Below are 113929 nucleotides of genomic sequence, written 5' to 3'. Positions count from 1 at the left end.
GTCGAGGGCGATGTCGGTGACCGCGTCGATGTCGGTGGAGAAGAAGACCACCGGCACCCGGCCGTCGTCGTCCAGGTGTGCGGCCAGGCCCAGCACCCGGTCGGCGAGCGCCTGCACGCTGCCGTCCTGGTAGTACGGCCGCATCGAGCCCGAGTGGTCTATCACCAGGTAGACGGCGGCGCGGAGATCGTCCAGGCCGTGCTTGCGCAGGGAGATCCCGGCCGTCCGGTACGGCCCGACGAGCGCGGGCGCGGTCTCCTCGATCTTGCGCAGGCTGATCGCGGCCACGGTGTCCCCCCTCGGCTCCGGCAGGCACCCGAGCCTACGTGATCACGGACCCCTGCTGTCGCTCGCGTCACAGCTGTTCGCTATTTTGTTCGCCGCCGTCCCCACCGGCTCACCCTGTCCCCGTGAACCTCCAAGGAGCCGGCCGTGACCGCCGAGTCCGCCGTGACCACGTGCTTCCGTCATCCCAAGGTGGAGTCGCACGTCCGCTGCACCCGCTGCGACCGCTTCATCTGCCCGTCCTGCATGCGGGAGGCCGCCGTCGGCCACCAGTGCGTGGAGTGCGTGAAGGAGGGGGTGCGCTCGGTCCGGCAGGCGCGGACGGCGTTCGGCGGCCGGATCAGCGCGGTGCCGGTGCTGACGTACGTCCTGATCGGGCTCAACGTGCTCGCCTATCTCGCCGAGCTGGCCCGGCCCTCGGTCGAGAACCGGTTCGACTTGCTGGGCACGGTGCCGCCGGGCTATCTGCCCGAGGGGGTCGCGCACGGCGAGTGGTACCGGCTGCTGACCGGCGCGTTCCTGCATCTGACGCCCGGCGAGGGCGCGTTCGGCATCACGCACATCCTGTTCAACATGCTGGCGCTGTGGAACGTCGGCCGGGTGGTCGAGGCGCAGCTGGGCCGGGTCCGCTACCTCGCCCTGTATCTGCTGTCGGCGCTGGGCGGCTCGGTGCTGGTGCTGCTGCTCGCCCCGGAGACCCGCACGGTCGGCGCGTCCGGCGCCATCTTCGGCCTGGGCGCCGCGTACTACGTCATGGGGCGCCGCCTCGGCTACGACCGGCAGGCGGTCAACCAGTACATGGCGGGTCTGCTGGTGTGGCTGGTGGTCTCCGCCTGGATGACCTCCTGGCAGGGGCATCTCGGCGGCCTGCTGGCCGGTGCGACGGTGACGCTGGCGTACGCCTACGCGCCCCGGGACGGCCGGCGCGTCCTCGTCCAGGCGGGCGTGTGCGTGGCGCTGCTCGTGCTGCTGGTGGTGCTGACCGCGGTCAAGGTGTCGTCGTTCGCGGAACCGGCACTCATGGGAGGGGCGGCCTGATCCGGGCCGTACGGTGACTGCCATGAAGAGACGGGACCTGTCATGAGACGAACCGGAATCCTGCTGTTCGCGGCCGCTCCGGTCGCCGTCACGGCGGTGATCTACGCCCTCGGCCCCGACCCGTCCGGCTCCTCGGACGCGGCGGGCACGCGGGTCTCCGCCGCGCAGCGGGCACGCCAGGACGCCAAGGCCCGGGCCGAGTCGGAGCGGGCGCGGGACGCCGAGGTCATCGCCGACGCCCCGCCGGGCCTGGTGGCGCCGGCCGAGAAGGAGCTGGCGCAGCGGATCGTGGCGAGCGCGGAGAACTCCACGCTCGACTGGCGCAGCTCCTACGGCTACATCGAGGACATCGGCGACGGGCAGGGCTACACCGCCGGCATCATCGGCTTCTGTACCGGCACGCACGACCTGCTGACCCTGGTCGAGCGGTACACCGAGGCCCGTCCCGGCAACGGCCTCGCGCCGTACCTGCCGGCCCTGCGGAAGGTCGACGGCACCGGCTCCCACAAGGGCCTGGACCCGGGGTTCACCGCGGCCTGGAAGGCGGAGGCGAGGCTCCCGGCGTTCCGTGAGGCGCAGGAGAAGGAGCGCGACCGCGTCTACTTCGACCCGGCCGTCCGCCTCGCCAAGCTCGACGGGCTGGGCACCCTGGGTCAGTTCGTCTACTACGACGCGATGGTCTTCCACGGCCCCGGCACCGGGCGCAACAGCTTCTACGGCCTGCGCGAACGCGCCCTGGAGGAGGCCGACACCCCGTCCCAGGGCGGCAGCGAGAAGAACTACCTCGACATCTTCCTGGACGTCCGCCGCGAGGCGATGAGGGCCAGGAAGCCCACCATCGACACCACCCGCATCGACACGGCCCAGCGGCAGTTCCTGTACGACGGCAACCTGGGGCTGCGCACACCGCTGACCTGGCGGGTGTACGGGGAGACGTACAAGGTGCCGTAGCCGGTGCGGCGTCCGGACGTGCGACGGCGCCCGCCCATGAGTCCGGTCGGGGACAGGTGGGCAGGCGCCGTCTGGTGTTCCGTACGCCTTTGTACGGGACGTTTTTCGGTGACCGTCAGACCGCCAGCGCGCGGTCCGTCGGGCGGATCGGGGCCGGCAGCTCGCTGGCGCCGGTCAGGAAGCGGTCCACACCGCGGGCGGCCGAGCGGCCCTCCGCGATCGCCCAGACGATCAGGGACTGGCCGCGGCCCGCGTCACCGGCGACGAACACGCCCGGCACGTTGGTCTGGAAGTCGGCGTCGCGGGCGATGTTGCCGCGCTCGTCCAGCTCCAGGCCGAACTGCTCGACCAGGCCGTTCTCCCGGTCCGTGCCCGTGAAGCCCATCGCGAGGGTCACCAGCTGGGCCGGGATCTTGCGCTCGGTGCCCGGCTTCCGGGTCAGCTTGCCGTCGACGAACTCGACCTCGGCCAGGTGCAGCCACTGGACGTTGCCGTCCTCGTCGCCCTCGAAGTGGGTGGTGGAGGCGGAGTAGATCCGCTCGCCGCCCTCCTCGTGCGCCGAGGTGACCTTGTACAGGATCGGGAAGGTCGGCCAGGGCTGGTTGGTCGCGTGCCGCTCGTCGTTCGGGCGGGGCATGATCTCGAGCTGGGTGACGGAGGCCGCGCCCTGGCGGTGGGCGGTGCCCACGCAGTCGGCGCCGGTGTCGCCGCCGCCGATGACGACGACGTGCTTGCCCTCGGCCGAGATCGGCGTGGTGACGTAGTCGCCCTCCTGGACCTTGTTGGCCAGGGGCAGGTACTCCATCGCCTGGTAGACGCCCTTGAGCTCGCGGCCGGGGGCCGGGAGGTCACGGGCGGTGGTGGCGCCGGCGGCGATGACGATCGCGTCGTACCGCTTCTTGAGGTCGCGGGCGTTGAGGTCGCGGCCGATCTCCACGCCGGTGCGGAAGCGGGTGCCCTCCGCGCGCATCTGTTCGATACGGCGGTTGATGTGCCGCTTCTCCATCTTGAACTCGGGGATGCCGTACCGCAGGAGGCCGCCGACGCGGTCCGCGCGCTCGTAGACGGCGACCGTGTGGCCGGCCCGGGAGAGCTGCTGGGCGGCGGCGAGGCCCGCCGGGCCCGAGCCGATGACCGCGACGGTCTTGCCGGACAGGCGCTCGGGCGACTGCGGGGCGACGTCCCCGGTCTCCCACGCCTTGTCGATGATGGAGACCTCGACGTTCTTGATGGTGACCGGCGGCTGGTTGATGCCGAGCACGCACGCCGACTCGCAGGGGGCCGGGCAGAGGCGACCGGTGAACTCGGGGAAGTTGTTGGTCGCGTGCAGGCGGTCGGAGGCGGCCGCCCAGTCCTCGCGGTAGGCGAAGTCGTTCCACTCGGGGATCAGGTTCCCCAGCGGACAGCCGTTGTGGCAGAACGGGATGCCGCAGTCCATGCACCGGCTGGCCTGCTTGCTGATGATCGGCAGCAGGGAGCCGGGGACGTAGACCTCGTTCCAGTCCTTGACGCGCTCACCGACAGGACGGGTCTCGGCGAGCTCGCGGCCGTGGTTCAGGAAGCCCTTCGGGTCAGCCATTGATCGCCGCCTCCATCATCTTCTCGGTGATCTCGGTCTCGGAGAGACCGGCTCGCTCGGCGGCGTCCTTGGCGGCGAGCACTGCCTTGTACGTGCTGGGGATGATCTTGCTGAACCGCTGCACGGCCGTGTCCCAGTCGGCGAGCAGCTTCCCGGCGACCGTCGAGCCGGTCTCCTCGGCGTGGCGGCGCACCACGTCGTGCAGCCACTGCTTGTCCGTGTCGTCCAGCGCCTCGACCGCTCCGGCGTTGCCGGCGTTGACGTTGTCGCTGTCGAGGTCGATGACGTAGGCGACGCCGCCGGACATGCCCGCCGCGAAGTTGCGGCCGGTCGGGCCGAGGACGACCGCGTGACCGCCGGTCATGTACTCGCAGCCGTGGTCGCCCACGCCCTCGGAGACGACCAGCGCGCCGGAGTTGCGGACGCAGAACCGCTCACCGGTACGGCCGCGCAGGAACAGCTCGCCGCCGGTGGCGCCGTAGCCGATGGTGTTGCCCGCGATGGTCGAGTACTCGGCGAGGTGGTCGGCCGCGCGGTCCGGGCGGACGACGATCCGGCCGCCGGAGAGGCCCTTGCCGACGTAGTCGTTGGCGTCGCCCTCCAGGCGGAGCGTGACACCGCGCGGCAGGAACGCGCCGAAGGACTGGCCGGCGGAGCCGGTGAAGGTGATGTCGACGGTGTCCTCGGGCAGGCCCGCGCCGCCGAACTTCTTCGTCACCTCGTGGCCGAGCATGGTGCCGACCGTGCGGTTGATGTTGCGGATGGCGACCTGGGCGCGCACCGGCTGTGCCTCGGTGGCGTCCGAGGCGGCGAGCGCGTCGGCGGCGAGCTTGATCAGCTCGTTGTCCAGGGCCTTCTCCAGGCCGTGGTCCTGGTCGACGATCTGGTGGCGGACGGCGCCCTCGGGCAGGTCCGGCACGTGGAACAGCGGATCCAGGTTCAGGCCCTGCGCCTTCCAGTGGTCGACGGCCCGGGTGACGTCGAGCGCCTCGGCGTGGCCGACGGCCTCCTCAATGGAGCGGAAGCCCAGCTCGGCGAGGATCTCGCGGACCTCCTCGGCGATGAACCGGAAGAAGTTCACCACGTGCTCGGCCTTGCCGGCGAAGCGGTCGCGCAGCACCGGGTTCTGGGTGGCGATGCCGACCGGGCAGGTGTCCAGGTGGCAGACGCGCATCATGACGCAGCCGGAGACGACGAGCGGCGCGGTCGCGAAACCGAACTCCTCGGCGCCGAGCAGCGCGGCGATGACCACGTCGCGGCCGGTCTTCAGCTGGCCGTCGGTCTGCACGACGATGCGGTCGCGCAGGCCGTTGAGCAGCAGGGTCTGCTGGGTCTCGGCGAGGCCCAGCTCCCAGGGGCCGCCCGCGTGCTTCAGCGAGGTCAGCGGGGAGGCGCCGGTGCCGCCGTCGTGGCCGGAGATCAGCACCACGTCCGCGTGCGCCTTGGAGACACCCGCGGCGACCGTGCCGACGCCGACCTCGGAGACCAGCTTCACGTGGATCCGCGCCTGCGGATTCGCGTTCTTCAGGTCGTGGATCAGCTGGGCCAGGTCCTCGATGGAGTAGATGTCGTGGTGCGGCGGCGGGGAGATGAGGCCCACGCCCGGCGTCGAGTGACGCGTCTTGGCGACCCACGGGTAGACCTTGTGGCCGGGCAGCTGGCCGCCCTCGCCGGGCTTGGCGCCCTGGGCCATCTTGATCTGGATGTCGTCGGCGTTGACCAGGTACTCGGAGGTCACGCCGAAGCGGCCGGAGGCGACCTGCTTGATCGCCGAGCGGCGCGCCGGGTCGTACAGGCGGTCCGGGTCCTCGCCGCCCTCACCGGTGTTGGACTTGCCGCCCAGCTGGTTCATGGCGATGGCGAGGGTCTCGTGCGCCTCCTTGGAGATGGAGCCGTACGACATGGCGCCGGTGGAGAAGCGCTTGACGATCTCGCTCGCCGGCTCGACCTCGTCGATCGAGATCGGGGCACGGCCGGAGGTGAAGCCGAAGAGGCCGCGCAGCGTCATCAGGCGCTCGGACTGCTCGTTCACGCGGTCCGTGTACTTCTTGAAGATGTCGTAGCTGCCGCTGCGGGTGGAGTGCTGCAGCCGGAAGACCGTCTCCGGGTCGAACAGGTGCGGCTCGCCCTCGCGGCGCCACTGGTACTCGCCGCCGATCTCCAGCGCGCGGTGCGCGGGAGCGATGCCGGAGGCCGGGTAGGCCTTGGCGTGGCGGGCGGCGACCTCCTTGGCGATGACGTCGATGCCGACGCCGCCGATCTTGGTGGCGGTGCCGTTGAAGTACTTCTCGACGAAGGCGTCTTCGAGACCGACGGCCTCGAAGACCTGGGCGCCGCGGTAGGAGGCGACGGTGGAGATGCCCATCTTGGACATGACCTTCAGCACGCCCTTGCCGAGGGCGTAGATCAGGTTGCGGATGGCCTTCTCGGCCTCGATGTCCGACAGGAAGGTGCCCGCGCGGACCAGGTCCTCGACCGACTCCATCGCCAGGTACGGGTTGACGGCGGCGGCGCCGTAGCCGATGAGCAGGGCGACGTGGTGAACCTCGCGGACGTCACCGGCCTCGACCAGCAGGCCCACGTGGGTGCGCTGCTTGGTGCGGATGAGGTGGTGGTGGACGGCCGCGGTGAGCAGCAGCGACGGGATCGGGGCGTGCTCGGCGTCGGAGTGCCGGTCCGACAGGACGATCAGGCGGGCGCCGTTGTCGATGGCGGCGTCGGCCTCGGCGCAGATCTCCTCGATGCGCGCGGCGAGCGAGTCGCCGCCGCCGGAGACCCGGTACAGGCCGGAGAGGGTCGCGGCCTTGAAGCCGGGCATGTCGCCGTCGGCGTTGATGTGGATGAGCTTGGCGAGCTCGTCGTTGTCGATGACCGGGAAGGGCAGCAGGACGGACCGGCAGGAGGCGGCGGTCGGGTCGAGCAGGTTGCCCTGCGGGCCCAGCGAGCTGCGCAGGGAGGTGACGAGCTCTTCGCGGATCGCGTCCAGCGGCGGGTTGGTGACCTGCGCGAACAGCTGGGTGAAGTAGTCGAAGAGCAGTCGCGGGCGCTCGGACAGGGCCGCGATCGGGCTGTCGGTGCCCATGGAGCCGATCGGCTCGGCGGCGCTGCGGGCCATCGGGGCGAGGATGACGCGCAGCTCCTCCTCGGTGTAGCCGAAGGTCTGCTGGCGGCGGGTGACCGAGGCGTGGGTGTGCACGATGTGCTCGCGCTCGGGCAGGTCGCCCAGCTCGATCTCGCCGGCCTCCAGCCAGTCGGTGTACGGCTGCGCGGCGGCGAGGGACGCCTTGATCTCGTCGTCCTCGATGATGCGGTGCTCGGCGGTGTCCACGAGGAACATGCGGCCGGGCTGCAGGCGGCCCTTGCGGACGACCTTGGCCGGGTCGATGTCGAGGACGCCGACCTCGGAGCCGAGGACGACGAGGCCGTCGTCGGTGACCCAGTAGCGGCCGGGGCGCAGGCCGTTGCGGTCGAGCACGGCGCCGACCTGGGTGCCGTCGGTGAAGGTGACGCAGGCGGGGCCGTCCCAGGGCTCCATCATCGTGGAGTGGAACTGGTAGAAGGCGCGCCGGGCCGGGTCCATGGAGTCGTGGTTCTCCCACGCCTCCGGGATCATCATCAGCACGGAGTGCGGCAGCGAGCGGCCGCCGAGGTGCAGCAGCTCCAGCACCTCGTCGAAGGAGGCCGAGTCGGAGGCGTCGGGGGTGCACACCGGGAAGATGCGCTCTATGGCCTTGTCGTCCGCGCCGAACAGGTCGGAGAAGAGCTGGGACTCGCGGGCGCGCATCCAGTTGCGGTTGCCCTTGACGGTGTTGATCTCACCGTTGTGCGCGACGAAGCGGTAGGGGTGGGCGAGCGGCCACGACGGGAAGGTGTTGGTGGAGAACCGGGAGTGCACGAGCGCGATCGCGGAGGCGAAGCGGCGGTCGGACAGGTCCGGGAAGAAAGGTTCCAGCTGGCCGGTGGTCAGCATGCCCTTGTAAACGATGGTGCGGGCGGAGAGGGACGGGAAGTAGACACCGACCTCCCGCTCGGCGCGCTTGCGCAGCACGAAGGCCGTGCGGTCGAGCGCGATGCCCTCGGCGGTTCCGGCGGAGACGAAGAGCTGACGGAAGACCGGCATGGTGGACCGGGCGGTGGCGCCGAGCAGTTCGGGGGCGACGGGGACCTCGCGCCAGCCGAGGACGGTCAGGCCCTCGTCGGCCGCGATCGTCTCGATCCGTGAGATGACGTCCTCGGTGCCGTCCTCCGGCAGGAAGGCGATGCCTACCGCGTAGGAGCCCGCCGCGGGAAGGTCGAAACCGGCCACCTCGCGGAAGAAGGCGTCGGGGACCTGGGAGAGGATGCCCGCGCCGTCGCCGGAGTCGGGCTCGGAGCCGGTGGCGCCACGGTGTTCGAGGTTGCGCAGAACAGTCAGCGCCTGCTCGACCAGCGCGTGGCTCGCCTCGCCGGTGAGGGTGGCCACGAAACCGACGCCGCAGGCGTCGCGCTCGTTGCGGGGGTCGTACATACCCTGCGCAGCAGGGCGAGCATCCATGAAGGACCAGTTCTGGCCATTCGCGGAATGCTGGGACGGCTGGCGCGGCGTACGCATCGGCTCTCCCGTCGTCGTCATGTGGCATGTGCTGGTGCCGAGGGACGACGTTGGCCCTCTGCGGAGTTCGAAATTTCGTGCAGGTTACATGATGGGGCGGTTCCCGGGAACCGGATACTCCGTTCCAGCATGCGGACGCCGCAGGTTGCGACAGGGGTGCCGCGGGGTACGGCGGATACCGCGCACGGGCGGCGGAAGTGTGTGGGGACCGAACGGGACAAGATCGATCAGATCGGCGTCCATCGGCCCTGGGGGGACGGAGCGAGCGTCTTCACTCGTCCCGCGGGTGCGCCACAGGCGTCATTGCCCCCAGCGCTTACGGCTCATGCCCGGTGGTTAAGCGTTCGAAACCAGCGAGTAACGGCTACTTATACGGCCCATCGCATAAGTTCCGGTCGCGTCATCCTACGGCCGTTCCGAACAGGCTGCCCAGGGCGTACGTCACACCGGCGGCCGCGCCGCCCAGCGCGAGTTGCCGCAGGCCGCTGTACCACCAGCTGCGCGCGGTCACCCGGGCCACGACCGCGCCGCAGGCGAACAGTCCGGCGAGCGCGAGGAGCACGGCGGGCCAGAGCGCGGTAGCGCCGAGCAGGTACGGCAGGACGGGGAGCAAGGCGCCCAGCGCGAACGCCCCGAAGGACGACACCGCGGCGACCAGCGGCGACGGCAGGTCCCCGGGGTCGATGCCCAGCTCCTCGCGGGCGTGGATCTCCAGGGCCTGCTCGGGGTCCTCGGAGAGCTGCCGGGCGACCTCCCGGGCCAGTTGGGGCTCGACCCCGCGGGCCACGTAGAGTGCCGCCAGTTCGTCTTCCTCGTCCTGCGGGTGCTTGCGCAGCTCGCGGCGCTCGACGTCGAGCTCGGCCTCGACCAGCTCGCGCTGGGAGGCGACGGAGGTGTACTCGCCGGCCGCCATGGAGAAGGCGCCGGCGGCGAGGCCCGCGAGGCCGGTGATGACGATCGTCTGATGGCCGACGGAGCCGCCCGCGACGCCGGTCAGCAGGGCCAGGTTGGAGACCAGACCGTCCATCGCACCGAAGACGGCGGGGCGCAGCCAGCCGCCGTTGACGTCGCGGTGCGTGTGGTTGTCGCGGTGCGCCTCGTGCAGCGCCGCCTCGGTCTCGATGATGGCCATCGCGGGGTCCCCCAGGAAGCTTAGCCAAAGCTAACTTTGGATGAGTTCTACTTTTCGACAACACCGAACGTACGCCGGTAATTTCCTGGGCGCCAGCAAGGAAAGGCTGGGCTTACCTGCGACTTCTCCGAAAAACGCTCATCAGTGATCATGAGCGCTCAGATGCCGAGCGGGTGACAGAGCGGCGTCCCAGGCTCGCGCGCGGCATCACCGTGGGAGACATCCGCAAAGGGCATCCGCGAAGAGGCGTGTCCCCGCGGACGACCCGTGGCCCTGCGGAAGGAGAGGCCGCCCATGGCGTCGATCGCCTGCACTCCCCCGTCCCCGGCGCCCGGGGACGCCCCGGGACCGCGCGAACGGGCCCGCGGTGCGCTGCTCGGCCTGGCCGTCGGTGACGCGCTGGGGGCGCCGGCGGAGAACCTGAAGCCCTCCGAGATCCGCGCCCGCTGGGGCCGGATCACCGGGTACGTGAGCGAGCGGCCGTGCGGCACGGACGACACGGAGTACGCCATCTTCTCGGGCCTGCTGCTGGCCCGGCACGGCTCGGCGCTCACCCCGGCCCATGTGGAGAGCGCCTGGCACGAGTGGATCGCCGACCGGGCCGAGGGCCCGTTCCGGGGCGCGGGCTTCAGTGAGCGCGGCACGCTGGAGAACCTCCGCCGCGGCCTGGCCGCGCCCATCTCCGCCCAGCACCGGCACGCCTGGAGCGACGGCCTCGCGATGCGCGCGGCTCCCTTCGGCGTCTTCGCCGCCGGGCGCCCCGGTGAGGCGGCCAGGCTGGTGGCGATCGACGGCTCGGTCAGTCATGACGGCGAGGGCATCTACGGCGGCCAGGCGGTCGCGGCGGGCGTGGCGGCCGCGATGGCGGGGGCCTCGCCCGCGGTGGTGATCGCCTCGGCGCTCGCCGTCGTCCCCGAGGACTCCTGGACCGCCCGCTCCCTGCGCCGCGCGGTGACCGTGGCCCACCGCGGCGAACGGGCGGTCCGCTCGGCGGTGGTCGTCGGCGGCTACCCCTGGACCGATCTGGCACCCGAGGCCGTCGCCCTCGCCTTCGGCGCGTTCGCGGCGGCCGACGGCGACTTCCGCGCGGCGGTCCTCACGGCGGTCAACATGGGCCGCGACGCGGACACGACGGCGGCGGTGGCGGGCGCCCTCTCCGGCGCCACCCAGGGCATCTCCGCGATCCCGGCCGACTGGGCCGCCGCCATCGGCCCGGCCCGCGGTCGCTGCCTGCCCTCCATGGCCGGCCACCACGTACTGGACGTGGCGGAGCTGCTGGTCCCGGAGGAGGGCGGCAAGTGGGGAGCGGGGGTGGTGCTGCCGGGCGCCCTGCCGAAGGGGGTCCGGGAGGTGGTGCGGGTGCCCGCGACGCAGGGCGCCGGTGACACCACGGCGGCCCTCCCGGTGGGCCCGGCGCAGCCGGCAGGGGGCAGCGCGACGGCGGTGCGAGTGGCTACGCCGCGTGAGACCTGCCGCCCCACGGCGACAGCCCCACAGGGGGATGGAGACACGGCGGCGGCGGCGCCGCGAGAGGGCACGGCGCAGGCGGCCGGAAGCGGTGCGGCGGCCACGCGGGTGGCCGCTGCACAGAAGGCGGGGGTCGGAGACACCGCGACGGCAGCCGTACAAGCGGCCGCGCCTCAAGGAGCTCGGGAGACGGCCGTCGGCGAAGGGGCGGGAGACGCCTCGTCGTCGGTCGAGGCGAAAGAACCTCCGCCTGCCGCGTTGCCCCCCGCCTGCCGGGCCGGCGAGTCGCCCGCGGCGCTTCCGGCCGGGCCGGGAGACCGGGGGGTCCGGGAGCGGAGTCCGCTGGTGGGGGCCGGGAACTCCGGGCAGCAGGACGGCGAGGGCCGGGCATGACCGGGCGCCGTATCGAAGGGCTTCTGCTGGGGCTCGCCGCCGGGGACGCCGCCGGCTGGCCCGCCGCGCGGCACCGGGCGGCGCGTATGCCCGAGTGGACCCGCCGCCTCACCCGCGAGCTGGACACCTTCGCCGAGCAGAACGCCACCACCACCCTGCCCGTGCCAATCGCCCTCAACCAGCCCCCGGAACCCCTCCGCCTCGGCCCCTCCGACGACGCCGAGTGGGCGGCGTTCGCCGCGGAGGCCGTCCTGCGGGCCGGCGACGACGACGTGCTCGGCGACCTCGGCCGGGAGCGCCGGATGCGCGCCGCCATCGACCTCACCTGGACCGCCGTCGCCGCCGAGGTCGCCGCGGCGGCGGAACGCGCCCCCGAGATCGAGTCCGCCGTGCTCCCGTTGCGCGCCCGTATCTCCGTGCGCGCCGGCCTCGGCAACCTCGCCGCCGGGCTGCGCCCGCCCGCCACCGGCCACGACAACCCGCACTACTTCGACGACGCGGCCTGCGTGCGCGCCTGCGTGCTCGCCGTGGCCCACCCCGGCGACCCCGAGCGCGCGGCCGACCTGGCGGAGTTCGACGCCCGCTACACCCAGGACGGCGACGGCGTGCACGGCGCCCGAGCGATGGCGGCGGCCCTCGCGCTCGCCCTCGCCGGAGCGGACACGGACGCCTGCGTCGCGGCCGCGCTCGCCGAACTCCCCGAGGGGACGGAGATCGGCCGCAACGCCCGGCACGCCCTCGCGCTGGCCCGGGACGGCGACGGCGCCTTCGCCCTCGTCCCGCTCCTGGAGCACCAGATCGTCGACCACGTCTACAGCTACGGCATCGCCGCCGCCGAGACCGTCCCCGTCGCGCTCGCCCTCGCCACCGCCGCCCGCGGCCGTATCGCCGAGGCCGTCCCCACCGCCGCCTGTCTGTCCCGGGTCGCCGACTCCGCCCCGGCTCTCGCGGGCGCGCTCACGGGGGCCCTGGGCGGTGGCGAGGCGGTCCCGGCCGCCTGGCGGGAGGCCTGCCGCACCCTGTCCGGCTGCGCCCTGCCCCGCCTCACCGGCACCGATCTGGTGGAACTCGCCGGACTTCTGGAAGCCGCGCACCGAGCCCGACCAGGAGGATGATTCGGACATGACGCCCAAAGGAGAAGAAAGCAGCGGGCCGGGTCCGGCGCGGCTGAGCGGTCTCGACGAACGGATCACCGGGGCCCTGGTCGGCGCGGCCGTCGGCGACGCCCTCGGCGGCCCCGTCGAGGGCTACTCCCCGGACCAGATCACCGACCGCCACGGCGGCCGGGTCCACGGCATCGTCGGCCCCTGGCACGGCGAGGACTGGCGCACCGCTCGCCCCATCGCCCCGTACCACAAGGGCGACGGCCACGTCACCGACGACACCCTGATGACCCACGCGCTGGTCCGGGTCTACGCCCGCGTCCGCGACCACCTCGACGCGTACGCGGTCGCCGACCACCTGGTCCCGGACCTGATGACGAACCCGCGCTGGATCCCGGAGCTGGAGACCGAGACGCTGCCGCTGCACCGCCTCTTCCTCGCGGAGAAGTGGCTGGTGGCCCGGCTGGCGTACGGCCACATGGATCCGCGGGAGGCGGGCGTCGGCAACATCGTCAACTGCGGCGCGGCGATGTACATGGCCCCGGTCGGCCTGGTCAACGCGGCCGACCCGGCCGCCGCGTACGCCGAGGCGCTGGACATCGCGGGCGCGCACCAGTCGTCGTACGGCCGCGAGGCCGCCGGGGTCTTCGCCGCCGCGGTCGCCGCCGCCACCGCACCGGACGCCACCCCGGACTCCGTGGTGACCGCCTGCCTGGACCTGGCGAAGGACGGCACGCGCGCGGCGATCGAGAAGGTCCGCGAAGTGGCGCGCGATCACCGGGACTTCGAGTCGGCGCTGGTCCCGCTGCGGGCGGCGGTGGCCCCGTACGACACGGTCGGCCCCGACTACCGCTCCCCCTCCCTGGGCGCCCGGCGCCCCTCCCGGCTGCACTCGATCGAGGAACTCCCGGTGGCCCTGGGCATGTTGCTGGTCGCCGACGGGGACTACCGCCACGCGGTGCTGGGCTCGGTCAACTACGGACGCGACTGCGACTCGATCGCCACGATGGCCGGCGCGCTCGCGGGCGCCCTGGGCTCGCCGGTCCCCGAGGACTGGGCGAAGACGGTGGCGGAGGCGAGCCGCCTGGACCTGTGGGAGCCGGCCCGCGCGCTCACCGAGGTCACGCGCGAGATCTTCCGGCGGGACGTGGACCGCAGGCGGGCGCACGAGCGGGCGTTCGCGGCACTGGGAGGCACGTCGTGCTCCGACTGACCTGGGTGCAGCCCGAGGACCTGCTGGGCCACGAGTTCGTCCAGGCCCGCCTGGACGGCCGGGAACCGGCGCGGATCGAGGCGCGGTGGCGGGCGGCCGGGGGTCCGGCGGCCCCGGAGCGGGCGGGGGCCTCACCGCAGCGGGCTTCGCGCTATCTGCGCCTGCTCGCGGAGGACCTGCTGGACGAGCTGGCCGACCTGCCGAGCAGGCTGGCGGAGGACGAGCCGACGGACCTGGCCGGCATCAGGGCCGCCTGCCCCGACTGGCCCGCCCCTCGACCCCGCCGGGAGACCACACCCCTCGCCCTGGAGGCGGCCTGGCTGGGCAGGGCCGCCGGCTGCCTCCTCGGCAAGCCCGTCGAGAAACTCCCCCTCGACGGCATCCGGGCCCTCGCGAGGGCCACCGGCAACTGGCCCCTGACCACCTGGTTCACGGCCCGTGGCGTCCCCGGGGACCTCCTCGCCCAGTACCCCTGGAACCGCCGCTCGGCCCCGACGTCCCTCGCCGAGAACATCGACGGCATGCCCGAGGACGACGACCTCGACTACCCGCTGCTGGGCCTCCTCCTGCTCCGCCGCCACGGCAGGGGCTTCCGCACCGCCGACGTCGCGGCGCTCTGGCTGGACGAACTCCCGCCCGGCCGCGCCTTCACCGCCGAGCGCGTCGCCTTCCGCAACCTGCTCTGCGGTATCGAACCCCCGCACACCGCCCGCCACCGCAACCCCTTCCGCGAGTGGATCGGCGCCCTGATCCGCGCCGACGTCCACGGCTGGACCAACCCCGGCGACCCAGCGGCCGCCGCCGAACAGGCCCACCGCGACGCGCTCCTCACCCACACCGCCAACGGCGTGTACGCGGCGATGTTCACGGCCGCCACGCTCGCCGCCGCGGCCGGTGGCGACAAGGACGTGCACGCCTGCCTGCGCACCGGCCGCACGGTGGTCCCGGACCGCTCACGGCTGGCGGGAGCCATCGACCACGCGCTCCGACTGGCCGCGCGGCACGAGGACTTCGACGACGTCGTGGACGAACTGCACGCCACCTACGCCGCCACCCACCACTGGGTCCACGCCATCCCCAACACCGCCCTGACCGTCGCCGCCCTCGCTCACGCGGGCGGCGACTTCGGCGGCTCCGTCTGCCGCGCCGTGTCCGGCGGCTGGGACACGGATTCCAACGGGGCGGCCGCCGGCAGCGTGGCCGGCCTCCTCGCCGGCACCCCGGAGGCGCTCCCCGACCACTGGCGGGCCCCGCTGAAGAACCGGCTCGCCACCACCGTCGCCGACTTCGACGGCACCGGCTTCGACACCCTCGCCCGACTCACGCACCTGGAGGCGACCCGCTCATGACCCACATCGCCGTCCTCGGCAGCACGAACATGGACCTCGTCACCTACGTCGCCCAGGCCCCGCAGCGCGGCGAGACCGTGACGGGCCGGGACTTCCGCACCATCCCCGGCGGCAAGGGGGCCAACCAGGCCATCGCCGCGGCCCGGGCCGGTGCCACGGTCTCGATGATCGGCGCGGTCGGCAACGACGCCTTCGGCGTACGCCTGCGCGACACCCTCGAACACTCGGGCGCGGACACCGACTTCCTGCGCACGGTGGAGGGCCCGTCCGGCACCGCGCACATCGTGGTGGACGACGAGGGCGGCAACTCCATCGTCGTCATCCCCGGCGCGAACGGCACCGTCGACCACCTCGCCGCCGGCGACGAGGGCGTCATCGCCTCCGCCGACGCCCTGCTGCTGCAACTGGAGATCCCGCTGGCCGCGGTGGTCTCGGGGGCGGAGGCGGCACGACGGCACGGGGTCCGTACGGTCCTCACCCCCTCCCCCGCCCAGCCGCTGCCCCCCGATCTCCTGGAGGCCACCGACCTGCTGGTCGCCAACGAGTTCGAGGCCATCACCCTCACCGGCCGCACCGACCCCCGCAAGGCGGCCGCCGCGCTGCTGGAGCTGATCCCCGAGGTCGTCGTCACGCTGGGCGCGACCGGCTGCCTGTACCTGGCCCGGGGCACCGAGCCGCTGGTGGTGCCGGCACCGCAGGTCGAGGCCGTGGACTCCACCGGGGCCGGCGACACCTTCGTCGGAGCGCTCGCGGTGGCCCTCGCCGAGGAGAAACCGGTGCGTGAGGCGCTGTCCTGGGCGGCGGCCGCCGCGGCCCTGTCCGTCCAGCGGGAAGGCGCGTCTGCGTCGATGCCGTACCGCCCGGAGATCGAGGCGCAGTACACCGCATGAGCAAGCACCCCGAGAACAGGCGCCCCGAGAACCCCCGGTCCCTCGACGGTCTGCGGGTCCTGGACCTGGCCACCCTCTTCGCCGGCCCCATGGCCGCCACCCTGCTCGGCGACTTCGGTGCCGAGGTGATCAAGGTGGAGCATCCGGGGCGGCCCGACCCGTCCCGGGGCCACGGCCCGGCGAAGCACGGGGTCGGCCTGTGGTGGAAGGTGCTCGGGCGCAACAAGCGCACGATCACCCTCGATCTGTCCCGGCCCGGCGGCCGCGCGACCCTGCTGCGGCTGGCGGCCACCGCCGACGTGGTGATCGAGAACTTCCGCCCCGGCACCCTGGAGAAGTGGGACCTGGGCTGGCCGGAGCTGTCCGCCGCCAATCCGCGGCTGGTCCTCGCCCGGGTCACGGCCTTCGGCCAGTTCGGCCCGTACGCGCACCGCCCCGGCTTCGGCACGCTCGCGGAGGCGATGAGCGGCTTCGCCGCGCTCACCGGCGAACCGGACGCGCCGCCGACGCTCCCGCCCTTCGGCCTCGCCGACTCGGTCGCGGCGCTGGCGACGGCCTACGCGGTGCTGACGGCGCTGGCCGCCCGGGACCTCACCGGCGAAGGCCAGGTCGTGGACATGGCGATCATCGAGCCGATCCTCGCGGTCCTCGGTCCCCAGCCCACCTGGTACGACCAGCTGGGCTACGTCCAGGAGCGCACCGGCAACCGCTCCGCGAACAACGCCCCGCGCAACACCTACCGCACCGCCGACGGCGCCTGGGTCGCCGTCTCCACCTCCGCCCAGTCGGTGGCGGAGCGGGTGATGCGGCTGGTGGGCCGGCCCGAGCTGATCGAGGAGCCGTGGTTCGCCACGGGCACGCAGCGGGCCGCGCACGCCGACGTGCTGGACGAGGCGGTCGGCACCTGGATCGCGGCCCGCGACCGCGCCGAGGTGCTCGCGGCCTTCGAGAAGGCGGAGGCGGCGGTGGCCCCGGTCCAGGACGTCCGGGACGTCCTGACCGACCCCCAGTACCAGGCCCTGGACACCGTCACCACCGTCGACGACCCGGAGCTGGGCCCGCTGCGCATGCAGAACGTCCTCTTCCGGCTGTCCGGCACGCCCGGGGCGATCCGCTGGGCCGGCCGCCCGCACGGCGCCGACACCGACGCGGTCCTCATCGAGCTGGGCCTCGGCCCGGACGAGCTGCGCGCCCTGCGCGAGGAGGGCGCCCTGTGACACCGTTCCCGCTGACCTGGCTGTACGCCCCCGGCGACCGCCCGCACGTCGTGACCAAGGCGCTGGCCGAGGACTCCGACGTGGTGGTGATCGACCTGGAGGACGCGGTCGCCCCCGACCGCAAGGAGTACGCCCGGGCGGCCACGGCCGAGCGGCTGGTCGAGCCGCAGCGGGTCCCGGTTCACGTCCGGGTCAACGCCCTGGACGGCCCCTGGGCGGCCGCGGATCTCACGGCCCTGGCCACGCTGCCGGGCGTGACCGGGCTGCGGCTGCCGAAGGTGAGCTCCGCCGGCCAGGTCAGACAGGTCGCCGTGGCGACCGCCCGCCCCCTGTACGCCCTGCTGGAGTCGGCCCTCGCCATCGAGCACGCCTACGCCATCGCCGCCGCCCACCCGTCCCTGCGGGGCATCTCCCTCGGCGAGGCCGATCTACGGGCCGACCTCGGTGTACGGGCCGACGCGGGCCTCGACTGGCCGCGTTCCCGGGTGGTGGTCGCCGCCCGTGCCGCCGGGCTTCCCCCGCCTCCGCAGTCCGTCCATCCCGACATCCGCGACCTGGACGGCCTCGCCGCCTCGTGTGCCCGGGGCCGGGCCCTCGGCTTCCTGGGCCGCGCGGCGATCCACCCGCGGCAGCTCCCGGTGATCGAGCGGGCCTACCTCCCGACCCCGGCGGAGCTGGAGCACGCGGAGACGATCATCAAGGCGGCGGCGACGGAGCAGGGCGCCCAGGCCCTGCCCGACGGCCGCTTCGTCGACGCGGCGGTGGTGGCCGCGGCGCGGCGGACGCTGTCGCTGGCGCGCCGGGAGTGACGGCGCGCCGGTCCGGCGGCGCACGCGGTCAGCCACGCCGAAGGGCGCTCCGGAGATCCGGAGCGCCCTTCGGTGCGGTGCCTGCGGCCGTCAGCTCTTCTTCGCCGACTCCGCCTCGTCCTTCGCCGCCACGGCATCAGGCTCGGCGAGGTCCCCGGGCTTGTCCCCGGCCTGGTCCCCGGGCTTGTCCCCGGCCTGGTCCTCGGCCGTGTTCCCGGCCTTGTTCCCGGTGCCGTCGCCCGTCTCGTCCGAGGCCTTGCCCACGGTCCCGTTCCCGGCGTTGGCCGCGGCCGCGGCCTCGGGGTCGACGGTCCCGCCGTCGGAGACGCCAGGTTCGACCACCGCTTCCCGTCCGGGCCGCTTCCTGGCCGACACCACGATGTACGCGACCGCCAGCAGGAACACGATCAGCGCGGTCCAGTCGTTGAGGCGCAACCCCAGGATGTGGTGGGCGTCGTCGACGCGCATGTACTCGATCCAGGCGCGGCCCACGCAGTACGCGGCGACGTACAGGGCGAAGGCCCGGCCGTGGCCCATCTTGAAGCGGCGGTCGACCCAGATGACCAGGACGGCGACGCCGATGCACCACAGGGACTCGTAGAGGAAGGTCGGGTGGTAGTAGCCCGGCACCCGGCCGCCCTCGGAGGAGGTGATGTGCAGCGCCCAGGGAAGGTGCGTCTCGCGCCCGTACAGTTCCTGGTTGAACCAGTTGCCCCAGCGGCCCATGGCCTGCGCGAGGGCGATGCCGGGTGCGACGGCGTCGGCGTAGGCGGGCATCGGGATGCCCCGGCGCCGCGCGCCGATCCACGCACCGAGCCCGCCCAGGGCGATCGCGCCCCAGATGCCCAGGCCGCCCTCCCACACCTTGAAGGCGTCCACCCAGTCACGGCCCTCGCTGAAGTACAGCTCGTAGTCCGTGATCACGTGGTAGAGGCGGCCGCCGACCAGGCCGAAGGGCACGGCCCATACGGCGATGTCGGCAACCGTGCCGGACCGCCCGCCCCGGGCGACCCAGCGCTTGTTGCCGAGCCAGACGGCGATGAAGACGCCGATGATGATGCAGAAGGCGTAGCCGCGCAGCGGGATGGGGCCGAGATAACGCACCCCGTGCGACGGGCTGGGGATGTAGGCAAGTTCCATGGCAGGGTCGACGCTACCGTGCCGGGCCGGGCGGACGGCAAGCGGACGGGCTACGGGTCCATAACGGGGACGTGAGAAACGCTTACCCCTGGTTCTTCTGTTCCACCATCTGCTTCAGCTTCTCCGGGGTCATCGTCTGGTCCTGGTAGATGTTCTTGCCGTCCAGCAGGACGGTGGGCGTGCTGCTGTAACGGCCGGCCTCGAACGCCTGGTGGGACTTGTTCACCCAGCCGTCGTGGGTGCCGTTGTTGACGCACTTGCGGAACGCCGGGGTGTCGAGGCCGCTGACCTTTCCGGCGAGCTGGATCAGCTTGCCGTTGTTCCCGAAGGCGTCGTCGGTCTCCTTGGGCTGGTTCGAGTACAGCACGTCGTGGTAGTCGCGGAACTTCCCGGCGTCCTGGGCGCAGGCCGCGGCGTTCGCCGCGCGCAGGGAGCCGGTGCCGCGGAGGTTGCCGTCGATCAGCCGGACCAGGTGGTAGTCGACTCTGAGCTTGCCCGCGTCGGTCAGCTCGTGCAGCGTCGGCCGGTACCGCGCCTCGAAGGACATACAGGCCGGGCAGCGGAAGTCCTCCCAGACGGTGAGCGTCGATTTGGCACCGTCCTTGCCGACCGGGATCGCGAGGCTGTCCTGGCCCCGGGCGCCCGAGGGCACCACGACCGGGCCCGAACCGGTGCTGCTCTTCTTGCCCTTGCCCGAGTTGGCGGCGATCACGCCGATCACCGCCGCGAGTCCCAGGACGCAGACGACGCTCGCGCCCACGATCAGCGCGCGCCGCCGCCGGTCCGCGGTCCTCTGCTTCTCACGCTCGGCCGCAATCCGCTCACGGGCGGTGCGCTTTCCGTCACGGTTCTTCTCGCTCACACCCCCAGAACGAACCGGGGAGGCGCAGCGCGCCTCCCCGACCCGAGGTCCACTCGTTCGAGTGACCGATTCTTCCGTTGTGAACGACTGACGCCGCCTATGGGGGCTTATGCCTGCCCGCGCACGCCCTTGGCCAGGTCACCGGCGAGCTCGCGCACCGCCGCGAGGCCGGCGGCGTGGTCGGGGGCGTCCAGCATCCGCTTGACGAACGCCGAGCCGACGATGACTCCGTCGGCGAACCCGGCGACCTCGGCGGCCTGGGCCGCGTTGGAGACGCCGAGCCCCACGCACACCGGCAGTCCGGTGCCCGTGGCCCGGGTGCGCTCCACCAGGTTCTGCGCCTGCGCGCCGACGGACGCGCGGGTGCCGGTGACGCCCATCAGCGAGGCCGCGTAGACGAAGCCGCTGCCCGCCTCGGTGATCCGTGCCAGCCGCTCGTCCCTGCTGCTGGGGGCGACGACGAAGACGGTGGCGAGGCCATGCTTCTCGGCGTGCTCCCGCCACAGGGCCGACTCCTGGACCGGCAGGTCGGGCAGGATGCAGCCCGCGCCGCCCGCCTCGGCCAGCTCGGCTGTGAAGCGCTCGACGCCGTAGCGGTCGATGGGGTTCCAGTACGTCATCACGAGCACGGGCTTGCCGGTGGCCTCGTGGGCCTCCCTGACCGTGCGCATGACGTCGGCGATCCTGACCCCGCCGCGCAGGGCGATGTCGTCGGCGGTCTGGATGACCGGGCCGTCGAGGACGGGGTCGCTGTGCGGCAGGCCCACCTCCACGACGTCCGCGCCGCCGTCGAACGCGGCCCTGATCGCCTCGATGCCGCCGTCCACGGTCGGGAACCCGGCCGGGAGGTAGGCGATGAGCGCGGACCGGCCCTCCGCCTTCGCGGCGGCGAGGGTGTCCGTCAACAGCCGGATGTTGCCGCTCACTTGGCGTCCCCCTGGATCTCGGCGGTGTCGGCTTCGTCGGCGGCCACCTCGGCGTCGGTGTCGTAGAGGCCGAAGTAGCGCGCCGCGGTGTCCATGTCCTTGTCGCCGCGGCCGGACAGGTTGACGACGATCAGGCCGTCCGGGCCCAGCTCCCTGCCGACCTCCAGGGCGCCGGCGAGGGCGTGGGCGCTCTCGATGGCCGGGATGATGCCCTCGGCGCGCGACAGGAGGCGCATGGCCTGCATGGCGGCGTCGTCGGTGACCGCGCGGTACTCGCCGCGGCCGGAGTCCTTGAGGTAGGAGTGCTCGGGGCCGATGCCCGGGTAGTCCAGACCGGCCGAGATGGAGTACGGCTCGGTGATCTGGCCCTCGTCGTCCTGCAGGACGTAGGACCGGGAGCCGTGCAGGATGCCGGGCTCGCCGGCGGTGAGGGTGGCCGCGTGCTCGCCGGTCTCGATGCCGTGTCCGGCGGGCTCGCAGCCGATGAGCCGGACACCCTCGTCGGGGATGAAGGCGTGGAAGAGGCCGATGGCGTTGGAGCCGCCGCCGACGCAGGCGACCGCGGCGTCGGGCAGCCGCCCGGCGCGCTCCAGGAGCTGCCGCCGCGCCTCCACGCCGATGACCCGGTGGAAGTCCCGGACCATGGCCGGGAAGGGGTGCGGGCCGGCCACGGTGCCGAACAGGTAGTGGGTGCGGTCGACGTTGGCTACCCAGTCCCGGAACGCCTCGTTGATGGCGTCCTTCAGGGTGCGGCTGCCGGACTTCACGGCCACGACCTCGGCGCCGAGCATGCGCATGCGGGCGACGTTGAGGGCCTGCCGCTGGGTGTCGACCTCGCCCATGTAGATGGTGCAGTCGAGGCCGAAGAGCGCGCAGGCGGTGGCGGTGGCGACACCGTGCTGACCGGCGCCGGTCTCGGCGATGACGCGGGTCTTGCCCATGCGCCTGGTGAGCAGGGCCTGGCCGAGCACGTTGTTGATCTTGTGGGAGCCGGTGTGGTTCAGGTCCTCCCGCTTGAGGAAGACACGGGCGCCACCGGCGTGTTCGGCGAACCTCGGGACCTCGGTCAGTGCGCTGGGCCGGCCGGTGTAGTTCACCAGCAGGTCATCGAGCTCACGGGCGAACTCGGGATCGGCCTTGGCCTTGTCGTACTCGACGGCGACCTCGTCCACGGCGGCGACGAGCGCCTCCGGGATGAACTTGCCGCCGAACGCCCCGAAGTAGCCCTCGGCGCTGGGCACCTGGCCGGTGGGATCGGGAATGAAGAACTCGCTGGGCATACGGATACCTCGCAGGGGCTGGGCCCCGGGTTGCTGGACTTGGGGTACGAGTACGCGTGCGCTGCCCTCGGCGGTGTTCGCCACCCACCCGCCCGCACCCGTCGGCAGGGGCCGGGCGAGGCACTTGTTCAGCGCCCGAGTCGGGTGGTGGGTGGGCGAAGGCCGGGAGATCCGGGGGGCGGAGCCCCCTGGGCGGCCAGGAGAGACCGGAGTGCGGGTGAACCGGCGTTCACAAGGAGACGCGGCTCAGCTCACCGCAGGTGACGCGCACGCGGAGTGACGCCATCGCATGCCGTTCACCTGGCCGGGCTCGTCACCGATCACATAGCGGACCCGCCGCCCGTGCACCCGTCGCGCGGGGGCACGGCAGCCTCGGGGCCGGCAGCCACGGGCGAGGCGGGCATAGGCGTCCCGCGTCGCCGGGGTGATCGGAAGCATCATCGGGGCCAGCTTAGCCGGAGGTCAGCTCCGCCCGTGCCGGAGCGCGGGGTGTTCGCCGGCGGCGACCAGGTCGGACACGGCGGCCTTCGGGTCGCGCCCGGTGACCAGGGACTCGCCGACCAGCACCGCGTCGGCGCCGGCGTTGGCGTAGGCGATCAGGTCGTGCGGCCCGCGCACCCCCGACTCGGCGACCTTGACGAGGTGGTCGGGGATCTCCGGGGCGACCCGCTCGAAGGTGCCGCGGTCGACCCGCAGGGTCTTCAGGTTGCGCGCGTTGACGCCGATGATCCGGGCACCCGCGTCCACCGCCCGCTCGACCTCGTCCTCGTCGTGCACCTCGACGAGCGGGGTGAGGCCGATGGACACGGCACGCTCGATCAGCGACTCCAGGGCCGACTGGTCCAGGGCGGCGACGATCAGCAGCGCGAGGTCGGCGCCGTACGCCCGGGCCTCCCAGAGCTGGTACGACGTGACGATGAAGTCCTTGCGCAGGACGGGGATGTCCACGCGCGCGCGGACCGCCTCCAGGTCGGCCAGCGAGCCGCCGAAACGGCGCTGTTCGGTGAGGACCGAGATGACGGCGGCGCCACCCGCCTCGTAGTCCGCCGCGAGCCCGGCCGGGTCGGCGATCGCGGCCAGCGCGCCCTTGGAGGGGCTGGAGCGCTTGACCTCACAGATGACCTTGACGCCGTCGCCCTTGAGCGCGGCCACCCCGTCCTTGGCGGGGCGGGCCTTCGCCGCGCGCTCCTTGAGCTCGTCGAGGCTGACGCGCGCCTGCCGCTCCGCGAGGTCGGCACGGACTCCGTCGATGATCTCGTCGAGCACACTCACGCGAGCGGCCCCCTTTCAGACGGTCGTTCCTTCAGGTTCCGAAACCTGTGGTCACTGCGATGGTATCCGGAGGACGGCCGAGGCCTCACATCCGGTGGACACCGGTCCCATTACATGGACGTTCACCGTTCGATCAAGGATGCAGCCAGCCGCCGAACGGCAGGTTCCGGACAACGGTGAAGACCAGCAGCAGCGCGCCGACGGCCCACATCTGGACCCGCCCCGGTTCGAACCGCACCGGCCGGCCGCGCACCGCGCGCACCACCCAGACGGTCCACAGCACCGCGAAGCCCAGGTAGGCGGCCACCCCCGCCGCGTTGTCGTGCAGGGCGGCGAGGAGGTCGCCGTGGATGAAGGCGTGGGCGCTGCGCAGTCCGCCGCAGCCGGGGCAGTACAGGCCGGTCAGGCCGTAGAGCGGGCACACCGGGTAGTGGCCGGGCTCGTTGGGGTCGACGGTGCCGACGTACGCGAAGGCCCCGGCGACGGCCGCGAGGACACCGGCCGGGACGGCGAGCCGGTTCCAAGGGGTGGTGGGGGTGGCGCGCGGGGCGGTACCGCTGTCGGGGTTCACGTCGGCATTCTGCCCCGTACGCCCGCGGGACGCGCGCGAGGGGCGGCCCCCACCGGATGTGGTGGGGGCCGCCCCTCGCGGGATGCGGTGGGGCTCAGCCCTCGACGCCGGCCGGCTCGCGGGTCGGGACCTGACCGCTGTGCGGGGTGGCCTGGGTGCGCTTCTGCTGGCCGAGGCCCATGGCGCGCATGGCGACGCCCACGACGCCACCGAGGAGCACGATCACGATGCCCGCCCAGAAGCCGACCGGCTGGGCCATCACCATGAAGGCACCCGCGACGCAGAAACCGATGAAGGCGATGATGACGCCGGTCCAGGCGGCCGGGGTGTGACCGTGGCTGCTGCCCGCCATGACTTGCTCCTCGTTGCTTGTACGTGTCGAAGTACGTGTCCGTACGGTTCCGAGCGCGTCACCGTCCGAGCCGGGCGCTCTTCGTCCATTGTCCCGTACGCACGCGCGTGCGTGACGCGGGGGTGGCGTCTGGTTCGCCACACCCGGCGGGGTGCGGGGGCGGCCTCAGGCGCCGGTGGGGTCCTCGCCACGGTCCAGGGCCTTCCAGATCTCCTCGGGGCGCTCCGGATCGGCCGGCCCGGCCTTGCGGCGCGGGCGGTCCGAGCCGCGCTCGTAGCGCCCGGACATGGCGGGCCACAGGGCGCCGTAGCGCAGCGCCAGCAGCCCGGCGAGCAGGATCAGGACGCCGCCGGCGGCCGCGACGTAGGGCCAGCCGGTGTGCGAGAGGGCGGTGACCGTGGCCGAGGTGTCGCCGGTGGTCCGGGCGGCGTTCTCGTCCAGCGCGGAGCTGTCGGAGGCCCCCGCGAACGAGGCGGCGACGATGCCCGCGCCGCTGAGCGCGAGCAGCGCGGCGACGGCGAGGCGGCCGGCCCGGCGGACGGCGAAGACGGCGACGAGCGCGGCCAGGCCCACTATGGCGAGGGCCGCGGGGACGCCCGTGACGTCGCTGCCCTTGGCGGTCAGCGGGAACGCGCCGCCGGCCACCGTGGCGGTGCCCTCCGACCAGCGCTGCCGGGTCGCGAGCAGGGTCACGGCCGCGCCGAGCGCGCCGCACAGCAGGGCCACGGCGAGGCTCCGCCGACCGGACCGGCTGGGTGCGGCGGCTTCGGAACGAGGGTGAGGTACGGCAGTCACGTACTCCACTATCGCCTGGACCCCGGGTGAACCGACACCCGGGGTTCGGCACAAGCGCTCTACCCGCCCAGCCGGTTGGCCGTGTGCACCGCCCGCAGCACCGCGGCGGCCTTGTTGCGGCACTCCTGGTCCTCGGCGGCCGGGTCGGAGTCGGCGACGATGCCGGCCCCGGCCTGGACGTGGGCGGTGCCGTCCCGGAGCAGGGCCGTGCGGATGGCGATCGCGGTGTCGGAGTCGCCGGCGAAGTCGAGGTAGCCGACGCAGCCGCCGTACAGGCCGCGCCGGGACGGTTCGAGCTCGTCGATGATCTGCATGGCGCGGGGCTTGGGGGCGCCGGAGAGGGTGCCCGCCGGGAAGCACGCGGTCAGCACGTCGAAGGCGGTACGGCCCTCGGCGACCCGGCCGGTGACCGTGGAGACGATGTGCATGACGTGCGAGTAGCGCTCGATCGACATGAAGTCGACGACCTCCACCGAGCCGGGCTCGCAGACCCGGCCGAGGTCGTTGCGGCCGAGATCGACCAGCATCAGGTGCTCGGCGCGTTCCTTGGGGTCGGCGAGCAGCTCGTCGGCGAGGGCCTGGTCCTCCTGCGGGGTGGCGCCGCGGTGCCGGGTGCCGGCGATGGGGTGGACCATCGCGCGCCCGTCCTCGACCTTCACCAGCGCCTCGGGGGACGAGCCGACGACGTCGAACCCGTCGAAGCGGAACAGGTACATGTACGGCGAGGGGTTGGTGGCCCTGAGGACCCGGTAGACGTCCAGCGCGCTCGCCGTGCACGGGGTCTCGAAGCGCTGTGAGGGCACGACCTGGAAGGCCTCGCCCGCGCGGATGCGCTCCTTGACGTCCTCCACGGCCGCCTGGAAGTCGGGGCCGCCCCAGCGGGCGGTGTACTCGGGCAGCTCGGAGGGCGGCAGCACGGCCGGGGGCTGGACGACCGCGCGGCCGAGGTCGGCCTCCATGGCGTCGAGGCGGGCCACCGCGTCGGCGTGGGCCTCGTCCACGCCGGTCTCGAGGTCGTTGTGGTTGATCGCGTTGGCGATCAACAGGACCGAGCCCTCCCAGTGGTCCATGACGGCGAGGTCGCTGGTGAGGAGCATGGTCAGCTCGGGCAGTCCGAGGTCGTCGCGCTCGCCGGGGCCGATCTTCTCCAGGCGGCGGACGATGTCGTAGCCGAGGTAGCCGACCATGCCGCCGGTGAAGGGCGGCATGCCCTCCTGGTGGGGGGTGTGCAGGGTCTGGATGGTGGCGCGCAGGGCGGCGAGCGGGTCGCCCTCGACGGGGACGCCCACGGGCGGGGTGCCGAGCCAGTGCGCCCGGCCGTCCCGGGTGGTGAGGGTGGCCGCGGAGCGCACGCCGACGAAGGAGTAGCGGGACCAGGAGCGCCCGTTCTCCGCGGACTCCAGCAGGAAGGTGCCGGGGCGTTCGGCGGCGAGCTTGCGGTAGAGCGCGACCGGGGTGTCACCGTCGGCGAGGAGCTTGCGGGTGACCGGGATGACACGCCGGTCGGTGGCGAGCTTGCGGAAGGTCTCGAGGTCCATGGCGGCAGACCTTACTGATCAGCGGTCGCCGGGCGGGCCCGCGGGGTGCTCGTGCCGGGATCGTCCTCGAACAGGACGTCCTCGTCGAAGCAGGTGCGAGCGCCGGTGTGGCAGGCGGCGCCGACCTGGTCGACCTTGACCAGCACGGTGTCGGCGTCGCAGTCCAGGGCGACCGACTTCACCCACTGGACGTGGCCGGAGGTGTCTCCCTTGACCCAGTACTCCTGGCGGCTGCGCGACCAGTAGGTGCAGCGGCCGGTGGTCAGCGTGCGGTGCAGCGCCTCGTCGTCCATCCAGCCGAGCATGAGCACCTCTCCGGTGTCGTACTGCTGGGCGATGGCCGGGAGGAGTCCGTCGGCGCTGCGCTTCAGGCGCGCGGCGATCTCGGGGTCGAGAGTGCTGGTCATGGGTGCCATTGTGCCGCGTGGGCCGGACCGTTCCGGGTTCCTGTCCAGGGGATGGGCACTGGGTGGGCGGCACCTGAGACGGGCCCGGGTGGACGGGCGACGGGTGGGCGGACCGGTTACGGAGTCGTAGGCTGACTCCATGTCGACCTTCGCCAAGCGTGAACGGCTCCTGCTCGCCGACCTCTTGGAAACCGTGGGGCCGGACGCCCCGACCCTCTGCGAGGGCTGGCGGACCCGGGACCTGGCCGCGCACGTGGTGGTGCGCGAGCGCCGCCCGGACGCGGCGGGGGGCGCGCTGATCAAGCCGCTGGCCTCGCGTCTGGAGAAGGTGCTCGCCGAGTACGCCGCGAAGCCGTACGAGGAGCTGATCCAGCTCATCAGGACCGGCCCGCCGCGCTTCTCGCCGTTCCAGCTCAAGCAGGTCGACGAGGCCGCCAACACGGTCGAGTTCTACGTGCACACCGAGGACGTCCGCCGAGCCCAGCCGGACTGGGGCCCGCGCGAGCTGGACGCGGTGTTCCAGGACGCGCTGTGGTCGCGTCTGGAGCGCACCGCCCGGCTGCTGGGCCGGGGCGTGCCGACCGGTCTGGTGCTGCGCCGCCCGGACGGCCAGACCTCGGTGGCGCACCGGGGCACTCCGGTGGTGACGGTGACCGGTGAGCCCTCGGAGCTGCTGATGTTCGCCTTCGGCCGGCAGAGCGAGGCGAAGGTGGAGCTGGACGGCGACGAGAACGCGATCGCCACCCTGCACGAGTCGAAGCAGCTCGGCTTCTGAACCCGGGCTTTCCGCAACCGGGCATCCCAGACCGGGCATCCGGGAGGCGCCGCATGATCAAGGTCGCGATGACCAGCGTGTTCGTGGACGACGTGGCGAAGGCGCACGCCTTCTACACGGAGGTCCTGGGGTTCGAGACCCGGCTGCACATGGATCTGGGCGGCGGCACGCTGTTCGTCACGGTCGGGGCGCGCGAGGGGGCCCAGCCGGACCTCCAGTTGCTGCTGGAGCCCGGGCAGGGCCCGATCGCGGAGCCGTACCGCACGGCGCTGTACGAGGCGGGGATCCCGTGCATCGTCTTCTCCGTGGACGACCTGCCGGCGGAGTACGAGCGGCTGCGCGGGCTGGGTGTGCGGTTCCCGCATCCCCCGCGGGTGCAGGGCCCGGTGCTCGCGGCGGTGTTCGACGACTCGGTCGGCAATCTTGTGCAGCTCACTCAGCCGAGGGTGTGAGCGTCAGCGGGGAAGTTCCGCGCGGCGCAGCCCGGGGACGCACAGGGCGACCACCCCGCCGAGCCCGCAGACGGCCGCGCTGGTCACGAACACCGGGCCGAGGCCGAAGGCCCCGATGGCGGCGGCCGCGAACGGCATGCTCAGCGGGGCCAGGCCGAGGCTGACCACACTGGCGACGGCGGTGACCCGGCCGAGGTAGGCGGGGTCGGACAGGGTCTGCAGCATGGCTCCGCACAGCACCCCGCTGAGCCCGGCGAGCAGCCCGATGAGCAGGGCGACGCCGACGGCCCCGACGAGCTGGGGTACGTAGGCCAGGGCGCCGATGGCGACCGAGCCGGCGAGGATCGCCCAGGCGGCGACCAGCCCGGCGCGCGGCACCCGGCCCCGGACGGCGAGCAGCAGCGAGGCGGCGCCCGCTCCGGCGCCGAATCCGGCGAGCACCCAGCCCATGCCGGCGGCGCCCCAGCCGCGCCGGTCGGCGAGCAGGGTCAGGCCGACGTTGAGCGGGCCGACGAAGCCGAAGTCGCCGAGGGCGATGGCGAGCATGAGCGGGGCGAGGACGCGGTGGCCGCGGATGTAGCGCAGGCCGCCGACCAGGTCGGCCCAGGCGGTGGTGCGCGGGGCGCCCGCCCTGTCGTCGCCGGGCAGGGGCCGCAGGCGAAGGGAGATCAGCAGCGGTACGGAGACGGCGATCAGCAGTCCGGCGAGGGCGAAAGCGGCCGGTGCGCCGCCGAGGGCCACGCCGAGTCCGCCGAGCGGGGCGCCGGCCACGCCCGCGCAGCGGACGGCGAGGCCGCGCATGCCCTGCACGCGGGCGAGCTGTCCCTTGCCGGTGATCCTGGCCGGGAGGGCGCCCACGGCGGGCATGAACACGGCGTCGACGGTGCCGAAGAGCAGGGCCAGCAGGGCGAGCGGCCACAGTCCGGGGCCGGTGAGGAACAGCAGCGCGGCCACCGCCAGGACCGCCGCGCAGCGCACGGTGTCGCTGCCGATGACGACGCGGCGCGGGCCGAGCCGGTCGGCGAGGACTCCCCCGCCGAGCATCAGCACGGCCCTGGGCAGCGCGCTGACGGACATCACGACACCGGCCTGCGCGGGGGTGCCGGCCTGGACGGCGGCCCAGGACAGGGCGATGTAGTAGACGCTGTCGCCGAGCATGGAGGCGGTGTAGGCGCCGAGCCAGCGCAGCACGTTGGGGTCGCGGTGGGCGGGGCGGTCCTCGGTATCGGGGGCCGGGGGTATGAGGGTGTCGGTCACGGCGGGGCCCTTCTCAGACACGGAACGGGAATCCGTACACGTGCAGCGCGACGTGCTCGCGCCCTTCGGTCTCGCCGGCGGCTTCGGCGGACCGGCCCTTCTCGTCGTACCTGCGGATCAGGGCGAGCATGTCGTCCTGCAGTTCGCGCAGTTCGGGCGCGGTGAGGCGGAGCAGGGACTCGCTGTCGGGCGCGGCCGCGTTCCACTCGGCGCTCCACGTGGGCCGTTCGTCGAGGTAGCGGCGGTAGAGGTCGGTGCGCTGGTCGTGGAAGAGCCGGGTCGCCGCCAGGTGCGCGGCCGCCTTCTCCGGCGCGTCCCGGAAGTCCTTGTCACGGATGCTCACGCCCTCGGAGGAGGGCTGCCACCAGCGTTCCCGGCCGTCCGCGCTCTGCGGCCGGGCCTCCTCGATGAGGCCGTGCTCGGCGAGCTTGCGCAGGTGGTAGCTGACCAGCGAGACGGCCTCGTCGACCTGGTCGGCGAGGTGCGAGGCGGTCGCCTTGTCGGCCACGCACAGGGCTCGGTACAGCTTCATCCGCAGCGGGTGGGCCAGCGCCTTGAGCGTGCCCACGTCCGTGATGGGACGGCTCCCCTTGGCTGTCATGTCTCCGACTCTAGATGCGAAAGAAAAATTGCACAATGAATGTTGCGCAACTTCTCTTTCGCATCTGCCCGCGAGGGGCCGGGGCCATGAGAAGGCCCCGGCCGCCTCAGCGGGCGACCGGGGCCGAGAGCTCGGGAAGGCGTCACCGCACGGGGTGGCCCGCCTCCCGCAGGGTCTGCTTGACCTCGCCGATGCGCAGGTCACCGAAGTGGAAGACGGAGGCGGCCAGGACCGCGTCCGCGCCCGCGTCGACGGCCGGCGGGAAGTCCGCCAGCCGGCCGGCACCGCCGGAGGCGATCACCGGGACGGTGACGTGCTTGCGGACGGCCGCGATCATCTCCAGGTCGTAGCCGTCCTTGGTGCCGTCGGCGTCCATGGAGTTGAGCAGGATCTCCCCGGCGCCCAGCTCGGCCGCGCGGTGGGCCCACTCGACGGCGTCGATGCCGGTGCCCTTGCGGCCGCCGTGGGTCGTCACCTCGAAGGCGCCGCCCTCGGTGCGGCGCGCGTCCACCGACAGCACGAGGACCTGCCGGCCGAACCGCTCCGCGATCTCCCGGATCAGGTCGGGGCGGGCGATGGCCGCGGTGTTCACGCCCACCTTGTCCGCGCCGGCCCGCAGCAGCCGGTCCACGTCCTCGGCGGTGCGGACACCGCCGCCGACCGTCAGCGGGATGAAGACCTGCTCGGCGGTGCGGCGCACCACGTCGTAGGTGGTCTCCCGGTCGCCGGAGGACGCGGTGATGTCCAGGAACGTCAGCTCGTCGGCGCCCTCGGCGTCGTACACCTTGGCCATCTCGACGGGGTCGCCCGCGTCGCGCAGGTTCTGGAAGTTGACGCCCTTGACGACCCGGCCGTTGTCCACGTCCAGGCAGGGGATGACTCGGACCGCCAGGGTCATGAGGTCACGGCTCCTCTGAATGCCTCTAGTTCCACTTCGACCAGGATGCGCGGGTCGACGAAGCCCTCCACGACCAGCAGGGTCGCGGCCGGGCGGACGGAGTCGAAGAACTCCTTGTGGGCGCGGCCCACCGCGTCCACGTCCCGCACATGGGTCAGGTACATCCGGGTGCGCAGCACGGACCCGATGCCGAGGCCGAACTCACCGATCGCCTCGAGGGCGCCGGTGAAGGCCACCTTGGCCTGTTCGTAGGGGTCGCCCTCCCCGTACAGCACGGTGCCCTTGAAGGACGTCGTGCCGGCCACCAGCACCCGGTCACCCGCCGCGACGGCGCGCGCGAATCCGAAGCTCTCTTCCCAGGGACTTCCGCTCTGCACACGCCGCACGGCCTCGGATGTCATGACGCCACTGCCTCCAGTGCCTCTTCCAGGGTGAACGCCTTCGCGTAGAGGGCCTTCCCGACGATGGAACCCTCGACACCGAGAGGTACCAGCTCGGCGATGGCGCGCAGGTCGTCCAGGGACGACACGCCGCCGGAGGCCACGACCGGGCGGTCGGTGGCGGCGCAGACGTTCCTCAGCAGCTCCAGGTTCGGGCCCTGGAGGGTGCCGTCCTTGGCGATGTCGGTGACGACGTAGCGGGCGCAGCCCTCCTTGTCGAGGCGCGCCAGCGTCTCGTAGAGGTCGCCGCCGTCCCGGGTCCAGCCGCGGCCGCGCAGGGTCGTGCCGCGCACGTCCAGGCCGACCGCGATCTTGTCGCCGTGCTCGGCGATGACCTTGGCCACCCACTCCGGGGTCTCCAGCGCGGCCGTGCCGAGATTGACGCGGGTGCAGCCGGTGGCGAGGGCCGCGGCGAGGGTGTCGTCGTCGCGGATGCCGCCGGACAGCTCCACCTTGATGTCCATCGCCCTGGCGACCTCGGCGATCAGCGCACGGTTGTCGCCGGTGCCGAAGGCGGCGTCGAGGTCGACCAGGTGCAGCCACTCGGCGCCGGAGCGCTGCCAGGCGAGGGCGGCCTCCAGCGGGGAACCGTAAGAGGTCTCGGTCCCGGACTCGCCGTGCACGAGGCGCACGGCCTGGCCGTCGCGGACGTCGACGGCGGGGAGGAGTTCGAGCTTGGCCATGGTCTACAGGGTTCCGATCCAGTTGGTGAGGAGCTGGGCACCGGCGTCGCCGGACTTCTCGGGGTGGAACTGGGTGGCCCACAGGGCGCCGTTCTCCACGGCCGCAACGAAGGGCCTGCCGTGCGTGGACCAGGTGACCTTGGGGGCCGTGATCAACGGGTTGTTCGTCTCCAGGGCCCAGTCGTGGACGGCGTAGGAGTGCACGAAGTAGAAGCGGGCGTCCGCGTCGAGGCCGGCGAACAGCTCGGAGCCCTCCGGGGCGTCGACGGTGTTCCAGCCCATGTGGGGCACGACGTCGGCCTCGAGCGGCGCGACCGTGCCGGGCCACTCGTCCAGGCCCTCGGCCTCCACGCCGTGCTCGATGCCGCGCGCGAAGAGGATCTGCATGCCGACGCAGATGCCCATCACCGGCCGCCCGCCGGACAGCCGGCGGTCGACCACCCAGTCACCACGCGCCGCGCGCAGGCCCTGCATGCAGGCGGCGAACGCGCCGACGCCCGGCACCAGCAGGCCGTCGGCGTTCATCGCCCGGTCGAAGTCGCGGGTGATCTCGACGTCGGCACCCACGCGCGCGAGGGCCCGCTCCGCGGAGCGGACGTTGCCGAAGCCGTAGTCGAAGACGACGACCTTCTTGCCGCTCAATTCCACACCTCCAGCCGCATGACGCCCGCGACCAGGCACATCGCGGCACCGATCGAGAGCAGCACGATGAGGCTGGTGGGCATCTTCTGCTTGGCGAAGGAGATGATGCCGCCGACCAGGAAGAGGCCGACGACGATCAGGACGGTGGACAGACCGGTCATGGGGTTACAGCGCGCCCTTCGTCGACGGGAGGATGCCGGCCGCGCGCGGGTCGCGCTCGGAGGCGTAGCGGAGCGCCCGGGCGAGCGCCTTGAACTGGCACTCCACGATGTGGTGCGCGTTGCGCCCGTAGGGCACGTGCACGTGCAGGGCGATCTGTGCCTGGGCGACGAAGGACTCCAGGATGTGCCGGGTCATCGTGGTGTCGTACTCGCCGATCATCGGCGCCATGTTCTCGGGCTCGGTGTGCACGAGGTAGGGGCGGCCGGACAGGTCGACGGTGACCTGGGCGAGGGACTCGTCCAGCGGGACCGTGCAGTTGCCGAAGCGGTAGATGCCCACCTTGTCGCCGAGGGCCTGCTTGAAGGCGGCGCCGAGCGCGAGGGCGGTGTCCTCGATGGTGTGGTGGGAGTCGATGTGCAGGTCGCCGTCGGTCTTCACGGTCAGGTCGAACAGACCGTGGCGGCCGAGCTGGTCGAGCATGTGGTCGTAGAAGCCGACGCCGGTGGCGATGTCGGTCCTGCCGGTGCCGTCGAGGTCGATCTCGACCAGTACCGAGGTCTCCTTGGTGGTGCGCTCCACGCGTCCGACGCGGCTCATGACTGGGACTCCTTCTGCAACTCACGGACCGCGTCGAGGAACGCGTCGTTCTCCTCCGGGGTGCCGGCGGACACCCGCAGCCACCCCGGCACACCGTTGTCCCGGACCAGTACGCCCCGGTCGAGGATCTTCCGCCACGCCTCGTGGGCGCTGTCGAACCGGCCGAACTGCACGAAGTTCGCGTCGGACTCGATCACCTCGAAGCCGATCGCGCGCAGCTCGGCGACCAGGCGGTCCCGCTCGGACTTGAGCTGCTCGACGTAGCCCAGCAGGGTGTCGGTGTGCTCCAGGGCGGCCAGGGCGGTCGCCTGGGTGATGGCCGACAGGTGGTACGGCAGCCGTACGAGCTGTACGGCGTCGACGACCGCCGGGTCGGCGGCGAGGTAGCCGAGACGCAGTCCCGCGGCGCCGAACGCCTTCGACATGGTGCGCGAGATGACCAGGTGAGGCCGGCCTTCCAGCAGCGGCAGCAGCGAATCGCCGTGGCTGAACTCGACGTAGGCCTCGTCCACGATCACCATGGACGGCTTGGCCGCCTGGGCCGCCTCGTACAGCCCGAGAACCGTCTCCGGCGGAACGGCGTTGCCGGTGGGGTTGTTGGGGGTGGTGACGAACACGACGTCGGGCCGGTGCTCGGCGATCGCGCGCCGGGCGGTGGCGAGGTCGATCGTGAAGTCCTCGCCGCGGGGTCCGGAGATCCAGCCGGTGCCCGTGCCGCGCGCGATGAGCGAGTGCATCGAGTACGACGGCTCGAAGCCGATGGCCGTGCGGCCCGGTCCGCCGAAGGTCTGCAGCAGTTGCTGGATGACCTCGTTGGAGCCGTTGGCCGCCCAGACGTTCTCGATGCCGAGCGGGTGCTTCCCGGTGTTCGTCAGGTACTTGGCCAGCTCGGTGCGGAGCTGGACCGCGTCCCGGTCGGGGTAGCGGTTCAGGTCGCGGGCGGCCTCCCGGACCCGCTCCACGATCCGCTGGACCAGCGGCTCGGGCAGCGGGTAGGGGTTCTCGTTGGTGTTCAGCCGTACGGGGACGTCCAACTGGGGCGCGCCGTAGGGGGACTTGCCGCGCAGCTCGTCCCGTACGGGCAGATCGTCGATGCCGGTCACTTGCTCTCGGGTACCTTCCAGCCGAACCTCGCCTTGATCGCCGCGCCGTGCGCCGGCAGGTCCTCCGCCTCCGCCAGCGTGACCACGTGGTGCGCGACCTCGGCCAGCGCGTCCTTCGTGTAGTCGACGATGTGGATGCCGCGCAGGAAGGACTGGACGGACAGGCCGGAGGAGTGGCAGGCGCAGCCGCCGGTGGGCAGGACGTGGTTGGACCCGGCCGCGTAGTCGCCGAGCGAGACGGGCGCCCAGGGGCCGACGAAGATCGCGCCGGCGTTCTTCACCCGGTCGGCGAGCGCGGTGGCGTCGGCGGTCTGGATCTCCAGGTGCTCGGCGCCGTACGCGTCGACCACCCTCAGGCCCTCCTCGACGCCGTCCACGAGCACGATCGCGGACTGCTTGCCGGCCAGGGCCGGGCGGATGCGGTCCTCGATGTGCCTGGTGGCCGCCACCTGCGGCTCCAGCTCCTTCGCCACCGCGTCGGCCAGCTCGGTGGAGTCGGTGACCAGCACGGCCGCCGCGAGCGGGTCGTGCTCGGCCTGGCTGATCAGGTCCGAGGCGACGTGCGCCGGGTCGGCGGTGTCGTCCGCGAGGATCGCGATCTCGGTGGGACCGGCCTCGGTGTCGATGCCGATCTTGCCGGTGAAGTAGCGCTTGGCCGCGGCCACCCAGATGTTGCCGGGGCCGGTGACCATGTTGGCGGGCGCGCAGGACTCGGTGCCGTACGCGAACATCGCGACGGCGGTGGCGCCGCCGGCCGCGTAGACCTCGTCCACGCCGAGCAGCGCGCACGCGGCGAGGATCGTCGGGTGCGGCAGTCCGCCGGCCGGATCGTTCTCGAAAGCGGGGGCCTGCGCCGGGGAGGCGAGCGCGATCGACTCGACCCCGGCCTCCTGCGCCGGGACCACGTTCATGATCACGGACGAGGGGTAGACGGACCGGCCGCCGGGCGCGTACAGCCCGACCCGCTCGACCGGCACCCACTTCTCGGTCACGGAGCCGCCGGGCACGACCTGGGTCGTGTGTGTCGTACGGCGCTGTGCGCGGTGGACCAGACGGGCCCGGCGGATGGACTCCTCCAGGGCGGCGCGCACGGCCGGGTCGAGGGCCTCGAGCGCGTCGGTCAGCGCCCGCGCCGGAACACGGACGGATTCCAGCCGTACTCCGTCGAACTTCTCGGCGAAGTCGATCAGCGCCGCGTCGCCACGATGATGCACGGCCTCGCAGATCGGACGCACCTTCTCCAGGGCGGCCGAGACGTCGAAGTCGGCTCGGGGCAGCAGGTCGCGCAGGGCGGGGCCCTCGGGGAGGGCGTCGCCGCGCAGATCGATTCGGGAGATCACGTACTCAATTCTCTCAGACCCGCGTCCGTAGCCGTCCGCGCGTATCAATGGCTGATACAGAACGTGGCCGGAACGTGGAAGATCACCTTCACGTCTAGTGTGCCGGGCGTCACTCAGCGGGCATGAACGGGTGTACGAGGCGGACGATTTGTGAGTGGTCGAGGAAGAAGGAAAGAGCGGTGACCGAGGGGGCCGGCAGCAACGCCGGAGATCTGCCGGAGGGCCTGACGGCGGCCGAGGCCGGCATGTGGCAGGCCTTCCGCAACGGCAGCGTGTACGACCTGAGCAGCGGGGACGCAGTGGTGGACGATCCGCACGGCGGGCATCCCTGGGGCCCGGAGCGGAGTGTCAGGGCGCGCATCGTCTGCTGGCTGCTGCTGGACGGGCCGCCCGCGCTCGCGGGGCGGGTGTCCGCGCTCAAGCTGGCCGGTGTACGGATCACCGGCACGCTGGAGCTGGCGGGCGGGACGGTCACGCCGTACGTGGAGATGCGCGGCTGCCGTTTCGACGACCAGGTCCTGCTTCCCGAGGCCCGCTTCACGACCGTGCGCCTGGTGAACTGCGCGCTGCCCCGGCTGGAGGCGGCCCGGGTCACCACCGAGGGCGACCTCCACCTGCCGCGCTGCCGCTTCCAGAACGGGGTGCGGCTGACCGACGCGCACATCGGGACGGACCTGCTGCTGAACCAGGCGGTCGTCCACCGGGACCGCAGCGGCCGCTCGATCGTCGCGGACGGCATGAGCGTCGGCCAGGATCTGCAGGCGGAGCTGCTGGAGTCGCACGGCGAGCTGAGCCTGCGCGGCGCCCAGGTCGGGGGCTCGCTGAGCCTGCGAGGGGCGAAACTGGCCAATCCGTACACGCGCCTCGCCCTGAACGCCCCCCAGCTGACGGTGGAGCGCACGCTGTACCTGACCCCGGCCGGCGTGGGCAATCCGCTGCTGAGCGGGACGACCCCCGCGCGCGGGACGCGGATCCAGCGCTTCGAGTGCCAGGGCGGGGTACGGCTGGACGACGGCCGGTTCGGGGACGCCGTGGACCTGGAGCGGGCCCGGTTCGTCCTCACCGACGACCAGGATCTGTCGCTGCGCCGGGTGCAGACGCCTGAGCTGCGTTTCCTGGGCGACCGGCCGCAGCGCGGGCAGGTGAAGCTGTCCGGCGCGCGGGTCGTCAACCTGGTGGACCGCGCGGGGAGCTGGCCGGGCCCGGGCAACCTGCACATGGGCGGCTTCACCTACGAGAGCCTGGTCCCGCGCGGCCCGTTCCCGCTGACCCGGCGGCTCGACTGGGTGGCGGCGGCGACCGCCGAGTACAACCCGGAGCCGTACGAGCGGCTGGCCGCGGTGCTGCGCGCGGCCGGGGAGGACGAGGACGCGCGCGAGGTGCTGCTCGCCAAGCAGCGCCGGCGCCGCGAGACGCTGCCGCCTGCGGGCAAGGTCTGGGGCTTCGTGCAGGACTGGGCCGTGGCCTACGGTTACCGACCGGGCCGGGCGGCGGTGTGGATGGCGGTGCTGTGGGCGGCGGGCACGCTCGCCTTCGCGCACGCCGCGCATCCGCCGGTGGACTCCGGCGAGCATCTGTCCTGGAGCCCCGCCCTGTTCACGCTGGACCTGTTGCTGCCGGTGATCGACCTGGGCCAGGTCGGCCAGTGGCAGCTGCGCGGCGGCTGGCAGTGGCTGGCCGCGATGATGATCATCATGGGCTGGATACTCGCGACCACCGTGGCGGCGGGGGCGACCCGGCTGCTGCGGCGGAGCTGAGCTGACTACGGGCGACCGACGGCTCACGGCTCACGGACAGGTACATCACAATAGTTGAAGCGTCACCCTTTGCCCGTCCTTGACCTTATGTCGTACAACCTTTCATGACTTGGCCGGACCCTCTGGCGCTCCCCCGACCTGCGGTCTTTCAATGGTCGACACCATGGCTCTGCTGCCGGCGTTCCTCCGCCCCACCCGGACGACACGACATGCCTCGTACCCCGCCGCCCCGCCCCAGGGCGGCTTCGAGGCCGTCCTCGACGCGCCCGACGACCACCTCTCGCCCGCGCTGGTCGCGGCCGGCCGGGGCGAGTACGGCGCCGCCTCCGCCCTGCTCGCCACCACGCGCGCGGCAGGCCAGTGGGAGGACCGAGACCGCTACACGAGGCGGCTCGCGGCCTTCGCCCGCTCCCGCCCCGAGTGGTTCGAGGCCTGGCGCGCGGCCACCCCCGGCGACCCCGACGTCGCACTGGTCGGGGCCCAGCTCGCGGTGGACCGCGCCTGGCCCTCACCGGCCCGCGCGGAGCTGCTGCGCGAGGTGAGCCCGCTGATCACGGCCGCCGCCCGCGCCGACGACCGCGACCCGGTGCCCTGGCGGATCGCCCTCGACCACGCGCGCGGCTCCCGGGCCGGCCACCGCTACTTCGAGGAGCTGTGGGAGGCGGCGATCCGGCGGGCACCGCACCACTACGGCTGCCATGTGGCCGCCCTGCGGTATCTGGGGACCTTCTGGCACGGCTCGCACCGCGAGTGCTTCGACTTCGCCGACCTGGCCGCGCAGGACGCCCCGGACGGCTCGCTGGTGCAGGCGCTGCCGGCCCGGGCGGCCTTCGGCTATCTGACCGACGACTGCGGGCCCGAGGTGCCGCGCGAGCGGCTGGACGCGGCCACCGACCGGGCGGTGTCGCTCTCCGCCCGCTTCCCGGCCGCCACCCCGGGGCCGGCCCGGATCCGCAACAAGCTGCTGTACCTCCTCGTCCGGCTGGGCCGGTGGGAGGACGCGCGCGCCCAGCTCGGCCTGATCGGCCCGTACGCCACCTCGTTCCCCTGGGAGCGGTTCTCCGACGACCCGCTCGGCCGGTTCCTGCGGCTGCGCGAGGGGCTGCTCGAGCCCACTCCCCCCGCCCTCCTCTCCGGGCTGGTGAAGACGCCGCCGCGGCCGCTGAGCGGGCACCGCGGTCGAGCGCCCGCCGCCGACCATTAGGCTGGGTCGCCGTGACCACCGTCCGTCTGCCCCTGTTCCCGCTGAACTCGGTACTGTTCCCGGGGCTCGTCCTGCCCCTGAACATCTTCGAGGAGCGGTATCGCGCCATGATGCGCGAGCTGTTGAAGACCCCCGAGGACGAGCCGCGCCGGTTCGCCGCGGTGGCGATCCGTGACGGCCACGAGGTGGCACCGAGCGCTCCGGGCATGCCGGATCCGACGGCACAGCCCGAGCGGGGCCCGGCCGCCGGCTTCGGCCCGGACCCCCTCAAGTCGCTCCACGGCGTGGGCTGTGTGGCGGACGCGGCGACCATCCGGGAGCGCGAGAACGGCACGTTCGAGGTGCTCGCGACCGGGACGACCCGGGTGCGGCTGCTCTCCGTGGAGGCGTCGGGCCCGTTCCTGACGGCGGAGCTGGAGGAGCTCACGGAGGAGCCCGGCGACGAGGCGGGCGCGCTGGCCGAGGGTGTCCTGCGCTCGTTCCGCCAGTACCAGAAGCGCCTGGCGGGCGCCCGTGAGCGCTCGCTGGCGGGCACGGAGCTTCCCGACGACCCCTCGGTGGTCTCCTACCTGGTGGCCGCCGCCATGGTGCTGGACACGCCGACGAAGCAGCGGCTGCTCCAGGCCCCGGACACCGCCTCCCGGCTCCGGGACGAGCTGAAACTCCTTCGCTCGGAGGCGGCGATCATCCGTAGTCTGCCGTCCCTGCCCGCGTTCGAGCTGACGCGGACGCCGACCAGCATGAACTGAGCGAACCGATCCGAGGTCCGGCACCCCGATGGCGAAGAAGTCAAAGAAGCAGCAGTCCGGCGGCACACCCGCGACCGTGGCGCTGACCGCGGCGGGCGTGGACCACACCGTCCACGCCTACGACCACGACCCGGCACACCCCTCGTACGGCGAGGAGGCGGCGGAGGCGATGGGTGTCTCACCGGACCGGGTCTTCAAGACGCTGGTGGCCGACGTCGACGGCGCACTCACGGTGGCGGTGGTCCCGGTCTCCGGCACGCTGAACCTGAAGGCGCTGGCGGCGGCGGTGGGCGGCAAGCGGGCGGCCATGGCGGACCCGGCCCTCGCCGAGCGCACCACCGGCTATGTCCGGGGCGGCATCTCCCCGCTGGGCCAGCGCAAGCGGCTCCGCACGGTCCTGGACGACTCGGCCGGAGCCCACGACAGCATCTGCGTCTCGGCGGGCCGCAGGGGCCTGGAGGTCGAACTCGCGCCGGCGGACCTGGCCGCGCTCACGGAAGCGGTGCTGGCACCGATCGGCCGGGACTGATCAGGCCGGGCGGCTCCGGCACGTCGGGCCGGGGTACGGCTCCTCGGGGCTCCGGCACGTCGAGCTGGGGTACGGCTCCTCGGGGCTCCGGCGCATCACGCCGGGAAAGGCCCCACGAGGCTCCGGCGCATCACGCCGGGAGGGGCTCCATGGGGACCCGGCGCATCACAAACCGAAAAACCCTACGAGGCTCCTACGCATCACACCGAGAAAGGCCCCACGAGGCTCCGGCGCATCACACCGGGAAGGCCCCACGGGGGCCCGGCGCATCACGCCGGGTACGGCTCCTCGGGGTCCCGGGGTCCGAACAGTGCCGTGAGCCCCAGGTGGACCAGCAGGGCGGCCAGGGGCCAGGCCAGCAGCGCGCCCTTCGCCCCGAGCCTCAGCGGGGCCGAGAAGGTCACGCCCTTCCCGACCGCCTTGGCGTGGGCTATGACATCGGACTGGGGTCCCAGCCAGACACCGAGCCGCCACGCCAGCAAGGACCCCAGCAGTCCGCCGAGGCCCAGCGCCACCGCGAGCGGCACGCCGCCACGCCGTCGCCACAGGAACACCACGACCGCGCTGACCAGCCCGAAGGCCAGCCCCAGCAGCGTGAACACGCCGTCCACGCCGACCGCCTGCTCGCCCTCGGTGTCCTTGATGTAGACGACCCAGCTCTTGTCCACCTGGTCGGCGATCAGCGGAACGTGCGGCGCCAGCCACCACCACAGCAGTCCGAGCAGCACCCCGCCCAGGGTCACCGCCACGGTGATCACCGCGGCCTCCCGCACTTCGGTCTTCATCCCAGGGCCGTCCTGTTCGTACATGCCCGCGAACGGAGCACCGGCAGGCGGGGCCTGCCGGACCTGGTGCGCGGAGTCGTCGTGCGGCGGCGGAGGCGGAGTCAGCGGTGCGGTCACCCTGACATCGTGCCAGGTCGTGCCGTGAGCCGCGTCACCGGACGGCCGCCCTGCGGTACGCCCAGGTCGCCGCGGCCAGCGAGACCACTCCGACACCCGCGCACACCCCCAGGTCAGCCAGGACGACGGCCCAGTCGGGGTGTGCCCCGAAGGTCCGCGCGTATGCCTCCACGCCGTAGGTGGAGGGCAGCAGATCCCGGGCGAGACGGATGATCTCCGGCATCCGGTCGGCCGGCAGCACGCCCAGCAGCAGGGCCGCGGACATGCCGAGCTGGCCGAGCAGCGCGGCCAGCTCGGGCCGCGGCGCGAGCAGGCCGCAGGCGGCGCCGAGCCCGGCGAGCGCGGCCCCGGCGAGCGGGATCACGGCGACCAGGATCCACAGGTTGGACAGGGGCAGCCCGAACAGCACGCAGCCGAAGACGGCGGTCACCAGCGTTCCCGGGACGGTGAAGGAGGCGTACGCCCCCGCCGCGCCCAGCACCACCGCCGCCGGCGGCACCGGCAGCGTGGCGTAGTGGTCGAGTCCGCCGCTGGCCCGCAGTTGCCCGAAGTACTGCGACAGCAGGTTCAGCGCCACGTACGCGACGACCAGCACCGAGGACCCGGCGACCACGGACTGGGCCTCGCTGCCGCTGTCCACGACGCCCCGCATCATCACGGCGATACCGACGGACTGGAAGGTCGCCACGAACAGCAGCGGGATACGGGCCACCCGGGCCCGGGAGAGCTGCGCCCGGTAGACGGCCACCAGCGACGGCCACAGCCGCGCGGGCGGACCGAGCTCGGCCGCGCCCCGGGCCGCCTCCGGAACGGCCCGGGCGCCGCCGGGCAGAACCTCAGCGGGTACGACACTCACGACGCGCTGCTCCTCTTCCCTACGGCCCTCGCGCACGCCCGTACGCATTCCGCGGCCCGCGTGCTCACGCCTTCACCAGCCCCTGCCGGGCCGCCCCGCCCAGCGCCAGGTACACGTCCTCCAGGCTGGGCGTGGCGAGCGTGAAGTCGTCCAGGGCGGCGAAGGCGGCCCCGCCGGTCACCGTGGCGACCGCGGCCCGGGCCTCCTCGGGCGCGAGCCGGAGCGTCCAGCGCCGGCCGGACTCCGTGGCCCGCTCGCGCAGTACGGCGACCTCCGGCACGTCCAGCGGCGCCCGCTCCCGCCACACCAGCTCCACCCGTACCTCGCCGGAGACCTGTTCCTTCAGCCCGGCGGGGGTGTCGCAGGCGATGACCCGGCCCTGGTCAAGGACGGCGACCCGGTCGAGCACGGTCTCCGCCTCGATGACGTTGTGGGTGACCAGCAGCACGGTCGTGCCGCGCTCGGCCCGCCGCCGGTCCACGGCCGCCCACACCGCGCGCCGGGCCACCGGGTCCATCCCGGTGGTCGGCTCGTCGAGGACGAGCAGCGGCCGTTCCCCGACGAGGGCGGCGGCGAAACAGGCGAGCCGCCGCTGGCCGCCGGACAGCTTCTTCAGCGCCCGGCCCGCGATCGGCGTGAGGCCGAGCTCCTCGAGCACGGCGTCCCGCTCGGCCCGTGCCCGCCGTACGTCCAGGCCGCGCAGGCGTCCGGTGGTCTCGGCGGCCAGCGCCACGGTCAGCTCGTCCAGGGCGGATGACTCCTGCCCCAGGTAGGCGAGGATCCGGGCGGCCAGCCGGGGGTGCCTGACGATGTCGTGGCCGAGGATCTCGACGCTGCCCGCGTCCGGCCGCAGCAGCCCGGTGAGCTGGCGCACGAGGGTGGACTTGCCGGCGCCGTTCGGCCCGAGCAGCCCGAAGATCTCGCCGCGCCGCACCTCGAGTTCCACCCCGTGGGTGGCCCGCACCTCGGGCGTGCCCGGCGTCCCGCGCCGCCCCTTCACGGGCGGATAGGTCTTGGTGAGCCCACGCACGCGTACGGCCTCGTCGTACCGAAGTGCCTGTCCCGCGCGCGTACTCACAAATGACGAGACTACGGGGTCGGGGGCCTTTACTCGTCCTTGGGGGCGGCGACGGGGGTTCAGTCGGCGGCGGGCGCGTGCTGTTCGGTGGCCGCCGGGACGTCGACCTCGCGCCAGAAGCCCGCCCGGATGGCGTAACGGTCGTGCTCGTCGATCTGGTCGTCCTTGTGGGCGAGCAGGCCGAAGCGGGCGGCGTAGCGCAGCAGCTCGCCGTCGATGCGGTGCGGGATGCGCGGGTACATCGTGGACAGCCGCTGCACATGGTTCTGGTCGCCGAGCCGGGAGATCCAGCGGCGCGCGAAGACCTGCCCCACCTCGTACGGGTCGCCGCCGACGGTGGTGATGTCCTCCTCCCGGTCGGCCCACCGCTGCTCGGCGGTGGTGAGCTGGGCGAGGGTCGGCATGGAGGCGACCTCGGGCGGCTCGGCGACCGCTCCCGGCCGGTCCACCCAGCCCTTGTCGGAGGACCATCTGAGGGTCGCGGTCGTCGGGTGCTGCACGGCCTGTACGCCGGGTGCGCGCAGCGCGGCGAGATCCTTGGGGGTGGGCACTCCCTTGGGAGCGGCCGCCCGTCCCTGGGTGCTGTGCTCGGCGGCGGCCGCCGGGTGGGCACCCTCCTCGGCGGGGCGCTCGGCGCCCGCGGTGAGCGCGGATTCCGGCAGCGGTGCGGAGAGGATCGCGGCGATCTCGGGGCGGGGCGCGGGCGGCGGGGCGCAGACGCCGGTCAGCTCCTTGGCGCGGACCGCCTGGGTGATCCAGGCCCGGTCCAGCACCCGCCGCTCGTCGGCCTCGGCGACCAGGTCCTCGGACTGGTTGTAGTCGCCGTCGGCGGCCTGGACGGCCCACAGGTGGACGGCGACGCCGTGCTCCTTGGCGGCCATCATCCCGGGCAGCAGGTCGCCGTCGCCGGTGACGAGGACGATGTCGGAACAGGCGCGGTTGCGCGCCAGCTCGGTCAGCTCGGCGTGCATGGCGGCGTCCACGCCCTTCTGCGCCCAGCGTCCGTCGCTGCGGGTGAGCGCACCCAGCCGGACGGTGACCCGGGGCATCACGCGCAGCCGGCGGTGCTCCGGCTGGGGGACCCGGTCGGGGGCGCCGTCGAACCAGTAGATGCGCAGCAGCGGGCGTTCGGTCTCCGACTCGGCGCGTTCGCGCAGGGCCTGGATCAGCGCGGCGTGGTCGACGGTGATCCGGGACCGCGAGGGCTCACCGGCGAGGAGGCTGGCGGCGGCGCCCAGCAGATACCCGGCGTCCACCAGGACGATGCAACGGTCCACGCGACTCACCCTCTTCCCGGGAGGCTTTGCTTCGGACTTCCTTCGAGTCTGCCCGAACGGACGGGCGTTAACGGCCGGAACTCGATCTTCGGCGTGGCGTTCAGGGAGCCCGCTCGGCCACCTCCCCTGTCACACACGGTAATTATCCGACATGCGGCTGATGTCAGCGTATGTGAATCTGATCCCGGCCCTGGCCCCTAGATCCCCCTCAGGAGGCACACCATGGCCAAGAACAAGAACCGCAAGCAGGGTGGCCCGCAGAACCGCGCTCCGCAGGCCGAGCACACAGCGGAACGCGCTCAGCGTCCGGCGGCGGAGGAACCCGAGTCCTCCATGGCGGGCGTCGCGGGCAGCCCCTCCGAGGTTTCCCGTAAGAAGCAGAAGAGCTTCGGCCACAACTAAAGGGCATTTGAAGCCCAGGCACACACGAGGGGCGCACCCGGTGAGGGTGCGCCCCTTCGTCATCCGCGCCGCGTTCCGGCTCGGCTGCCCGGCGCCGTGGCTCAGCCGGCCAGGCAGGACGGGCCGAGCAGCACCTTCAGGTCGCCGAAGAGCGCCGGATCGGGCTTGACCCGGTGCCGGTCCAGGCGCAGCACGGTGGTCTTGCGCGGACCCTGGAGCTTGATCCGGACCTCGCTGTCGCCCTTGTGGTGGCTGAGGATCTCGCCGAGCCGGCTGACCATGGGCGGAGTGACCCTGGTGGCCGGGATGGTGAGGATCACCGGCGCGTTGGTGCCCGCGTTGGACAGGTCCGGGACCATCAGCTCCATGGCGACGAGCCGGGGCACGTCCTCGCGCTTGTCGAGGCGGCCCTTGACGAACACCACGGCGTCCTCGACCAGTTGGGTCGACACCAGCTGATAGGTGGCCGGGAAGAACATGCACTCGATGGAACCCGCGAGGTCCTCCACCGTGGCGATCGCCCAGGCGTTGCCCTGCTTGGTCATCTTGCGCTGCAGGCCCGAGATGATGCCGCCGATGGTGACGACCGCGCCGTCGGCGTGCTCACCGCCGGTGAGCTGGGAGATGCCCGCGTCGGCCTTGTCGGACAGCACGTGCTCCAGACCGAAGAGCGGGTGGTCGGAGACGTACAGACCGAGCATCTCCCGCTCCTGGGCAAGCAGATAGGTTTTGTCCCACTCGTCCTCGGCGAACTGCACGTCGAGTCCGAAGCCGGGCTCGCTGCTGGTCTCCTCGCCCATGCCGCCGAAGAGGTCGAACTGGCCCTCGGCCTCCTTGCGCTTGACCGCGACCACGTTGTCGATCATCGGCTCGAAGTGCGCGGTGAGGCCCTTGCGGGTGTGCCCCAGGGTGTCGAACGCGCCCGCCTTGATCAGCGACTCCGTGGTGCGCTTGTTGCACGCGACCGCCTCGACCTTGTCGAGATAGTCGGGGAACGAGGCGTACTTGCCCTTGGCCTTGCGGCTCCTGATGATCGACTCCACCACGTTCGTGCCCACGTTGCGCACGGCTTCGAGGCCGAAGAGGATCACGTCGTCGCCCTGGGCGGCGAAGTTGTGCACCGACTCGTTCACGTTCGGCGGGAGCACCTTGATGCCCATGCGCCGGCACTCGTTGAGGTAGACGGCCGACTTGTCCTTGTCGTCCTTGACCGAGGTGAGCAGACCGGCCATGTACTCGGCGGGGTGGTTCGCCTTCAGGTAGGCGGTCCAGTACGAGACCAGGCCGTACGCGGCGGAGTGCGCCTTGTTGAAGGCGTAGCCGGCGAACGGGACCAGCACGTCCCACAGCGCCTGGATCGCCTCGTCGCTGTAGCCGTTCTTCTTGGCGCCGGCCTGGAAGATGGTGAAGTTCTTCGCCAGTTCGTCGGGCTTCTTCTTGCCCATCACGCGGCGGAGGATGTCGGCCTCGCCGAGCGAGTACCCGGCGATGATCTGGGCGGCCTTCTGCACCTGCTCCTGGTAGACGATCAGGCCGTAGGTGACGGCCAGGACCTCTTCGAGCGGCTCCTCGAGCTCCTTGTGGATCGGGGTGATCTCCTGGAGCTTGTTCTTGCGGAGCGCGTAGTTGGTGTGCGAGTCCATGCCCATCGGGCCGGGACGGTAGAGCGCGGAGACGGCGGAGATGTCCTCGAAGTTGTCGGGCTTCATCAGGCGCAGCAGGGAGCGCATGGGGCCGCCGTCGAACTGGAAGACGCCGAGGGTCTCGCCGCGCTGGAGGAGTTCGAAGGTCTTCGGATCGTCGAGCGGCAGGGACAGCAGGTCGAGGTCGATCCCCTTGTTGGACTTCACCATCTTGACGGCGTCGTCCATGATCGTCAGGTTGCGCAGGCCGAGGAAGTCCATCTTCAGCAGGCCGAGCGACTCGCACTGCGGGTAGTCCCACTGCGTGATGGTCACGCCGTCCGTGTGCCGCACCCAGATGGGGGCGTGGTCGACGATGGGCTCGCTGGACATGATCACGCCCGCCGCGTGCACACCCATCTGCCGGACCAGGCCCTCGACGCCCTTGGCGGTGTCGATGACCTTCTTGACGTCCGGCTCGTTCTCGTACATCGAGCGGATCTCGCCCGCCTCGTTGTAGCGCGGGTGCGAGGGGTTGGTGATGCCGTCGAGGTCGATGCCCTTGCCTAGGACGTCGGCGGGCATGGCCTTGGTGAGCCGGTCGCCCATGGCGTACGGGTAACCCAGCACGCGCGCGGAGTCCTTGATGGCGTTCTTCGCCTTGATCTTGCCGTAGGTGCCGATCATGGCGACCTTGTCGGCGCCGTACTTCTCGGTCACGTACCTGATCACCTCGACGCGCCGGCGCTCGTCGAAGTCGATGTCGACATCGGGCATGGAGACGCGCTCGGGGTTGAGGAACCGCTCGAAGATCAGACCGTGCGGGATCGGGTCGAGGTCGGTGATGCCCATGGCGTAGGCGACGATCGAGCCGGCCGCTGAGCCACGCCCGGGACCGACCGCGATGCCGTTCTTCTTCGCCCACATGATGAAGTCGGCGACCACCAGGAAGTAGCCCGGGAACCCCATCTGGATGATGACGTCCATCTCGTACTCGACCTGCTTCTGGCGGTCCTCGGGGATGCCGCCGGGGAAGCGCCGCTCCATGCCGCGGCGGACCTCCTCCTTGAACCAGGTGACCTCGGTGTAGCCGTCCGGGATGTCGAACTTCGGCATGAGGTTCTTCGCCTCGAACATGCCGGTGGTGTCGATCTGCTCGGCCACCAGCAGCGTGTTGCGGCAGCCCTCCTGCCAGGCGTCCGAGGAGTCGATGGCGTACATCTCGTCCGTGGACTTCAGGTAGTAGCCGGTGCCGTCGAACTTGAAGCGGTCCGGGTCGGAGAGGTTCTTGCCGGTCTGGATGCACAGCAGCGCGTCGTGGGCGCCCGCCTCGTGCGCGTACGTGTAGTGCGAGTCGTTGGTGACCAGCGGGGGGATGCCGAGCTTCTTACCGATCTCCAGGAGGCCGTCACGGACCCGGTGCTCGATCTCGATGCCGTGGTCCATCAGCTCCAGGAAGTAGCGGTCCTTGCCGAAGATGTCCTGGTAGTCGGCGGCCGCCTTCAGGGCCTCGTCGAACTGGCCGAGGCGAAGGCGGGTCTGCAGCTCGCCGGAGGGGCAGCCGGTGGAGGCGATCAGCCCCTCGGACCACTGGGAGATCGTCTCCCTGTCCATCCGGGGCCACTTCTGGAGCCAGCCCTCGGCGTACGCGTCCGAGGAGAGCCGGAAGAGGTTGTGCAGACCCGTCGCGTTCGCCGCCCAGATCGTCTTGTGGGTGTAGCCGCCGGAACCGGAGACGTCGTCCCGCTTCTGGTGCGGCTGGCCCCACTGGATCTTGCGCTTGTTGCGCCGGGACTCGGGCGCGACGTATGCCTCGATGCCGATGATCGGGGTGACTCCGGCTTTCTTCGCGGAGTGGAAGAAGTCGTACGCCCCGTGCAGGTTGCCGTGGTCGGACATGGCGATGTGCGTCATGCCCATCTCGTTGCAGGCGTTGAACATGTCCTTGAGCCGCGCGGCACCGTCCAGCAGCGAGTACTGGGTGTGAACGTGCAGGTGCGTGAAGGGCGGCTTTGACACGGTGTGGCCTCCAACAATGGAACGCTGTGGCGCGAGGCGCCTCGATGAGGGGCGGTGGTCGGGTGACGGGTCGGCTCTCGGCGACGGGCCGGCGGACGGTCTGGGGGTCAGCGTCGAAGTCTATGCCCGGGCACTGACACACGCGGGGCATCCCCACGTACCTTCGTCCGGGAACCGGGGCACTCCCGCGTGGCGTCGCCCGTTGAAGACGGCGGGGACGCCGTCGTTCCCCCGCACGCACGTTCACGCACCACCGTCCCGCACCTGGAGGCACTCCGCGATGTCGGTCCCCGAGCTCAACGACGAGCAGCGCGGCGAGGAGATCCTCGCCGTCTTCGACACCGCCTTCGGCCGGCTCCTGGCCGCCGACCCGGCCGCGTTCCGGGTGAAGTTCCGGAAGATGGCGGCCTCGGCCTTCGCGTTCTACCGGGGCACGGCGTGCCTCTTCTACCACGACCTCGACGCCGAGAAGCGCGGCGGCCCATACCTGGACGACCGCACCTCGCGCGTGTGGATCCACGGCGATCTGCACGCGGAGAACTTCGGCACCTACATGGACTCCAACGGGCGCCTGGTCTTCAACGTCAACGACTTCGACGAGGCCTACGTCGGCCCGTTCACCTGGGACCTGAAGCGCTTCTCCGCGTCCATCGCGCTGGTCGGCTACGCGAAGGCGCTCAGCGACGAGCAGATCACCGAGCTGGTGACGATCTACGCCGAGGCCTACCGGGAGCGCATCCACGCCCTGGCCACGGGCGCCAAGAGCGACGAGGTGCCGCCGTTCACACTGGACACCGCGCAGGGTCCGCTGCTGGACGCGCTGCGTGACGCCCGCTCGCTCACCCGCTTCGGGCTGCTGGAGTCGATGACGGAGATCCGTGACTTCGAGCGCCGGTTCGCGCCGGGTGGCGGCTCCATCGAGCTGGACGCCGCCACCCGCTACAAGGTGCTGGCCGCCTTCGACGGCTACCTGGAGACGCTTCCGGAGACCTCGCTGGCCCGCCCGGACTCCTACCGGGTGAAGGACGTCGTGGGCCGCCGGGGCATCGGCATCGGTTCGGCGGGCCTGCCGTCGTACAACATCCTGCTGGAGGGGCACAGCGACGCCCTCGAGAACGATGTCGTGATCTACATCAAGCAGGCCCAGACCCCGGCGGTCTCCCGGCACATCACGGACCCGGCGATCGCGGAGTACTTCCAGCACGAGGGGCACCGCACGGTGATCTCCCAGCGCGCCCTTCAGGCGCACGCCGACCCGTGGCTGGGCTGGACCGAGCTGGACGGCGCGGGGCAGCTGGTCGCCGAGGTCTCGCCGTACGCGGTCGACCTGGACTGGGGCGACATCGACGACCCGGAGGAGATCGCCGCCGTCGCCGCCGACCTGGGCCGGGCCACGGCCACGATGCACGCGGCGGCGGACGACACCTCCGGCGAGTCGCTGGTGCCGTTCTCCACCGAGCGGGCCATCGACGCGGCCCTCGCGGCCGACGAGGAGGGCTTCGCGCCGCTCCTGGTGGACTTCGCGCACGGCTACGGCGCACGCGCGCGTGCCGACCACCAGATCTTCCTCGACCTGTTCCGCAACGGCCGGATCCCGGGGCTGTGACCTTCGGGACTCACAGGCATCTTTTAGGAGCCCCTTACCGGCGCGCGTGACAGACTCTGTGTTCACCATGGACATCTCCGGGACCCAGCTCAGAGCCGTACGCGCGGCGCTGTTCACGGCAGTGGTCGTGACGCTCAGCACCGCGTCGCACGTTCTGCTGTCCAGGGCCCCGCTGCCGGTGGCGACCGTGACCGCGGTCGCCACCGGAGTGTTCGTCACCGCGTACGCGCTGGCGGGCCGCGAGCGCGGCTTCGGCCGGATCGCGGCCCTGCTGATCCCGCTGGAGCTGGCCGCCGACACGGTGTTCACCACCGGCCAGCAGTCCTGTTACGGCAGGGCGGGCGGCCCGGTCGCGGGTCCCCTGCACGCGTTCGGCTTCGACGTGCTGTGCCAGGGCGGCAGCGTGGGCACGCCGCTGGCCCAGGTGACCGGCGCGCCCGGCCGTGGTGCCGGGGTCCCGCTCACGGACGCCGGCCCGGCCGCCGCCTGGCTGCTGCTCGCCGCGCACCTCGGTGTGGGACTGCTGGCCGCCGCCTGGCTGCGCCGGGGCGAGCGGGCCCTGGCCCAGCTGCTGGGCGCGGTCACGGCCACCACCTTCCGTCCGCTGCTGCTGGCGGCGGCAGCGGGCACCGTGCGGCTCCTGCCGGTCCGCCGGCTGCCGCGCCCGGCCCCCTGGCCGGCCGTCGCCGGCGACCGGCTCCTCGTGCACTCCCTGGGACGGCGTGGACCGCCGCGCTCCCGCGCCCTCGCCCTCGTCTGAGCGGCGACCGCTGAGCACGACCAGTCCCCCACACGTATCCCGCGTACGACGTGTGCGCGTCCCATATGGAGATCATCACTATGAGCAAGCGGAACAGCCAGACGGCGAAGACGGCGGCCCGGGAGCGGCTGCGCGAGGAGCGCGAGCGGCAGGCCAAGCGCGACAAGGCCAAGCGGCAGATCATCGTGGCCGGCTCGGTCGTGGCCGTACTGGCCGCGGCGGGCGGCATCGGCTACGCCGTCGTCCAGGCCGGCAAGCCCGGCTACTGGGACGGGCTGAAGGACGCCTCCAGTGTCGTCACCCCGGCCAACACCACGGGCACCAAGGGCACCACGGTCGTCATCGGCAAGGACACCGCCAAGAAGACCCTGAAGGTCTACGAGGACCCGCGCTGCCCGGTGTGCGCCCAGTTCGAGCAGACGGTCGGCTCGACGGTGAAGAAGGACATCGACGGCGGCAAGTACAAGGTCCAGTTCGTCGGTGCCACGTTCCTCGACGGCCACGACAACGGCGTGGGCTCCAAGAACGCGCTGAGCGCGCTCGGCGCCGCGCTCAACGTCAGCCCGGAGGCGTTCATCGAGTACAAGGGCGCGCTCTACTCGGCGAAGTTCCACCCGGACGAGCAGACGGACAAGTTCAAGAGCGACGACTACCTCATCAAGGTCGCCGACACCGTTCCCGCGCTCAAGAACAACGCCAAGTTCCAGAACGCGGTCAAGAAGGGCACGTACGACGCCTGGGCGATGGCGATGTCCAAGACCTTCGACGCCAACAAGGACGGCGTGTCCGGCACGCCGAGCTTCGTCATGGACGGCAAGAAGCTCACCGCCGACAGCCAGGGCACCCCGCCCATGACGGTGGCCGACTACAACCGGGTACTGGACGCGGCCCTCAAGGGCTGACGTTCCGGCAGAACCGGAGCACCGCGTAAAGAGCGGGCGAACTTTCGGAGTTCGCCCGCTCTCGCGCATACCGATCAGTAACCTGATCGGTCGTGACCAGTCGATACAGATCATCCGAGGCACACCAAGGCCTCAACTCCCTCTCGCCCCGCCGCCGTACGGTCGTCAAGGCCGCGGCGGCGACGGCTGTCCTGGCCGGCCCGCTCGCCGCCACCCTTCCGGCACGCGCGGCCGACCAGGCCCCGGCCTTCCTGCACGGCGTCGCCTCCGGCGACCCGCTGCCCGACGGCATCCTGCTGTGGACCCGCGTGACGCCGGTGCCCGAGGCGATACCCGGTTCCGGACTCGGCCCGGACACCGAGGTCGGCTGGGTCGTCGCCACGGACAAGGCGCTGACGAACATCGTCGCCAAGGGCTCGACCACCGCCAGGGCAGCCACCGACCACACCGTCAAGGCCGACATCCGCGGCCTGGCCCCGGCCACCGACTACTGGTTCCGCTTCTCCGCCGGCGGCACCGACTCCCCGGTGGCGCGCACCCGCACCGCGCCGGCGGCGGACGCCGCCGTGTCCTCCCTGCGCTTCGGCGTGGTCTCCTGCGCCAACTGGGAGGCGGGCTACTTCGCCGCCTACCGCCACCTCGCGGCCCGCGGCGACCTGGACGCCTGGCTGCACCTCGGCGACTACATCTACGAGTACAAGTCCGGTGAGTACGCGGCCCGGGGCACGGTCGTACGGCCGCACGCGCCGGCGAACGAGATCCTCACCCTCGCGGACTACCGGATCCGGCACGCCAAGTACAAGACCGACCCCGACCTGCAGGCCCTGCACGTGAAGGCGCCGGTCATCGCGATCTGGGACGACCACGAGTTCGCCGACAACGCCTGGTCCGGCGGCGCGGTGAACCACACCGAGGGCGCCGAGGGCACCTGGTCGGCCCGTCAGGCCGCCGCCAAGCAGGCCTACTTCGAGTGGATGCCGGTCCGCCCGGCCATCGCCGGCACCACCTACCGGCGGCTGCGCTTCGGCAAGCTCGCCGACCTGTCCCTGCTGGACCTGCGCTCCTACCGCTCCCAGCAGGCCTCCACGGCCAGCGGCTCGGTGGACGACCCGGACCGTACGCTCACCGGCCGCGCGCAGCTCGACTGGCTCAAGGCGGGCCTGAAGACCTCCGACACCAAGTGGCGGCTGGTCGGCAACTCCGTGATGATCTCGCCGTTCGCCGTCGGCTCCCTCTCCGCGGACCTGCTCAAGCCGCTCGCGAAGCTGCTGGGCCTGCCGCAGGAGGGCATCGCCGTCAACACCGACCAGTGGGACGGCTACACCGACGACCGGCGCGAACTCCTGGCCCATCTGCGCTCGAACGCGATCGGCAACACCGTCTTCCTGACCGGTGACATCCACATGGCGTGGGCCAACGACGTGCCGGTGGACGCGGGTACCTATCCGCTGTCGGCGTCGGCGGCCACCGAGTTCGTGGTCACGTCGGTCACCTCCGACAATCTGGACGACATCGTGAAGGTGCCCGAGGGCACCGTCTCGGCCGTCGCCTCGCCGGTCATCAGGGCAGCCAACCGGCATGTCCACTGGGTGGACACCGACCGGCACGGCTACGGCGTGCTGGACATCACCGCCGACCGCGCGCAGATGGACTACTACGTCCTGTCCGACCGCACCGACGCCAACGCGACCTCCGCCTGGGTGCGTTCTTACCGCACCCGCAGCGGCACGCAGAAGGTCGAGCGCACCTACGACCCGGTGTAGCCGTCCCTCCGGGCTGGGCTACAGACTGTCGAGGAAGCCGAGCGCCACCCGCCAGGTGGCCTCGGCGGCCTCCTCGTCGTAGTCCGGCAGGCCGGGGTCGGTGTAGACGTGACCGGCTCCGGCGTACCGGTAGACCTCCACGTCCGCGCCCGCCCGGCCCATCTGCAGGTACCAGGCGCTCAGCCAGTCGTCCGTCTCGAACGGGTCCGGCTCGGCCACGTGCAGCTGCACCGGCAGCTCGTCCACCCGCGCGTTCGGGGCGAGGTCCGACGTGCCGTGCAGGAGCAGCAGGCCACGGGCCCTCTCGTCGCCGAGGGCCAGCGTCTGCGCGACGGACGCGCCGAGCGAGAACCCGGCGTACACGAGTCCGCGCTCGGAGTACGGGGCCGCCGCCAGCACGGCCCGCTTCAGCAGCTCCTCCTTGCCGATCCGCTCCTTGAACTCCATGCCCTCCTCGACCGTCCCGAACGTGCGCCCCTCGAAGAGGTCCGGCGTCCACACCTCGTGGCCCGCCGCGCGCAGCCGGTCAGCGGCCTCGCGCACCGCCGGCCTGAGCCCGTAGGTCGAGTGGAAGAGCATGATGTTCATGAGGCCATGGTGCCAGCCGGGCAGGACGTGGCCGGAACCGCCGTACCCAGATGCGCGCCAAACTCACATGTTCATGCCTGCCGACCACCGGTTAGGAGCGCAGGCATGGAGAACGTACTCCGCCCTCTGATCGTATTCGGCAGCTCCGTCGTGCTCACCCTGGCCATCGGCTGGGCCACGGACCTGCTGCTGCGCAAGGCCGACGCCCGTGATTCCGACACCCCGCTGTGGGAGCTGCTGCGGCGCGGCCGCATCCCCTACCAGCTCGTCCTCTGCGCCGCCATGCTCAGAGGCTCCTACGACCAGGCCGAACTGCTGGAGCAGCATCAGGCCGGCATCGGCCGGACGCTGACGCTGGTCCTCATCGGGTCCGCCGCCTGGCTGGTGATCCGGATCGCGGCGGCGATCGTCGAGACCTCGTACAGCCGCTACGCACGCGCCCACCGGGACGCGGCCCGGGTGCGCCGGGTGCGCACCCAGGTGGAGCTGATCATGCGGGTGGTCTCGGCGATCGTCATCGTCGTGGCCGCCGCCTCGATGCTGCTGACGTTCCCGGCGATGCGCGCGGCCGGTGCCTCGCTGCTGGCCTCCGCCGGCATTCTCGGCATCGTCGCCGGTGTAGCCGCCCAGTCGACCCTGTCCAACCTGTTCGCGGGACTGCAGATCGCCTTCGGCGACATGGTGCGCATCGGCGACACGGTCGTCGTGGACGAGGAGTGGGGCACGGTCGAGGAGATCACCCTCACCTTCCTGACGGTACGGACCTGGGACGAGCGGCGGATCACGATGCCGGTGTCGTACTTCACCTCCAACCCGTTCGAGAACTGGTCGCGGGGCACCCCGCAGATGACGGGCATCGTCTACTGGCACCTCGACCACAGCGCGCCCATCGAGGCGATGCGCGAGAAGCTCCGTGACATCCTGCGCCAGTGCCCGGCCTGGGACGGCCGTGCCTACAGCCTGCAGGTGACGGACACCACGGCGAACACCATCCAGGTGCGTGCCCTGGTGACCGCCAAGGACGCGGACGACATCTGGACGGCACGGGTCGCCGTGCGCGAGGAGATGATCACCTGGCTGTCCGCGGAGCACCCCTACGCGCTTCCCCGGGTCAACACCTCGGACGCGGTCCTCGCCCCGAACCGCATTCCGTCGCCCGACCGCGCGACGCTCCGCAAGGCCTACGAATTCCCGCGCACCGGCCGGGGCTGACCCGGCGCCCGGTCGGTGGCCGCGCTCGGCGCCGCCGTCGACCTGGATGATCCGTGAGGTGATGTGGCCGCCACCCCGCCCGGCGATGCAGGCCCGTGCGGGGTGGCGGCCGCATCCCGGGTGTGCCGGCCCGGCCGGTCACGGTGTCGGCGCTGAGCCGCTGCCGCCGCGCCTCGTTGGCGCGATGCCCGTCGGCCCGACCGGGGTCAGCGCAGGCTGCGCACGTCGAGATGGCGCAGCACCCGGTCCACGATCTCCGGATCCGCGCCCGGCTCGCTGCGCGCCGCCAGCACCTCGTGCCGCGCGGCGCTCAGCATCTCGCCCTGGATCCGCCGCACCCGCTTCAGCCGCCGCGCCCGCTGGTGCTGTGCCTCCCGGCGTTCCTCCTCCCCCATGTCCGGGCTGATCCGGATCCCGATGTCGAAGGCCCGCCGCAGCATCTGCTCCGACAGCTCCTCGGGCAGCTCCTCCACCTGCTCGATCTCCCGCAGCCTGCGCTTCGCGGCCTTGGCGGCCCGCACCGCCAGCTCCTTCTCGAACTCCTTCTCCCGCTCTGCGTCGGCCCGCACCCGCAGCCGCTTCACCAGCCAGGGCAGCGTGAGGCCCTGCAGCACCAGCGTGACGATGATCACCCCGAAGGCGATGAACACGAGCTCGTCCCGGTCGGGGAACGGCGACCCGGCGTCGGTCTTCAGCGGGATGGCCAGCACCAGCGCCACCGAGGCCACCCCGCGCATCCCGGACCACCACATCACGACGGTCTCCCGCCAGCTCATGGGGATCTCCTCATCGATGTCCCGCCGGGCGTGCAGCCGCTTGGTCAGCCAGGTGGCGGGCATCAGCCACAGCAGCCGTACGACCACCACCACGCCCGCGATCGCCGCCGCCCAGCCGAGCAGCTCGCCCCACCGCCCGGACGCCGTCCGGATGGCGTTGTGCAGCTCGAGCCCGATCAGCCCGAAGGCGACACCGGTGACGAGCGTGTCGATGATGTCCCAGAAGGTGTGCCCGGCCAGCCGGGTCATCACGTCGTCGGCGTCGGTGGCGTACTCGGAGAGGAAGAGGGCGGTGGTGAGCACGGCGAGCACCCCGGAGCCGTGCAGTTCCTCGGCGAGCACGTAGGAGGCGTAGGGCACCAGCAGGGTCAGCCCGATCTGCAGCGTGGCGTCGCCGAGCAGATCCATCAGCCTGTTCGCGCCCCAGCCGAGCGCCAGCCCGACGGCGACCGCGACCACGGCGGACAGGACCAGGTCGAGCCCGGCGTCCCACGGGGAGAACTCCCCGCTCACGGCGGCCGCGACGGCCACGTGGTACAGCACGATGGCCGTCACGTCGTTGAAGAGCCCCTCGCCCTCCAGGATCGACACCAGCCGGCGCGGCAGTCCGAGCTGCCCGGCGACGGCGGTGGCGGCGACCGGGTCCGGCGGGGCGATCAGCGCGCCCAGCACCACGGCCGCGGCGACGGGCAGCCCGGGCACGATGGTGTGGGCGACGGCGGCCACACAGACCGTCGTCACGAAGACCAGGGCGACGGCCAGCAGGAAGATCGGCCGCTTGTTCGCCGTGAACTGCCGCCAGGAGGTGCGGCGTACGGCGGCGTAGAGCAGCGGCGGCAGCAGCGCGGGCAGGATCAGTTCGGGCGGGAACTCCACGTTGGGCACGAAGTCGGCCACCGCCAGGATCCCGCCGAGCAGGGTCATCAGCACCGGCGCCGGCACCCCGAACCGGTCTCCGACGGGAACGCTCAGCAGGGCCCCGAGCAGCAGCACGAACAACAGGGCCAACTGATCCACGGCCAGCGCTCCGGGAGTCGACGATCACACGGCAGGCCTCCAGCCTGCCACGGCGCCCGCGCGCCGGCCGTTCCGGCGGGTCTACAGGACGCGCCGCATGGCCCGGTGCGGGATCCCCGCGTCCGGGAACTCCGGGCCGTACGTTTCGTACCCGAGACGCTCGTAGAAACCCAGGGCGTGGGTCTGGGCGTGCAGGTCCACCGCCGCCAGGCCACGCGCGCGTGCCGCGTCCTCGACGGCACGCACCAGGGCCGCGCCGACGCCGAGACCGCGTGCCGAACGGGCGACGGCGAGCCGGCCGAGGGAGCCCACCGTGGCGTCCCCGCCGGTCTTCGCCGCGGTGGCCTCGCCGTACAGCAGGCGTCCGGTGCCGAGCGGCTCGCCGTCCTCGCGGACGGCGAGGACATGGACGGCGACGGCGTCGTAGGCGTCGTACTCGATGTCCTGGGCGACGCCCTGCTCGACGACGAACACCTCCTTGCGCACCGCGAAGCAGGCCTCCCGGTCGGCGGGGTCCTCGGCGACGCGGACGGTGTACGGCGTGCTCACGCGTACGTCTCCTCGCGGACCTGGTCGAGGGCCTGCTGCAGGTCCTCGGGGTAGTCGCAGCCGAACTCCACCCACTGCCCGTCACCGGGGTGCTCGAAGCCGAGCCGCACGGCGTGCAGCCACTGGCGGGTCAGGCCCAGCCGCTTGGCGAGGGTCGGGTCGGCGCCGTAGGTCAGGTCGCCGACGCAGGGATGGCGGTGGGCGGACATGTGGACGCGGATCTGGTGGGTGCGGCCGGTCTCCAGCTTCACGTCGAGCAGGGAGGCGGCGCGGAAGGCCTCGATGAGGTCGTAGTGGGTCACGGAGGGCTTGCCCTCGGCCGTCACCGCCCACTTGTAGTCGTGGTTGGGGTGGCGGCCGATCGGGGCGTCGATCGTGCCGCTGGTCGGGTCCGGGTGGCCCTGGACGAGGGCGTGGTAGCGCTTGTCGACCGTGCGCTCCTTGAACTGGCGCTTGAGCGACGTGTACGCGTACTCGGACTTCGCGACCACCATCAGGCCGGACGTACCGACGTCCAGGCGGTGCACGATGCCCTGGCGCTCGGCGGCACCGGAGGTGGAGATCCGGTAGCCGGCGGCGGCGAGACCGCCGATGACGGTCGGGCCGCTCCAGCCCGGCGAGGGGTGCGCCGCCACGCCGACCGGCTTGACGATCACGACCACGTCGTCGTCGTCGTGCACGATCTCCATGCCCTCGACGGGCTCGGCGACCACCTGCACGGGCGCGGGCGCCTGCGGCATCTCGACCTCGAGCCAGGCGCCGCCGCGCACCCGCTCGGACTTGCCGACCACCGAGCCGTCGACCTGCACCTTGCCTGCCGCGGCCAGTTCCGCCGCCTTCGTACGGGAGAAGCCGAACATGCGGGAGATGGCGGCGTCGACGCGCTCGCCCTCCAGGCCGTCGGGCACGGGCAGGGTACGGATCTCGGGAATCGTGCTCACCCGTCGAGTATGCCGGACGGCTCCGGCGGTCCCGAACAAACCTGTGGACAGCGGCCCCGCGCAGGGGCCGGTCTCAGCCCTTGTGGACGGTGCCGTCCGGGTCCAGACCGCGGAACGACAGCAGCACGATCAGGATGCCGCCGCACACGATCGCCGAGTCGGCCAGGTTGAACACCGCGAAGCCCTTCGGCGCGATGAAGTCCACCACCTCGCCCTGGAAGACGCCTGGCGCCCGGAAGACGCGGTCGGTGAGGTTGCCGAGCGCACCGCCGAGCAGCAGGCCGAGCGCGATCGCCCAGGGCAGGCTGTAGAGCTTGCGGGCGAGGCGGACGATCACCACGATCACCGCGGCCGCGATCAGCGTGAAGATGATCGTGAAGGCGGCTCCGAAGCCGAAGGCCGCGCCCGGGTTGCGGATGGCGTGCAGCTCCAGCCAGTCCCCGATCACCTGGATGGGCGCGTGGTGCTCCAGCTTCGCCACCACCAGCATCTTGCTGATCAGGTCGAGGGCGTAGGCGAACACGGCCACCGCGAACAGCACGGCGATCCGGCGCCCGCGTCCGCTCCGCTGCCGCGCCGGCGCCATCTGCTCGCCGGTCCCGGGCGTACCGGACGCGTCGGACCCGGCGGGTGCTTCGGCCGCGGCCGTCCGCTCGCCGCTGTCGTCCGGGGTGTCCGGCGTACCGATGATGCGCTCCGCCTCTGCCACGTGAGTCCCTCAACCTAGGTGCCTGACTGAGGACGAGAGTACGGCACGCCCCCGCCGGCCCCGGCGCTCAGGAGCGGCGTTCCTGTTTCTGCTTGCACTCCACGCACAGGGTGGCCCTCGGGAACGCCTGCATACGCGCCTTGCCGATGGGATTGCCGCAGTTCTCGCACAGTCCGTAGGTGCCCGCGTCCAGCCGTTCGAGGGCGTGCTCGTTCTGGGTCAGCATCTCGCGCGCGTTGGCGGCAAGCGCCATCTCGTGCTCGCGCGTGATGTTCTTGGTGCCGGTGTCGGCCTGGTCGTCGCCGGCACCGTCGCCGGAGTCGCGCATCAGGCCGACGAGGGCGTTCTCGGACGAGCTGATCTCGGTGCGCAGCCGGTCCACCTCGGTCGACAGCTCGGCACGGGCCTCGGCGACCTCCTTGGGGGTCCAGGGGTCCTCGCCCGGGCGTACCGCGAGATCGCCGGGGTCCGCCGCGGCGAGCCGCGCCTTGGGAACGGCGCTCTGCTTCGCCGTGGCCGTGCCAGGAGTCTTCTTCGCAACCACTGTCGTGGCTCCCGTCTGCTTCGCGGTCCGCGCCGCGCCCGCCTTCTTGGCCGTGCTCTTGCCTGCCGCCTCCGAGGAGGGGCCCTCGGTGGCCGTCCGCTCGGTGACGGCCCCTTCCCCGCCCGCCTTTCCGGCGACCACCGCGTGCGCGGCCGCTTTCCCGGCACCCGCCTTCCCGGCGGCCGCGTCCTTACCGGCCGTGCCCTCGACGGCAGATTCCTTCCCTCCCGCGTCCTTCCCGACCACTTTCCCGGCGACCGCCTTCTGCACGGCCGCCTCCTCACCGGCCGTTCCCTTCGGAGCCTTTACTCCGACCGCCGTGCGCTTCCGGGCCGCCTCCCTGCCGGCCGCGTGCTTCCCGGCCGCCTCCTCACCGGCCATGCCCGCCTCAGCCGTGCCCTCGGGAGCCGCCTCCTCGACCGCCGTGTGCTTCCGGGCCGCCCTCCTCCCGGCCACATCCTCGGCCGCCGCCCTCGTAGCCGCCGCCGACCTGGCCGGCTGCTCCACGCTCGTGCTCTCGGTGCCCGTCTTCTTCGCCCTCGTCTTCTTCGCGTCCGTCCTGTCCGCGGCCGCCTTCTTACCGGCCGCTTCTTTGGCAGCGCCGGCCGGCTTCCTGGACGTGGCCTTCTTCGTGGCGGCCCCCTCCGTGGCGGCCAACTCCTTGGCGGGCCCCTCCTTGGCGGCCTTCTCCCTGGAGGCGCCTTGCTTGGCAGTCCCCGTCTTCGCCGCCGTCTTCCTGACCGCCGTTTTCGTGGCGCCGCCCTCGGTGGCCGCGACCTTGGCCGCCGCGTTCCTCGCGGCCGTCTTCCGGGCCGGCGCCTTCTCCGTCACCGTCCCGGCCGATGTCACCTCGGCCGGAGCCTGCCCGGCCGATGCCCGCTTCTCGGTGGCCGCACCGGGCTTCGTGCCGCCGCCGGCCGGCGCAGGACTCCTTCCCGCCTGCGTGGACGCGGGCGTACCGGCGGGCGCCGCCGCGTGGTGCCGCTTCGAGCCCGCCGCCGGTGCCCGGGCCGTCTTCACCGGCCTCGCCCGTCCGGCCGCTACGGAATCCGCGCGCGTGGTCTCCCTGCCGCCGGCTCCCTCGGCCCCGCCGCCGGAGGCGGCCGCGCCAGTGGAGCGGCCGGACACCGGCTGCTGTTCGGCGGTCTTCTTCGCCACCATGGCCGCGGCCCCTTCACATATTGTGATCTTGCTCGCGAATCGTGCTGGGACGATAAATCGACTTGAGTCCCGCGGCAACGGGGCACACCGCCCGATTCGCCCGCCGGCATCCCCCGAGCAGCGGACCTGCAACCGTTGTGCCCAGCTCCCCGCCGGGTAATCCGCGAAGCGGAGCGCGCCACGGCGCGGGCGCCTCCCCCCTCGCCATTCGGGTCATCCCGCCCGCTCCCCTCCCCGCCCGCTCACGCGCGCGGGAAAAGCGGTCGGCCGCTGTCCGCGCGGCGCCGTACACTGGGCGGAGCGAGAAGCATGGATGGGGACGAGTAGCGGCGTACGCAGCGCAGAGCGACCCGGGGACGGTGTGAGCCCGGGGGCGAGCGCGACGTGAAGATCACCCCGGAGCCGCCGGAAGAAAGCCGTGGCAGCCGCCACGGCGAGTAGAACCGGCTTCGCGACCCCAATGAGGGGGCTCACCGGCGTGTACGGCGCGGCGGGGAGCCAAGGAGGGTGGTACCGCGGGAGCGCGCCGCACACGGCGTGGACAGGAAAGAGCTCTCGTCCCTCCGACGGAAGGCAGCAAGTCCGTTGGAGGATGCTCGCAGATGACAGCGCCGACGTACCGCCAGGTGCCCGCCCAGGTCGACCTGCCCGCGCTCGAGCACGCCGTGCTCGACTTCTGGCGTGAGCAGAAGATCTTCGCCAAGAGCCTGGAGCAGTCCGAGGGGCGCCCCGAGTGGGTGTTCTACGAGGGCCCGCCCACCGCGAACGGCATGCCCGGCGCCCACCACATCGAGGCCCGCGTCTTCAAGGACGTCTTCCCGCGCTTCCGCACCATGCGCGGCTACCACGTGGCCCGCAAGGCCGGCTGGGACTGCCACGGCCTCCCGGTGGAGCTGGCCGTCGAGAAGGAGCTCGGCTTCTCCGGCAAGCAGGACATCGAGGCGTACGGCATCGCCGAGTTCAACGCCAGGTGCCGCGAGTCGGTGACCCGGCACACCGACGCCTTCGAAGAGCTCACGACCCGCATGGGTTACTGGGCCGACCTCCAGGACCCGTACCGCACGATGGACCCCGAGTACATCGAGTCCGTCTGGTGGTCGCTGAAGGAGATCTTCGACAAGGGTCTGCTGGTCCAGGACCACCGTGTCGCCCCCTGGTGCCCACGCTGCGGCACCGGCCTGTCCGACCACGAGCTGGCGCAGGGCTACGAGACGGTCGTGGACCCGTCCGTGTACGTCCGCTTCCCGCTCACCTCCGGTCCGCTGGCCGGCGAGGCCGCGCTCCTGGTGTGGACGACGACCCCCTGGACCCTGGTGTCCAACACCGCGGTCGCCGCGCACCCCGAGGTCACCTACGTCGTCGCCACCGACGGCCAGGAGAAGATCGTCGTCGCCGAGCCGCTCGTCGCCAAGGCGCTCGGCGAGGGCTGGGAGACCACCGGCCAGACCTTCACCGGCGCCGAGATGGAGCGCTGGAGGTACCAGCGCCCCTTCGAGCTGGTCGAGTTCCCGAGCGTCGGCGAGGGAACCGATGGGCACAGCCCGGAGCCGGCGCACTACGTGGTGAACGCCGAGTACGTGACCACCGAGGACGGCACGGGTCTGGTCCACCAGTCCCCCGCGTTCGGTGAGGACGACCTCAAGGTCTGCCGCTCCTACGGCCTGCCCGTGGTCAATCCGGTCCGCCCGGACGGCACCTTCGAGGAGGACGTCCCGCTGGTCGGCGGCGTCTTCTTCAAGAAGGCCGACGAGAAGCTCACCGAGGACCTCCTGCAGCGCGGCCTGCTCTTCCGGCACCTGCCGTACGAGCACAGCTACCCGCACTGCTGGCGCTGCCACACCGCGCTGCTGTACTACGCGCAGCCGTCCTGGTACATCCGCACCACCGCGATCAAGGACCGTCTGCTCCAGGAGAACGAGAAGACGAACTGGTTCCCGGACACGGTCAAGCACGGCCGGTACGGCGACTGGCTGAACAACAACATCGACTGGGCGCTGTCCCGCAACCGCTACTGGGGCACCCCGCTGCCCATCTGGCGCTGCGAGGAGGGCCACCTCACCTGCGTCGGCTCGCGCACGGAGCTGTCCGAGCTGACCGGCACCGACCAGTCGAACCTCGACCCGCACCGGCCGTACATCGACGACGTCACCTTCGTCTGCCGCCACGAGGACTGCGGCCGGACGGCCACGCGCGTGCCGGAGGTCATCGACGCCTGGTACGACTCGGGTTCGATGCCGTTCGCGCAGTGGGGCTACCCGTACAAGAACAAGGAACTGTTCGAGGCCCGCTACCCGGCGCAGTTCATCTGCGAGGCCATCGACCAGACCCGCGGCTGGTTCTACACGCTGATGGCCGTCGGCACGCTGGTGTTCGACAAGTCGTCGTACGAGAACGTCGTCTGCCTGGGCCACATCCTCGCCGAGGACGGCCGCAAGATGTCCAAGCACCTGGGCAACATCCTGCAGCCGATCCCGCTCATGGACCAGCACGGCGCCGACGCGGTGCGCTGGTTCATGGCGGCCGGCGGCTCCCCGTGGGCGGCCCGCCGCGTCGGCCACGGCACCATCCAGGAGGTCGTCCGCAAGACGCTGCTGACGTACTGGAACACGGTCGCCTTCCAGGCCCTGTACGCCCGCACCTCCGACTGGGCGCCGTCCGCGGCCGACCCGGCCCCGGCCGAGCGTCCGCTGCTGGACCGCTGGCTGCTGTCCGAACTCCACGCGCTCACCGACCAGGTGACCCAGTCCCTGGAGGCGTACGACACCCAGCGGGCCGGAAAGCTGCTGTCCGCGTTCGTGGACGACCTGTCGAACTGGTACGTCCGCCGCTCGCGCCGCCGCTTCTGGCAGGGCGACAAGGCGGCGCTGCGCACGCTGCACGAGGTGCTGGAGACGGTCACCAAGCTGATGGCGCCGATCACCCCGTTCATCACCGAGCGGGTGTGGCAGGACCTGGTGGTGCCGGTGAGCCCGGGCGCCCCCGAGTCGGTCCACCTGGCGACCTGGCCCGAGGCGGACCTGTCGGCGATCGACCCGGAGCTGTCGAAGCAGATGGTCCTGGTCCGCCGCCTGGTGGAGCTGGGCCGTGCCACGCGCGCGGAGTCGGGCGTCAAGACCCGCCAGCCGCTGTCCCGGGCGCTGATCGCCGCCACCGGCTTCGCGGCCCTGGACCGGGAGCTGCACGCGCAGATCACGGAGGAGCTGAACGTCTCCTCGCTGGCGTCCCTCTCCGAGGTCGGCGGTTCGCTGGTCGACACGACGGCCAAGGCCAACTTCCGTGCCCTGGGCAAGCGGTTCGGCAAGCGGGTGCAGGACGTGGCCAAGGCGATCGCGAACGCGGACGCGGCCGCGCTGTCCCTCGCCCTGCGCGCGGGCACGGCGTCGGTTGAGGTCGACGGGGAGACGGTCACCCTGGCCCCCGACGAGGTGATCATCACGGAGACCCCGCGCGAGGGCTGGTCGGTGGCCTCCGACTCCGGTGCCACGGTGGCGCTGGACCTGGAGATCACGGAGGAGCTGCGGCAGGCGGGCCTGGCCCGTGACGCGATCCGGCTGATCCAGGAGGCCCGCAAGAACAGCGGCCTGGACGTCGCCGACCGCATCGCGCTGCGCTGGACCTCCACGGACCCGGCGGTCGTCGCGGCTCTCTCGGAGCACGCCGGTCTCATCGCCGAGGAGGTCCTGGCGACCGACTTCGCCCAGGGCGAGGCCGACGCCGGCTACGGCGAGCCGTTCACGGACGAGGGCCTGTCCCTCACCTTCCGGCTCCGCAAGGCGTAGTCGCCGGAGAGTACGAAGGCCCGGTCCCCACTGCGGGGCCGGGCCTTCGGCGTCCCGGAAGGCGGGGCGGAAAGGCGGGACGGAGGGCGGGCTCCCGAGACGGACCCCGGTGCGTCAACACGCGTAAAAAGGGCGGGCCCCCGGACCGAAGTCCGAGGGCCCGCCCTGAACGCTGCCGACGCCGTTGTCGTACTAGTGGCCGCGGCCCGTCAGTTGTCGTCCTCGTCGATCAGGAACCCGCGCATCGGCGAAGGCGCCTGGCCCATCGGGGACGGACCCTGCGGACGGACCGGAGCCATGGGCTGGGTCATCGCGGGGGTCATCTGCTGCTGGCCGCCGTAGGACGGGGCGGACGGCGCCTGAGAACCACCCATCCCCTGGTTGCCTCCGTAGGACGGAGCACTCGCGCCGGCCGGGGCCATGGAGGGCGCCGGGGACGGCGGAAGCGAGGCGGTGGCCGGAGTGCGCGGCGGCGCCAGGGAGTCGTCGGCCTGGGTCTCCAGCTGACGCAGCTGGGACTCGAGGTACGACTTCAGACGCGTGCGGTACTCGCGCTCGAAGCCGCGCAGGTCCTCGACCTTGCGCTCCAGCGTGGCGCGGGCGGACTCCAGGGAGCCCATCGCGACGCGGTGCTTCTCCTGCGCGTCCCGCTCCAGCGCGTCGGCCTTGGCACGGGCGTCACGCTCCAGACCCTCGGCGCGGCTGCGGGCCTCGCCGACGATCTTGTTGGCCTCGGAACGGGCCTCGGCGATCGCCTGGTCGGCGGTCTGCTGGGCCAGCGAGAGGACTCGGGCGGCGCTGTCGCCACCGGGGCCCTGACCGGGGCCGCCCATCGGACCGCCCATGGGGCCGCCCATCGGGCCACCCATCTGCTGCTGCATGGGCGGCTGACCGCCCATGTGGCCCTGACCCATCGGACCCTGGCCCATCGGACCCTGACCCATAGGACCCTGACCCATCGGACCCTGACCCATAGGACCCTGGCCCATCGGACCCTGACCCTGCGGGCCACCCTGACCGCTGGGACCGGCGGGCAGCTGCGGGGCACCGCTCGGCAGCTGGGGCGGACCACCCATGGGGCCACCCATCTGCTGCTGCGGCGGGCCCGATATGCCGGCGGGCACCGGCGCGCCGGGACCTCGCATCCCCTGCTGAGGCATGCCGCCCTGCTGAGGCATCCCACCCTGCTGGGGCATCCCGCCCTGCTGGGGCATTCCGCCCTGCTGCTGGTCCTGCTCCGGAGGCTTGCGCATGTTCTGCTGGTTCTGGGCAGCAGCGCGCGTGGCCGCGGCCAGTTTGGCGCGCAGGTCCTCGTTCTCGCGGAGCAGTCGCGTCAGTTCGGCTTCGACCTCGTCGAGGAAGGCATCGACCTCGTCCTCGTCATAGCCTTCTCGGAGGCGGACGGTCGTGAACTGCTTGTTCCGCACGTCCTCGGGGGTCAACGGCATCTCTTCACCTCAACGTAGTCATCGGCAGTCGGCAAGACCGTATCGTCCATCCTCATCACACAAATCTCTGTGCGACGGAGATGAGGATCCAGACGATGATCATCAGTACGAAGAAGGACAGGTCGAGCGCCACGCCCCCGAGACGCAGCGGCGGGATGAACCGCCGCAGAAGCTTCAGCGGTGGATCGGTGACAGTGTAGGTGGCCTCCAGGACGACCACCATCGCCTTGCCGGGTTGCCACGAGCGGGCGAACTGGAAGACATAGTCCATGACCAGCCGGAAGATGAGCACGACGAGGAACACCATCAGCGCGATGTAGATCACCTGCGCGAACACGCTCATGGCCTGACTTTCCCTCTCCCCTGTTCCATGCTTTTCCCGGTTGTACGTCTCAGCTCTGGTTGAAGAACCCGCCCTCTGCGATGCGGGCCTTGTCCTCCGCCGTGACATCGACGTTAGCAGGAGACAACAGGAACACCTTCTGCGTCACCCGCTCGATGCTGCCGTGAAGACCAAACACCAAACCGGCCGCAAAGTCGACAAGTCGCTTCGCGTCTGTGTCGTCCATCTCAGTCAGATTCATGATCACCGGGGTGCCCTCACGGAAGTGTTCCCCGATGGTACGGGCTTCGTTGTACGTCCGCGGGTGCAGCGTGGTGATCCGGTAAGGCTCCCGCTCGGACACGACCTTGGGCATGATCACGGGTGCGTTCTTCTCCAGGGACTGGCGTTCTTGTGTGATGGATGCCACGGGCGCGATACGCGCCGGGCGCCCGGATTCCGCGGCTAGCGAAGTCGAACGGGCCACCGGCTCGCGCGGCGCGGGCGGTTGCACGATTCGCACCTCTTCGTCCCTTTGGGACTGATGCGCACCGTGCGACTGGTGTGACACCTCATGCCGTCGGTGGTCCCGGTCGAGTTCCGGGTCCAGCTCGGGCTCGAAGTCGTCGTCGGGGTCGAATCCGCGGCCGTCGTACCCATCGTCCTCCACGAGGCCGAGGTAGACCGCCATCTTGCGCATCGCGCCGGCCATTCTCTGAGTCCTCCGCTCTGTGGTGGATCGACTGCGACTGCCAAGTGCCCGCGATCCACGTGGTCTTTGTGCCCGCTTTCACGGACATTGACCATATTTTCTGCTGTGGTCCGACTTCCTGGCGACGTTACCCGAGCCTGGGGCGGACTCCGAGTACCGCAGTGCCGACGCGCACATGTGTCGCTCCGGCCGCCACGGCCTGCTCGAGGTCCGCACTCATCCCTGCCGACACCATGGTTGCAGCCGGATGGGCCCTGCGCAGGTCAGTCGACAAATCCATGAGCCGCTCGAACGCCGCCTGTTCGCGTCCCGCGTACTCCCCGGTGAGCGGTGCGACGGTCATCAGACCTTCGAGCCGCAGGCCCGGTGACCCGGCCACGAGGCCGGCCAACTCCTCGATCCCGCCCGGCGCGACACCGCCACGCCCACCCGTCTCCCACTGCCGCCCCTCCAAGGAGCTTCGCGGCTCTCCCGATTCCCGGCCGCTCTCCCCCGCGTCCAGCGCGACCTGGATGAGGCATCCGACCTCGCGCCCGGCGCGGCCCGCCTCCTTCGACAGTGCGGTGACGAGCCGGGCCCGGTCGATGGACTGCACGAAATCGGCATAACCAACCACGGAACGGACCTTGTTGGTCTGCAACTGGCCGACGAAATGCCATTTCAGCGGCAGATCCGCGCAGGCGGCCGCCTTCGGCGCCGCGTCCTGGTCGCGGTTCTCGGCGACGTGGCGCACACCGAGTTCCGACAGGATGCGCACATCGCTCGCCGGGTAGGTCTTGGTGACCACGATCAGGGTCACCTCCTCCCGCTCGCGCCCGGCCGCCACGCACGCGGCGGTGATGCGCTGCTCCACGTTCGCCAGGTTCGCGGCGAGTTCGGTCTTACGGTCCGTCATGCCCCATCAGTCCAGCCAGACATAGCCCGCGAGCCGCCCGGTGGTGCGGTCGCGACGGTACGAGTAGTGATCGCCCGACTCCAGCGTGCACACCGGGGACTGCGCGCGGTCGCGCACCCCGAGCCGCTCGAGCTGGGCGTGCACTCCGGCGCTCACGTCGACCGCCGGAGTGCCCCAGCCGGTTTCGGCGTGCGCCGCCGGCTCGACCGCGGCCACCTCGGCGCGCATCGCCTCCGGCACCTCGTAGCACCGGCCGCAGACGGCCGGTCCGGTGCGGGCGGTGATCCGCTCCGCCTCGGCGCCGAGCTCGACCATGGCCCGTACGGCGGCGGGGACGACCCCCTTGATCATTCCCGGCCGGCCGGCGTGGGCGGCGGCCACGACCCCGGCGACCGGGTCGGCCAGCAGCACCGGCACGCAGTCGGCGGTGAGGACCGCGAGCGCGAGCCCCCGGCGCGCGGTGACGATCGCGTCGACCTCCGGCACGGCACTCCCCCCCTCTCGGCTTCGCTCGAGCGGGGGGACCTCCATGCCCCAGGGCGCGTCCACGACGGCCACGTCGGCCCCGTGCACCTGGTTCATCCAGACGACCGCGTCGGGGCCCAACCCGAGCGACTTCGCCGCCAGCTCCCGGTTCGCCCGTACTGATCCGGGGTCGTCGCCGACCGCGCCGCCGAGGTTGAGCTCCTCATACGGAGCGGCGCTCACCCCGCCCCACCGGTCGGTGAAGGCGAAGTGCGCGCCGCTCACGCTCTCGCGCTGTCCTATCACTTCAGGAAGTCCGGAACGTCCAGCTCCTCGGCCGCGCTGTCCGCGTAGGTGCGCGGCGCGGGCGGGACCGACGGGGTGACCGGGATCTCGGCCACCGGTTCGGGCGCCGGCTCCGGCTCCTCCTTCGGCGTCACGCTGCCGAGCGAGCCGAAGGACGGGCGGCTCTCCGGCTGCCGCGCCGGAGCGGGCTCGTCGCGACGGGGCGCGGACGAGCCCGAGGCGGAGGTGGAGCCGAGGACGTTGTCCCGGCGGGCCGGCGGCTGACCGCCGTCGAAGCCGGCCGCGATCACGGTGACCCGCACCTCGTCGCCGAGGGCGTCGTCGATGACCGCGCCGAAGATGATGTTGGCCTCGGGGTGTGCGGCCTCGCTGACCAGCTGGGCGGCCTCGTTGATCTCGAACAGACCGAGGTCGGAGCCGCCGGAGATGGAGAGCAGGACGCCCCGGGCGCCGTCGATGGACGCCTCCAGCAGCGGCGAGGAGATCGCCATCTCGGCGGCGGCCACCGCGCGGTCGTCGCCGCGGGCCGAGCCGATGCCCATCAGGGCAGAACCGGCCTCGGACATGACCGACTTGACGTCGGCGAAGTCGAGGTTGATCAGACCGGGGGTGGTGATGAGGTCGGTGATGCCCTGGACACCGGAGAGCAGGACCTGGTCGGCCGACTTGAAGGCGTCGAGGACCGAGACCTGGCGGTCCGAGATGGACAGCAGCCGGTCGTTGGGGATGACGATGAGGGTGTCGACCTCTTCGCGGAGTTCGGCGATGCCGTCCTCGGCCTGGTTGGCGCGGCGCCGGCCCTCGAAGGTGAAGGGGCGGGTGACCACGCCGATGGTGAGGGCGCCGAGGTTGCGTGCGATGTTGGCCACGACGGGCGCGCCGCCGGTGCCGGTGCCGCCTCCCTCTCCGGCCGTCACGAAGACCATGTCGGCCCCCTTGAGGACCTCCTCGATCTCCTCGCGGTGGTCCTCGGCGGCCTTGCGGCCGACGGCCGGGTTGGCTCCGGCGCCGAGTCCTCGGGTGAGTTCGCGGCCGACGTCGAGCTTCACGTCGGCGTCGCTCATCAACAGCGCCTGCGCGTCGGTGTTGATGGCGATGAACTCGACGCCCTTGAGACCGACCTCGATCATCCGGTTGATGGCATTGACACCACCGCCGCCGACACCGATGACCTTGATGACTGCGAGGTAGTTCTGCGGTGCTGCCACGTCGAAGGCCTCTCGCCTCGAATTACGTTGTCGCCGCCGGGCGGTTCCCCGCACCGGGACGACGGATGCCGAATGGGACGGTCCGTAGTGCCGACCCGAACCCTAACCCTGAAGTTTAGGGTTACCAGTGTGCCTGTTCCCTGAAGTCTTCTGAACAGGACACTAAGTCGACAAGTGGCGCCCGTTCAACGAACACGCCGAACCTCCCGTTTTTCTTTTCACCCTATGTGATCAGCCGTAGCAGTGCCCAACCAGGGTGCTGGCCTGCGCCGATACCCGTCAACTCCCCGATGAAGCAGGCGCGGTGGGCACACTCACGTCGAAGTGCCGGGCGCCGGGAGCTGCTTTCATGAGTGCTGTGAGGGCCCGTGCCTTGGCGCGGCCGTTCTCACCGCTACCCCAGGCGACCGTGCGGCCGTCGACCAACTCCACCGAGATGTCGTCGTAGGACCGGACTTGGACGGTCCGGGTCTCCTTCGCGACGGCGGCCGGGAGGACGCCGGCCACCCCCACCGCCTCGCGCACCAGACGGTCGGCGCCGAAGCGCCGGAAGCTCGCGGCGGCCGGGTCCGACCGGGACGCGGTCAGTTCCAGTAGCGGAACACCTTTCGGCGCCTGTGAAACCGTGGCGAAACGGACGCCCTCGTCGTCGACTTCGACGAAGTTCCCGGCTTTAGGGACAAGCAGCACCGGAGTCCGCTCGGTCACCTTCAGGCCGACTCCGTGAGGCCAGGCGCGAACGACCGAAACAGTGTCAATTCGGGGCAGTTTCTGGCGAAGCCGGGCTTCGACGGCACCCGTGTCGACGGAGACAAGCGGTGCCCCGACCGGCACGGAGGCGACCTCCCGCACATCGGCGGGGGTCAGCATCCGCGTGCCGGAGACCGAGACGTGCCGCACGCGCAGCCACGAGGAGCCGTACAACACCCAGGTGGAGCCCGCCCCGAGGAGCACCAGGGCGACGGTAAGAATGACGATCATACGAAGGCGGCGTCGCCTCAGCCGTCGCGCGGGCGGCGGGCCGGACGACTCCTGCTGGCGTTCACCGCGCTCCGCGGTAGTCGATCCGGCCACCCTCACTACCCTTTCGTCATATGGTCCTATCGGCGTGAGGCGATCGCCTCGTACACCATGCCGACGAGCAGCTCGTCGGCGTCCCGGCGGCCGAACTCGCTTGCCGCGCGGGACATCTCGTACAGCCGGTGCGGGTCCGCGAGCACGGGCAGGACGTTCTGCTGCACCCACTCGGGAGTGAGTTCCGCGTCGTCGACGAGGAGACCGCCGCCCGCCTTCACCACCGGCTGGGCGTTCAGCCGCTGTTCGCCGTTGCCGATGGGCAGCGGGACGTAGGCGGCCGGGAGTCCGACGGCGGAGAGTTCGGCGACGGTCATCGCGCCCGCGCGGCAGAGCATCAAGTCGGCCGCGGCGTACGCGAGGTCCATCCGGTCCAGGTAACTTACCGGGATGTAGGGCGGCATTCCCGGCATCTGCTGCACCTGCGGCAGTTCGTTCTTCGGGCCGACCGCGTGCAGGATCTGGATACCGGCCTGCTGCAGCCACGGCGCGACCTGCTGGACCACCTCGTTGAGGCGCCGGGCGCCCTGGGAACCGCCGGAGACGAGCAGGGTGGGCAGGTTCGGGTCCAGACCGAAGCGGGCGCGCGCCTCCGGACGGGCGGCGGCCCGGTCCAGGGTGGCGATGGTGCGGCGCAGCGGGATGCCGATGTAGCGGGCGTCGCGCAGCTTGCTGTCCGGAGTGGAGACGGCGACCCGTGCGGCGTACCGGGAGCCGATCTTGTTGGCCAGGCCCGGGCGGGCGTTGGCCTCGTGGATCACGATGGGCACACCGAGACGCTTGGCGGCCAGGTAGGCGGGCAGCGCGACATAGCCGCCGAAGCCGACCACGGCGTCCGCCTTGGTGCGCTCGAGAATCTGCTCGGCGGCCTTGATCGTGCCGCGCAGCCGCCCCGGGACGGTGATCAGCTCGGGGGTGGGCTTGCGGGGCAGCGGCACCGCGGGGATCAGCGCCAGCTCATAGCCGCGCTCCGGTACGAGCCTGGTCTCCAGGCCGCGCTCCGTGCCCAGGGCCGTGATCCCCACGGTCGGGTCCTGCCTGCGCAGGGCGTCCGCGAGGGCGAGCGCGGGCTCGATGTGGCCCGCGGTACCTCCGCCGGCAAGTACGACATGCACCGAAATTCACCGCTCTCCGGACGAGCGCGCCGCCGAGGCGCGCCGTCGCATCGTGTTCCATCTCCGAGGCCCCCGCTCGGCACCGGAGCCTCCTGCTCGCTTTCTACCAAAGCGAGGTTGCCGCATCGCAAGCGCCGCCCGCGCAGCGGGGTCCTCGCGCGCGAAGGCGATCAGCAACCCGATGGCGAACATGGTCGGCAGCAGGGCGGACCCTCCGTAGGAGAACAGCGGGAGCGGGACGCCGGCGATCGGCAGCAGACCGAGCACCGCACCGATGTTGATCACCGCCTGCGCGGTGATCCAGGTGGTCACGCCTCCCGCGGCGTACCTCACGAAGGGGTCCTCCGTGCGTCCGGCCACGCGGATACCCGCATAGCCTAGAGCCGCGAACAGGGCGAGCACCGACAGCGTCCCCGCCAGACCCAGTTCCTCACCGGTGACGGCGAAGATGAAGTCGGTGTGGGCTTCGGGCAGTTGGCCCCATTTCTCCACACTCGCACCGAGGCCGGAACCGAACAGTCCGCCGGAGGCGAGGGCGTAGATCCCGTGCACGGCCTGCCAGCAGTCGGCCACTCCGGACTTGGGCTCGGTGGCGCCGATGCAGGCCAGCCGGGCCATCCGGTTGGGGCTGGTCTTGATGAGCACGACACCGATCAGGCCGGCGACCGAGAGCACCCCGGCGAACAGCCGGGTCGGCGCCCCCGCGAGCCACAGCAGACCGAACAGGATCGCTGTGAGAATGATCGCGGTGCCCATGTCGCCGCCGAGCATGATCAGGCCCAGCAGCATGAAGGAGGCCGGCACCAGCGGCACCAGCATGTGCTTCCACTGGGTCAGCAGCTTGCGCTCCTGCTTGCGCGCGATCAGGTCGGCGCCCCACAGCACCAGGGCGAGCTTGCCGAACTCGCTGGGCTGGATCTGGAAGGAACCGCCGAGGGAGATCCAGTTCTGGTTGCCGTTGACCGCCATCCCTATCCCGGGCACCTGCACCAGGACCATCAGGAAGACGGCGCCCGCCAGGATCGGGTAGGCCAGCGCCCGGTGCAGCTTCACCGGCATGCGGGAGGCGACGAACATCAGCGCGCCGCCGATGAGCGCGGCGAGGAACTGCTTGCGGAAGAAGTACGAGCCCGGCAGCGACAGCTGCAGCGCGGTGATCTGGGAGGCCGAGTAGACCATCACCAGGCCCAGCACGGTGATCAGCAGGCTGCCGCCGAGGATCAGGTAGTACGCGGTCAGCGGCCGGTCCCAGGCCTTGCGGGCGCGCGTGTAGAGCCCCTGCACGGGATTCTCGCGTGCAGGACCGGGGGGCGCGGGGTGCCGGGACGCCCGCTGTACGGGCGGGCGGCCGGTACGGCTACCGGGCATGGGCGCCTCCACTGAACGTCGACCGTCCCACGCGTCCCTCCCAAGATCCGCCCGGCGGGCGGCCGGGTCAGGCGCCGAGTTCGCGGACCGCCGCCGCGAACGCGTCGCCGCGCTGGTTGTAGTTGGTGAACATGTCCATGGAGGCGCAGGCCGGGGCCAGCAGCACGGTGTCGCCGGGCCGGGCCAGCCGCTTCGCCTCCGTCACCGCCTGGAGCATCGCCCCAGTGTCGGTCCGTTCGAGGTCGACGACGGGTACTTCCGGGGCGTGTCGCGCCAGGGCCTCGCGGATCAGGGCACGATCGGCGCCGATCAGGACGGCCCCGCGCAGCCGCTTCGCCGACCTGGCGACCAGCTCGTCGAAGGTGGCGCCCTTCGCCAGACCGCCCGCGATCCATACGATCGACTCATATGACGCCAACGAGGCTTCCGTGGCGTGGGTGTTGGTGGCCTTGGAGTCGTCCACGTACGCCACCCCGTCGATGTCCGCGACGTGCGCGATGCGGTGGGCGTCCGGGCGGAAGGCCCGCAGGCCGTCGCGTACGGCGGTGGCGGGCACGCCGTACGCGCGCGCGAGGGCGGCGGCGGCAAGGGCGTTGGCGATGTTGTGCGGGGCCGGCGGGTCGACGTCGGAGACCTCGGCCAGCTCCTGCGCGTTCTTCTGCCGGTTCTCAACGAAGGCGCGGTCGACCAGGGTGCCTTCCACGACGCCGAGTTGGGAGGGCCCGGGCGTGCCGAGGGTGAAGCCGATGGCCCGGCAGCCCTCCTCGACGTCGGCCTCGCGCACCAGGTCCTCGGTGAGCTTGTCGGCCACGTTGTAGACGCAGGCGACCCGATTGCCCTCGTAGATACGGCCCTTGTCGGCCGCGTAGGCCTCCATGGAGCCGTGCCAGTCGAGGTGGTCCGGAGCCAGGTTGAGGACGGCCGCGGAGTGGGCGCGCAGCGAGGGCGCCCAGTGGAGCTGGTAGCTGGACAGCTCCACGGCGAGGACGTCGTACTCCTCCTCGCCGAGGACCGCGTCCAGCAGGGAGACGCCGATGTTGCCCACGGCGGCGGTGCGCAGGCCCGCGGCCGCCAGGATGGAGGCGAGCATCTGCACGGTCGTGGTCTTGCCGTTGGTGCCCGTCACGGCCAGCCAGGGCGCCGCGTCGGGTCCCCTGAGGCGCCAGGCCAGCTCCACATCGCCCCAGACCGGCACTCCGGCCTTCCGGGCGGCGAGGAACAGCGGCTTGTCCGGCTTCCAGCCGGGCGCGGTGACGATCAGCTCGGTGCCCTCCGGCAGGGTGGCGCCGTCGCCGAGGCGCACGGTGACGCCGAGCGCCTCCAGCTCCGCGGCCTGCTCACGCGCGCGTGCGTCGTCGCCGTCGTTGACGACCGTGACGACCGCACCGCGCGCGTGCAGCACCTTGGCCGCCGGGACGCCGGAGACGCCGAGCCCGGCGACGGTGACGTGCTTGCCCTGGAATTCAGAAGGCACCGAGGAGGTCACTTGTCCGCTGCCCATCCCGCGTAGAAGAGGCCCAGTCCGACGATCACACAGATGCCCTGGATGATCCAGAAGCGGACCACCACCAGGACCTCGGACCAGCCCTTGAGTTCGAAGTGGTGCTGAAGTGGCGCCATTCGGAAGACGCGCTTTCCGGTGAGCCGGAAGGAGCCGACCTGGATGACGACCGACATGGTGATGAGGACGAACAGGCCACCCATGATGGCCACCAGCAGCTCGGTGCGGGAGAGGATGGCCAGGCCGGTGAGGACACCACCGAGGGCGAGCGAACCGGTGTCGCCCATGAAGATCTTGGCCGGCGAGGTGTTCCACCACAGGAAGCCCAGGCAGGCGCCCATCAGTGCGGAGGCGACCACGGCGAGGTCCAGCGGGTCGCGCACCTCGTAGCAGGCGCCCGGGTTCGTCAGCGTCGTCGCGTTGGCGCAGGACTCCTGGAACTGCCAGACGCCGATGAACGTGTAGGCGCCGAAGACGAGCACGGAGGCGCCGGTGGCGAGGCCGTCCAGACCGTCGGTGAGGTTCACGCCGTTGGACATCGCCAGGATCATGAACAGCGCCCAGACGACGAACAGCACCGGGCCGATGCTCCAGCCGAAGTCGGTGATGAACGACAGCTTCGTGGACGCCGGAGTGTTGCCGCGGGCGTCCGCGAACATCAGCGACAGCACCGCGAAGCCGATGCCGACGATGAGCTGGCCGGCCATCTTGGCCTTGGCCCGCAGACCGAGCGACCGCCGCTTGACGATCTTGATGTAGTCGTCGAGGAAGCCGACCAGGCCCATGCCGAACATCAGGCCGAGGACCAGCAGTCCGGAGTAGGTGGGGGGGTAGCCGGTGATGAGCTTGCTCAGGAAGTACGCGGCGATGGTCGCCAGGATGAAGGCGATACCGCCCATGGTCGGCGTACCGCGCTTGCTGGCGTGCTCGCGCGGGCCGTCGTCACGGATGTACTGGCCGTAGCCCTTGCGGGCGAGGAGCTTGATCAGCAGCGGGGTGCCGACCAGCGTCAGGAAGAGGCCAATGACTCCTGAGAACAGGATCTGCTTCATCATCGGGCGGCAACCTCACCCTCGGCACCGGTCTCGAGCAGCGCCTGGGCGACGCCCTCGAGCCCCACCGAACGGGACGCCTTCACGAGCACGACGTCCCCCGGGCGCAACTCGCTGCGCAACAGGTCGACCGCCGCCTGTGCGTCGGACACGTGCACCGACTCCTCACCCCACGAACCCTCGTTATATGCGCCCAGTTGCAGCCAGGAGGCCTCAATCCCCCCGACCGCGACGAGCTTGCTGACGTTGAGCCGGACGGCGAGCCGTCCGACGGCGTCGTGCTCGGCGAGCGCCTCGTCCCCCAGCTCGGCCATCTTGCCGAGCACCGCCCACGTACGACGCCCCTTGCCCATGGCCGCGAGCGCCCTGAGGGCGGCCCGCATGGACTCGGGGTTGGCGTTGTAGGCGTCGTTGACGATGGTCACGCCGTCCGGGCGCTCCGTGACCTCCATGCGCCAGCGGGAGAGGGAGCCCGCCTCGGAGAGCGCGGTGGCGATCTCTTCCGCGGACATGCCCAGCTCATGGGCGACGGCGGCCGCGGCGAGCGCGTTCGACACGTGATGCTCACCGTACAGGCGCATGGTCACATCGCTTGCACCGGAGGGTGTGTGAAGCCTGAAGGCGGGCTGTCCGCTGTCCGTGAGTCGCACGTTCTCGGCGCGTACGTCCGCTTCGGCCGACTCTCCGAAAAGGACCACCTTCGCCTTGGTACGGGAGGCCATGGCCCGCACCAGCGGGTCGTCGGCGTTGAGGATCGCCGCGCCGTCCTCCGGAAGCGCCTCCACGAGTTCGCCCTTGGCCTGGGCGATCTGCTCGCGGCCGCCGAACTCGCCGATGTGGGCGGTGCCCACGTTGAGCACCAGGCCGATCCGCGGCGGGGTGAGGCCGGCGAGGTAGCGGATGTGCCCGATGCCGCGGGCGCCCATCTCCAGTACGAGGAAACGGGTTTCTGCGGTGGCGCTGAGCGCGGTCAGGGGCAGCCCGATCTCGTTGTTGAGCGAGCCGGGCGTGAACACGGTGGGCGCCTTGCGCCGCAGCACCTGAGCGATGAGGTCCTTGGTGCTGGTCTTGCCGGCGGAGCCGGTCAGCGCCACGAGGGTCGCGCCGAGGCTCCGTACGACGTGGCGGGCGAGGGCGCCGAGGGCGGCCTGGACGTCCTCGACGACGATCGCGGGCACACCTACGGGCCGGGAGGCCAGTACGGCCACGGCACCGGCACCGACGACCGCCCGCGCGTAGTCGTGGCCGTCGGCGCGCTCGCCGACGAAGGCGACGAAGAGGCTGCCAGGCACCACCTCTCGGGAGTCCCGGACGACCGGTCCGGTGACCTGGACGGACGGATCCGGTATGTCGTGCTTCTGCCCGCCGACGACTTCGGCGATCTCGGCGAGGGAGAGGGCGATCACAAGTTCATCCCTGGGTCTTCTGGATAGCTTCGCGAAGCACCTGGCGGTCGTCGAAGGGACGGACCACGCCGGCGATGTCCTGGCCCTGTTCGTGGCCCTTGCCCGCGACCAGCACGGTGTCCCCGGCGCGCGCCCGGGCGACGGTGGCGGCGATCGCGGCGGCCCGGTCCTCGAACAGGAGCACCTCGCCGCGCTCGTGGGACGGTACGGAGGCCGCGCCCCGGAGCATGATCGCCAGGATCGCCAGCGGGTCCTCGGAGCGGGGGTTGTCGGAGGTCAGTACGGCGGTGTCGGCGAGCCGGGCCGCGGCGGCGCCCATCGGGGCGCGCTTGGTCTGGTCACGGTCGCCGCCGCAGCCGAGGACGACGTGCAGACGGCCCTTGGTGACCTTGCGCAGTGCCTTGAGGACCGACTCGACCGCGTCGGTCTTGTGGGCGTAGTCCACGACCGCGAGGTAGGGCTGCCCGGCGTCCACGCGCTCCAGGCGGCCGGGCACCCCCGGTACGGCGGCGATGCCGTCGGCCGCGGTCTGCGGGTCGAGGCCGGCCACCGCGAGGGCGACGATGGCGGCGAGGGTGTTCGCCACGTTGAACGGGCCGGGCAGCGGGGACCTGGCCCGGACCCGCTCGCCGCCCGGGCCGAGGACGGTGAACGTCGAGTCCATGGGCCCGACCTGGACGTCCTCCGCGCGCCAGTCGGCGTCGGGGTGGCCCTCGGCGGAGAAGGTGACGACCGGGACGGTCGCCTCCTGGGCGAGCCGGCGGCCGTACTCGTCGTCGGTGTTGACGACGCCGAGCTTGCTGCGTTCCGGCGTGAAGAGCTGTGCCTTGGCCCGGAAGTAGTCCTCCATGTCGGAGTGGAACTCCATGTGTTCCGGGCTGAGGTTGGTGAAGACGGCGATGTCGAAGACGCAGCCGTCGACCCGGCCGAGGACCAGGGCGTGGCTGGAGACCTCCATGGCGACGGCCTCGACGCCGCGTTCACGCATGACGGCGAACAGGGCCTGCAGATCGGTGGCTTCGGGGGTGGTGCGCTCGGACTTGATGCGCTCCTCGCCGACGCGCATCTCGACGGTGCCGATCAGGCCCACCCGTCGCCCACCGCCCTCGGCCGACGACGCTTCGCTTCGGCCCCCCTCGCCCGTGGTGCGGGCGGTCTTCAGACCGCCCTCGACCAGGTAGGCGGTGGTGGTCTTGCCCGAGGTGCCGGTGATGCCGATCTGGAGCAGATCGCGGCCCGGGTCGCCGTAGATCGTGGTCGCCAGTGCGCCCATCCGCGCGCGCGGGTCGTCGACGACCAGGACCGGCAGGCCGGTCGCGGCGGCGCGTTCGGCACCCGTCGGGTCGGTCAGCACGGCGACGGCGCCGAGGCCGGCGGCCTGGGTGACGAAGTCGGCGCCGTGCAGGCGGGCGCCCGGGAGGGCGGCGTACAGGTCACCGGGGCGGACCGCGCGCGAGTCGTGGGTGATGCCCGTGACCTCGGCGGCGCCCTCGGCGGCGGCACCCAGCTGATCGGCCAGCTCCGCGAGGGGTGTGGCGGAGACCTGAACCGGTCGCGGCGGTCCCGGATATGTCACGGAAGCGCCCTTCTGGGTGATGTGGGACTGATCAGCGTGTGGCACGGCGGTGAGCGTACCGGGCGCACTGGCTCCGGAGCGAAGCGAGGGCTCCTGGGTACCCTGGTTCCCGGGGTCGGGAGTGATCGTTGTCACGAGTGGTTCCTGGTCTTTCCGAGGTGCTGATCAGGGCTTGTAGTCGACGGGCAGGTTCGCGGCCTTCGCGCCGGTCGGCGGGACCTGCAGCGTCTTCAGGGCGAACTCCATCACCTGCTTGTAGACGGGGCCGCAGATCTGGCCGCCGTAGTAGCTGCCGGACGTGGCGTTCTGGATGGCGCAGTACACGGTGATCCGCGGTTTGTCCGCGGGTGCGAATCCGGCGAACGACGAGGTGTATCCGCGGTACCTGCCGGTGGCCGGATCCACTCGGTTCGCCGTGCCGGTCTTGCCCGCCACCCGGTACCCGGGGATGCGGGCCTTGATGCCGGTGCCCTGCTCGTCGTCCACCACGGACTCCAGCATCTGGGCGACGGACTTGGCCGTCTTCGCGCTGACCACACGGGCCTTCCCGGGCTGGGGAGCGGGTGTGAAGCGGCCGTCGGCCCCCCGGGTGCCGCGTACCAGGGTGGGCTCGACGCGGACACCGCCGTTGGCGATCGTCGAGTACACGGAGGCGGCCTGCATGGCGCTCAGGGAGAAACCCTGGCCGAAAGGAATCGTGTACTGCTGCGAGGTCGACCAGTGGCCGGGCGCGGCGAGGATGCCCCTGGTCTCGCCGGGGAAGCCGAGCCCGGTGGGCCGGCCGATGCCGAACTCGCGCAGATAGGAGTAGAGGACCTTGTTGGCCTCGGACTGGGACTTGCCCAGCTGGCCGGTGGCGAGGATCGTGCCGATGTTGCTGGACTTGGCGAGCACGCCGTTGAGGGTGAGGTACCAGGTGGCGTGGTCGACGTCGTCCTGGAACAGCCGGTCGCCCCGGTGCAGCCGGTTGGGGACGACGACGTGGGTGAGCGGGGTGGCCGCGTTCTCCTCCAGCACGGCCGCCATGGACATCACCTTGGCGGTGGAGCCGGGCTCGAAGGCGTCCTGGACGGCCGCGTTGCCCATGGCCTCCGCGTCGGCCTTCGACAGGTCGTTCGGGTCAAAACCGGGCGAGTTGGCCATGGCCAGGATCTGGCCGCTGCGGGTGTCCTGGACGATGACGTAGCCGCGGTCCGCCCTGGACTTCTTCACCTGCTCGGAGATGGCGTTCTGGGCGGCCCACTGGATGTCGCGGTCGATGGTGAGTTCGACGTCGCTGCCGGATACGGCGGGGGTCTCGGTCGAGCCCGCGGTGGGCACCTCGCGGCCGCCGGACTGGGCGTAGCGGATCTTGCCGTCCTTGCCGGACAGCTGCTTGTTCAGCTCCTGCTCGATGCCGCCGCCGCCCCGGCCGTCGGCGTTGACCCAGCCCAGTATCCCGGCGGCGAGGTCGCCGTTGGGGTACACGCGCTGGCTGCTGGGGTCGGCGAAGACGCCGGCGAGCACGTTGGTCGCCTTGCCGTCGGAACCGGTCTTCTTGGTGAGGGCGGCCTTCAGGTCCTTGATCTGCTTCCAGACCTGCGGGGTCTGGCGCACGGCCAGCTTGGCGTAGCGGGACAGCCTGTTCTTGGGCCGCAGCTTCTCGACGACGGTGTCCTGGTCCTGGCCGAGGATCGGCGCGAGCAGGGCGGCGGCCTGCTCGGGGCCGTCGTCGATCTTCAGTTGCTTGCGGCCGAACATCGTGGGGTCGGCCGTGATGTCGTAGGCGTCCTCGCTGATGGCGAGGGCCACGCCGTTGCGGTCGGTGATCCCGCCGCGGTCGGCGGCCAGGGTGTGCACGACGTAGCGGTTCTGCTCGGCCTTGGCGGCGTACGCGTGCGCGTCGACGGCCTGGACCTGGAGCAGCCGTACGACGAAGGCGCTCATCACCAGGGTGAGGGCGAGGCCCACCATGCGCAGCCGTGGCCTGGGCCGGCCGAGCCGGAGCGGTGGCGGGGGCATGGGCCGGGCCCCGCCCGGCCTGCGGGCGGGACGGGCGCCGGGCCCGGGCTGCCGCCGGACGGAGTCCCGCGCCCGGCGGGGCTCGGCCCGGTCCGGACGGGGCCGGGGACTCGGGGAAGGCTTCGCGGGGCCGGGCACGCGGCGGCGCGGCGGTTCCCTGTCGGACACTTCCGTCACCTGCCGGAGGTCGGGGTGGGGGCGGGCTGGAGGGTGGAGAGCGGCGCCACCGCCGCTGCCGGGGCGGTGGTCGCCGGGGCGGGGGCCGCGGGAGTGGGCGTCGGGCTGGGGGTGGGCGTCGTGGCGCCGGGGGTCTGCGCCGGCGAGGACCGCGGGCCGGCGGACGGGATGAGGGTCTCCGGGGCGGCCGGGCCGTTGAGGGCGGCCGGCTCGGGGCTCGCGGCGCCGGGTACGCCCTTGACGGTTCCGCCGGGGTCCAGGAAGGCCGGGTCGCCGCCGGGGACCATGCCGAGTTCACGGGCGCGGCGCTGGAGGGCGTCGGGGGACGAGTAGGCGTCGATGTCCCGCTGGAGCGCCTGTTCCTCGTCGGTGAGGTTCTTCGTCTGCTTGCGCAGGGCGTCGAGCCGGAACGAGCCTTCGCTGAGCGCGGAGTTCAGCACCAGCAGCCCGATGAGGCCGCCGCCGAGCAGCAGCACGACGAGCAGGACGAACGGGGCGCGGGCCGCGCGGGCGCGGCCGGCCGGGAGGAGCCGGGCGAGCCGGGCGGCCCTCCCCCTCAGTTCGGGTTTCCTACTCACTGGGCCTCCGGTGGCTCCGGTGCGACGGGTGAGTCCGGGAACCCAGCCGACCCGTTTCGCTCACTCGGCGTCCTCCCTGATGCGCTCGGCGCCGCGCAGCCGGGCCGGGGCGGCCCGGCGGTTCTCGGCGATCTCTTCCTCGGTGGGAAGTTCGGCACCGCGCGTGAGCAGCTTGAGCCGCGGCTGGTAGCGCTCGGGCACGACGGGCAGTCCGGGTGGCGCGGTGATGGCGGCGCCGGCCGCGAACACCTGTTTCACCAGCCGGTCCTCCAGGGAGTGGTAGGACAGCACGGCGACGCGCCCGCCGACGCCGAGGACCTTGACCGCCGCCGGGATCGCCCGCTCGAGGACGGACAGCTCGCCGTTGACCTCGATGCGCAGGGCCTGGAAGGTGCGCTTGGCCGGGTTGCCGCCGGTGCGCTTGGCGGCCTGCGGCAGCGCGTCCCGGATCAGCTCGACGAGCCGCGCGCTGTTGCCGAACGGCTCCTTCTCGCGTTCCCGGACGATCGCCGAGACGATCCGCTTGGCCTGCTTCTCCTCGCCGTAGGCGCGCAGGATCCGCACCAGTTCGCCCGCCGGATAGGTGTTGAGCACCTCGGCGGCGCTGATGCCGGTCGTCTGGTCCATGCGCATGTCGAGCGGGGCGTCCTGGGCGTAGGCGAAGCCGCGGTCGGCCTCGTCCAGCTGCATGGAGGACACGCCGAGGTCGAACAGGACGCCCTGCACGCGCGCGATGCCGAGCCGGTCCAGGACCTCGGGCAGCTCGTCGTACACCGCGTGCACGAGGGTGGCCCGGTCCCCGTACGGCGCCAGCCGCTCACCCGACAGGCGCAGCGCCTCCTTGTCCCGGTCGAGGCCGATCAGCCGCACCTGGGGGAACCGGCTCAGCAGCGCCTCGCTGTGGCCGCCGAGGCCGAGGGTGCAGTCGACGACCACCGCTCCCGGCCGCTCCAGGGCGGGTGCCAGCAGATCCAGGCACCGCTGGAGCATCACCGGGACGTGTCGACTCTCGCTCAAGGGGGCCTCTCGCTTTCCGGCGGGCCGTACGCACCGCCGGGTCCCCGCCCGCTCCGTGAAGGGGAGGCCCGCCGGCGCCGGAAGCGTCAGCCGGCCGGGAGCGGGAGGAGGCCGAGCCGTACGTACGCGCCGCGCACGTGGGGAGACGGTCCGGGTGAGGGCCGGGGTCTCCGGGGGAATCACCAGCAGGGAGAGCCTCGCCTCCCGCTTCGCGTCACTTTAGTCCACCGTGTCGCGCGGTCAATCAACCGGCCTGCGCGTCGCCCGACCGGGCGCGAATACGGCTCGCGCTGCGTGTGGAGTCGCTCACAACAAGCCACAATGGCGTTCTTTGTCCACTTCGCACAGCAGGACCGGAACAGGGATGACCAGTACGGTCTTGGGTATGACGACTTCTGCAGCAGCTCACACCGGGGCCGATGGAACCATAGCGGGTGACGGCACCGTCACGGACCGTCTCTTCGAGGCCAACGAGCAGTACGCCGCCGAGTTCAGCGACCCCGGGATGGACGCCCGGCCCGTCCTGCGTGTCGCCGTCGTGGCCTGCATGGACGCCCGCCTCGACCTGCACAAGGCCCTCGGCCTGCAGCTCGGCGACTGCCACACCATCCGCAACGCGGGCGGGGTCGTCACCGACGACGTGATCCGGTCCCTGACCATCAGCCAGCGGGCGCTCGGCACCCGCAGCGTGGTGCTGATCCACCACACCGGATGCGGCATGGAGTCCATCACCGAGGACTTCCGGCACGATCTGGAGCTGGAAGTCGGCCAGCGTCCCGCGTGGGCGGTGGAGGCCTTCCGGGACGTCGACCAGGACGTGCGGCAGTCGATGCAGCGCGTGCGCACCTCGCCGTTCCTGCTGCACACCGACGACGTGCGCGGTTTCGTGTTCGACGTCAAGACCGGCCGCCTGCGCGAGATCGACCCCGCCTGACGAAGGCTCACCGGCCCGCCAGCGACGCACCCGCCCGACCCGGGCATTCGCCGCCGCACTTCGAGAACGGCCGTGTAAAAGGCCGTAAGACCGACATAGTGCGGGCAGTTGTCCACAGGCGAGTGACACGAATCGGTAACGGCAGCAAGAATGCGGGATGTGGCGTCGCCCGGAACCCTTCCGGCGCGATGCCCGTGTTTCGGGGTGGGCCGGTTTCGCAGCGCAGAGCGTCGGCCCGAGTAAGAACGGGCCGAGGAGGGCCGGGTGACGACCTATGACGATCGAGCGAGCCACGGGGGTGTTCCCGCGCGAGCGCAGCCGAGCGTGGGGAATGATCTGACCGCCACTGTGGAGCGTGTCCGCAGTTCGGTCGAGGGTGTGATCGAGGGCAAGCCCGAGGTCGTACGGCTTTCGCTGACCGTACTGCTCGCCGAGGGACACCTGCTGATCGAGGATGTCCCCGGCGTGGGCAAGACGATGCTGGCCAAGGCACTGGCGCGGTCCATCGACTGCTCCGTGCGGCGCATCCAGTTCACACCCGACCTGCTGCCCTCGGACATCACGGGTGTGTCCATCTGGGACCAGCAGCGCCGGGACTTCGAGTTCAAACCGGGCGCCATCTTCGCGCAGATCGTGATCGGCGACGAGATCAACCGCGCCTCGCCGAAGACGCAGTCGGCCCTGCTGGAGTCCATGGAGGAACGGCAGGTCACCATCGACGGGCAGAGCTATGAACTGCCCAGCCCGTTCATGGTGGTGGCCACGCAGAACCCGGTCGAGATGGAGGGCACCTACCCGCTGCCCGAGGCCCAGCGCGACCGCTTCATGGCCCGGGTCTCCGTCGGCTACCCGAGCGTCGAGGCCGAGCTGCAGATGCTCGACGTCCACGGCGGGGCGAGTCCGCTGGAGGACCTGCAGCCGGTGGCGCACGCGCACGAGATCGTGAAGCTGATCGAGGCCGTGCGCGGGGTGCACGTCTCCGAGGCGGTGCGCCGGTACGTGGTGGAGCTGGTGGCGGCCACGCGCACCCACCCCGACCTCAGACTCGGCGCGTCCCCGCGCGCGACCCTGCATCTGCTGCGCGCCGCCAAGGCGTCCGCCGCTCTCGCCGGCCGGGACTACGCGCTGCCGGACGACGTGCAGGAACTCGCCGTCGCGGTCCTCGCCCACCGGCTGCTGCCCACCGCCCAGGCCCAGCTCAACCGGCGTACGGCCGAACAGGTGGTGCTGGAGATCCTGCAGCACACCGCCGTACCCGCGTCGCCGCAGCAGCAGCGCGGCGGCTTCGGCCCGCTGGGCCGGACCATGCCCGCCTACCCCCAGCAGCCCCCTCGGGGTCTTTGATGAGCACCGGGGGGACGGGGCGGGCGGAGGCCGACCGCGGCGACGCGGGCGGCGTCCGTACCGCCCTGGCGGGGCTCACCACGCGCGGGCGCTCCTTCCTCGCGGCCGGGATCGCGGCCGCGGTCTGCGCGTACGTGCTGGGCCAGAGCGATCTGCTGCGGGTCGGCCTGCTGTTGGCGGTGCTGCCGCTGCTCTGCGCGGCCGTGCTGTACCGCACGCGCCACCGGGTGGCCGGCAGCCGCCGGCTCTCCCCCGCGCGTGTGCCCGCCGCCGGCGAGGCGCGCGTGCACCTGCGGATGGACAACGTCTCCCGGCTGCCCACCGGCCTGCTGATGCTCCAGGACCGGGTGCCCTACGTCCTCGGGCCCCGGCCCCGCTTCGTGCTGGACCGGGTGGAGCCGGGCGGACGCCGCGAGGTGTCGTACCGGGTCCGCTCCGACCTGCGCGGCCGCTATCCGCTGGGCCCGCTGCAACTGCGCCTGACCGACCCGTTCGGGATGTGCGAGCTGACGCGGTCCTTCTCGACGTACGACACGCTGACCGTCATACCGCGCACGGAGCCGCTGACAGCGGTCCGGTTCAGCGGCGAGGCCAAGGGGTACGGCGACGGGCGCCGGCGGTCCCTGGCCCTGGCCGGCGAGGACGACGTGATCCCCCGCGGCTACCGGTACGGCGACGACCTGCGCCGGGTGCACTGGCGCTCCACCGCGCGCTACGGCGAGCTGATGGTGCGCCGCGAGGAGCAGCCGCGGCGCTCGCGCTGCACGGTGCTGCTGGACACCCGGGCCATCGGCTACGAGGGCGCGGGCCCCGACTCCGCGTTCGAGTGGGCCGTCTCCGGTACCGCGTCGGTCCTGACCCACCTGCTCGAACAGGGTTTCTCCGTGCGGCTGCTGACGGACGGCGGCACCTCGGTACCCGGCGAGGGCGCCGACGGGTTCGCGGGCAGCGGCCCGGACAGCGCGGACGCGGCCGGGCTGATGATGGACACCCTCGCGGTGATCGACCACTCCGAGGGCACGGGCCTGTCCCGGGCGTACGACTCGCTGCGCGGCGGGAACGAGGGGCTGCTGGTGGCCTTCCTGGGCGACCTGGACGAGGAACAGGCCGCGGTGGTCGCCAGGATGCGCCAGCGCAGCGGCGGAGCGCTGGCCTTCGTGCTGGACCCGGACGCATGGGTGCGGGAGACGACCGGTGTGCCGGCTCCCGGCAGCCGGCACGAGGAGCGGCTGCGCATGCTGCGCGAGGCGGGCTGGACGGCGCTGGGCGTCCCGCGCGGAGCGTCGCTGAACGATCTGTGGCGGCAGGCGGACCGGGAGCGGTCGGGCCTGACCGGCGTCGGCGGGGAGGCACTGTGATGAGCGGACGGGCCCGACTGGCCCTGTGCGCCGCCGCGGCCACGCTGATGACCGCGTGCGCGCTGCTGCCCCTGGTCGACCAGCCGACGTGGCTGTTCACGACGGTACTGCTGGTCGCCGTGCAGACCGGCGTGGGCGCGGCGGCCCGGCGGGTGCCGCTGGCGAGGCCGCTGACCGTGGTGGCGCAGGCCCTGGTCACACTGATGCTGCTGACCCTGGTCTTCGCCCGGCGGCAGGCGGTCGCCGGGCTCGTTCCCGGCCCGGACGCCTTCCGGTACTTCGGCGATCTGCTCCAGCAGGGCTCGGACGACGTCAACCGGTACGCGATACCGGCGCCGCTCACCGACGGCATCGAACTGATGCTGATCGGCGGGGTCCTGGTGATCGGTCTGCTGGTCGACACCCTGGCGGTGACCTTCCGCAGCGCGGCCCCGGCCGGGCTGCCGCTGCTCGCGCTGTACTCGGTGGCGGCCGGGCTGTCCGACAGCGGCACCGACTGGCTGTCCTTCCTGATCGCGGCGGCCGGCTATCTGATGCTGCTGCTCGCCGAGAGCCGGGACCGGCTGGCCCAGTGGGGCCGCGTCTTCGGTGGCGCTCCCCGCGACCCGGGAGAGCCGGAGAGCGGGGCGGTGGCGCCGGTGCGCGCCGGGCGCCGGCTCGGCGCGGTGGCTCTCGGTGTCGCCGTGCTGGTGCCGGCCATTCCCCTGTTCTCGATCCAGGGCGGACTGCTGGACGCCACGGGGACGGGCGTCGGCGCGGGCAACGGCAGGGGTGGCACGATCTCCGCGGTCAACCCGCTGGTGTCGCTGCGCGACAGCCTGAACGTGGAGAACGACCGCCAGGTGCTGTCGCTGAGGACCTCGGCGGGCGATCTGTCGGACATGTACCTGCGGATCGTGTCCCTGGACGATTTCGACGGCACGACCTGGAAGCCGTCCCAACGGCACATCGTCGCGTTGCCGGACGTCCTCCCGACCCCCGCCGGCCTGGGCGCGGACGTCAAGCGCACCACGGTGCGGACCAGGATCACCGCGGCGGACTGGTACGCCCAGGACTGGCTGCCGATGCCGTACCCGCCGAGCAGGGTGAGCATCAGCGGCAACTGGCGCTACGAGCCCGTCGGCATGACGCTCGTCGGCGACCACGGCCAGAACACGCGCGGCGAGGTCTACGAGGTGCGCAGTCTCGAAGTGCAGCCGACCGCCGCCGAGCTGTCCGCCGCGCCGCAGGCGCCCGCGGTCCTGCGGCGCGAGTACACCAAAGTGCCGTCCAAGCTGCCGAAGGTGGTGGCCAGGACCGCCGAGGAGATCACCGCGGGCTCGTCCAGCCACTACGACGAGGCGGTCAAGCTCCAGGACTGGTTCGCGGTGAACGGCGGCTTCCGGTACGACACCGAGGTCGAGGTCGGCCAGGGCCCGGACGCGATCGCGAACTTCCTGCGGAAGAAGCAGGGGTTCTGCGTCCACTTCTCCTTCGCGATGGCCGCGATGGCCCGCACCCTGGGAATCCCGGCCCGGGTCGCGGTGGGCTTCGCGCCCGGCACCCCGCAGGCGGACGGCTCGGTCTCGGTGTCGCTGAAGGACGCGCACGCCTGGCCCGAGCTGTACTTCGAGGGCGTGGGCTGGACCCGCTTCGAGCCGACCCCGACCCGGGGCACGGTGCCCTCGTACACCCAGTCGAACACGCCGGGCACGTCGGAGCCGGACGAGGCCCTGCCGTCGCGCGGGGCGTCCCAGGCGCCCTCGGCCGCGGCCTCGCCGAGCGAGAGCTGCTCGGCGCAACTGCGCAAGCTCGAGGCGTGCGACAGCCCGGCCGCGGCGGTCGCGCGTCCCGGCGGTGGCGGCAGCGGCTGGGACCTGCTGTGGCTCGGGCTGATCGGGCTCGGTGTGCTGGCCGCGCTGGCGGTGCCGTTCCTGCCGCTGCTGTGGCGGGCCCGGCTGCGGGCCGTCCGGCTGGGCGGGCACGCGCGGACGGCGGAGGGCGCCGCCGCCCACGCGCTGCTGGCCTGGCAGGAGCTGACCGACAGCGCCTGGGACCTCGGCATCCTCCCGGACGAGTCGCTGACCCCGCGCAACGCGGCGGCCAGGATCGTGCGGCTGGGCCGGCTCGACGCGGCCGCCGGAGCCGCGGTGAACCGGGTGGCGGACGCGGTGGAGCAGGTGCTGTACGCGCCCCGGCCGCGCCCGGTGGCGGGCCTCGCCGAGGACGTGCGCCGGGTGGTCGCCGCCCTGTTCGGAGGCGTGCGCCGGCGGACGAGGCTGCGGGCGCTGTTCGCGCCGCGGTCGGCCGCGCGGGTGCTGTGGGCGGCGTCGGACCGGTGGGCGGCGCTCAGGGAGCGCGCGGTGGCGGCCCGGCCGTCATGGCGCCGGCCGTCGGGCCAGCGGGGCTGAGGCCGCGGGGCCGCGGTCCGGCGGCTCCCAGGGCACGCGTGAGGGGTGACCACCGGTTGGTGGTCACCCCTCACGGAGGTCCGATGCGTCCGCCGCCGTTCCGGGCCGGGCTCGGTCCGAACGGCGGGCCCTAGTGGCCCTGCTGCTCGTCGCGGCGGCGCTGCCAGCGCTGTTCGATCCGGTCCATCATGGAGCGCTTCTGCCGTACCTGGCGGCGCGGGGCGCCCGCGGGCTGCTCGCCCGGCTTGGGGGCCTTGCGCCAGCCGGTGACGGCGAGCACGGCGCAGCCCAGCATCACGAGGAAGCCCACCACGCTGACCCAGATCTGCTGTGCGACCATTCCGGCCATGAGGAGCGCGATACCCACGAGGAAGCCCACGACCGCCTGGTAGACCCGCCGCCGGGTGTACGTCCGCAGCCCACTTCCCTCAAGCGCCGACGCGAACTTGGGATCTTCGGCGTACAGCGCTCGCTCCATCTGCTCGAGCATGCGCTGCTCGTGCTCCGAGAGCGGCACGGAGTCCTCCTCATCGTGCGGTCGCCGGGGCGACCCGGGGGGTCCCTTCAGGATAGGCAGGGAATCGCCCCCGTGAAACCCGCCCCTCTGCGCCAATTGGCCAACCGGAATCCATCCTGGCCGTCCCGGCTCGCTGAGGCTTCCATTCCCCGGCGGCCGACCCGTCATGCCGGACGGCGTACCTCGATCATACGGCGCAAACCGCTCGATCGGGTGTCTTGTGGCGTACTCCATCCGCCGCCGAGCTCCTGATCAGCGGCGGGTCACCGGGAGCACTCAGGCCTCGGTGGCCGCCCGCGTCTCACCGAGCACATGGAGCTGGGTGGCGACCGAGTGGAACGCGGGCAACTCGGCCGCCGCCGCCTCGAGCTTCAGCAGGGCGTCCATGGCATCGGGCTCGGTGTCCACCAGGACACCGGGCACGAGGTCGGCGAAGACCCGCACGCCGTGCACGGCGGCGACCCGCAGGCCCGCGCCCTCCACCAGCGCGGTGAGCTGCTCCGCGGTGAAGCGGCGCGGCACCGGGTCCCCGGTCCCCCAGCGGCCCTCGGGGTCCTGGAGGGCCTGCTTGGCCTCCTTGAAGTGGCCGGCCAGGGCCCGGGCGAGCACGGCTCCGCCGAGACCGGCGGCGAGCAGGCTGAGGACACCCTCGGAGCGCAGCGCGGCCACAGCGTTGCGCAGGCCCTCGGCCGGGTCGTCCACGTACTCCAGGACGCCGTGGCACAGCACCACGTCGTGGCCGCCGCGCTCGACCACGTCGAACAGGCCGTGGGCGTCGCCCTGGACGCCCCGGACCCGGTCGGCGACACCGGCCTCGGCGGCGCGGCGTTCGAGGGCGAACAGCGCGTTGGGGCTGGGGTCGACGACGGTGACCCGGTGGCCGAGGCCGGCGAGGGGCACGGCGAAGTTGCCGCTGCCGCCCCCGGTGTCGAGAACGTCCAGCGATTCCCGCCCCGTGGCCTTGATCCGGCGGTCGAGGGCGTCCTGGAGGACCTCCCAGACCACTGCGGTACGGAGGGAGGAACGGGGGCGCATCGGGTCCGACACGGCAGTTGACTCCTCGGCGCGGCACCGCCTGTTGCCCGGCGGCGCGAACGGGGTGCCTCCCCGGCCCGGATGCGGGAGGAAGGAAGGCTTCAGGCGTCTCCACCCTATTGCCTCCGCCGCCGTACCCGGTCATCGCGGTGAGGTGGGCCGTGTCCGTCTCGCAGGGCGGACGGCCGAGGTCAGCCCGCGTCCGGGAGGTCGTCGCGGGCGGGTGGGCCCGGTGGCTCCCCGGTGTCGTGGCGGGGCTGGGGCAGGACGGGCTGGAGCACCAGCATCCGCTCGACGATGCGGATGAACATCGCCACGTCGCGTATCAGGTCGTCGGCGTCCCGCCGGCCGGCCGCGCCCTGGATGCCCGCCTCGGCGCGGGCGCGACGGGCGGCGCCGGAGGCGAACAGCGCGCTCCACTCGGTCAGTTCGGGAGCTATTTCGGGCAACACCTCCCAGGCGCTGCGGATGCGGGCCCGGCGGCGCGGGGAGGTCTCGGGACGGCCCCGGGCCGCGAGCACCGCGGCGGCGGTGCGCAGGGCGGCGAGGTGGGCGGTCGCGTAGCGCTCGTTGGACGTCTCCAGGCGGCCGGTCTCCTCGAGTCCGGCGCGGGCCTGGGCGAGCAGGTCGAGGACGGCGGGCGGGGCCGTGGCCCGGCGGAGCACGGGGTGCACATCGCTCGCCGGGCCGGTCAGTGAGGGGGCAGGGCCGGTGGCGCGGCGCCGGTGGGCGGCGGCTGCGGACGGGTTGGCCATGACGAACCTCCTGTCGTCTGGTGACGGCACGGATGCCGTATGTGCCCATCGTGAGGTATGGCACTGACAATCCGTTCTGACCTGCCGCTTTGCCTCGATCAGGGGTTCGGGAGTACTTTTGTACTGACCAGTCAGTGCAAAAACAAACCAGGCAAGGGGGAGGCTTGTGGACGGCGCGCACCTCACCGCCGAGGGCCTCGGGCTCAAGGGACCACGAGGGTGGGTCTTCCGGGACATCACGCTCGACGCGGAGCCCGGCTCGCTGATCGCGATCGAAGGACCGTCCGGCTCCGGCCGCACGTGTCTGCTGCTCGCGCTCACCGGACGGATGAAACCCACCGAGGGAGTGGCCGCGGTGGCCGGCTTCAAACTCCCCCGGCACCTGGCCGCCGTGCGCCGGGTCGGCGCCGTGGCCAACGTGGCCGGTGTCACCGACCTGGAGCCGGCCCTGACCGTCGGGGAGCACCTGCGCGAACGGGCCCTGCTGCAGCACCGGTTCGGCGACTCCGTGCGGGAGGTGCTGCGGCCCCGCCGGGACCGCACCCACGAGGCCCGGCTGCGCGTCGACGCGGCCCTGGCCGCCGCCGGACTCGATCTGGAGACGCTTCCCAAGGGTTCCCGGACGGCCGTGCGGGACCTGGAGCGGCCGGCCGAACTGCGGCTGTCCATCGCTCTGGCCCTGCTCGGCCGGCCGCGGCTGCTCGGCGTGGACGACATCGACATGAAGCTCTCGGACGCCGAGCGCGAGGGGATCTGGGATCTGCTGCGGTCCCTCACGCGCGCGGGCACGACGGTGGTGGCCGTGTGCCGCACCGCACCCGCGGGCTGCCTCACCGTCTCCACCGGGCCGGCCGGGAAGACCGAAGGCGACAGCGGGCCCGGGCCGGCCGGTGACAGCACCCCGACGACCGGGAACGAAAGCCCGGAACCGGGTGACGACGTCACCCCGGGCACCGACGACGACAACGACCGGAAGGAGCAGGCGGATGCGCACGCCCAGGCTGGCCGCGCTTGAGCTGAGGCGCTTCGGACGGGGGAAGCTGCCGCGCGCCGCCCTGGTCGCGCTGCTCGTGCTGCCCCTGCTGTACGGCGCCCTGTACCTGTGGTCCTTCTGGGACCCCTACGGCCGTCTGGACCGTATTCCGGTGGCCCTGGTGAACGACGACAAGGGCGCCACGGCGGGCGGCAAGAAGGTCACCGCCGGCGACGACCTCGTGGCCGGGCTGCGCGACAGCCGGACCTTCGAGTGGCACGAGGTGAGCGACGCCGAGGCCCGCCGGGGCGTCGAGGACGGCACCTACTACCTGTCGCTGACCATGCCCGCCGACTTCAGCGGCCGGATCGCGTCCAGCTCCGGCGACTCCCCCGGGACGAGCGCGCTCAGGGTGCGCACCAACGACGCGAACAACTACATCGTCGGCCAGATCTCCAAAACCGTCTTCAACGAGGTCCGCTCGGCCGCGTCCACCAAGGCGTCCCGGACCTTCCTGGACCGGATCTTCATCTCCTTCTCCGACATCCACGGCAAGACCGTGACGGCCGCCAAGGGCGCCGACCGCCTCAACGGCGGCATCGGCAAGGCGGAGAAGGGCTCCAAGGACCTCGCGGCCGGTCTGAAGGACGCCAAGAGCGGCAGCGGCAAGCTGGCCAAGGGGCTGAAGAAGCTCAACTCGGGCGCGGGCAGGCTGGAGGACGGTTCCCAGGGGGTCGCGGACGGCACCCAGACCCTCGCGAACGACGTCAACGGCGTCTACAAGCAGGCCGGTCCGTTCCTGAAGGACAACGAGAAGACCATCGGGGACACCGCCCGGCTGGTCGCCGACTCGGCCAAGACCGTCCGGCACAACCTGGAGGTCATGGTGAGGCTTGCACCGGGCGCCGCCAAGACGGCCCACGCCTCCTCCGCCGTGCTGGACGAGGTCTACCACGCGCGCTGCGAGAAGGCGGTGATTCCCGACCCGGCCTGCCCGGACCTGAAGAAGGCCAGGCAGGCGGCGGCCGACGTGGCCACCGTCGCCGACGACCTCAACACCCTGATCGCCGACCAGGACGGCGACCTGAAGACGATGCGGGACAACCTCGGCACGCTCCAGAAGCAGGCCCAGGCCCTCGCCGCGCGCGCCCCGCACCTCTACGAGGACGTCGACGACGCCGTCAAGAAGATCAACGAGCTGAACGACGGCGCGGCCGAGGTCGCCGCCGGCGCCAAGAAGCTGCACGCCGGAATCGGTACCGCCGGCACCGGGGCGGCGAAGCTCGACAAGGGCATCGGCACCGCCGAGTCGGGCGCCCAGACCCTCAGCGGCGGCATGTACAAGCTGGTCGACGGCTCCGGCAAGCTGGCCGGCGGTCTGCACGACGGCGCGAAGAAGATCCCCGACTACGACAAGCAGGACCGCGACCAGCGCACCGGCGTGATGGCCGACCCGGTCCAGCTCGCCTCCCACGACCTGCACAAGGCGCCCAACTACGGCACCGGTTTCGCCCCGTACTTCATCCCGCTGTCCCTGTGGGTCGGCGCGATGGTGGCGTACATGCTGATCCCGCCGCTCAACCGGCGTGCCCTGGCGGCCGGTTCGCCGGCCTGGCGGATCGCGCTGGCCGGCTGGCTGCCGGTGGTCGCGGTGGGCGTGCTGCAGACGGCCGCGCTGATGGCCGTGCTGCACTGGGCGATCGGACTGCAGATGGCGCGGGCGGCCGGCACGGTCGGGTTCCTGTTCCTGGTGGCGGCGTGCTTCGCGGCGATCGTGCAGTGGCTGAACGCCCGCTTCGGCGCGGCGGGCCGGATCCTGGTGCTGGCGCTGCTGATGCTCCAGCTCACCTCGGCGGGCGGCACCTACCCCGTCCAGACCAGCCCGGGATTCTTCAACGCCATCCACCCGTTCCTGCCGATGAGCTACATCGTGGAGGCCCTGCGCCGGCTGATCACGGGTGGCGGGCTCGGCCCGGTCTGGCAGGCGTGCGGCGTGCTGACCGCCTTCACCGCGGGCGCCGTCGCGCTGACCGCCCTCGCGGCCCGGCGCCGCCAGGTGTGGACGCTGGACCGGCTGCACCCGGAACTGAGCCTGTGATCCCCGGGGCGTCCCCGCACACGCGCGTACCTGTGACAATCGGGGCCATGGAAAGCAGCAGCGCCACGTCCGGCGGCAGCACGCGCCGCGAGGCCACCCGGCAGAAGCTCTACGAGGCCGCCGTCACGCTCATCGCCGAGCAGGGCTTCTCCGCCACCACCGTGGACGAGATCGCCGAGCGGGCCGGGGTCGCGAAGGGCACGGTCTACTACAACTTCGCGAGCAAGTCGGTCCTCTTCGAGGAGCTGCTGCGGCACGGCGTGGGCCTGCTCACCGCCTCCCTCAGGGAGGCGGCCGAGCGGACCGCGGCGGAGGGCGGCGGCAAGGTGGACGCCCTGGACGCCATGGTCCGCGCGGGCCTGGTCTTCATAGACCGCTACCCGGCCTTCACCCAGCTCTACGTGGCCGAGCTGTGGCGTACCAACCGCGCCTGGCAGTCCACGCTGATGGTGGTCCGGCAGGAGGCCGTCGCCGTCGTGGAGGGGGTGCTGCGCGAGGGCGTGGCGGCCGGTGAGTTCAGCGATGAGATCGACGTCCAGCTGACGGCGGCCGCGCTGGTCGGCATGGTGCTGGTGGCCGCCCTGGACTGGAAGTCCTTCCAGCCGGAGCGCTCCCTGGACGACGTCCACGCGGCCCTGTCCCGGCTGCTCCAGGGACGGGTCAGCGGAAAGGGCTGACGCACCGGGAGCACGGAGAAGGCGCCGGCCCTTGCGGTACCGGCGCCTTCCCACTCCCCCGTACTTCCCGTACTCCCCCGTGCTCCCCCGTACGGTTCTCCCCCGATGGTCCCCGCGGTGGTCCGCCGCGGGTCCCCCGTGCCTCGCTCCCGCCGACGGATCGGCGGAAGGAGCGGCCAGGGCGCGGGCGCCGTTCCGCCGCCCCGTGCCGGCGGTACCGGTCCGCGCCCCCTGCCGTGTCTCCACTCTCCCGTCCCCGACCGTCGCGGCCCATCCGTGCGCGTACTCATCTGACCGTCTGAGTACGGATACTCAATGCCCCGTGCGCGTGCCCGGGACGGCGGCCCGCCGGATGGCTACGATCCCTTGCGTGTCCGTACTCCCTCTGGTCTTCACCAGCGGCTGGGCCAGCGGCATCAACGCCTACGCGGTGGTGCTGCTGCTCGGCCTGTTCGGCGTGACGGGGGTGAGCGACGACGTCCCGCAGACGTTGCAGCGGCCCGAGGTGCTGATCGTGGCGGGCGTGCTGTTCCTGTGCGAGGCGGTCGCCGACAAGATCCCGTACGTCGACTCGGTGTGGGACAGCGCGCACACCGTCGTACGGCCGCTCGCGGGCGCCTGGGTCGGGGCGCTGCTCGCCGGGCAGAGCGGTTCGGTGTCGGACGTGGCGGCCGGGCTGCTCGGCGGCTCGACGGCGCTGGCCAGCCACAGCGTGAAGGCCGGCACCCGGATGGCGGTCAACACCTCACCGGAGCCGTTCAGCAACTTCGTGCTGAGCACCGCCGAGGACCTGGGCGTCGCCGGCATCGTGTCGTTCGCGATGTTCCACCCCGAGGCGGCCGCGATCATCGCGGCGGTGCTGCTGGCCGCCGGGCTGGTCGTGCTGGTGTTCCTCGTCTCCCGCATCCGGCGCTTCCTGCGGCGCCGGGCGCAGCGGCGGGAGGAACGGCGGCTGGCCTCCCGGGTGCCCGGGCCGCCGGGCTGACCCGATCCGGACCGCCCGTCGGCGGGACTGTCGGTGGCGGTGGATAAAGTCACGGTCATGGCACGGATTGCGGTGATCGGCGCCGGGATGGGCGCGATGGCGGCCGCTGCCCGGCTGGCCGTCGCGGGCCACCGGGTGGCGGTGTACGAGCGTACTGAGACGTATGGCGGAGCGGTGCGCCGCTTCGAGCGGGACGGGTTCGCCTTCGACACCGGGCCGGGGCTGCTGCCGCTGCCCGCCGTGTACCGCGATCTGTTCGTCAAGACCGGCAAGGAGTCGCTGGAGGACGTCGTCGAGCTGGTCCAGGTCGACCCGTCCGCGCGGCACGTCTTCGCGGACGGCACCGAGGTGGCCCTGCCGAACGCCTCCCGCGCTGGGGTGGTCGCGGCCCTGGACGAGGCGCTGGGCGCGGGGGCCGGGCAGCGTTGGGGGGACTTCCTGGTGCGGGCCCGGGAGGCCTGGGACCGCACCCGCCGGCCGCTGCTGGAGGAGCCGCTGTGGCCGAACTGGCAGGTGCTGGCCGAGCGTGAGCCCTATCCGTCGGTGCCGCACAAGCGGCTGCTCCGCACCCGCCGGGCGGGCACCCTGGCCGAGATCGGAGCCTGGGAGCTGCGCGACGAGCGTCTGGCGGCCCTCCTGGAGAGCCATGTGCTCGGATACGGCCTCGATCCCCGGACCGCTCCGGCGAGCGCGGCCGTGCTGCCGTACATGGAGCACGCCTTCGGCACCTGGTACGTACGCGGGGGCATCCGGGAGTTGGCGCGCGCGGTGTACGAGCGGTGCCTGCGGCGGAGAGTCGAGTTCAGCTTCGGCGCCGAGGTGACCGGGATCCTGGAGAAGGACGGCCGGGCGGCGGGGGTGGAGCTGGCCGACGGTTCGGTGGCCGAGGCGGACCATGTGGTGGCGAACGTGGACCCGGCGCGGCTGCGGGTCCTGACGGGACATCGGCTGGACGCGGACGGGGACGTGCGGGCCGATGATCCGGTCCTGCCCCGGCCCGGACGCTTCACGGCCATGCTGGCCCTGCGGGGCGGGCGCGAGTCCGGAGCCGTCCACCGCACGATCGTCCACGCACCGGACGCCGAGAGCGAGCTGGACTTCCTGGCCTCGCCCGGCGGCGACCGGCCGGTGTGTCCCACGGTGACCGTGCTGCGCCCGGACGACCCCGCGCTCGGACCGGACGGCGCGCACGAGTCCGTGGTGGTGTCCGCCGTGGTGTCGGCCGAGGCCGCCTGGACGGACGAGGGCACGGTCCGGTGCTACACGGACTTCCTGGTCGAAGCCGCCGAGCGCGTGGTGCCCGGGCTGCGGGAGCGCCTGCTGTGGCACGAGGTACGCACACCCGTGCACACGGAGGAGGAGACGGGCGCCCGGTTCGGGGCCGTGCCCGCTCCCGCACTCGCCGCGGGCCGGGGCCGTTTCCTGTACCCGGCGAACACCACGCGTCTGCCCGGGCTGTACCGAGTGGGCGGCTGGTCCCACCCCGGCGGCGGGCTGCCGCACGCCGGCATGTCGGGGGCGCTGGTGGCCGGGCTGATCGTGGAGGGGCCCGGGTTCCGCGGCTCCCAGTGAGCCGGGAGCCGGGCGTCAGAAGCGGTACTGCTCGTCGTACCCGGCTCCGGGCTGCTGCTGCCCGTTGTCCTGGTACGGGTACGGCTGCTCCTGCGGGAGTTCGCCGCCGTAGCTGTCGTCGCTGCGCTGCTGCGGGACCCAGACCCCGCCGGCCGGGGTCTCGCCGTAGCCGCCGGTGGCATACGGCTCCTGGCCGTAGCCCTGCTGGCCGTACTGCTGCTGGCCGTAGCCGGCGTCGTAGGCGGTGCCGCCGTAGCCCTGGCTGCCGACGTACGGGTCGGAGTAGTTGGCGTAGCCCTGCTGGCCGCCGGTGTCGTAGCCGTAGTTCTGCTGACCGTAGCCCGAGTAGTCGTAGGCGTAGTTCTGGTCGGCGCCCTGGGGCTGGGCCGCGGCCGCGTAGGCGGTGTCGCCGTAGACGCCGTAGGAGCCGGTGTCGTCCGGGAGCGGCTGGGGCTCGTAGACGGCGGTGGCCTCGGCGGCGGACGGCTCGGCGGAGCGGGCCGGGGTGAAGACGTCGTCGCGGTCGTAGTCGTCGCCGTAGCCGGCGTCGTCATGGCCCTCGCCGGCCTCCAGGTCGGAGACCTCCAGCGTCGAGTCATGGCGCTCCGCCCTGCCGCGACGGCGCTTGCTGCCGTCGCTCTCCGCCTCGTCCTCGGGACGCTTGACCGCCCAGCCGGCGGCGAAGCCGCGGCGGAAGGACAGCGTGACGTAGGTCTGGCCGAGCGCGAAGGCGATCGCGCCCGCGCCGATGACGACGACCGAAGGCATCAGCACACCGACGACGACGCCGAGGAAGCCGGCGAAGGCGAGCAGCCGCCAGCGCAACCGCGCCTTGTACTGCAGCAGCACCTCGCCGAGCAACCACAGTGCGACGACGCCGAACGCGATGTAGAGGACCGTCCAGCCCATGTACGCCCCTCTCCCAGTGGCCGCTACGCAGTGTGTCGTATCGCGGTGCGGCCGGTCTAGGCCTGCGGGGGGTGGTGCAGGCCCAGGTTCTCGTAGATTTCCAGAGTCGCCGTGGAGTTGTTGAGCGTGATGAAGTGCAGTCCGGGCACTCCTTCGGCCAGCAGCCGTGCGCAGAACTCCGTGGCGAACTCGATACCGATGGAGCGTACCGCCGCCGGATCGTCCTTCGCTGTGAGGATGCGCTCTTTCAGGGCGCCCGGGAACAGCGCGGTGCTGAGCTTGGGCACCCGCTCCAGCATCTTCACGCTGGTGACCGGCAGGATCTCGGGGATCACGGGTGTCTCGCAACCCGCGGCCTCGACCCGGTCGCGCAGCCGCAGATACGACTCCGGCTGGAAGAACATCTGTGTGATGGCGTAGTCGGCGCCCGCGCGGCACTTGTCGACGAAGTGCCGGACGTCGGCGTCCCAGTCGGCGGAGCGCGGATGCATCTCGGGGAACGCGGCGACGCCCACGCAGAAGTCGCCCGACTCCTTGATGAGTCGCACGAGTTCGGCCGCGTACTCCAGACCCTGGGGGTGCGGGACCCACTCGCCCATCGGATCGCCGGGCGGGTCGCCGCGCACGGCGAGCATGTTGCGGATGCCGGCGTCCGCGTACTGGCCGATGATGTTGCGCAGCTCGGCGATGGAGTGGTCGACCGCGGTGAGGTGGGCGACCGGTGTGAGCGTCGTGTCGACGACGATCTGCTCGGTCTCCCGGACCGTGGTCGTGCGGGTGGTGCCGCCGGCACCGTAGGTGACGGACACGAAGTCCGGCGCCATCGCCTCGACCCTGCGCAGCGCGTTCCACAGGTTCCGCTCGCCCTGGGGCGTCTTCGGCGCGTAGAACTCGAACGAGTACGTCGTCTTGCCGGTGGCGAGGATGTCGCGCACGGTGCGTGCGCGATCAGTCCTGGTGGATGCGGTTCCGAGGGCCATACCCGCAGGTTAGTCAGGGGTGGGCGGTACCCCAACCGAACGCCGGTCATTTGCCCGATTTGCCGCTTCCTCGTCCACTCCTTGGACAGAAATCCGGACAGGGCCCGCCCCGGGCCGTACCCGTCCGCGGCGCCCCTACCGCTGCCGCAGCCGCTTTGCGAACCGCGCCGCGGCGTCACCAGGGTCGTCGGCCTCGGTGATCGCGCGGACCACGACCACCCGGCGGGCGCCCGCGTCCAGCACCTGCTCCAGGTTGCCGTGGTCGATGCCGCCGATGGCGAACCAGGGGCGCTCGGTGCCCAGGCCCGCGGTGTACCGCACCAGGCCGAGGCCCGGGGCGGGCCGGCCGGGCTTGGTCGGGGTGGGCCAGCACGGGCCGGTGCAGAAGTAGTCCACGCCCTGCTGGACGGCGGCCGCCGCGGCCTCGGACTCGGTGTGCGTGGAGCGGCCGATCAGCACGCCGTCACCGAGGACGGCGCGGGCGGCGGGCACGGGGAGATCGCCCTGCCCCAGGTGGAGCACGTCGGCGCGGGCGGCGTGGGCGACGTCGGCCCGGTCGTTGACCGCGAGCAGCTTGCCGTGCCGGGCGCAGGCGTCGGCGAGAACCTGGAGGTGCTCCAGCTCCTCGGCGGCCTCCATGCCCTTGTCGCGCAGCTGCACGATGTCGACACCGCCCGCCAGGACCGCGTCCAGGAACTCGGCGAGGTCGCCCTGCCGTCCGCGGGCGTCCGTGCAGAGGTACAGGCGGGCGTCGGCGAGTCGGTCGCGGGCGGTGTCGGACATGAGTGGGGTCCCCCCGGGTCGGCGTCCATGGGCGTGCGAGCGGGTGGCGTACGGACCGGGGCCGGTACGCCACCGCGCGGTGCGGGTCGGTTCAGAAGGCGAGCGCCTGGGCGCGCCGCTTCACCTCCGTGCCGCGATTCTCGCTCAGGGCCTGCGCGGGGGTGCCGGGCAGGGTCGGGTCGGGGGTGAAGAGCCACTCGATCATTTCTTCGACCGTGAAGCCGTCGTCACGCAGGAGCGTCAGGGTCCCGGACAGGCCCTTGACGACCTTGTCCCCGTCGATGAAGGCGGCGGGAACGTGCAGCGCCCGGTTCTCACCTCGGCGTACGGCGATGAGCTGGCCCTCCTTGATCAGCTGCCGCACACGCGTCACCTCGACATCGAACTGTTCGGCGATGTCGGGGAGGGTGAGCCAGCCGGGGACGAGTGCATCGATCTTTGCGTCAATCTCGGTCACGGGATCTAGCCTGCCATCCGCCACTGACAGTCGGAAGCCAGGCCGGTCCGCGTGGGGGGACACCCCGCTAGTCGAGGGTGGCGTTCTTCAGGGGCCTCGCCGGGTCGGCCAGGGCCTCGGGGTCCATGCGGCGGCCCGCCTCGATCAGCCGCCGGCCCTGGGCCAGGTCGCGGGGCCGGCCCACGGCCAGCAGGGCCACCAGCCGGTCCTCGCGCAGCCAGCAGACGGACCAGGCCGGGCCCTCCGGCCGGCCGCGCCACACCATGCGGTCGGCGGCGGCGTGGTGACCCGCGTACTGGACGAACCGGCCGAACTGCTCCGACCAGAAGTACGGCACCGGGTCGTAGACCGCGGGGATCTCGCCGAGGATGTTCGCGGCGACCGTGCGCGGCCCCTGCAGGGCGTTGTCCCAGTGGTGGACCAGCAGCCGGGCGCCGTAGCGGGCGGACGGGAAGGAGGCGCAGTCGCCGACGGCGTACACGTCCTCGGCGGAGGCGCGCAACCGGTCGTCGGCCAGGACCTCGCCGTGCGCGCCCAGCTCGATACCGGAGCCGGCCAGCCAGGCGGTGGCGGGGCGGGCGCCGATGCCGACCACGACGGCGTCCGCGGGCAGCCGGGTGCCGTCGTCGAGCAGCACCGCGCCGGGCTCCACGCGCTCCACGCGCGCGTCGGTGCGCAGTTCGGCGCCGCTGTCGGCGTACCAGGAGGTCATGGGTGCGGCGACCTCGGCGGGCAGCGCGCCGGCGAGCGGCCGGCCGGCGGCCTCCACGACGGTCACGGCGCAGCCGGCCTCGCGGGCGGCGGTGGCGAACTCGGCGCCGATCCAGCCGGCGCCGACGACCACGATGTCGTGCTGCCGGGCCAGCACCGGCCGCAGCCGTTCGGCGTCGTCCAGGGTGCGCAGCAGATGCACGCCGGGCACGCCCTCGGTGCCGGGCAGCGTGATCGGTTCGGCGCCGGTGGCGAGGACCAGGACGTCGTACGGCACGGGACCGGCCTCGGTGTCCAGCTCGTGGTCGGCGGGGCGCACGCCCAGCGCCTCGCAGCCGAGCCTGAGTTCGATGCCGAGGGACTCGAAGTCCACGTCGAAGGCGGAGCCCTCGGCCGTGCCGAGGAGTACGGCCTTGGACAGCGGCGGCCGGTCGTAGGGCTGGTGGGGCTCGGCGCCGATCAGGGTGACGGTGCCCGTGAAGCCCTGTTCCCGCAGGGCCACCGCGGTCTGCACCCCGGCCATGCCCGCGCCGGCGACCACCACGCGCCGCCGCGGCGTGCCCTGCTGTGCTGTCTGCTCGCTCACCCGATCACCTTAGACAACTGACGGAACGTCAGTCAGTGGGCGTGCTCGGTGACCTGCTCCACAACGCTGGTCCCGGCGCCCGCTTGCGACTCCCACTCCCAGGTCTCCTCCAGCCGCACCCGCCCGTCGGGCAGTTCCACGACCGCCGACACGCAGTGTCCCGAGGAGGTGGTCCCGTCCCGCTTGAGCTGCACGTACCGGAAGTCCAGCCGGTCACCCTCCCGGGTGCCGACCAGGTGGCCGCGCACCACGTCGCCGCCCGCGTACTCGGCCCAGATCTCGCCGTCCTGCTCGTGGTAGGCGAAGCGGGTGCGCGTACCCACCTGACCCGGGGCCTGGTCCGCCACCGGGGCGAGGACGAGCCCGTCGAGAGATCTGCAGGGCGGGGCGCAGCCCCTCCCTCGAGGTCGGTGGGGGGAGACGGGCGGGCGGGCCATGGGGCGGGGCTCCTTACGAGGTCGGGGCGCCGAGGGCTAGGGTGGCCACGGTACAAGCACTCGCGGGAGCCCGGACGCACCGGGCTGAGAGGGAGGCTGGCGGCCTCCGACCGTACGAACCTGATCCGGGTCATGCCGGCGAAGGGAGGGGCTGGACGCCCATGCCGTCACGTACGTCCGACGTCCTCGTCATCGGGGGCGGGATCATCGGCCTGGTCACGGCCTGGCGCGCCGCGCAGCGCGGGCTCGCCACGGCCGTGGTGGACCCCGAGCCCGGCGGCGGGGCCGCGCGGGTCGCGGCGGGAATGCTGGCCGCGGTCACCGAACTGCACTACGGCGAGGAGAGGCTGCTCGCCCTCAACCTGGAATCGGCCCGCCGCTACCCGGACTTCGCGGCCGAGCTGACCGAACTGACGGGTCGTGACCTGGGTTACCGGCGCTGCGGCACGCTCGCCGTGGCGCTCGACTCGGACGACCGCGCCCATCTGCGGGAGCTGCACGCCCTGCAGCGGCGCTCGGGGCTCGACTCCGTGTGGCTGTCGGGGCGGGAGTGCCGGCGCCTCGAACCCATGCTCGCGCCCGGGGTGCGGGGCGGGCTGCGGGTCGACGGCGACCACCAGATCGACCCACGACGGCTGGCGTCCGCCCTGGTGGAGGCGTGCGAACGGGCCGGGGTGGTGTTCCACCGCTGCTGGGCCGAGCGGCTCGACGTCGCCGGGGGCCGGGCCGCCGGGGTCACCGCCGCGGACGGCACCCGGCTGGGCGCGGGACGGGTGGTGCTCGCCGGGGGCAGCCTCAGCGGGCGTCTCGCGGGCGTCCCGGACGATCTGCTGCCCCCGGTGCGGCCGGTGAAGGGGCAGGTGCTGCGGCTGACCGTGCCCCGGCGGTACGCGCCGTTCCTGAGCCGCACCGTGCGGGCCGTGGTGCGCGGCAGCCAGGTCTACCTGGTGCCCCGGGAGAACGGCGAGCTGGTCGTCGGCGCGACCAGCGAGGAGCTGGGCTGGGACACCACGGTGACCGCGGGGGGCGTGTACGAGCTGCTGCGCGACGCCCATGAGCTGGTGCCCGGGATCACCGAGCTGCCCCTCACCGAGACCCGGGCCGGTCTGCGCCCCGGCTCCCCCGACAACGCCCCGCTGCTCGGCCCGTCCGGGCTCGACGGGCTGCTGCTGGCCACCGGGCACTACCGCAACGGTGTGCTGCTCACGCCGGTCACCGGGGACGTCATGGCCGAGCTGCTGGCCGGCGGCGAGCTGCCGGAGGCGGCCCGTCCGTTCACCCCGGAGCGCTTCGGCGCCGTACTCGTGGAGCAGCCCGCATGAGCATCTGTGTCTCGGTCAACGGCGAACGCCGGGAGATCGCCCCGGGCACCGCGCTGGACGCGCTGGTGAAGACCCTGACCGCGGCGCCCTCCGGGGTGGCCGCGGCCGTCAACGAGACCGTCGTACCGCGCGCGCGGTGGGCGGCCACCGCGCTCCTCGACGGCGACCGTGTCGAGGTACTCACCGCCGTCCAGGGAGGCTGACCATGACCGACGATCCCTTCGTGGTGGGCGGGGTGCCCTTCGGGTCCCGGCTGATCATGGGCACCGGCGGCGCGCCCAGCCTGGACGTGCTGGAGCGCGCGCTGGTCGCCTCCGGCACTGAGCTGACCACGGTGGCGATGCGGCGGGTCGATCCCGGGGTGCACGGCTCGGTGCTGTCGGTGCTGGAGAAGCTGGGCATCCGGGTGCTGCCGAACACCGCGGGCTGCTTCACCGCCGGGGAGGCCGTGCTGACGGCCCGGATGGCACGCGAGGCGCTGGGCACCGACCTGGTGAAGCTGGAGGTCATCGCCGACGAGCGCACCCTGCTGCCGGACCCGGTGGAGCTGCTGGACGCGGCGGAGACGCTGGTGGACGACGGGTTCACGGTGCTGCCGTACACCAACGACGATCCCGTGCTGGCGCGGAAGCTGGAGGACGTGGGCTGTGCGGCGGTGATGCCGCTGGGCTCCCCGATCGGCTCCGGGCTCGGGATCCGCAACCCGCACAACTTCCAGCTCATCGTGGAACACGCGCGCGTGCCGGTGATCCTGGACGCGGGCGCCGGTACGGCCTCGGACGTCGCCCTGGCGATGGAGCTGGGCTGCGCCGGTGTGATGCTCGCCTCCGCCGTGACCCGGGCCCAGCGGCCCGAGACGATGGCCGCGGCGATGAGGCACGCGGTGGAGGCGGGGCGGCTGGCCCGGCTGGCGGGCCGGATCCCGCGCCGGCACTTCGCCGAGGCCTCCTCCCCCACCGGGGGCCGCGCCGACCTGGACCCCGAGCGGCCCGCGTTCCGGGCCGGTCGTCAAACTCCCGTCGACCGCCCGTAGGGCGTGGTTCCCCCCGGGGACAGTCACAGGTCTGCTGCAGTCCGTCACCGGAACGGCGCAGCGTGCGGCGGTGTCCGTCGGTCCTCGTACACTCGCCTGCGTGGATACGACCCTTCAGGACCCGCTCGTCGGGCAGGTGCTCGACGGACGCTATCGCGTCGACGCGCGGATCGCCGTCGGCGGGATGGCCACGGTCTACCGGGCCCTGGACACCCGCCTGGACCGCGTGCTCGCGCTCAAGGTGATGCACCCGGCCCTGGCGGCCGACGGGGCGTTCGTGGACCGGTTCATCCGCGAGGCCAAGTCGGTCGCCCGGCTCGCCCACCCCAACGTGGTGCAGGTCTTCGACCAGGGCACCGACGCGTCGTACGTGTATCTGGCGATGGAGTACGTCGCCGGGTGCACGCTGCGGGACGTGCTGCGCGAGCGGGGGGCGCTGCAGCCCCGGGCGGCGCTGGACATCCTGGAGCCGGTGCTGGCCGCGCTCGGCGCCGCGCACCGGGCCGGGTTCGTGCACCGGGACATGAAGCCCGAGAACGTGCTGATAGGCGACGACGGGCGGGTCAAGGTCGCCGACTTCGGGCTGGTGCGGTCGGTGGACACGGTGACCAGCACCACCGGCGCCGTCCTCGGGACCGTGTCGTATCTCGCCCCCGAGCAGATGGAGCAGGGCACCGCCGACCCGCGCGTCGACGTGTACGCCTGCGGTGTCGTCCTCTACGAGATGCTGACCGGCGGCAAGCCGCACTCCGGGGACTCCCCCGCGCAGATTCTGTACAAGCACATCCACGAGGACGTGCCGCCGCCCTCCGCGCTCGTGCCGGGGCTGCCGCCGGACCTGGACGTGCTGGTCGCCTCGGCCACCGCGCGCACCCCGGACCTCCGGCCGGACGACGCCGCGGCGCTGCTCGGCCAGGTGCTGCGGGCCCGTGCCGGGCTCAGCGCCGGTCAGCTGGACGCCGTGCCGCCGCAGGCGCTGTCCGCGGAGCACGACAACGCCGGGGACCGTACGAGCGTGATCCCGCGCTCGCTGACCGTGCCCCGGCCGCTGCCCGTCAACGAGGACGAGGGTCCGATGGACGTCCAGCACACCAGCCGGCTGCAGAGCCCGCCGGTGCCCGAACGGCGGGCGCCGCTCCGGCCGGGACGCCGGCTCGCCGCCCTCGTCGCCGCCGTGCTGGTGGTCCTCGGCGTGGGCGCGGGGGTCTGGTACATCAACTCCGGGCAGTTCACCAAGGTCCCGCCGCTGCTGGCCAAGACCGAGGAGCAGGCGACGGCGCGGCTGAAGTCGTCCGGGCTCCACGTCAAGGAGATCAAGCGCGAGTACAACGACACGGTCGGCAGCGGCACGGTCATCAGCTCCGATCCGACGGCCGGGTCCCGCATCCGGGGCAACGGCTCCGTGAGCCTCGTCATCTCCCGGGGCCCGGAGATCGTGAAGGTGCCCGACCTGCGCGGGGTGCCGCTGGCCGAGGCGCGCTCGCGGCTGAGGTCGGCCGGGCTGGAGCCGGGCATGGTCAACCGTGCCTTCAGCGACGGCGTGGATCGGGGCTCGGTGATCAGCACCGACCCGGAGCCGGGCATCAAGCGGCACGCGGGCTCGGCGATCGCGCTCCTGGTCAGCAAGGGCAACCCGGTCGACGTGCCGGACGTCTCCGGCGAGGACCCGGACAGCGCCCGGCAGGACCTGGAGGACGCGGGGCTGAAGGTGAGGATCTCCGCGCAGCAGGTCAACTCCGAGTACGACAAGGGCCAGGTGGCCCGGCAGACCCCGAAGGCCGACAGCCAGGCCGCCGAGGGCGACACGGTGACGCTGACCCTGTCCAAGGGCCCGGAGATGGTGAGGGTGCCGGACGTGGTCGGGTCGAGTGTGGACGACGCCACGCAGCGTCTGGAGGCCGCCGGTTTCCAGGTGAGCAAGGACCGGGGCCTGCTCGGGCTGTTCGGCGACACCGTGAAGGAGCAGTCGGTGGACGCGGGCGAGAAGGCGCCCAAGGGGTCGACGATCACGATCACCATCCGCTGACCCGGTGAGCGGGGTCACCGGGGACCGCGGCCCGGCGGCGGCGGACGTCATGACACCCTGAACGGGTGACATCTCAGCCGTCCCGTGCCGCCGCCCCGCCCCTCTCCGGCCCCGCCCGCAACCCGATCGGCGGTCACGTTCCGGTGGCCGGCGGTCTGCACTCGGTGGGGCTGTCCTACGCCCGCGAACTGAAGGCCGAGACCGTGCAGGTCTTCGTCGCCAACCCGCGCGGCTGGGCCACACCGGCCGGGAACCCGCGGCAGGACGAGGCGTTCCGCGAGGCGTGCGCCGCGCAGTCGGTCCCGGCGTATGTGCACGCCCCCTATCTGATCAACTTCGGCTCGCACACCGAGGCGACCGTGGAGCGCTCGGCGGAGTCGCTCAGGCACTCGCTGCGGCGCGGGCGTGAGATAGGGGCGCTGGGCGTGGTGGTGCACACCGGCAGCGCGACCGGCGGGCGGACGCGCGAGGTGGCGCTGAAGCAGGTACGCGCCCACCTGCTGCCGCTGCTGGACGAGCTGACCCACGACGACGACCCGTTCCTGCTGCTGGAGTCGACCGCTGGGCAGGGCGCCTCGCTGTGCTCGCGCACCTGGGACTTCGGGCCGTACTTCGAGGCGCTGGACGCCCATCCGAAGCTCGGCGTCTGCCTGGACACCTGTCACATCTTCGCCGCCGGGCACGACCTGACCGGCCCCAGCGGCATGCACCAGACCCTCGATCTGCTGGTCGGCACCGTCGGCGAGGGCCGGCTGAAGCTGATCCACGCCAACGACTCCAAGGACGTGGCCGGCGCGCACAAGGACCGGCACGAGAACATCGGCGCCGGTCACATCGGCGAGGACCCGTTCCGCGCGCTGATGAACCACCCGGCGACGGCGGGCGTGCCGCTCGTCATCGAGACTCCCGGCGGCAAGGAAGGGCACTCGGCGGACGTGGAGAGGCTGAAGAAACTCCGGGATTCCTGAGCCTGAGCGGAATACCCCTAGGGGGTATGTGGTTCTCCTGGTCGCAGGAACCGTCCGTTCGGCATTGGGGGACCCCATGGAGCACACGGCACACACCGGGCACCGCCAGCAGCACGGCCAGGGCCACGACCACGAATCCGGGCACGACCACGGATCCGTCCACGGCCACGGCCCGGCAAGCTGGACGATGGCCGCGCAGGCCACCCTGCACTGCCTCACCGGCTGCGCCATCGGCGAGGTGCTCGGCATGGTCATCGGTACCGCGGCCGGCTGGGGGAACCTGCCGACCACGCTGCTGGCGATCGTCCTGGCCTTCTTCTTCGGCTACTCGCTCACCATGCGCGGGGTTCTCCGGGCCGGTGTCGACCTGCGGACCGCGATCCGCGTGGCCCTGGCCGCCGACACCCTGTCCATCGCCGTGATGGAGCTGATCGACAACGGGGTGATCCTGGTCTGGCCGGCCGCGATGGACGCCACGCTCGCCGACTCGCTGTTCTGGATCTCGCTGGCCGCCTCGCTGGTGATCGCCTTCGTCGTGACCACCCCGGTCAACAAGTGGACGATCGGGCGGGGCAAGGGGCACGCCGTGGTGCACCAGTACCACCACTGACCCGGCACGGACGCCAGGATCAGAGCTCGGGACCCTCCCCGGGCTCCTCCTGGTAGGAGTAGCGCTGCTCCTTCCAGGGATCGCCGATGTTGTGGTAGCCGCGCTCCTCCCAGAAGCCGCGGCGGTCGGCGGTCATGTACTCCACGCCCCGGACCCACTTGGGGCCCTTCCAGGCGTAGAGGTGAGGGACGATCAGGCGGACCGGGAAGCCGTGTTCGGCGGTGAGGAGTTCGCCGTCCTTGTGGGTGGCGAAGATCGTGCGGTCGGAGGCGAAGTCCGCGAGCCGCAGGTTGGAGCTGAACCCGTACTCCGCCCACACCATCACATGGGTGACGTCCGCGGCGGGCGGGGCGAGGTCCAGCACCGCGCGGGCCGGGACGCCGCCCCACTCCGCGCCGGTCATGCTGTACTTCGTCACGCAGTGCAGATCGGCCACCACGGTGGTGTAGGGCAGCGCGGTGAACTCCTCGTGGTCCCAGGTGCGCTTGTCGCCGTCGGCGGTGGCGCCGAAGACCCGGAACTCCCAGCGCTCGGGCCGGAACTTCGGCACCGGACCGTAGTGCGTGACCGGCCAGCCACGCTGCGGCCGCTGCCCCGGCGGAAGCTCGGACCCTGCCGCTTCTCCAGACGCTCGCTCCACCGGATGACCCATGTATCCATCCTGACAGACCTCGGGCAGTGCCCTTGACCACCCGCCCTCAGGTCGGACAAATGCTCTCAAAACGCCACTTACATAATTAGTACGCACTTACTGGACGATCTTCTCGGCCGGTGAAATCATGCGGCGCTAGGTCGTGTCCGCGAAGTCGCGTCGTTCGCCCGCAGGGCGGGGGTCGCGGCGTGACTGTGCGGACACGACCTAGCGCCTGTCGTCACGTTCCCGTCGCCCGAAGGAGCGGACGGGAACGTGACGACGGGCCCTGGCGACCTGGTTCGACCATCTGAAGGAGTCCATCGCGATGCAGGGCGACCCCGAGGTCATCGAACTGCTCAACGAGCAGCTGACCGCCGAGCTGACCGCGATCAACCAGTACTTCCTGCACGCCAAGCTGCAGGACCACAAGGGATGGACGAAGCTCGCCCAGTACACCCGGGCCGAGTCGTTCGACGAGATGCGGCACGCGGAGGTCCTCACCGACCGCATCCTGCTGCTGGACGGCCTGCCGAACTACCAGCGGCTCTTCCATGTGCAGGTCGGGCAGACGGTTGCCGAGATGCTCCGGGCCGACCGGCAGATCGAGGTCGAGGCCATCGACCGGCTGCGCCGCGGCGTCCAGCTCATGCGCGAGAAGGACGACATCACGTCGGCGAACATCTTCGAGGCGATCCTGGCCGACGAGGAGCACCACATCGACTACCTGGACACCCAGCTGGAACTCGTGGACAAGCTCGGTGAGGCGCTGTACCTGTCGACCGTGATCGAGCAGAGCCAGCCCGACCCGTCCGGACCGGGCACCGGCGGCTTCTCCACGCGCTGAGCCGCCGCGGAGGGCGGCACCGGGCGGGGTGTCAGGCGGCGTCGTCCAGCCGGTCGAGGGCCGGGGCGCGCCGGTCGATCAGTTCCCGGCGGGGGCAGGCGCCCCGGCCGAGCAGCGCCTGGATGCGCCGTACGCAGCCGCCGCAGTCCGTGCCCGCCTTGCAGGCGGAGGCTATCTGGCGGGGGGTGCCGGCACCGTCCTCCGCGTGCTGCTTGACCTGGGCCTCGGTGACGCCGAAGCAGCTGCAGACATACACGCGGATTCACCTCCAGACGGGATCGCCGTTGTCATGCCATCCCGTTTCCCGGTGAGGCAAACCTAACCTTACCCATCGCGTGGAGAGCGCAAAAGTACGTGGGGCGCGGATCCGGTGTGATCCGCGCCCCAGATCACTCACTGGTCCCGGTACATCTCCGCGACGAGGAACGCCAGGTCGAGGGACTGGCTGCGGTTCAGGCGCGGGTCGCAGGCCGTCTCGTAGCGCTGGTGCAGGTCGTCGACGAAGATCTCGTCGCCGCCGCCCACGCACTCGGTGACGTCGTCGCCGGTCAGCTCCACGTGAATGCCGCCCGGGTGGGTGCCGAGCCCCTTGTGGACCTCGAAGAAGCCCTTCACCTCGTCGAGCACGTCGTCGAAGCGGCGGGTCTTGTGGCCGGAGGCCGCCTCGAAGGTGTTGCCGTGCATCGGGTCGGTCACCCAGGCCACCGTGGCGCCGGACGCCGTGACCTTCTCGACCAGCTCGGGGAGCCGGTCGCGGACCTTGTCGGCGCCCATGCGGACGATGAAGGTCAGCCGCCCCGGCTCCCGCTCGGGGTCGAGGCGGTCGATGTACCGCAGCGCCTCCTCGGCCGTGGTGGTCGGGCCGAGCTTGATGCCGATCGGGTTGCGGATGCGCGAGGCGAACTCGATGTGCGCGCCGTCCAGCTGCCGGGTGCGCTCACCGATCCACACCATGTGCCCGGAGACGTCGTACAGCCTGCCGGTGCGGGAGTCGACCCGGGTCAGGGCGGACTCGTAGTCCAGCAGCAGCGCCTCGTGCGAGGAGAAGAACTCGACGGTCTTGAACTCCTCCGGGTCGGTGCCGCAGGCCCGCATGAAGTTCAGCGCGCTGTCGATCTCCCGCGCCAGCTGCTCGTAGCGCTGCCCGGACGGGGAGGACTTCACGAAGTCCTGGTTCCAGGCGTGCACCTGGCGCAGGTCGGCGTAGCCGCCGGTGGTGAAGGCGCGCACCAGGTTCAGCGTGGAGGCCGAAGCGTTGTACATGCGCTTCAGCCGCTCGGGGTCCGGGACGCGGGCTTCCTCGGTGAAGTCGAAGCCGTTGACGGAGTCGCCGCGGTAGGTCGGCAGCGTCAGGCCGTCCCGGGTCTCGGTCGGCTTGGAGCGCGGCTTGGAGTACTGGCCGGCGATCCGGCCCACCTTGACCACCGGCACGGAGGCCGCGTAGGTCAGGACGGCACCCATCTGGAGCAGCGTCTTGAGCTTGTTGCGGATGTGGTCGGCGGACACCGCGTCGAAGGCCTCGGCGCAGTCGCCGCCCTGGAGGAGGAACGCCTCTCCCTTGGCGACGGCCGCCATCCGGGCGCGCAGCTGGTCGCACTCGCCCGCGAAGACGAGCGGCGGATACGACTCGAGGTCCGCGATCACTGCGCGCAGAGCCTCGGTGTCGGGGTACTCGGGCTGCTGCGCCGCGGGCAGGTCTCGCCAGGTGTTGCCAGCGCTCGCGCTGGTCTTAGCGTTCACGGTCACCCCTCAAACATTACGGGGTCGTGTCGCATCCTCTTCGTCCGGCTCGAAGGATGAGACGGACTGATTGCCCCGTGGACACCGGGCCGGTGCGGTAGGGTTCCCGGCATGTTCGCGCTTTCGATCCAGAACTGGTGGTGGACCGCTCATCCGGCGGCCCACTGACTGCGCGTACGCAAGACTTCGCGAAGGCCGCCCGAGGGGCGGCCTTCGGCGTTTCCCGGGGCCGTTCCTCTCCGTCGGACAGACGACCGAGAAGGAGCCCCACCCGTGAACCTGCAGGACCTGTTGTCCGATCCCCGTCCCTTCGCCCTGCTCCGCCGGCGCACCCCGGGCCGGGACGAGCACCCGGTGGAGCTGCTGCTCGGCCCCGTCACGGCCCGGGACAAGCTGGCCGACCTGCCCGACGAGGGCCTGGCGCTCGTCCCGTTCCGGCAGATCCGCGAGCGCGGCTTCGACGTCCGGGACGACGGCACCCCGCTGCTGGTGCTGACCCCCGAGGAGTCGTACGAGATCCCGCTCACCGAGGCCCTGCGATCGCTGCCCGGCCATGAGGTGCGGGTCGAGGGCGGGGGCTTCGACATCGGCGACGAGGAGTACGGCGAGATCGTCGGGCGGGTGCTGCGCGAGGAGATCGGCCGGGGCGAGGGCGCGAACTTCGTGATCCGGCGGACGTACGAGGGCGATATCCCCGGCTTCGGGCGGGCGGACGCGCTGGCGTTGTTCCGGCGCCTGCTGGAGGGCGAGCGGGGCGCGTACTGGACGTTCCTGGTGCACACCCCGGAGCGCACGCTGGTCGGTGCCAGTCCCGAGGTGCACGTACGGATGTCGGGTGGAAGGGACGAACGCGAAGCGCCCTCGGCCGAGGGCGGTGGTGGGAGACGGGTGGGCACCGTCGTGATGAACCCGATCAGCGGGACGTACCGCTATCCGGCCGGGGGGCCGACGCCGGAGCATCTGCTGGCCTTCCTCGCCGACGGCAAGGAGATCGAGGAGCTGTCCATGGTCGTCGACGAGGAACTGAAGATGATGTGCACCGTCGGCGACATGGGCGGGGTGGTCGTCGGGCCGCGCCTGAAGGAGATGGCGCACCTCGCGCACACCGAGTACGAGCTGCGCGGGAAGTCCTCCCTGGACGCGCGGGAGGTGCTGCGGGAGACCATGTTCGCGGCCACGGTCACCGGGTCGCCGGTGCAGAACGCGTGCCGGGTGATCGAACGGCACGAGGCCGGCGGGCGCGGCTACTACGCGGGCGCGCTGGCCCTGCTCGGGCGGGACTCCGGCGGCGCCCAGACGCTGGACTCCCCCATCCTGATCCGCACCGCCGACATCGCCGCCGGCGGCCGGCTGCGCGTCCCGGTCGGCGCGACGCTGGTACGCGGCTCGGATCCGGCCGGCGAGGTGGCGGAGACGCACGCGAAGGCGGCGGGAGTGCTCGCGGCCCTCGGGGTACGGCCGTCCGCGCCGCGCACGGAGCACAGGCGCCCCCGGCTGGCCGACGACCCCCGGGTGCGGGCCGCGCTGGACGGGCGCCGGGCCTCCCTCGCCCCGTTCTGGCTGCGGATGCAGGAGCGTTCCGAGGCCCTCGCGGGGCATGCGCTCGTCGTCGACGGCGAGGACACCTTCACGGCGATGCTGGCGCACGTGCTGCGCTCCGGCGGGCTGGAGGTGACCGTCCGGCGCTACGACGAGCCGGGGCTGCGGCAGGCCGTGCTCGCGCACCGGGGTCCGGTGGTGCTGGGGCCGGGTCCGGGCGACCCGTCCGACCCGGCCGACCCGAAGATGCGCCTCCTGCGGGACCTGGCCGCCGCCGTGCTCGGGGAGCACCGGTACGGCGTGCTCGGGGTCTGCCTGGGCCATGAGCTGATCGCGGCGGAGCTGGGTCTTGAGATCGTCCGCAAGGAGGTCCCGTACCAGGGGGCGCAGACCACGATCGACCTGTTCGGGCGGCCGGAGACGGTCGGCTTCTACAACAGCTTCACGGCCCGCTGCGACGACGAGGCCGCCCGGAAGCTGGCCGCGCACCACGTGGAGGTGAGCCGGGCGGAGAACGGGGAGGTGCACGCGGTACGGGGCCCGGGGTTCGCCGGGGTGCAGTTCCACCCGGAGTCGGTGCTGACCCTGAACGGGGCGGCGGTCGTGCGGGAGCTGATCGGCGAGCTGCGCGGGGCGTAAGGGACCGTGGCAGGGGCCCGGGGACCGCGGTCCCCGGGCC

104 protein-coding genes and 1 riboswitch (1 of these 105 cut by a window edge) are annotated in these 113929 nt (G+C 72.1%); of the genes, 40 read left to right on the top strand and 64 right to left on the bottom strand.

Annotation, left to right across the window (positions count from 1 at the left end; genetic code table 11):
* Nucleotides 1-288 carry the 5' end (the start) of a vWA domain-containing protein gene (locus ACFVVO_RS21465; RefSeq protein WP_390057056.1) on the bottom strand. The gene continues 465 nt to the left of window position 1, outside the view, so only the first 288 of its 753 coding nucleotides appear in the window; the start codon lies at nucleotides 286-288; the stop codon falls past the left edge of the window.
* Nucleotides 289-432: 144 nt separating this feature from the next.
* On the opposite strand from ACFVVO_RS21465, the gene ACFVVO_RS21460 reads away from it, so the two are divergent.
* Both ACFVVO_RS21460 and ACFVVO_RS21455 read left to right on the top strand, forming a co-directional pair.
* Nucleotides 433-1323 carry a rhomboid family intramembrane serine protease gene (locus ACFVVO_RS21460; protein ID WP_390057054.1) on the top strand — a complete coding sequence of 297 codons (891 nt, stop codon included), beginning with the start codon at nucleotides 433-435 and terminating at the stop codon, nucleotides 1321-1323.
* 42 nt (nucleotides 1324-1365) lie between these two features.
* Nucleotides 1366-2274 (top strand): chitosanase, encoded by a 909-nt coding sequence (locus ACFVVO_RS21455; protein WP_390057052.1) that lies wholly within the window; start codon nucleotides 1366-1368, stop codon nucleotides 2272-2274.
* Nucleotides 2275-2389: 115 nt separating this feature from the next.
* Here ACFVVO_RS21455 and ACFVVO_RS21450 read toward each other — a convergent pair whose 3' ends face one another.
* From ACFVVO_RS21450 to ACFVVO_RS21440, 3 genes are all read right to left on the bottom strand, one after another.
* Nucleotides 2390-3853, bottom strand: a complete 1464-nt coding sequence (locus tag ACFVVO_RS21450; RefSeq protein ID WP_390057050.1) for a glutamate synthase subunit beta — start codon at nucleotides 3851-3853, stop codon at nucleotides 2390-2392.
* Nucleotides 3846-8360, bottom strand: coding sequence for a glutamate synthase large subunit (gene gltB, locus ACFVVO_RS21445; protein WP_390057048.1), 4515 nt, complete (start codon nucleotides 8358-8360; stop codon nucleotides 3846-3848). Before gltB ends, ACFVVO_RS21450 begins: the two co-directional genes overlap by 8 nt.
* A gap of 484 nt (nucleotides 8361-8844) precedes the next feature.
* Nucleotides 8845-9576, bottom strand: a complete 732-nt coding sequence (locus ACFVVO_RS21440; protein WP_390057046.1) for a VIT1/CCC1 transporter family protein — start codon at nucleotides 9574-9576, stop codon at nucleotides 8845-8847.
* 294 nt (nucleotides 9577-9870) lie between these two features.
* Between ACFVVO_RS21440 and ACFVVO_RS21435 the strand changes: the two genes are divergently transcribed.
* Genes ACFVVO_RS21435 through ACFVVO_RS21405 form a run of 7 tightly spaced genes read left to right on the top strand, consistent with a single transcriptional unit; the run spans nucleotide 9871 to nucleotide 18017 of the window.
* Nucleotides 9871-11436 (top strand): ADP-ribosylglycohydrolase family protein, encoded by a 1566-nt coding sequence (locus ACFVVO_RS21435; RefSeq protein ID WP_390057045.1) that lies wholly within the window; start codon nucleotides 9871-9873, stop codon nucleotides 11434-11436.
* On the top strand, nucleotides 11433-12551 hold the full coding sequence (locus ACFVVO_RS21430; RefSeq protein WP_390057043.1) for an ADP-ribosylglycohydrolase family protein: 1119 nt from the start codon (nucleotides 11433-11435) through the stop codon (nucleotides 12549-12551). Before ACFVVO_RS21435 ends, ACFVVO_RS21430 begins: the two co-directional genes overlap by 4 nt.
* Before the next feature lie 7 nt (nucleotides 12552-12558).
* A complete protein-coding gene (locus ACFVVO_RS21425) occupies nucleotides 12559-13752 on the top strand; it encodes an ADP-ribosylglycohydrolase family protein (protein WP_390057041.1) in 1194 nt (397 codons plus the stop codon).
* Nucleotides 13740-15101 (top strand): ADP-ribosylglycohydrolase family protein, encoded by a 1362-nt coding sequence (locus ACFVVO_RS21420; RefSeq protein WP_390057039.1) that lies wholly within the window; start codon nucleotides 13740-13742, stop codon nucleotides 15099-15101. The genes ACFVVO_RS21425 and ACFVVO_RS21420 overlap by 13 nt, the downstream gene beginning before the upstream one ends.
* The gene (gene rbsK, locus ACFVVO_RS21415; protein WP_390057038.1) at nucleotides 15098-15991 is read left to right on the top strand and encodes a ribokinase; all 894 of its coding nucleotides are present in this window, start codon (nucleotides 15098-15100) and stop codon (nucleotides 15989-15991) included. Before ACFVVO_RS21420 ends, rbsK begins: the two co-directional genes overlap by 4 nt.
* Entirely contained in the window at nucleotides 15988-17208 is a 1221-nt protein-coding gene (locus ACFVVO_RS21410) for a CaiB/BaiF CoA transferase family protein (protein WP_390057037.1), read from the top strand. Before rbsK ends, ACFVVO_RS21410 begins: the two co-directional genes overlap by 4 nt.
* Nucleotides 17205-18017 carry an HpcH/HpaI aldolase/citrate lyase family protein gene (locus ACFVVO_RS21405; RefSeq protein ID WP_390057035.1) on the top strand — a complete coding sequence of 271 codons (813 nt, stop codon included), beginning with the start codon at nucleotides 17205-17207 and terminating at the stop codon, nucleotides 18015-18017. The genes ACFVVO_RS21410 and ACFVVO_RS21405 overlap by 4 nt, the downstream gene beginning before the upstream one ends.
* A gap of 90 nt (nucleotides 18018-18107) precedes the next feature.
* Here the strand turns inward: ACFVVO_RS21405 and lgt are convergent, their stop codons facing one another.
* From lgt to hisI, 11 genes are all read right to left on the bottom strand, one after another.
* Nucleotides 18108-19157, bottom strand: a complete 1050-nt coding sequence (lgt, locus tag ACFVVO_RS21400; RefSeq protein WP_390057033.1) for a prolipoprotein diacylglyceryl transferase — start codon at nucleotides 19155-19157, stop codon at nucleotides 18108-18110.
* Nucleotides 19158-19239: 82 nt separating this feature from the next.
* Nucleotides 19240-20019, bottom strand: a complete 780-nt coding sequence (locus ACFVVO_RS21395) for a DsbA family protein (RefSeq protein WP_390057031.1) — start codon at nucleotides 20017-20019, stop codon at nucleotides 19240-19242.
* Between the two features lie 107 nt (nucleotides 20020-20126).
* Nucleotides 20127-20945: a tryptophan synthase subunit alpha gene (gene trpA / locus ACFVVO_RS21390; protein WP_390057029.1), complete on the bottom strand. Its 819-nt coding sequence runs from the start codon at nucleotides 20943-20945 to the stop codon at nucleotides 20127-20129.
* Nucleotides 20942-22225, bottom strand: a complete 1284-nt coding sequence (trpB, locus tag ACFVVO_RS21385) for a tryptophan synthase subunit beta (RefSeq protein WP_390057027.1) — start codon at nucleotides 22223-22225, stop codon at nucleotides 20942-20944. The genes trpA and trpB overlap by 4 nt, the downstream gene beginning before the upstream one ends.
* A gap of 246 nt (nucleotides 22226-22471) precedes the next feature.
* Nucleotides 22472-22666, bottom strand: coding sequence for a tryptophan biosynthesis modulator TrpM (trpM, locus tag ACFVVO_RS21380; RefSeq protein ID WP_390057025.1), 195 nt, complete (start codon nucleotides 22664-22666; stop codon nucleotides 22472-22474).
* A gap of 21 nt (nucleotides 22667-22687) precedes the next feature.
* Nucleotides 22688-23497, bottom strand: coding sequence for an indole-3-glycerol phosphate synthase TrpC (gene trpC, locus ACFVVO_RS21375; protein WP_390057023.1), 810 nt, complete (start codon nucleotides 23495-23497; stop codon nucleotides 22688-22690).
* Between the two features lie 133 nt (nucleotides 23498-23630).
* The gene (locus ACFVVO_RS21370; protein ID WP_390057022.1) at nucleotides 23631-24068 is read right to left on the bottom strand and encodes a DUF2752 domain-containing protein; all 438 of its coding nucleotides are present in this window, start codon (nucleotides 24066-24068) and stop codon (nucleotides 23631-23633) included.
* 94 nt (nucleotides 24069-24162) lie between these two features.
* On the bottom strand, nucleotides 24163-24420 hold the full coding sequence (locus ACFVVO_RS21365) for an HGxxPAAW family protein (protein WP_390057021.1): 258 nt from the start codon (nucleotides 24418-24420) through the stop codon (nucleotides 24163-24165).
* Nucleotides 24421-24585: 165 nt separating this feature from the next.
* On the bottom strand, nucleotides 24586-25224 hold the full coding sequence (locus ACFVVO_RS21360) for a TIGR02234 family membrane protein (RefSeq protein WP_390057020.1): 639 nt from the start codon (nucleotides 25222-25224) through the stop codon (nucleotides 24586-24588).
* Between the two features lie 50 nt (nucleotides 25225-25274).
* A complete protein-coding gene (locus ACFVVO_RS21355) occupies nucleotides 25275-26753 on the bottom strand; it encodes an anthranilate synthase component I (protein ID WP_390057018.1) in 1479 nt (492 codons plus the stop codon).
* 11 nt (nucleotides 26754-26764) lie between these two features.
* Entirely contained in the window at nucleotides 26765-27160 is a 396-nt protein-coding gene (gene hisI, locus ACFVVO_RS21350) for a phosphoribosyl-AMP cyclohydrolase (RefSeq protein ID WP_390057016.1), read from the bottom strand.
* Between the two features lie 139 nt (nucleotides 27161-27299).
* On the opposite strand from hisI, the gene ACFVVO_RS21345 reads away from it, so the two are divergent.
* Together ACFVVO_RS21345 and ACFVVO_RS21340 are read left to right on the top strand one after the other, a co-directional pair.
* Nucleotides 27300-27935: a TIGR03085 family metal-binding protein gene (locus ACFVVO_RS21345; RefSeq protein WP_390057015.1), complete on the top strand. Its 636-nt coding sequence runs from the start codon at nucleotides 27300-27302 to the stop codon at nucleotides 27933-27935.
* Nucleotides 27936-27988: 53 nt separating this feature from the next.
* Nucleotides 27989-28387, top strand: coding sequence for a VOC family protein (locus ACFVVO_RS21340; protein ID WP_390057014.1), 399 nt, complete (start codon nucleotides 27989-27991; stop codon nucleotides 28385-28387).
* A gap of 3 nt (nucleotides 28388-28390) precedes the next feature.
* On the opposite strand, the gene ACFVVO_RS21335 is transcribed toward ACFVVO_RS21340, so the two are convergent.
* The 10 genes from ACFVVO_RS21335 to hisD all read right to left on the bottom strand — a co-directional run bounded on the left by ACFVVO_RS21335 (nucleotide 28391) and on the right by hisD (nucleotide 36110).
* Complete coding sequence (locus ACFVVO_RS21335) at nucleotides 28391-29644, bottom strand: MFS transporter (RefSeq protein WP_390057012.1); 1254 nt, start codon at nucleotides 29642-29644, stop codon at nucleotides 28391-28393.
* A gap of 13 nt (nucleotides 29645-29657) precedes the next feature.
* The gene (locus ACFVVO_RS21330; protein WP_390057010.1) at nucleotides 29658-30245 is read right to left on the bottom strand and encodes an ArsR/SmtB family transcription factor; all 588 of its coding nucleotides are present in this window, start codon (nucleotides 30243-30245) and stop codon (nucleotides 29658-29660) included.
* Between the two features lie 142 nt (nucleotides 30246-30387).
* On the bottom strand, nucleotides 30388-31143 hold the full coding sequence (gene hisF / locus ACFVVO_RS21325) for an imidazole glycerol phosphate synthase subunit HisF (RefSeq protein WP_390057008.1): 756 nt from the start codon (nucleotides 31141-31143) through the stop codon (nucleotides 30388-30390).
* A complete protein-coding gene (locus ACFVVO_RS21320) occupies nucleotides 31140-31544 on the bottom strand; it encodes a RidA family protein (RefSeq protein ID WP_390057006.1) in 405 nt (134 codons plus the stop codon). Before ACFVVO_RS21320 ends, hisF begins: the two co-directional genes overlap by 4 nt.
* Nucleotides 31541-32266 (bottom strand): bifunctional 1-(5-phosphoribosyl)-5-((5-phosphoribosylamino)methylideneamino)imidazole-4-carboxamide isomerase/phosphoribosylanthranilate isomerase PriA, encoded by a 726-nt coding sequence (gene priA, locus ACFVVO_RS21315; RefSeq protein ID WP_390057004.1) that lies wholly within the window; start codon nucleotides 32264-32266, stop codon nucleotides 31541-31543. Before priA ends, ACFVVO_RS21320 begins: the two co-directional genes overlap by 4 nt.
* A 3-nt stretch (nucleotides 32267-32269) precedes the next feature.
* Nucleotides 32270-32914, bottom strand: a complete 645-nt coding sequence (gene hisH / locus ACFVVO_RS21310; protein ID WP_390057002.1) for an imidazole glycerol phosphate synthase subunit HisH — start codon at nucleotides 32912-32914, stop codon at nucleotides 32270-32272.
* Entirely contained in the window at nucleotides 32905-33069 is a 165-nt protein-coding gene (locus ACFVVO_RS21305; RefSeq protein ID WP_199210187.1) for a hypothetical protein, read from the bottom strand. Before ACFVVO_RS21305 ends, hisH begins: the two co-directional genes overlap by 10 nt.
* Nucleotides 33070-33073: 4 nt before the next feature.
* Complete coding sequence (hisB, locus tag ACFVVO_RS21300; protein ID WP_030783530.1) at nucleotides 33074-33667, bottom strand: imidazoleglycerol-phosphate dehydratase HisB; 594 nt, start codon at nucleotides 33665-33667, stop codon at nucleotides 33074-33076.
* Nucleotides 33664-34770 (bottom strand): histidinol-phosphate transaminase, encoded by a 1107-nt coding sequence (locus ACFVVO_RS21295; protein WP_390057000.1) that lies wholly within the window; start codon nucleotides 34768-34770, stop codon nucleotides 33664-33666. The genes hisB and ACFVVO_RS21295 overlap by 4 nt, the downstream gene beginning before the upstream one ends.
* On the bottom strand, nucleotides 34767-36110 hold the full coding sequence (gene hisD / locus ACFVVO_RS21290; protein WP_390056998.1) for a histidinol dehydrogenase: 1344 nt from the start codon (nucleotides 36108-36110) through the stop codon (nucleotides 34767-34769). The genes ACFVVO_RS21295 and hisD overlap by 4 nt, the downstream gene beginning before the upstream one ends.
* A 179-nt stretch (nucleotides 36111-36289) precedes the next feature.
* On the opposite strand from hisD, the gene ACFVVO_RS21285 reads away from it, so the two are divergent.
* From ACFVVO_RS21285 to ybaK, 4 genes are all read left to right on the top strand, one after another.
* Nucleotides 36290-37867: an oxidoreductase gene (locus ACFVVO_RS21285; RefSeq protein WP_390056996.1), complete on the top strand. Its 1578-nt coding sequence runs from the start codon at nucleotides 36290-36292 to the stop codon at nucleotides 37865-37867.
* A gap of 151 nt (nucleotides 37868-38018) precedes the next feature.
* Entirely contained in the window at nucleotides 38019-39071 is a 1053-nt protein-coding gene (locus ACFVVO_RS21280) for a hypothetical protein (RefSeq protein WP_390056994.1), read from the top strand.
* Nucleotides 39072-39082: 11 nt separating this feature from the next.
* The gene (locus tag ACFVVO_RS21275) at nucleotides 39083-39820 is read left to right on the top strand and encodes an LON peptidase substrate-binding domain-containing protein (protein WP_390056992.1); all 738 of its coding nucleotides are present in this window, start codon (nucleotides 39083-39085) and stop codon (nucleotides 39818-39820) included.
* A gap of 28 nt (nucleotides 39821-39848) precedes the next feature.
* On the top strand, nucleotides 39849-40349 hold the full coding sequence (gene ybaK / locus ACFVVO_RS21270; protein ID WP_390056990.1) for a Cys-tRNA(Pro) deacylase: 501 nt from the start codon (nucleotides 39849-39851) through the stop codon (nucleotides 40347-40349).
* A gap of 269 nt (nucleotides 40350-40618) precedes the next feature.
* Here the strand turns inward: ybaK and ACFVVO_RS21265 are convergent, their stop codons facing one another.
* The 4 genes from ACFVVO_RS21265 to ACFVVO_RS21250 form a co-directional block, all read right to left on the bottom strand.
* Complete coding sequence (locus tag ACFVVO_RS21265; RefSeq protein WP_390056988.1) at nucleotides 40619-41251, bottom strand: AAA family ATPase; 633 nt, start codon at nucleotides 41249-41251, stop codon at nucleotides 40619-40621.
* Between the two features lie 34 nt (nucleotides 41252-41285).
* Nucleotides 41286-42107 (bottom strand): ABC transporter permease, encoded by an 822-nt coding sequence (locus tag ACFVVO_RS21260; RefSeq protein WP_390056986.1) that lies wholly within the window; start codon nucleotides 42105-42107, stop codon nucleotides 41286-41288.
* 64 nt (nucleotides 42108-42171) lie between these two features.
* Nucleotides 42172-43185 carry an ABC transporter ATP-binding protein gene (locus tag ACFVVO_RS21255; protein ID WP_390056984.1) on the bottom strand — a complete coding sequence of 338 codons (1014 nt, stop codon included), beginning with the start codon at nucleotides 43183-43185 and terminating at the stop codon, nucleotides 42172-42174.
* Nucleotides 43186-43244: 59 nt separating this feature from the next.
* Nucleotides 43245-44462 (bottom strand): NYN domain-containing protein, encoded by a 1218-nt coding sequence (locus ACFVVO_RS21250; protein ID WP_390056982.1) that lies wholly within the window; start codon nucleotides 44460-44462, stop codon nucleotides 43245-43247.
* A gap of 222 nt (nucleotides 44463-44684) precedes the next feature.
* Here ACFVVO_RS21250 and ACFVVO_RS21245 point away from each other — a divergent pair, with 222 nt between their 5' ends.
* Nucleotides 44685-44864, top strand: coding sequence for a hypothetical protein (locus tag ACFVVO_RS21245; RefSeq protein WP_390056980.1), 180 nt, complete (start codon nucleotides 44685-44687; stop codon nucleotides 44862-44864).
* 101 nt (nucleotides 44865-44965) lie between these two features.
* Here ACFVVO_RS21245 and dnaE read toward each other — a convergent pair whose 3' ends face one another.
* Nucleotides 44966-48505, bottom strand: a complete 3540-nt coding sequence (dnaE, locus tag ACFVVO_RS21240; protein ID WP_390056979.1) for a DNA polymerase III subunit alpha — start codon at nucleotides 48503-48505, stop codon at nucleotides 44966-44968.
* 280 nt (nucleotides 48506-48785) lie between these two features.
* Between dnaE and ACFVVO_RS21235 the strand changes: the two genes are divergently transcribed.
* The 4 genes from ACFVVO_RS21235 to ACFVVO_RS21220 all read left to right on the top strand — a co-directional run bounded on the left by ACFVVO_RS21235 (nucleotide 48786) and on the right by ACFVVO_RS21220 (nucleotide 53536).
* Nucleotides 48786-50111: a DUF2252 domain-containing protein gene (locus tag ACFVVO_RS21235; protein ID WP_390056977.1), complete on the top strand. Its 1326-nt coding sequence runs from the start codon at nucleotides 48786-48788 to the stop codon at nucleotides 50109-50111.
* A gap of 67 nt (nucleotides 50112-50178) precedes the next feature.
* Nucleotides 50179-50871: a hypothetical protein gene (locus tag ACFVVO_RS21230; RefSeq protein ID WP_390057403.1), complete on the top strand. Its 693-nt coding sequence runs from the start codon at nucleotides 50179-50181 to the stop codon at nucleotides 50869-50871.
* A gap of 80 nt (nucleotides 50872-50951) precedes the next feature.
* Entirely contained in the window at nucleotides 50952-51773 is an 822-nt protein-coding gene (locus ACFVVO_RS21225; RefSeq protein ID WP_390056976.1) for a thioredoxin domain-containing protein, read from the top strand.
* Nucleotides 51774-51865: 92 nt separating this feature from the next.
* Nucleotides 51866-53536: an alkaline phosphatase D family protein gene (locus ACFVVO_RS21220; protein ID WP_390056974.1), complete on the top strand. Its 1671-nt coding sequence runs from the start codon at nucleotides 51866-51868 to the stop codon at nucleotides 53534-53536.
* Nucleotides 53537-53554: 18 nt separating this feature from the next.
* Here the strand turns inward: ACFVVO_RS21220 and ACFVVO_RS21215 are convergent, their stop codons facing one another.
* A complete protein-coding gene (locus tag ACFVVO_RS21215) occupies nucleotides 53555-54124 on the bottom strand; it encodes a dienelactone hydrolase family protein (RefSeq protein ID WP_390056972.1) in 570 nt (189 codons plus the stop codon).
* 105 nt (nucleotides 54125-54229) lie between these two features.
* Between ACFVVO_RS21215 and ACFVVO_RS21210 the strand changes: the two genes are divergently transcribed.
* Entirely contained in the window at nucleotides 54230-55336 is a 1107-nt protein-coding gene (locus ACFVVO_RS21210) for a mechanosensitive ion channel family protein (RefSeq protein ID WP_390056970.1), read from the top strand.
* Nucleotides 55337-55542: 206 nt separating this feature from the next.
* On the opposite strand, the gene ACFVVO_RS21205 is transcribed toward ACFVVO_RS21210, so the two are convergent.
* The 5 genes from ACFVVO_RS21205 to ACFVVO_RS21185 form a co-directional block, all read right to left on the bottom strand.
* Nucleotides 55543-57129, bottom strand: coding sequence for a Na+/H+ antiporter (locus tag ACFVVO_RS21205; RefSeq protein ID WP_390056968.1), 1587 nt, complete (start codon nucleotides 57127-57129; stop codon nucleotides 55543-55545).
* 81 nt (nucleotides 57130-57210) lie between these two features.
* Entirely contained in the window at nucleotides 57211-57678 is a 468-nt protein-coding gene (locus tag ACFVVO_RS21200; protein ID WP_390056967.1) for a GNAT family N-acetyltransferase, read from the bottom strand.
* The gene (locus ACFVVO_RS21195; RefSeq protein ID WP_390056965.1) at nucleotides 57675-58619 is read right to left on the bottom strand and encodes an RluA family pseudouridine synthase; all 945 of its coding nucleotides are present in this window, start codon (nucleotides 58617-58619) and stop codon (nucleotides 57675-57677) included. Before ACFVVO_RS21195 ends, ACFVVO_RS21200 begins: the two co-directional genes overlap by 4 nt.
* Before the next feature lie 73 nt (nucleotides 58620-58692).
* On the bottom strand, nucleotides 58693-59328 hold the full coding sequence (lspA, locus tag ACFVVO_RS21190; protein WP_390056963.1) for a signal peptidase II: 636 nt from the start codon (nucleotides 59326-59328) through the stop codon (nucleotides 58693-58695).
* A gap of 67 nt (nucleotides 59329-59395) precedes the next feature.
* On the bottom strand, nucleotides 59396-61033 hold the full coding sequence (locus tag ACFVVO_RS21185; RefSeq protein WP_390056962.1) for a TraR/DksA C4-type zinc finger protein: 1638 nt from the start codon (nucleotides 61031-61033) through the stop codon (nucleotides 59396-59398).
* A 602-nt stretch (nucleotides 61034-61635) separates the two neighbouring features.
* Between ACFVVO_RS21185 and ileS the strand changes: the two genes are divergently transcribed.
* Nucleotides 61636-64812, top strand: a complete 3177-nt coding sequence (gene ileS / locus ACFVVO_RS21180) for an isoleucine--tRNA ligase (protein ID WP_390056960.1) — start codon at nucleotides 61636-61638, stop codon at nucleotides 64810-64812.
* Nucleotides 64813-65021: 209 nt separating this feature from the next.
* Here ileS and ACFVVO_RS21175 read toward each other — a convergent pair whose 3' ends face one another.
* The 16 genes from ACFVVO_RS21175 to rsmH all read right to left on the bottom strand — a co-directional run bounded on the left by ACFVVO_RS21175 (nucleotide 65022) and on the right by rsmH (nucleotide 83033).
* Nucleotides 65022-66260 carry a DivIVA domain-containing protein gene (locus ACFVVO_RS21175; RefSeq protein WP_390056959.1) on the bottom strand — a complete coding sequence of 413 codons (1239 nt, stop codon included), beginning with the start codon at nucleotides 66258-66260 and terminating at the stop codon, nucleotides 65022-65024.
* A 55-nt stretch (nucleotides 66261-66315) separates the two neighbouring features.
* Nucleotides 66316-66603 carry a YggT family protein gene (locus ACFVVO_RS21170; protein ID WP_143636437.1) on the bottom strand — a complete coding sequence of 96 codons (288 nt, stop codon included), beginning with the start codon at nucleotides 66601-66603 and terminating at the stop codon, nucleotides 66316-66318.
* A 49-nt stretch (nucleotides 66604-66652) separates the two neighbouring features.
* Nucleotides 66653-67294 (bottom strand): cell division protein SepF, encoded by a 642-nt coding sequence (locus tag ACFVVO_RS21165; protein ID WP_351670509.1) that lies wholly within the window; start codon nucleotides 67292-67294, stop codon nucleotides 66653-66655.
* A gap of 127 nt (nucleotides 67295-67421) precedes the next feature.
* On the bottom strand, nucleotides 67422-68189 hold the full coding sequence (locus ACFVVO_RS21160) for a YggS family pyridoxal phosphate enzyme (RefSeq protein WP_390056956.1): 768 nt from the start codon (nucleotides 68187-68189) through the stop codon (nucleotides 67422-67424).
* 6 nt (nucleotides 68190-68195) lie between these two features.
* Nucleotides 68196-68960: a peptidoglycan editing factor PgeF gene (gene pgeF, locus ACFVVO_RS21155; RefSeq protein WP_390056954.1), complete on the bottom strand. Its 765-nt coding sequence runs from the start codon at nucleotides 68958-68960 to the stop codon at nucleotides 68196-68198.
* Nucleotides 68957-70168, bottom strand: coding sequence for a cell division protein FtsZ (gene ftsZ / locus ACFVVO_RS21150; protein WP_390056952.1), 1212 nt, complete (start codon nucleotides 70166-70168; stop codon nucleotides 68957-68959). The genes pgeF and ftsZ overlap by 4 nt, the downstream gene beginning before the upstream one ends.
* A 279-nt stretch (nucleotides 70169-70447) precedes the next feature.
* Nucleotides 70448-71242, bottom strand: coding sequence for a cell division protein FtsQ/DivIB (locus ACFVVO_RS21145; RefSeq protein ID WP_390056951.1), 795 nt, complete (start codon nucleotides 71240-71242; stop codon nucleotides 70448-70450).
* A gap of 26 nt (nucleotides 71243-71268) precedes the next feature.
* Entirely contained in the window at nucleotides 71269-72357 is a 1089-nt protein-coding gene (murG, locus tag ACFVVO_RS21140; protein ID WP_390056949.1) for an undecaprenyldiphospho-muramoylpentapeptide beta-N-acetylglucosaminyltransferase, read from the bottom strand.
* Between the two features lie 6 nt (nucleotides 72358-72363).
* Nucleotides 72364-73725 carry a putative lipid II flippase FtsW gene (gene ftsW / locus ACFVVO_RS21135; RefSeq protein ID WP_390056948.1) on the bottom strand — a complete coding sequence of 454 codons (1362 nt, stop codon included), beginning with the start codon at nucleotides 73723-73725 and terminating at the stop codon, nucleotides 72364-72366.
* 67 nt (nucleotides 73726-73792) lie between these two features.
* Nucleotides 73793-75226 (bottom strand): UDP-N-acetylmuramoyl-L-alanine--D-glutamate ligase, encoded by a 1434-nt coding sequence (gene murD, locus ACFVVO_RS21130; RefSeq protein ID WP_390056946.1) that lies wholly within the window; start codon nucleotides 75224-75226, stop codon nucleotides 73793-73795.
* Complete coding sequence (gene mraY, locus ACFVVO_RS21125; protein WP_250404933.1) at nucleotides 75208-76278, bottom strand: phospho-N-acetylmuramoyl-pentapeptide-transferase; 1071 nt, start codon at nucleotides 76276-76278, stop codon at nucleotides 75208-75210. The genes murD and mraY overlap by 19 nt, the downstream gene beginning before the upstream one ends.
* Nucleotides 76278-77684 carry a UDP-N-acetylmuramoyl-tripeptide--D-alanyl-D-alanine ligase gene (murF, locus tag ACFVVO_RS21120; protein WP_390056945.1) on the bottom strand — a complete coding sequence of 469 codons (1407 nt, stop codon included), beginning with the start codon at nucleotides 77682-77684 and terminating at the stop codon, nucleotides 76278-76280. Before murF ends, mraY begins: the two co-directional genes overlap by 1 nt.
* Nucleotides 77685-77688: 4 nt before the next feature.
* Nucleotides 77689-79395 (bottom strand): UDP-N-acetylmuramoyl-L-alanyl-D-glutamate--2,6-diaminopimelate ligase, encoded by a 1707-nt coding sequence (locus ACFVVO_RS21115; RefSeq protein ID WP_390056943.1) that lies wholly within the window; start codon nucleotides 79393-79395, stop codon nucleotides 77689-77691.
* A 30-nt stretch (nucleotides 79396-79425) separates the two neighbouring features.
* Complete coding sequence (locus tag ACFVVO_RS21110; protein WP_390056942.1) at nucleotides 79426-81429, bottom strand: peptidoglycan D,D-transpeptidase FtsI family protein; 2004 nt, start codon at nucleotides 81427-81429, stop codon at nucleotides 79426-79428.
* 5 nt (nucleotides 81430-81434) lie between these two features.
* Entirely contained in the window at nucleotides 81435-82016 is a 582-nt protein-coding gene (locus tag ACFVVO_RS21105) for a septum formation initiator family protein (protein WP_390056940.1), read from the bottom strand.
* 60 nt (nucleotides 82017-82076) lie between these two features.
* On the bottom strand, nucleotides 82077-83033 hold the full coding sequence (gene rsmH / locus ACFVVO_RS21100; RefSeq protein ID WP_390056938.1) for a 16S rRNA (cytosine(1402)-N(4))-methyltransferase RsmH: 957 nt from the start codon (nucleotides 83031-83033) through the stop codon (nucleotides 82077-82079).
* Nucleotides 83034-83418: 385 nt separating this feature from the next.
* Here rsmH and ACFVVO_RS21095 point away from each other — a divergent pair, with 385 nt between their 5' ends.
* From ACFVVO_RS21095 to ACFVVO_RS21080, 4 genes are all read left to right on the top strand, one after another.
* Nucleotides 83419-83967, top strand: a complete 549-nt coding sequence (locus tag ACFVVO_RS21095; RefSeq protein ID WP_390056936.1) for a beta-class carbonic anhydrase — start codon at nucleotides 83419-83421, stop codon at nucleotides 83965-83967.
* A gap of 264 nt (nucleotides 83968-84231) precedes the next feature.
* The gene (locus ACFVVO_RS21090; protein WP_390056934.1) at nucleotides 84232-85311 is read left to right on the top strand and encodes an AAA family ATPase; all 1080 of its coding nucleotides are present in this window, start codon (nucleotides 84232-84234) and stop codon (nucleotides 85309-85311) included.
* Nucleotides 85311-86669: a DUF58 domain-containing protein gene (locus ACFVVO_RS21085; protein ID WP_390056933.1), complete on the top strand. Its 1359-nt coding sequence runs from the start codon at nucleotides 85311-85313 to the stop codon at nucleotides 86667-86669. The genes ACFVVO_RS21090 and ACFVVO_RS21085 overlap by 1 nt, the downstream gene beginning before the upstream one ends.
* Nucleotides 86669-89059 carry a DUF3488 and DUF4129 domain-containing transglutaminase family protein gene (locus tag ACFVVO_RS21080; RefSeq protein ID WP_390056931.1) on the top strand — a complete coding sequence of 797 codons (2391 nt, stop codon included), beginning with the start codon at nucleotides 86669-86671 and terminating at the stop codon, nucleotides 89057-89059. Before ACFVVO_RS21085 ends, ACFVVO_RS21080 begins: the two co-directional genes overlap by 1 nt.
* Before the next feature lie 130 nt (nucleotides 89060-89189).
* On the opposite strand, the gene ACFVVO_RS21075 is transcribed toward ACFVVO_RS21080, so the two are convergent.
* From ACFVVO_RS21075 to ACFVVO_RS21065, 3 genes are all read right to left on the bottom strand, one after another.
* Nucleotides 89190-89576: a DUF3040 domain-containing protein gene (locus tag ACFVVO_RS21075; protein ID WP_358931032.1), complete on the bottom strand. Its 387-nt coding sequence runs from the start codon at nucleotides 89574-89576 to the stop codon at nucleotides 89190-89192.
* Nucleotides 89577-89852: 276 nt separating this feature from the next.
* A complete protein-coding gene (locus tag ACFVVO_RS21070; RefSeq protein ID WP_390056929.1) occupies nucleotides 89853-90623 on the bottom strand; it encodes a methyltransferase in 771 nt (256 codons plus the stop codon).
* Nucleotides 90624-90802: 179 nt separating this feature from the next.
* Nucleotides 90803-91366, bottom strand: coding sequence for an SAV_6107 family HEPN domain-containing protein (locus tag ACFVVO_RS21065; RefSeq protein WP_390056928.1), 564 nt, complete (start codon nucleotides 91364-91366; stop codon nucleotides 90803-90805).
* Between the two features lie 166 nt (nucleotides 91367-91532).
* Here ACFVVO_RS21065 and ACFVVO_RS21060 point away from each other — a divergent pair, with 166 nt between their 5' ends.
* The 5 genes from ACFVVO_RS21060 (at nucleotide 91533) to ACFVVO_RS21040 (ending at nucleotide 97671) form a co-directional block, all read left to right on the top strand.
* A complete protein-coding gene (locus ACFVVO_RS21060; RefSeq protein WP_390056926.1) occupies nucleotides 91533-92381 on the top strand; it encodes an ATP-binding cassette domain-containing protein in 849 nt (282 codons plus the stop codon).
* A complete protein-coding gene (locus ACFVVO_RS21055) occupies nucleotides 92353-94437 on the top strand; it encodes a YhgE/Pip family protein (protein WP_390056924.1) in 2085 nt (694 codons plus the stop codon). The genes ACFVVO_RS21060 and ACFVVO_RS21055 overlap by 29 nt, the downstream gene beginning before the upstream one ends.
* A gap of 47 nt (nucleotides 94438-94484) precedes the next feature.
* The gene (locus tag ACFVVO_RS21050) at nucleotides 94485-95114 is read left to right on the top strand and encodes a TetR/AcrR family transcriptional regulator (protein WP_143636475.1); all 630 of its coding nucleotides are present in this window, start codon (nucleotides 94485-94487) and stop codon (nucleotides 95112-95114) included.
* 370 nt (nucleotides 95115-95484) lie between these two features.
* Nucleotides 95485-96099, top strand: a complete 615-nt coding sequence (locus ACFVVO_RS21045; protein WP_390056923.1) for a DUF4126 domain-containing protein — start codon at nucleotides 95485-95487, stop codon at nucleotides 96097-96099.
* A 57-nt stretch (nucleotides 96100-96156) separates the two neighbouring features.
* Nucleotides 96157-97671: a phytoene desaturase family protein gene (locus tag ACFVVO_RS21040; RefSeq protein ID WP_390056921.1), complete on the top strand. Its 1515-nt coding sequence runs from the start codon at nucleotides 96157-96159 to the stop codon at nucleotides 97669-97671.
* 15 nt (nucleotides 97672-97686) lie between these two features.
* Here ACFVVO_RS21040 and ACFVVO_RS21035 read toward each other — a convergent pair whose 3' ends face one another.
* The 6 genes from ACFVVO_RS21035 to ACFVVO_RS21010 all read right to left on the bottom strand — a co-directional run bounded on the left by ACFVVO_RS21035 (nucleotide 97687) and on the right by ACFVVO_RS21010 (nucleotide 102534).
* Nucleotides 97687-98580, bottom strand: coding sequence for a hypothetical protein (locus ACFVVO_RS21035; protein WP_390056919.1), 894 nt, complete (start codon nucleotides 98578-98580; stop codon nucleotides 97687-97689).
* Between the two features lie 56 nt (nucleotides 98581-98636).
* The gene (metF, locus tag ACFVVO_RS21030) at nucleotides 98637-99560 is read right to left on the bottom strand and encodes a methylenetetrahydrofolate reductase [NAD(P)H] (protein ID WP_390056917.1); all 924 of its coding nucleotides are present in this window, start codon (nucleotides 99558-99560) and stop codon (nucleotides 98637-98639) included.
* 135 nt (nucleotides 99561-99695) lie between these two features.
* Nucleotides 99696-100343: a thiamine phosphate synthase gene (gene thiE / locus ACFVVO_RS21025; RefSeq protein ID WP_390056916.1), complete on the bottom strand. Its 648-nt coding sequence runs from the start codon at nucleotides 100341-100343 to the stop codon at nucleotides 99696-99698.
* Between the two features lie 91 nt (nucleotides 100344-100434).
* Complete coding sequence (locus ACFVVO_RS21020; RefSeq protein WP_390056914.1) at nucleotides 100435-100800, bottom strand: Rv2175c family DNA-binding protein; 366 nt, start codon at nucleotides 100798-100800, stop codon at nucleotides 100435-100437.
* A gap of 67 nt (nucleotides 100801-100867) precedes the next feature.
* Nucleotides 100868-102097, bottom strand: a complete 1230-nt coding sequence (locus ACFVVO_RS21015; protein WP_390056912.1) for an NAD(P)/FAD-dependent oxidoreductase — start codon at nucleotides 102095-102097, stop codon at nucleotides 100868-100870.
* 32 nt (nucleotides 102098-102129) lie between these two features.
* Nucleotides 102130-102534 (bottom strand): hypothetical protein, encoded by a 405-nt coding sequence (locus ACFVVO_RS21010; protein ID WP_390056910.1) that lies wholly within the window; start codon nucleotides 102532-102534, stop codon nucleotides 102130-102132.
* 52 nt (nucleotides 102535-102586) lie between these two features.
* Nucleotides 102587-102698: riboswitch (TPP riboswitch) on the top strand.
* Here ACFVVO_RS21010 and thiO point away from each other — a divergent pair.
* The 6 genes from thiO (at nucleotide 102696) to ACFVVO_RS20980 (ending at nucleotide 108493) form a co-directional block, all read left to right on the top strand.
* Nucleotides 102696-103856, top strand: coding sequence for a glycine oxidase ThiO (thiO, locus tag ACFVVO_RS21005; protein WP_390056908.1), 1161 nt, complete (start codon nucleotides 102696-102698; stop codon nucleotides 103854-103856). (Overlaps the previous riboswitch by 3 nt.)
* A gap of 2 nt (nucleotides 103857-103858) precedes the next feature.
* Nucleotides 103859-104059, top strand: coding sequence for a sulfur carrier protein ThiS (gene thiS / locus ACFVVO_RS21000; protein ID WP_390057402.1), 201 nt, complete (start codon nucleotides 103859-103861; stop codon nucleotides 104057-104059).
* Nucleotides 104060-104061: 2 nt separating this feature from the next.
* Complete coding sequence (locus tag ACFVVO_RS20995) at nucleotides 104062-104889, top strand: thiazole synthase (protein WP_390056907.1); 828 nt, start codon at nucleotides 104062-104064, stop codon at nucleotides 104887-104889.
* Between the two features lie 100 nt (nucleotides 104890-104989).
* On the top strand, nucleotides 104990-106915 hold the full coding sequence (gene pknB / locus ACFVVO_RS20990) for a Stk1 family PASTA domain-containing Ser/Thr kinase (protein ID WP_390056905.1): 1926 nt from the start codon (nucleotides 104990-104992) through the stop codon (nucleotides 106913-106915).
* 65 nt (nucleotides 106916-106980) lie between these two features.
* Nucleotides 106981-107883, top strand: a complete 903-nt coding sequence (locus tag ACFVVO_RS20985; protein WP_390056904.1) for a deoxyribonuclease IV — start codon at nucleotides 106981-106983, stop codon at nucleotides 107881-107883.
* 76 nt (nucleotides 107884-107959) lie between these two features.
* The gene (locus ACFVVO_RS20980) at nucleotides 107960-108493 is read left to right on the top strand and encodes a DUF4396 domain-containing protein (RefSeq protein ID WP_390056903.1); all 534 of its coding nucleotides are present in this window, start codon (nucleotides 107960-107962) and stop codon (nucleotides 108491-108493) included.
* Between the two features lie 19 nt (nucleotides 108494-108512).
* Here the strand turns inward: ACFVVO_RS20980 and ACFVVO_RS20975 are convergent, their stop codons facing one another.
* Complete coding sequence (locus tag ACFVVO_RS20975; RefSeq protein WP_390056901.1) at nucleotides 108513-109145, bottom strand: sulfite oxidase-like oxidoreductase; 633 nt, start codon at nucleotides 109143-109145, stop codon at nucleotides 108513-108515.
* Between the two features lie 307 nt (nucleotides 109146-109452).
* On the opposite strand from ACFVVO_RS20975, the gene bfr reads away from it, so the two are divergent.
* Nucleotides 109453-109971 carry a bacterioferritin gene (gene bfr, locus ACFVVO_RS20970; protein ID WP_390056900.1) on the top strand — a complete coding sequence of 173 codons (519 nt, stop codon included), beginning with the start codon at nucleotides 109453-109455 and terminating at the stop codon, nucleotides 109969-109971.
* Nucleotides 109972-110002: 31 nt separating this feature from the next.
* Here the strand turns inward: bfr and ACFVVO_RS20965 are convergent, their stop codons facing one another.
* Together ACFVVO_RS20965 and ACFVVO_RS20960 are read right to left on the bottom strand one after the other, a co-directional pair.
* Nucleotides 110003-110227, bottom strand: a complete 225-nt coding sequence (locus ACFVVO_RS20965; RefSeq protein ID WP_390056898.1) for a bacterioferritin-associated ferredoxin — start codon at nucleotides 110225-110227, stop codon at nucleotides 110003-110005.
* Between the two features lie 137 nt (nucleotides 110228-110364).
* On the bottom strand, nucleotides 110365-111717 hold the full coding sequence (locus tag ACFVVO_RS20960; RefSeq protein WP_390056897.1) for a class II 3-deoxy-7-phosphoheptulonate synthase: 1353 nt from the start codon (nucleotides 111715-111717) through the stop codon (nucleotides 110365-110367).
* 105 nt (nucleotides 111718-111822) lie between these two features.
* Here ACFVVO_RS20960 and ACFVVO_RS20955 point away from each other — a divergent pair, with 105 nt between their 5' ends.
* Complete coding sequence (locus tag ACFVVO_RS20955) at nucleotides 111823-111879, top strand: trp operon leader peptide (protein ID WP_115913573.1); 57 nt, start codon at nucleotides 111823-111825, stop codon at nucleotides 111877-111879.
* Nucleotides 111880-111984: 105 nt separating this feature from the next.
* Nucleotides 111985-113889 (top strand): anthranilate synthase family protein, encoded by a 1905-nt coding sequence (locus ACFVVO_RS20950; RefSeq protein WP_390056895.1) that lies wholly within the window; start codon nucleotides 111985-111987, stop codon nucleotides 113887-113889.
* Nucleotides 113890-113929 lie beyond the last annotated feature (40 nt).

Origin of the sequence: Streptomyces sp. NPDC058145 (assembly GCF_042884245.1) — a bacterium.
Classification (GTDB): domain Bacteria; phylum Actinomycetota; class Actinomycetes; order Streptomycetales; family Streptomycetaceae; genus Streptomyces.
The sequence above is the reverse complement of the archived record's forward strand: the minus strand, read 5'-3'. Positions and strand labels throughout refer to the sequence as shown.

What these genes read in the sequence shown, in the direction of transcription:
- ftsW (WP_390056948.1), bottom strand. Translation starts at nt 73,725, where the DNA reads ATGCCCGGTAGCCGTACCGGCCGCCCGCCCGTACAGCGGGCGTCCCGG.
- ACFVVO_RS21035 (WP_390056919.1), bottom strand. Translation starts at nt 98,580, where the DNA reads ATGGGCTGGACGGTCCTCTACATCGCGTTCGGCGTCGTCGCACTGTGG.
- ACFVVO_RS21225 (WP_390056976.1), top strand. Translation starts at nt 50,952, where the DNA reads ATGAGCAAGCGGAACAGCCAGACGGCGAAGACGGCGGCCCGGGAGCGG.
- rbsK (WP_390057038.1), top strand. Translation starts at nt 15,098, where the DNA reads ATGACCCACATCGCCGTCCTCGGCAGCACGAACATGGACCTCGTCACC.
- ACFVVO_RS21235 (WP_390056977.1), top strand. Translation starts at nt 48,786, where the DNA reads ATGTCGGTCCCCGAGCTCAACGACGAGCAGCGCGGCGAGGAGATCCTC.
- ACFVVO_RS21095 (WP_390056936.1), top strand. Translation starts at nt 83,419, where the DNA reads ATGACGACTTCTGCAGCAGCTCACACCGGGGCCGATGGAACCATAGCG.
- metF (WP_390056917.1), bottom strand. Translation starts at nt 99,560, where the DNA reads ATGGCCCTCGGAACCGCATCCACCAGGACTGATCGCGCACGCACCGTG.
- ACFVVO_RS21410 (WP_390057037.1), top strand. Translation starts at nt 15,988, where the DNA reads ATGAGCAAGCACCCCGAGAACAGGCGCCCCGAGAACCCCCGGTCCCTC.
- ACFVVO_RS21280 (WP_390056994.1), top strand. Translation starts at nt 38,019, where the DNA reads ATGGTCGACACCATGGCTCTGCTGCCGGCGTTCCTCCGCCCCACCCGG.
- gltB (WP_390057048.1), bottom strand. Translation starts at nt 8,360, where the DNA reads ATGTACGACCCCCGCAACGAGCGCGACGCCTGCGGCGTCGGTTTCGTG.
- ACFVVO_RS21345 (WP_390057015.1), top strand. Translation starts at nt 27,300, where the DNA reads ATGTCGACCTTCGCCAAGCGTGAACGGCTCCTGCTCGCCGACCTCTTG.
- ACFVVO_RS21305 (WP_199210187.1), bottom strand. Translation starts at nt 33,069, where the DNA reads ATGACCGGTCTGTCCACCGTCCTGATCGTCGTCGGCCTCTTCCTGGTC.
- ACFVVO_RS21340 (WP_390057014.1), top strand. Translation starts at nt 27,989, where the DNA reads ATGATCAAGGTCGCGATGACCAGCGTGTTCGTGGACGACGTGGCGAAG.
- thiE (WP_390056916.1), bottom strand. Translation starts at nt 100,343, where the DNA reads ATGTCCGACACCGCCCGCGACCGACTCGCCGACGCCCGCCTGTACCTC.
- bfr (WP_390056900.1), top strand. Translation starts at nt 109,453, where the DNA reads ATGCAGGGCGACCCCGAGGTCATCGAACTGCTCAACGAGCAGCTGACC.
- ACFVVO_RS21085 (WP_390056933.1), top strand. Translation starts at nt 85,311, where the DNA reads ATGAGCACCGGGGGGACGGGGCGGGCGGAGGCCGACCGCGGCGACGCG.
- ACFVVO_RS21185 (WP_390056962.1), bottom strand. Translation starts at nt 61,033, where the DNA reads ATGGTGGCGAAGAAGACCGCCGAACAGCAGCCGGTGTCCGGCCGCTCC.
- ACFVVO_RS21170 (WP_143636437.1), bottom strand. Translation starts at nt 66,603, where the DNA reads ATGAGCGTGTTCGCGCAGGTGATCTACATCGCGCTGATGGTGTTCCTC.
- trpM (WP_390057025.1), bottom strand. Translation starts at nt 22,666, where the DNA reads ATGATGCTTCCGATCACCCCGGCGACGCGGGACGCCTATGCCCGCCTC.
- ACFVVO_RS21450 (WP_390057050.1), bottom strand. Translation starts at nt 3,853, where the DNA reads ATGGCTGACCCGAAGGGCTTCCTGAACCACGGCCGCGAGCTCGCCGAG.
- ACFVVO_RS21040 (WP_390056921.1), top strand. Translation starts at nt 96,157, where the DNA reads ATGGCACGGATTGCGGTGATCGGCGCCGGGATGGGCGCGATGGCGGCC.
- ACFVVO_RS21435 (WP_390057045.1), top strand. Translation starts at nt 9,871, where the DNA reads ATGGCGTCGATCGCCTGCACTCCCCCGTCCCCGGCGCCCGGGGACGCC.
- ACFVVO_RS21065 (WP_390056928.1), bottom strand. Translation starts at nt 91,366, where the DNA reads ATGGCCAACCCGTCCGCAGCCGCCGCCCACCGGCGCCGCGCCACCGGC.
- ACFVVO_RS21175 (WP_390056959.1), bottom strand. Translation starts at nt 66,260, where the DNA reads ATGCCGTTGACCCCCGAGGACGTGCGGAACAAGCAGTTCACGACCGTC.
- ACFVVO_RS20995 (WP_390056907.1), top strand. Translation starts at nt 104,062, where the DNA reads ATGACCGACGATCCCTTCGTGGTGGGCGGGGTGCCCTTCGGGTCCCGG.
- hisB (WP_030783530.1), bottom strand. Translation starts at nt 33,667, where the DNA reads ATGAGCCGCGTCGGACGCGTGGAGCGCACCACCAAGGAGACCTCGGTA.
- hisI (WP_390057016.1), bottom strand. Translation starts at nt 27,160, where the DNA reads ATGACCAGCACTCTCGACCCCGAGATCGCCGCGCGCCTGAAGCGCAGC.
- ACFVVO_RS21320 (WP_390057006.1), bottom strand. Translation starts at nt 31,544, where the DNA reads ATGACATCCGAGGCCGTGCGGCGTGTGCAGAGCGGAAGTCCCTGGGAA.
- ACFVVO_RS21050 (WP_143636475.1), top strand. Translation starts at nt 94,485, where the DNA reads ATGGAAAGCAGCAGCGCCACGTCCGGCGGCAGCACGCGCCGCGAGGCC.
- ACFVVO_RS21210 (WP_390056970.1), top strand. Translation starts at nt 54,230, where the DNA reads ATGGAGAACGTACTCCGCCCTCTGATCGTATTCGGCAGCTCCGTCGTG.
- mraY (WP_250404933.1), bottom strand. Translation starts at nt 76,278, where the DNA reads ATGAAGCAGATCCTGTTCTCAGGAGTCATTGGCCTCTTCCTGACGCTG.
- ACFVVO_RS21010 (WP_390056910.1), bottom strand. Translation starts at nt 102,534, where the DNA reads ATGGCCCGCCCGCCCGTCTCCCCCCACCGACCTCGAGGGAGGGGCTGC.
- ACFVVO_RS21440 (WP_390057046.1), bottom strand. Translation starts at nt 9,576, where the DNA reads ATGGCCATCATCGAGACCGAGGCGGCGCTGCACGAGGCGCACCGCGAC.
- ACFVVO_RS20975 (WP_390056901.1), bottom strand. Translation starts at nt 109,145, where the DNA reads ATGGGTCATCCGGTGGAGCGAGCGTCTGGAGAAGCGGCAGGGTCCGAG.
- lgt (WP_390057033.1), bottom strand. Translation starts at nt 19,157, where the DNA reads ATGGAACTTGCCTACATCCCCAGCCCGTCGCACGGGGTGCGTTATCTC.
- priA (WP_390057004.1), bottom strand. Translation starts at nt 32,266, where the DNA reads ATGGCCAAGCTCGAACTCCTCCCCGCCGTCGACGTCCGCGACGGCCAG.
- ACFVVO_RS21245 (WP_390056980.1), top strand. Translation starts at nt 44,685, where the DNA reads ATGGCCAAGAACAAGAACCGCAAGCAGGGTGGCCCGCAGAACCGCGCT.
- ACFVVO_RS21355 (WP_390057018.1), bottom strand. Translation starts at nt 26,753, where the DNA reads ATGGACCTCGAGACCTTCCGCAAGCTCGCCACCGACCGGCGTGTCATC.
- ACFVVO_RS21455 (WP_390057052.1), top strand. Translation starts at nt 1,366, where the DNA reads ATGAGACGAACCGGAATCCTGCTGTTCGCGGCCGCTCCGGTCGCCGTC.
- ACFVVO_RS21215 (WP_390056972.1), bottom strand. Translation starts at nt 54,124, where the DNA reads ATGAACATCATGCTCTTCCACTCGACCTACGGGCTCAGGCCGGCGGTG.
- ACFVVO_RS21055 (WP_390056924.1), top strand. Translation starts at nt 92,353, where the DNA reads ATGCGCACGCCCAGGCTGGCCGCGCTTGAGCTGAGGCGCTTCGGACGG.
- ACFVVO_RS21430 (WP_390057043.1), top strand. Translation starts at nt 11,433, where the DNA reads ATGACCGGGCGCCGTATCGAAGGGCTTCTGCTGGGGCTCGCCGCCGGG.
- ACFVVO_RS21330 (WP_390057010.1), bottom strand. Translation starts at nt 30,245, where the DNA reads ATGACAGCCAAGGGGAGCCGTCCCATCACGGACGTGGGCACGCTCAAG.
- ACFVVO_RS21365 (WP_390057021.1), bottom strand. Translation starts at nt 24,420, where the DNA reads ATGGCGGGCAGCAGCCACGGTCACACCCCGGCCGCCTGGACCGGCGTC.
- hisF (WP_390057008.1), bottom strand. Translation starts at nt 31,143, where the DNA reads ATGACCCTGGCGGTCCGAGTCATCCCCTGCCTGGACGTGGACAACGGC.
- ACFVVO_RS20980 (WP_390056903.1), top strand. Translation starts at nt 107,960, where the DNA reads ATGGAGCACACGGCACACACCGGGCACCGCCAGCAGCACGGCCAGGGC.
- ACFVVO_RS21230 (WP_390057403.1), top strand. Translation starts at nt 50,179, where the DNA reads ATGGACATCTCCGGGACCCAGCTCAGAGCCGTACGCGCGGCGCTGTTC.
- ACFVVO_RS21080 (WP_390056931.1), top strand. Translation starts at nt 86,669, where the DNA reads ATGAGCGGACGGGCCCGACTGGCCCTGTGCGCCGCCGCGGCCACGCTG.
- murD (WP_390056946.1), bottom strand. Translation starts at nt 75,226, where the DNA reads ATGGGCAGCGGACAAGTGACCTCCTCGGTGCCTTCTGAATTCCAGGGC.
- trpB (WP_390057027.1), bottom strand. Translation starts at nt 22,225, where the DNA reads ATGCCCAGCGAGTTCTTCATTCCCGATCCCACCGGCCAGGTGCCCAGC.
- ACFVVO_RS21160 (WP_390056956.1), bottom strand. Translation starts at nt 68,189, where the DNA reads ATGACGGACCGTAAGACCGAACTCGCCGCGAACCTGGCGAACGTGGAG.
- ACFVVO_RS21165 (WP_351670509.1), bottom strand. Translation starts at nt 67,294, where the DNA reads ATGGCCGGCGCGATGCGCAAGATGGCGGTCTACCTCGGCCTCGTGGAG.
- thiO (WP_390056908.1), top strand. Translation starts at nt 102,696, where the DNA reads ATGCCGTCACGTACGTCCGACGTCCTCGTCATCGGGGGCGGGATCATC.
- ACFVVO_RS21425 (WP_390057041.1), top strand. Translation starts at nt 12,559, where the DNA reads ATGACGCCCAAAGGAGAAGAAAGCAGCGGGCCGGGTCCGGCGCGGCTG.
- ileS (WP_390056960.1), top strand. Translation starts at nt 61,636, where the DNA reads ATGACAGCGCCGACGTACCGCCAGGTGCCCGCCCAGGTCGACCTGCCC.
- ybaK (WP_390056990.1), top strand. Translation starts at nt 39,849, where the DNA reads ATGGCGAAGAAGTCAAAGAAGCAGCAGTCCGGCGGCACACCCGCGACC.